The 115,343-nt window shown below is 61.6% G+C and carries 57 protein-coding genes and 1 pseudogene (1 of these 58 running past the window's edge); 40 read left to right on the top strand and 18 right to left on the bottom strand.

Translation table 11 applies throughout. The features are described from left to right. The 5 genes from DNK59_RS22490 to DNK59_RS22510 all read left to right on the top strand — a co-directional run. Positions 1-548 (top strand): phosphopantetheine-binding protein (locus DNK59_RS22490; protein ID WP_146249929.1); only part of this gene is annotated, 548 nt, incomplete at its 5' end. Further along, the gene (locus DNK59_RS22495; protein WP_110724666.1) at positions 545-19,945 is read left to right on the top strand and encodes a non-ribosomal peptide synthetase; all 19,401 of its coding nucleotides are present in this window, start codon (positions 545-547) and stop codon (positions 19,943-19,945) included. The genes DNK59_RS22490 and DNK59_RS22495, both read left to right, overlap by 4 nt. Before the next feature lie 379 nt (positions 19,946-20,324). After that, a complete protein-coding gene (locus DNK59_RS22500) occupies positions 20,325-41,498 on the top strand; it encodes a non-ribosomal peptide synthase/polyketide synthase (protein ID WP_110724667.1) in 21,174 nt (7,057 codons plus the stop codon). A 121-nt stretch (positions 41,499-41,619) separates the two neighbouring features. Continuing rightward, the gene (gene macA, locus DNK59_RS22505) at positions 41,620-42,771 is read left to right on the top strand and encodes a macrolide transporter subunit MacA (RefSeq protein WP_110724668.1); all 1,152 of its coding nucleotides are present in this window, start codon (positions 41,620-41,622) and stop codon (positions 42,769-42,771) included. 2 nt (positions 42,772-42,773) lie between these two features. Continuing rightward, the gene (locus DNK59_RS22510; protein WP_016964928.1) at positions 42,774-44,732 is read left to right on the top strand and encodes a MacB family efflux pump subunit; all 1,959 of its coding nucleotides are present in this window, start codon (positions 42,774-42,776) and stop codon (positions 44,730-44,732) included. Positions 44,733-44,831: 99 nt separating this feature from the next. Here DNK59_RS22510 and DNK59_RS22515 read toward each other — a convergent pair whose 3' ends face one another. The 4 genes from DNK59_RS22515 to DNK59_RS22530 all read right to left on the bottom strand — a co-directional run bounded on the left by DNK59_RS22515 (position 44,832) and on the right by DNK59_RS22530 (position 49,146). Beyond that, positions 44,832-46,172, bottom strand: a complete 1,341-nt coding sequence (locus DNK59_RS22515) for a diaminobutyrate--2-oxoglutarate transaminase family protein (protein WP_110724669.1) — start codon at positions 46,170-46,172, stop codon at positions 44,832-44,834. Between the two features lie 416 nt (positions 46,173-46,588). After that, entirely contained in the window at positions 46,589-47,431 is an 843-nt protein-coding gene (locus tag DNK59_RS22520) for a helix-turn-helix transcriptional regulator (RefSeq protein ID WP_110724670.1), read from the bottom strand. Between the two features lie 222 nt (positions 47,432-47,653). Beyond that, positions 47,654-48,259: a LysE family translocator gene (locus DNK59_RS22525; RefSeq protein ID WP_110724671.1), complete on the bottom strand. Its 606-nt coding sequence runs from the start codon at positions 48,257-48,259 to the stop codon at positions 47,654-47,656. Further along, positions 48,256-49,146, bottom strand: a complete 891-nt coding sequence (locus DNK59_RS22530) for a TauD/TfdA family dioxygenase (protein WP_110724672.1) — start codon at positions 49,144-49,146, stop codon at positions 48,256-48,258. Before DNK59_RS22530 ends, DNK59_RS22525 begins: the two co-directional genes overlap by 4 nt. Positions 49,147-49,364: 218 nt before the next feature. Between DNK59_RS22530 and DNK59_RS22535 the strand changes: the two genes are divergently transcribed. Next, a complete protein-coding gene (locus DNK59_RS22535; protein ID WP_110724673.1) occupies positions 49,365-50,285 on the top strand; it encodes a LysR family transcriptional regulator in 921 nt (306 codons plus the stop codon). 70 nt (positions 50,286-50,355) lie between these two features. Here the strand turns inward: DNK59_RS22535 and prpR are convergent, their stop codons facing one another. Further along, positions 50,356-52,308, bottom strand: coding sequence for a propionate catabolism operon regulatory protein PrpR (gene prpR, locus DNK59_RS22540; RefSeq protein ID WP_110724674.1), 1,953 nt, complete (start codon positions 52,306-52,308; stop codon positions 50,356-50,358). 200 nt (positions 52,309-52,508) lie between these two features. Between prpR and DNK59_RS22545 the strand changes: the two genes are divergently transcribed. From DNK59_RS22545 to DNK59_RS22600, 12 genes are all read left to right on the top strand, one after another. After that, positions 52,509-53,567, top strand: coding sequence for a phosphotransferase family protein (locus DNK59_RS22545; RefSeq protein WP_110724675.1), 1,059 nt, complete (start codon positions 52,509-52,511; stop codon positions 53,565-53,567). Then, a complete protein-coding gene (locus DNK59_RS22550; RefSeq protein WP_110724676.1) occupies positions 53,564-53,920 on the top strand; it encodes a DUF6285 domain-containing protein in 357 nt (118 codons plus the stop codon). The genes DNK59_RS22545 and DNK59_RS22550 overlap by 4 nt, the downstream gene beginning before the upstream one ends. 49 nt (positions 53,921-53,969) lie before the next feature. Then, positions 53,970-55,142, top strand: a complete 1,173-nt coding sequence (locus DNK59_RS22555; protein ID WP_110724677.1) for an acyl-CoA dehydrogenase family protein — start codon at positions 53,970-53,972, stop codon at positions 55,140-55,142. Continuing rightward, positions 55,142-55,909, top strand: coding sequence for an SDR family NAD(P)-dependent oxidoreductase (locus tag DNK59_RS22560; protein WP_110724678.1), 768 nt, complete (start codon positions 55,142-55,144; stop codon positions 55,907-55,909). Before DNK59_RS22555 ends, DNK59_RS22560 begins: the two co-directional genes overlap by 1 nt. A gap of 94 nt (positions 55,910-56,003) precedes the next feature. Further along, a complete protein-coding gene (locus DNK59_RS22565) occupies positions 56,004-57,659 on the top strand; it encodes a long-chain-fatty-acid--CoA ligase (protein WP_110724679.1) in 1,656 nt (551 codons plus the stop codon). 261 nt (positions 57,660-57,920) lie between these two features. Next, on the top strand, positions 57,921-59,078 hold the full coding sequence (locus tag DNK59_RS22570; RefSeq protein WP_110724680.1) for an iron-containing alcohol dehydrogenase: 1,158 nt from the start codon (positions 57,921-57,923) through the stop codon (positions 59,076-59,078). Between the two features lie 12 nt (positions 59,079-59,090). Then, a complete protein-coding gene (locus DNK59_RS22575; RefSeq protein ID WP_110724681.1) occupies positions 59,091-60,422 on the top strand; it encodes an APC family permease in 1,332 nt (443 codons plus the stop codon). A gap of 111 nt (positions 60,423-60,533) precedes the next feature. Further along, entirely contained in the window at positions 60,534-61,958 is a 1,425-nt protein-coding gene (locus DNK59_RS22580; RefSeq protein ID WP_110724682.1) for a gamma-aminobutyraldehyde dehydrogenase, read from the top strand. A 74-nt stretch (positions 61,959-62,032) separates the two neighbouring features. After that, on the top strand, positions 62,033-63,286 hold the full coding sequence (locus DNK59_RS22585) for an aspartate aminotransferase family protein (protein WP_110724683.1): 1,254 nt from the start codon (positions 62,033-62,035) through the stop codon (positions 63,284-63,286). Then, positions 63,287-64,756 (top strand): aspartate aminotransferase family protein, encoded by a 1,470-nt coding sequence (locus tag DNK59_RS22590; RefSeq protein WP_256596577.1) that lies wholly within the window; start codon positions 63,287-63,289, stop codon positions 64,754-64,756. A 198-nt stretch (positions 64,757-64,954) separates the two neighbouring features. Beyond that, on the top strand, positions 64,955-66,481 hold the full coding sequence (locus tag DNK59_RS22595; protein WP_110724684.1) for an NAD(P)/FAD-dependent oxidoreductase: 1,527 nt from the start codon (positions 64,955-64,957) through the stop codon (positions 66,479-66,481). After that, on the top strand, positions 66,478-67,353 hold the full coding sequence (locus DNK59_RS22600) for an alpha/beta fold hydrolase (protein ID WP_110724685.1): 876 nt from the start codon (positions 66,478-66,480) through the stop codon (positions 67,351-67,353). The genes DNK59_RS22595 and DNK59_RS22600 overlap by 4 nt, the downstream gene beginning before the upstream one ends. Positions 67,354-67,657: 304 nt before the next feature. Here DNK59_RS22600 and DNK59_RS22605 read toward each other — a convergent pair whose 3' ends face one another. Beyond that, positions 67,658-68,290: a TetR/AcrR family transcriptional regulator gene (locus tag DNK59_RS22605; protein WP_110724686.1), complete on the bottom strand. Its 633-nt coding sequence runs from the start codon at positions 68,288-68,290 to the stop codon at positions 67,658-67,660. A 656-nt stretch (positions 68,291-68,946) separates the two neighbouring features. Here DNK59_RS22605 and DNK59_RS22610 point away from each other — a divergent pair. Continuing rightward, the gene (locus DNK59_RS22610; protein ID WP_110724687.1) at positions 68,947-70,317 is read left to right on the top strand and encodes an FAD-binding oxidoreductase; all 1,371 of its coding nucleotides are present in this window, start codon (positions 68,947-68,949) and stop codon (positions 70,315-70,317) included. A 110-nt stretch (positions 70,318-70,427) separates the two neighbouring features. Further along, positions 70,428-71,075 (top strand): hypothetical protein, encoded by a 648-nt coding sequence (locus DNK59_RS22615; protein ID WP_110724719.1) that lies wholly within the window; start codon positions 70,428-70,430, stop codon positions 71,073-71,075. A 190-nt stretch (positions 71,076-71,265) separates the two neighbouring features. Here the strand turns inward: DNK59_RS22615 and DNK59_RS22620 are convergent, their stop codons facing one another. Continuing rightward, the gene (locus DNK59_RS22620) at positions 71,266-72,312 is read right to left on the bottom strand and encodes an AraC family transcriptional regulator (RefSeq protein WP_110724688.1); all 1,047 of its coding nucleotides are present in this window, start codon (positions 72,310-72,312) and stop codon (positions 71,266-71,268) included. A gap of 112 nt (positions 72,313-72,424) precedes the next feature. Further along, positions 72,425-73,447 carry an AraC family transcriptional regulator gene (locus DNK59_RS22625; protein WP_110724689.1) on the bottom strand — a complete coding sequence of 341 codons (1,023 nt, stop codon included), beginning with the start codon at positions 73,445-73,447 and terminating at the stop codon, positions 72,425-72,427. Between the two features lie 862 nt (positions 73,448-74,309). Here DNK59_RS22625 and DNK59_RS22630 point away from each other — a divergent pair. From DNK59_RS22630 to DNK59_RS22645, 4 genes are read left to right on the top strand one after another with little or no spacing between them, the layout of a single operon-like run. After that, the gene (locus DNK59_RS22630; protein WP_110724690.1) at positions 74,310-75,731 is read left to right on the top strand and encodes a DUF1329 domain-containing protein; all 1,422 of its coding nucleotides are present in this window, start codon (positions 74,310-74,312) and stop codon (positions 75,729-75,731) included. Between the two features lie 27 nt (positions 75,732-75,758). After that, positions 75,759-77,405, top strand: a complete 1,647-nt coding sequence (locus tag DNK59_RS22635; protein ID WP_371920315.1) for a DUF1302 domain-containing protein — start codon at positions 75,759-75,761, stop codon at positions 77,403-77,405. An 8-nt stretch (positions 77,406-77,413) separates the two neighbouring features. Continuing rightward, positions 77,414-79,828 carry an RND family transporter gene (locus tag DNK59_RS22640; protein ID WP_110724692.1) on the top strand — a complete coding sequence of 805 codons (2,415 nt, stop codon included), beginning with the start codon at positions 77,414-77,416 and terminating at the stop codon, positions 79,826-79,828. A 10-nt stretch (positions 79,829-79,838) separates the two neighbouring features. After that, positions 79,839-80,801: a YCF48-related protein gene (locus DNK59_RS22645; protein ID WP_110724693.1), complete on the top strand. Its 963-nt coding sequence runs from the start codon at positions 79,839-79,841 to the stop codon at positions 80,799-80,801. A gap of 110 nt (positions 80,802-80,911) precedes the next feature. Here DNK59_RS22645 and DNK59_RS22650 read toward each other — a convergent pair whose 3' ends face one another. Beyond that, positions 80,912-81,781, bottom strand: a complete 870-nt coding sequence (locus tag DNK59_RS22650) for a phytanoyl-CoA dioxygenase family protein (RefSeq protein ID WP_110724694.1) — start codon at positions 81,779-81,781, stop codon at positions 80,912-80,914. Between the two features lie 325 nt (positions 81,782-82,106). Here DNK59_RS22650 and DNK59_RS22655 point away from each other — a divergent pair, with 325 nt between their 5' ends. The 4 genes from DNK59_RS22655 to DNK59_RS22670 all read left to right on the top strand — a co-directional run bounded on the left by DNK59_RS22655 (position 82,107) and on the right by DNK59_RS22670 (position 88,471). After that, positions 82,107-83,294 (top strand): CdaR family transcriptional regulator, encoded by a 1,188-nt coding sequence (locus DNK59_RS22655; protein ID WP_256596578.1) that lies wholly within the window; start codon positions 82,107-82,109, stop codon positions 83,292-83,294. A 60-nt stretch (positions 83,295-83,354) separates the two neighbouring features. Continuing rightward, positions 83,355-83,897: a hypothetical protein gene (locus DNK59_RS22660; RefSeq protein WP_110724696.1), complete on the top strand. Its 543-nt coding sequence runs from the start codon at positions 83,355-83,357 to the stop codon at positions 83,895-83,897. A gap of 726 nt (positions 83,898-84,623) precedes the next feature. Continuing rightward, positions 84,624-86,669, top strand: coding sequence for a PQQ-binding-like beta-propeller repeat protein (locus DNK59_RS22665; RefSeq protein WP_158288759.1), 2,046 nt, complete (start codon positions 84,624-84,626; stop codon positions 86,667-86,669). Positions 86,670-86,965: 296 nt separating this feature from the next. Continuing rightward, the gene (locus tag DNK59_RS22670; protein ID WP_158288760.1) at positions 86,966-88,471 is read left to right on the top strand and encodes a sensor domain-containing diguanylate cyclase; all 1,506 of its coding nucleotides are present in this window, start codon (positions 86,966-86,968) and stop codon (positions 88,469-88,471) included. A 390-nt stretch (positions 88,472-88,861) separates the two neighbouring features. On the opposite strand, the gene DNK59_RS22680 is transcribed toward DNK59_RS22670, so the two are convergent. Further along, entirely contained in the window at positions 88,862-89,443 is a 582-nt protein-coding gene (locus DNK59_RS22680) for a TetR/AcrR family transcriptional regulator (RefSeq protein WP_110724699.1), read from the bottom strand. A 429-nt stretch (positions 89,444-89,872) separates the two neighbouring features. On the opposite strand from DNK59_RS22680, the gene DNK59_RS22685 reads away from it, so the two are divergent. Together DNK59_RS22685 and DNK59_RS22690 are read left to right on the top strand one after the other, a co-directional pair. Further along, the gene (locus DNK59_RS22685) at positions 89,873-90,760 is read left to right on the top strand and encodes a phytanoyl-CoA dioxygenase family protein (RefSeq protein WP_092314931.1); all 888 of its coding nucleotides are present in this window, start codon (positions 89,873-89,875) and stop codon (positions 90,758-90,760) included. A 300-nt stretch (positions 90,761-91,060) separates the two neighbouring features. Continuing rightward, positions 91,061-92,494, top strand: coding sequence for a TolC family outer membrane protein (locus DNK59_RS22690; protein ID WP_110724700.1), 1,434 nt, complete (start codon positions 91,061-91,063; stop codon positions 92,492-92,494). A gap of 270 nt (positions 92,495-92,764) precedes the next feature. Here DNK59_RS22690 and DNK59_RS22695 read toward each other — a convergent pair whose 3' ends face one another. The 4 genes from DNK59_RS22695 to DNK59_RS22710 all read right to left on the bottom strand — a co-directional run bounded on the left by DNK59_RS22695 (position 92,765) and on the right by DNK59_RS22710 (position 98,467). Then, complete coding sequence (locus DNK59_RS22695; RefSeq protein WP_110724701.1) at positions 92,765-95,890, bottom strand: efflux RND transporter permease subunit; 3,126 nt, start codon at positions 95,888-95,890, stop codon at positions 92,765-92,767. Further along, the gene (locus DNK59_RS22700; RefSeq protein ID WP_110724702.1) at positions 95,887-96,978 is read right to left on the bottom strand and encodes an efflux RND transporter periplasmic adaptor subunit; all 1,092 of its coding nucleotides are present in this window, start codon (positions 96,976-96,978) and stop codon (positions 95,887-95,889) included. Before DNK59_RS22700 ends, DNK59_RS22695 begins: the two co-directional genes overlap by 4 nt. A 219-nt stretch (positions 96,979-97,197) precedes the next feature. Continuing rightward, entirely contained in the window at positions 97,198-97,836 is a 639-nt protein-coding gene (locus tag DNK59_RS22705; RefSeq protein WP_110724703.1) for a paraquat-inducible protein A, read from the bottom strand. Between the two features lie 25 nt (positions 97,837-97,861). Further along, on the bottom strand, positions 97,862-98,467 hold the full coding sequence (locus DNK59_RS22710) for a TetR/AcrR family transcriptional regulator (protein ID WP_110724704.1): 606 nt from the start codon (positions 98,465-98,467) through the stop codon (positions 97,862-97,864). Positions 98,468-98,590: 123 nt separating this feature from the next. On the opposite strand from DNK59_RS22710, the gene DNK59_RS22715 reads away from it, so the two are divergent. The 7 genes and pseudogenes from DNK59_RS22715 to DNK59_RS22745 form a co-directional block, all read left to right on the top strand. Next, on the top strand, positions 98,591-99,742 hold the full coding sequence (locus DNK59_RS22715; protein WP_110724705.1) for a MexC family multidrug efflux RND transporter periplasmic adaptor subunit: 1,152 nt from the start codon (positions 98,591-98,593) through the stop codon (positions 99,740-99,742). Positions 99,743-99,769: 27 nt separating this feature from the next. Further along, entirely contained in the window at positions 99,770-102,901 is a 3,132-nt protein-coding gene (locus DNK59_RS22720) for an efflux RND transporter permease subunit (RefSeq protein WP_110724706.1), read from the top strand. Between the two features lie 5 nt (positions 102,902-102,906). After that, positions 102,907-104,340, top strand: coding sequence for an efflux transporter outer membrane subunit (locus DNK59_RS22725; protein ID WP_110724707.1), 1,434 nt, complete (start codon positions 102,907-102,909; stop codon positions 104,338-104,340). A gap of 57 nt (positions 104,341-104,397) precedes the next feature. After that, complete coding sequence (locus DNK59_RS22730) at positions 104,398-105,018, top strand: paraquat-inducible protein A (protein ID WP_110724708.1); 621 nt, start codon at positions 104,398-104,400, stop codon at positions 105,016-105,018. Next, positions 105,011-107,323, top strand: coding sequence for a PqiB family protein (locus DNK59_RS22735; RefSeq protein WP_110724709.1), 2,313 nt, complete (start codon positions 105,011-105,013; stop codon positions 107,321-107,323). The genes DNK59_RS22730 and DNK59_RS22735 overlap by 8 nt, the downstream gene beginning before the upstream one ends. Positions 107,324-107,363: 40 nt before the next feature. Then, a complete protein-coding gene (locus DNK59_RS22740) occupies positions 107,364-107,885 on the top strand; it encodes a transcriptional regulator (protein WP_110724710.1) in 522 nt (173 codons plus the stop codon). Positions 107,886-107,918: 33 nt separating this feature from the next. Next, positions 107,919-108,288 (top strand): annotated as a pseudogene (locus tag DNK59_RS22745) (IS3 family transposase); the annotation flags it as partial. 188 nt (positions 108,289-108,476) lie between these two features. On the opposite strand, the gene copD reads toward DNK59_RS22745, so the two are convergent. From copD to DNK59_RS22765, 4 genes are all read right to left on the bottom strand, one after another. Further along, on the bottom strand, positions 108,477-109,415 hold the full coding sequence (gene copD / locus DNK59_RS22750) for a copper homeostasis membrane protein CopD (RefSeq protein WP_110724711.1): 939 nt from the start codon (positions 109,413-109,415) through the stop codon (positions 108,477-108,479). Positions 109,416-109,418: 3 nt separating this feature from the next. Continuing rightward, positions 109,419-109,802 (bottom strand): copper homeostasis periplasmic binding protein CopC, encoded by a 384-nt coding sequence (gene copC, locus DNK59_RS22755; protein ID WP_110724712.1) that lies wholly within the window; start codon positions 109,800-109,802, stop codon positions 109,419-109,421. Between the two features lie 70 nt (positions 109,803-109,872). Beyond that, on the bottom strand, positions 109,873-110,751 hold the full coding sequence (locus DNK59_RS22760; RefSeq protein ID WP_110724713.1) for a copper resistance protein B: 879 nt from the start codon (positions 110,749-110,751) through the stop codon (positions 109,873-109,875). 10 nt (positions 110,752-110,761) lie between these two features. Next, the gene (locus tag DNK59_RS22765; protein ID WP_110724714.1) at positions 110,762-112,621 is read right to left on the bottom strand and encodes a copper resistance system multicopper oxidase; all 1,860 of its coding nucleotides are present in this window, start codon (positions 112,619-112,621) and stop codon (positions 110,762-110,764) included. A gap of 541 nt (positions 112,622-113,162) precedes the next feature. Between DNK59_RS22765 and DNK59_RS22770 the strand changes: the two genes are divergently transcribed. The 3 genes from DNK59_RS22770 to DNK59_RS22780 form a co-directional block, all read left to right on the top strand. Further along, positions 113,163-113,498: a hypothetical protein gene (locus tag DNK59_RS22770; RefSeq protein WP_110724715.1), complete on the top strand. Its 336-nt coding sequence runs from the start codon at positions 113,163-113,165 to the stop codon at positions 113,496-113,498. Between the two features lie 92 nt (positions 113,499-113,590). Further along, the gene (locus DNK59_RS22775) at positions 113,591-114,508 is read left to right on the top strand and encodes a hypothetical protein (protein ID WP_146249930.1); all 918 of its coding nucleotides are present in this window, start codon (positions 113,591-113,593) and stop codon (positions 114,506-114,508) included. Between the two features lie 2 nt (positions 114,509-114,510). Next, a protein-coding gene (locus DNK59_RS22780) for a hypothetical protein (RefSeq protein ID WP_110724717.1) crosses the window boundary here: on the top strand, positions 114,511-115,343 show its start. Its footprint extends 2,725 nt past the window's final position; the window shows 833 of its 3,558 coding nt (coding positions 1-833); it begins with the start codon at positions 114,511-114,513; its stop codon lies off the right edge, out of view.

A 115,343-nucleotide genomic window follows, 5' to 3' on the forward strand; every position in this document is an offset into this window, starting at 1 on the left:
TCAAGATCCGTGGCTTGCGGATCGAGCTGGGGGAAATCCAGGCGCGCCTGGGCGAGTTCCCGCAGATTCTGGAAGCCACGGTGCTGGCCCGCGAGGACGTGCCGGGCGACAAACGCCTGGTGGCGTATTACACCGGCGTGCCGGCGGCCACCGACGAGCTGCGCGCCCATCTGCTGGAGCAACTGCCGGAGTTCATGGTGCCGCAGGTGTTTGTGCACCTGGAGGCGTTCCCGCTGAGCCCCAACGGCAAGCTGGACCGCAAGGCGCTGCCGGCCCCGGACATGGCCGCGCTGCGCAGCCGTGAATACGAAGCGCCGCAGGGTGACACGGAAATCGCCCTGGCCCGGCTCTGGGCCGAGCTGCTGAACGTGGAGCGGGTAGGGCGCCACGACAACTTCTTTGAACTGGGCGGCCACTCACTGCTGGCCGTCAGCCTGATCGGGCGGTTACGCCAGGATGGCATCGATGCGAACGTCAAGGCGCTGTTCGAGCAACCCACGCTCTGGGAATACGCCGAAATTACCGAAAGAATGGAGATGGTCCTGTGAGTGTTCTCGAACTGTTGGCGACATTAAAAGAAAAAGATGTCCAGCTCTCCGTCAAGGGTGACCAGCTCGTCGTACAAGGCAACAAGCAGGCGTTGAAGGAACCGAGCGTGCTCGCCGCACTGCGCGAGCACAAGGCGGAGCTGATCGCCTTGATCAATGCCGGGCAGTACAGGGCACAGCGCGCCGGGCAGGTGGACATTCCGGCCAACCGCATCGTCGCCGGCTGCACGCGGATCACCCCGGACATGCTGACGCTGACCACACTCGACCAGGCGGCCATCGACCTTATCGTCGGGCAGATTCCCGGCGGCGCCGCCAACATCCAGGACATCTACCCGCTGGCGCCGCTGCAATCGGGGATTCTGTTCCACCACCTGTCGGCGCAGCAGGGCGATCCCTATGTGCTGCAATGCACCATCGGCATGGACAACCGCCAGTGCCTGGACGATTTCAGCCAGGCCCTGCAATGCGTGATTGACCGGCATGACAGCTTTCGGACCGCGGTCATCTGGGACGGGCTCGACGAGCCCCACCAAGTCGTGCTGCGCCAGGCCCGTTTGCAGGTTGAAGAACTCGTGCTGGACCCGGCTGAGGGTGATATCCGCCAGCAACTGGAGCAGCGTTTCGACACCCGGCACTTTCGCCTCGACATCAGCCAGGCGCCGCTGATCCGCATCGCCTATGCCCACGATCCGCAGAATGGGCGCTGGCTGGCGTTGCTGATGTTGCATCACATCATCTCCGACCATGCCGCGCTGGCCGTGGTGCAGCATGAAATCCAGCAATACCTGCTGGGTCACGCCGCGCAACTGGGCAAACCGGTGCCTTACCGCAATTACGTGGCGCAGGCGCGCTTGGGCGTGACTGAACAACAGCACGAAGCGTTCTTTCGCGACATGCTCGGCGAGGTGGACGAGCCGACCCTGCCGTTCGGCCTGGCGGATGTGCAGGGCGATGGCAATGCCCTGGAGGAAGCCGTGTTGGCCGTCGCGCCGACGTTGGGCCAGCGCCTGCGCGCCCAGGCCCGTCAGCAGGGCGTGAGTACCGCGAGCCTGTGCCACCTGGCCTGGGCGCAAGTGCTGGCGGCCGTCACCGGCAAACAGCGCGTGGTGTTCGGCACGGTGTTCCTGGGGCGCATGGAGGCCGGCGAGGGCGCCGAGCACGCGCTGGGTATGCTCATCAATACCTTGCCGCTGCGGGTGGATATCGGTGAGCAAGGCGCCCAGGCGGCGCTCAAGGCCACCCATGCACGGCTGAGCGCATTGCTCGGTCATGAGCATGCCCCCTTGGTGCTGGCGCAACGCTGCAGTGGCGTCGCCGCACCGCAACCCTTGTTCAGTGCCTTGCTCAACTATCGCCACAGTGCGGCGGCCCAGGCCGGTGACGAGGCCGAGAAGGCCTGGCGCGGCATCGAATTCTTCCACACCGAGGAACGCACCAACTACCCGCTGACCCTGAGCGTCGATGAGTTCAGCGACGGTTTTTCCTTCACCGTTCAGGCCTTGCCGGTGCTGGGCGCGCAACGCTTCTGCGGCTACATGCATGCGGCCCTGGAACATCTGCTTCAGGCGCTGGAGCAAAACCCGCAGGCTGCCGTCAACCAGCTGCCGGTGTTGCCGGATGCCGAGCGCCAGCAGGTGCTGGCAGGTTTCAACCAGACCCACGCCGACTACCCACGCGGGTTGACCATCCACCAGCGTATTGAACAGCAGGCAGAACGCAGCCCCGAGGCGCTCGCGGCGGTGTACGACGGCCAGACGCTGACCTATGCCGAGCTCAATCGCCAAGCCAACCACCTGGCTTATCGTCTGATCGAACTGGGCGTGCAGCCGGATGATCGCGTGGCGATCTGTGCGCGTCGCAGCCTGGAAACCCTGGTGGGCCTGGTCGCCATCCTCAAGGCCGGCGCGGCCTACGTACCCGTCGACCCGGCCCACCCACTGGACCGCATCGGCTATTTGCTCGAAGACAGCGCTCCGCTGGTGGTGCTGGTGCAACCGGGGCTGAGCGAGCGCTTGCCGGCGATGAGCGTACCGGTACTCGAACTAGACCCGCTGTTGCTGGCCGGCCCCGCGCGCGCCAACCCACAGATTGCCGGCCTGACCCCGGCACACCTGGCGTATGTGATCTACACCTCCGGGTCCACGGGTTTGCCCAAAGGCGTGATGGTTGAGCACCAGACCCTCGACAACCTGGTGAACTGGCATTGCGAAGCCTTCAACCTCAGCGCCGGCAGCCACACCTCCAGCGTCGCCGGTTTCGGTTTTGACGCGATGGCCTGGGAAGTCTGGCCGGCGCTGTGCGTGGGCGCCACCTTGCATCTGCCACCCGCGGCGCAGGGCAACGAAGACATTGATGCGCTGCTGACCTGGTGGCTGGCCCAGCCGCTGGACGTCAGTTTCCTGCCGACGCCGGTGGCTGAATACGCCTTCAGCCAGAACCTGCAACACCCGACCCTCAAGACCCTGCTGATCGGCGGCGACCGTCTGCGCCAGTTCACCCAGGCGCAGCGCTTCACCCTGGTCAACAACTACGGCCCGACCGAAGCGACGGTGGTTGCGACCTCCGGCGTGATCGAAGCCGGGCAGACCCTGCACATCGGCAAACCGGTGGCCAATGCCCAGGTGTACGTGCTCGACGCACAACTCAAGCCGGTGCCGCTGGGCGTCGCCGGTGAACTCTATGTGGGCGGTGCCGGGGTGGCGCGGGGTTACTTGAACCGTGCGCAAATGACCGCCGAACGCTTTCTCAAAGACCCCTTCAGCAGCGACCCGCAAGCGCGCATGTACCGCACCGGCGACCTGGTGCGCTGGCTGGCTGACGGCACGCTCGACTACCTGGGCCGCAACGACGACCAGGTGAAAATCCGCGGTGTGCGCATCGAACTCGGCGAAATCGAGACTTGCCTGGGCGGCCATCCCGCTGTGCGCGAGGCCGTGGTCATTGCCCGCGATGGACGCCTGATCGCCTACTTCACCGCGGGTGAAGCGCTGGATATCGAGCACCTGCGCCACTACCTGCAAGCCCAATTGCCGGACGCGATGGTGCCGGCGGCCTACATGCACCTGGACAACCTGCCGCTGACGGCCAACGGCAAGCTGGACCGCAAGGCCCTGCCGGAACCGGATCAAAGCGCGCAACCGAGCCGTGATTACGTGGCCCCGGTGGGTGAGGTGGAAATCGCGCTCGCGCAGATCTGGGCCGAAGTGCTCAAGGTCGAGCGCGTGGGCCGGCATGACCATTTCTTCGAGCTGGGCGGGCATTCGCTGCTTGCGGTGGGCCTGATCAGCCGCATGCGCCAGGCGGGCTTGCAGGCCGACGTGCGCGTGCTGTTCAGCCAGCCGACCCTGGCGGCGTTGGCCGCTGCTGTGGGCCACAGCCGTGAAGTGACGGTCGAGCCCAACCGCATTCAGCCCGGGTGCACACGCATCACCCCGGACCTGCTGACACTGGTCAACCTCGACCAGGCCAGCCTGGACCGGATTGTCGACAGCGTGCCGGGCGGCGTGGCCAACGTGCAGGACATCTACCCGCTGGCGCCGCTGCAGGAAGGCATTCTGTACCATCACCTCAGCGCCGAGCGGGGGGATCCGTACCTGCTGCAGGCGCGCTTCAGCTTTGCCGACGAGCAGCGTTTGCAGGCGTTTACCCAGGCGCTGCAGCGCGTGATCGACCGACACGACATCCTGCGCACCGCGATTGTGCTCGAAGGCCTGCCGGCCCCGGTACAGGTGGTGTGGCGCAAGGCTGAGTTGGCTGTGCAACAGGTGCTGCTGGAAGAAACCGGCGGCGATGTGATGGCCCAGCTTGAGCAACGCTTTGGTGCCCGCCAACACCGTCTCGACCTGGCCCGCGCGCCGCTCATGCAACTGGTGTATGCCCAGGACCCGGCCCGGCAGCGTGTGGCGGCGATTCTGCTGTTCCACCACATTGCCTTGGACCATACCGCGCTGGAGGTGGTCAGCCAGGAAATGCAGGCCTACCTGAGCAACCCGGATGCGCAGCTGCCCGAAGCGGTGCCTTATCGCAATTACGTGGCCCAGGCGCGCCTGGGTGTCAGCGAGCAGGAGCATGAGGCGTTCTTTTGCGAGTTGCTCGGGGATATCGACACCCCGACCTTGCCCTTCGGCCTGCAAGATGTGCAAGGCGATGCCCGAGATATCGAAGAAGCGCACCTGGTGGTCGATGCCGAACTCGACCGGCGCCTGCGTGGCCAGTTGCGTCAGCTTGGCGTCAGTGCCGCCAGCCTGTTTCACCTGGCCTGGGCACAGGTGCTCGCGGCCGCGACCGGCCAGCAGAACGTGGTGTTCGGCACCGTGCTGATGGGCCGCATGCTCGGCGGTGAAGGCGCCGAACGGGCCTTGGGCATGTTTATCAATACCTTGCCGCTGCGCCTTGACATCGACCAGCGCGATGCCCGTGCCGGGGTGCGCCAGGCCCATGGGCGTCTCAGCGCGTTGCTGGGGCATGAACACGCGTCGCTGGCCTTGGCCCAACGCTGCAGCCAGGTGAATGCGCCCTTGCCGTTGTTCAGCGCATTGCTGAACTACCGGCACAGCGCCGTGGCCGAGGGCTCCGAGCAAGTCCAGCAAGCCTGGCAGGGTATGGAAGGGCTCGGCGGTGAGGAACGCACCAACTACCCGCTGACCTTGAACGTGGACGAATGGGGTGACGGTTTCAGCTTGACCGTATTGACTCTGGCTCAAGTCGGCGCGCAACGGGTGTGCGGCTTTGTACACCAGGCGCTGGAGCAGTTGGTGCAGGCGCTGGAGCAGTCATCAACCACGGCGCTGCAGGCCCTGACCATACTGCCGGCGGCCGAACGCCAACAGGTGCTGCAGACCTTCAACGCCACCACGCGGGCGTATCCTGCCGCGCTGACGGTGCACGGGGTTTTCGAAGCGCTCGTGGCCGCGCAGCCTCAGGCACTGGCCGCTGTGCAGGATGGGCAGCGACTGACCTATGGTGAACTGAACAGCCGCGCCAACCGCCTGGCCCACCACCTGCTGGGCCTCGGCGCAGCACCGGGTGACCGAGTGGCAATTCTGCTGGAGCGCTCCCTGGATTTGCTGGTGGCGCAGTTGGCGATCAGCAAGTGCGCGGCGGTGTATGTGCCGCTGGATGTGAACGCCCCGGCAGATCGGCAAGCCTTCATGATTGAAGACAGCGGCGCCCGCTGGGTGTTGACCACCCGTGCAACCGAGGTGGCTGGCCATCGCCTTGACCTGGATACCCTTGATCTTGGCGATCATCCGGAACACAACCCGCCCCTTGAACAGTCGTCGGAAACCGCGGCCTACATCATGTACACCTCCGGTTCCACCGGCACACCGAAGGGCGTGCTGGTGCCGCACCGGGCGATCACGCGGTTGGTGATCAACAACGGTTATGCCGAGTTCAATCCGCAGGACCGCGTCGCCTTCGCCTCCAACCCGGCGTTCGACGCCAGTACCCTCGACGTCTGGGCGCCGTTGCTCAACGGTGGCGCAGTGGTGGTGGTTGATCAGGACACGCTGTTGTCCCGTGAGGCCTTCGCTGCCTTGCTGCAAGAGCAGTCAATCAGCGTGTTGTGGATGACCGCCGGGCTGTTTCATCAATACGCCGAAGGTTTGCTGCCGGTATTCCCGCAACTGCGTTATCTGATTGTCGGTGGCGACGTGCTTGACCCAAGCGTGATCGCGCGCGTGCTCAAGGACGGTGCGCCGCAGCACCTGTTGAATGGTTACGGCCCCACCGAAGCCACCACCTTTTCGACCACCTATGAAATTCAGCGTGCGGACGAGGGCAGCATCCCCATCGGCAAGCCGGTCGGCAACAGCCGCGCCTACGTGCTCGATGCCCGTCAGCAACCGGTGCCGGTGGGTGTTGCCGGCGAGCTGTACATCGGCGGGCAGGGCGTGGCGCTGGGTTATCTGAACCGTGCCGACCTTACGGCCCATGCCTTCCTGGTCGACCCGTTCAACGACGGCGGTCTGATGTACCGCACCGGCGATCTGGTGGCCTGGCGCGCCGATGGCACCTTGCAGTACCTGGGACGTAACGACCAGCAAGTGAAGATTCGCGGTTTCCGTATCGAGCTGGGCGAGATCGAAGCGCGCCTGAGCGAGCACCCGCAGGTCAAGGACGTGGTGGTACTGGCCCGTCAGGATGAGCCGGGGCACAAGCGTCTGGTGGCTTATTTCACCGAGCGCGAAAACGTCAACATCGAAGCGCTGCGCGACCATCTGCACGGCCAACTTCCGGACTACATGGTCCCGGCCGCCTATGTGCGCCTGGACAGCCTGCCGCTGACCAACAACGGCAAGGTTGACCGCAAGGCCTTGCCGGCGCCGGATCAGGATGCGCTGCTCAGCCGTGGCTACGAAGCGCCGCAAGGCGAAATCGAAACCCTGCTGGCACAGATCTGGGCCGACGTGCTCAAGGTCGAGCAAGTGGGGCGCCACGACAACTTCTTCGAACTGGGTGGCCACTCGTTGCTGGCGGTAAGCCTGATCGAGCGCATGCGCCAGGCCAACCTGAGCGCCGATGTGCGGGTGTTGTTCCGCCAGCCAACCCTGGCTGCCCTGGCGGCTGCGGTCGGCAGCGGACGCGAGGTGGCCGTGCCGGCCAACCTGATTACCCCCGACTGCGAGCGCATCACCCCGGCACTGTTACCGCTGGCCCGACTGAGCCAGGCCGGCATCGACCGCATTGTCGCCACGGTGCCGGGCGGCGTAGCCAATGTGCAGGATATTTACCCGTTGGCGCCGTTGCAGGAAGGGGTGCTTTACCACCATATCCGTACCGACGAAGGTGACCCTTACCTGCTGCAATCCAGCTACGGTTTCGACAACCTTGAGCGCTTCCAGGTGTTCGCCGATGTGCTGCAAGCGGTCATCGACCGGCATGACATCCTGCGTACCGGCCTGGTCTGGGAAGGCCTGGAAAGCCCGATGCAAGTGGTGTGGCGCAAGGCCCGGCTGGTGGTGCAGGAGGTCGTCTGCGACCCGGCGGCAGGTGAAGTGCTGGCGCAATTGCGCGAGCGTTTCGACGCGCGTCACTATCGCCTCGACCTGACTCAGGCACCCTTGATGCGTATGGTCTACGCCCAGGATCCGGCCAACCGGCGCGTCGTCGCGGTGCTGATGTTCCATCACCTGGTCATGGACCACACCGCGCTCGATACCGTGCAGCAGGAAATGCGCAAGATCCTGCTGGGCCATGGCGAGGCGCTGGGGCATGCCGTGCCTTATCGCAATTATGTGGCACAGGCCCGGCTGGGCAGCAGCGAAGCGGAACACGAGGCGTTTTTTTGCGAGATGCTCGGCGATATCGACGAGCCGACCCTGCCGTTCGGCCTGCAGGATGTGCAGGGCGAAGGTCACGGTGTGGGCGAGGCCACGCACTTGCTGGACCTCGACCTCAGCCTGCGGCTGCGCGAGCAGGCGCGTCAGGCCGGGGTGAGTGCCGCCAGTTTGTTCCACCTGGCCTGGGCGCGTGTACTGGGCACCTTGTCGGGTCGTCAGAACGTGGTCTTCGGCACCGTGCTGCTGGGCCGCATGCAAGGCGGCGAGGGCGCGGACCGGGCGCTGGGGATGTTTATCAATACCTTGCCGCTGCGCGTGGATGTGGCGCAGGACAGTGTGCGGGCGGCGGTCAAATCCACCCATGTGCGGCTCACGGCATTGCTCGGGCATGAGCATGCTTCACTGGCCCTGGCCCAGCGTTGCAGCGGGGTCGCGGCGACCACGCCGTTGTTCAGTGCGCTGCTCAACTATCGCCACAGTGCCGGGGTCGAAGACGCGGTGGAGATGGACCAGGCGTGGCACGGCATGTACCTGCTGCACGCCGAAGAACGCACCAACTACCCCATCACCCTGAGCGTCGATGACCTGGGCGAGCAGTTCAACCTCAGCGCGCTGGTGGTTTCGCCGATCGAGGCGCGGCGCATCTGTGACTACCTGCTGACCGCGGTCACGCACCTGGTGCAGGCGCTGGAGCAGACGCCGCAGCTGCCGTTGGAGCAGGTCAGGGTGTTGCCGCTGGACGAAACACGGCAGGTGCTGGAGGCGTTCAACGCCACGGCGCGTGCCTATCCCAACGGTCAGACCGTGCACGACCTGTTCCAGCAGCGGGCAGCGGCAACGCCGCAAGCCGTGGCGGCGGTGCAGGGCGCGGTTTCACTGAGCTACGCGCAACTGAATGCGCGGGCCAACAAACTGGCCCACCACTTGCTGAGCCTCGGCGCTGCGCCAGGTGAGCGGGTGGCGATTCTGCTGGAACGCTCCCTGGATTTGCTGGTGGCGCAGTTGGCGATCAGCAAGTGCGCGGCGGTGTATGTGCCGCTGGATGTGAATGCGCCGACGGATCGGCAAGCCTTCATGATTGAGGACAGCGGCGCCCGCTGGGTGCTGACCACTAGTGCGACCGAAGTCACTGGCCATCGTCTTGACCTGGACAGCCTCGACCTGAGCGCGGAATCCGAGCACAACCCGAACCTGGAGCAGTCATCGGAAACCGCGGCCTACATCATGTATACCTCCGGTTCCACCGGCACGCCGAAGGGCGTGCTGGTGCCGCACCGGGCGATCACGCGGTTGGTGATCAACAACGGTTATGCCGAGTTCAATCCGCAGGACCGCGTCGCCTTCGCTTCCAACCCGGCATTTGATGCCAGTACCCTCGACGTCTGGGCACCGTTGCTCAACGGTGGCGCAGTGGTGGTGGTTGATCAGGACACGCTGTTGTCCCGCGAGGCCTTCGCCGCCTTGCTGCAAGAGCAGTCGATCAGCGTGTTGTGGATGACTGCCGGGCTGTTCCATCAATACGCCGAAGGTTTGCTGCCGGTATTCCCGCAACTGCGCTATCTGATTGTCGGTGGCGACGTGCTGGACCCAAGCGTGATCGCCCGCGTGCTCAAGGACGGTGCGCCGCAGCACCTGTTGAATGGTTACGGCCCGACCGAAGCCACCACGTTCTCGACCACTTACGAAATTCAGCGGGCGGACGAGGGCAGCATCCCGATCGGCAAGCCGGTCGGCAACAGCCGCGCTTATGTGCTCGATGCCCGTCAGCAACCGGTGCCGGTGGGAGTCGCCGGCGAGCTGTATATCGGCGGGCAGGGCGTGGCACTGGGTTATCTGAATCGTACCGACCTCACGGCCCACGCTTTCCTGGTCGACCCGTTCAACGACGGCGGCCTGATGTACCGCACCGGCGATCTGGTGGCCTGGCGCGCCGATGGCACCCTGCAGTACCTGGGGCGTAACGACCAGCAGGTGAAGATTCGTGGTTTCCGTATCGAACTGGGCGAGATCGAAGCGCGCCTGGGCGAGCACCCACAGGTCAAGGACGTGGTGGTGTTGGCCCGTCAGGATGAGTCAGGGCACAAGCGTCTGGTGGCTTACTTCACTGAACGCAGCCGAGTGGAAATCGAAGCGCTGCGCGACTATTTGCATGACCAACTGCCGGACTACATGGTCCCGGCCGCATACGTGCGCCTGGACAGCCTGCCGCTGACCAACAACGGCAAAGTCGACCGCAAAGCCTTGCCAGCGCCGGATCAGGACGCGCTGCTCAGCCGTGGTTACGAAGCGCCGCAAGGCGAGATCGAAACCCTGCTGGCACAGATCTGGGCCGAGGTGCTGAAGGTCGAGCAAGTAGGGCGCCACGACAATTTCTTCGAACTGGGTGGCCACTCGTTGCTGGCGGTAAGCCTGATCGAGCGCATGCGCCAGGCCAACCTGAGCGCCGATGTACGGGTGTTGTTCAGCCAGCCGACCCTTGCCGCTTTGGCGGCGGCAGTCGATAACGGGCGCATGACCGCGGCCCCGGCCAATCGCATCAGCCTGGGCTGTGAGCACATTAGCCCTGACATGCTGCCCTTGGCCGACCTGGACCAGGTTGGCATTGATCGGGTGGTCGCCGGTGTCCCGGGTGGCGTGGCCAACGTGCAGGATATCTACGCGCTGGCACCGTTGCAGGAAGGCCTGTTGTATCACCACGTCACCGCCAGCCACGGCGATCCGTATCAGCAGCACGCGCTGTTTGCATTTGACAGCCGCGAGCGTCTGGATGCGTTTGCCCAAGCCCTGCAGGCGGTGATTGCCCGTCACGATATCCTGCGCACCGCGCTGGTCTGGGACGGCCTGGAAACGCCGGTGCAGGTGGTCTGGCGCGAGGCGCCGCTGGGGCTCACGTCATTGCGTGTGGATGAAGACGGCGACGTGGCTGCGCAAGTGCGTGAGCAACTCGACCCGAGCCGTTTCCCGCTGGACCTGCGCCGCGCGCCGATGATGCACCTTGGGGTCGCCCATGACCCCCGCCAGCAACGCTGGATCGGCATGCTGGTGTTCCATCACCTGGTCAATGACGCTGCTTCGCTGGGTGTGCTGACGGCCGAAATCGAAGCGCATATGCTCGACCAGCAGCACCGGTTGCCCGCCAGCGTGCCGTATCGCAACTACGTGGCGCAAACCCGCCAGGGCAAGGACCGTGCCGCCCATGAAGCGTTTTTTAGCGACATGCTCGGCGACTTTGACCAGCCGACCCTGGCGTTCGGCCTGCTCGAAACCATGGACGCCGCCAGCAGCGAGCAAGTGCTCGGCAGCGTGCCAGCAACGCTGGGGATGCGTATCCGGGCCCAGGCGCGTTTGGCCGGAGTGAGTGCGGCAAGCCTGTATCACCTGGCCTGGGCACAGATTCTGGGCGCCGTGTCGGGCCAGGATGACGTGGTGTTCGGCACCGTGCTGCTGGGCCGTCTGCAAGCCGGTGAGGGCGCCGACCGGGCCTTGGGCATGTTTATCAACACCTTGCCGTTACGCGTGAAGATGGCCGGCCTGCAGGTCAAGGCTGCACTCAAGCAGACCCACGCCGGGTTGTCGGCATTGCTGGCCCATGAGCACGCGCCGTTAAGCCTGGCACAACGCTGCAGCGCGGTGGCCGCGCCAACGCCGTTGTTCAACAGCCTGCTCAATTACCGGCATGTCACGGCTGGTGGTGAACACAGCCAACAGGCTTGGGAAGGTATCGTCGGGCTGGAAAGCGACAGCATCGTCAGCTACCCGCTGGTGCTGGAAGTCGATGACCTGGGCAGCGAGTTCCGCCTGACCGCGCGCGCACCGCGCGCCATCGGTGCGCAGCGCCTGCTGGACTACTTGCTGATCAGCCTGGACAACCTGGCCAATGCACTGGAAATGGCGCCTCGCGCGGCCTTGGCGCAACTGTCGGTGTTGCCCGTTGCCGAGCGCGAGGCCCTGCTCGGGTTCAACGCCACCGACGCCGCTTACCCACGCGATAGCACCGTGGTGCAGCTGATCGAGGCCCAGGCCGCTCGGACCCCGGGGGCAATTGCGCTGGTGCTGGGCGACCGGCAGTTGAGCTACCGCGACCTGAACGAGCAGGCCAACCGCGTCGCCCATTATTTGCGCAGCCTTGGCGCGGGCGCTGATCGCTGCGTGGCGATCTGCATGCCACGCAGCCTGGAGTTGATTGTCGGCTTGCTGGGCATTCTCAAGTCCGGCGCCGCCTATGTGCCGCTGGACCCTGAATACCCGGCGCAACGCCTGGCGTTCGCGCTGCAGGACAGCCAGCCGCTGGCGGTGCTGGTGCAGGACGCCAGCCGTGGCGTGCTGGGCGACACGGCGATACCGCTGGTTGACCTGGCGGACGCCGCTTTGGCCGAGCAGCCGCTGGACAATCCGCCCGCCCTGGCCACGGCCAATGACCTGGCCTATGTGATCTTCACTTCAGGCTCCACCGGCCGCCCCAAAGGGGTGATGGTGGAGCACGGCTCGCTGGTCAACCACATCGGTTGGCAAACCCGTGCCTTTGGCTTCGACGCTACAGACCGGTTCCTGCAGCGGACCTCGGTGGCGTTCGACGCTTCGGTCTGGGAGATCTGGACGCCGTTGGCCATCGGTGCGCGCCTGGTCTTGCTGCCGGCCGAGGCTTCGCGGGATGTCGAGCACATGGCGCGTACCCTGGTGGAGCAGGGCGTGACCATTGCCCAGTTCGTGCCGAGCCTGTTGCGCCTGCTGGTGCAATTGCCCGAGACGGGCGTGCGCTGCCGCTACCTGTTCAGCGGTGGTGAAGCCCTGGACCCGCAACTGGCCATGCAGGCCCGTGCGTTGACCAGCCACGGGATCGTCAACCTGTACGGGCCGACGGAAGCGACCATCGACAGCACCTCCTGGACCTTCAATGACGCCGGCCCACTCGATGTTGTGCCGATTGGCAAACCCATCGCCAACGCCCGCGCTTATGTGCTCGACGCGCACCTGCAACTGCTGCCGCTGGGTGTTGCCGGTGAGCTGTACATCGGTGGCGCCGGGGTGGCTCGCGGCTACCTGGGGCGTGATGACCTGACCGCCGAACGCTTCCTGGCCGACCCGTTCAACCCGGGCGGGCGCTTGTACAAAACCGGCGACCTGGTGCGTTACCTGGCGGACGGCAACATCGAATACCTGGGCCGTAACGACGACCAGATCAAGCTGCGCGGCTTGCGCATCGAGCTGGGTGAAATCGAGTCCTGCCTGGCGGCCCACGCCCAGGTGGAAGAAGCGGTGGTGCTGGTGCGCAACGAGCGCCTGATCGCCTATTGCCGTGCGCCGGCGAGCCTGGACCTCGAGGCCTTGCGTGCGCAGGCTCAAGCGCAATTGCCGAGTTACATGGTGCCCCAGGCGTATGTGCTGCTGGATGCGCTGCCCTTGAGCCCCAACGGCAAGGTCGATCGCCAGGCGCTGCCGGACCCGGACGGGGCGTCGGTGCTGGTGCGCGAATACGAGGCACCGCTGGGCGAGACAGAAATCACCCTGGCGCAGCTCTGGTGCGAACTGCTCGAAGTGGAGCAAGTCGGGCGTCACGACAACTTCTTTGAACTGGGCGGCCATTCGCTGTTGATGGTCAACCTGATGGGACGCATGCGTGCAGCCGGCTTGCAGGCGGACGTGCGCACCTTGTTCGATCAGCCGACCCTGGCGGCGCTGGCCGCGTCAGTGGGGGCGGGTGAAGAGCAGGCGGTACCGGCCAATCTGATCCCGGCCGACTGCACCCGCATCACGCCGTCGATGTTGCCGCTGGCCACCCTTGACCAGGCGAGCATCGAGCGCATCGTCGCGACGGTCAGTGGTGGCGCGGCCAACGTGCAGGACATCTACCCGTTGGCACCCTTGCAGGAAGGCATCCTCTATCACCACCTCAGCGCGGTGCACGGCGACCCTTACGTCATGCAATTGCGCTACGCCTTCGAGCACATCGAGCGCTTGCATGCGTTCAGCGCAGCGCTGCAACAGGTGATCGAACGCCATGACATCCTGCGCACCGGCGTGGTCTGGGAAGGCCTGCAACAACCGATGCAGGTGGTGTGGCGCACTGCGCGGCTGTCGGTAGAGCCTGGCTCGCCGGAGATCTTGCAGCCACGCCTGGACCTGACCCAGGCGCCGATGATGCAACTGCTGTATGCCGAGGAGGCCAGCGATGGCCGCGTGGTCGCCACGCTGTTGTTCCATCACATGATCCTCGATCACGTGGCCATGGAGGTGGTGCAGCAGGAAATGCAAGCCTTCCTCATGGACGAAACGGCGCAGCTGCAGGCCCCGGTGCCGTACCGCAACTATGTGGCGCAAACCCGCCTGGGGCAGAGCGAGCAGGCGCACGAACGGTTCTTCCGCGAACAGCTGGCGGACATCGAGGAGCCAACCCTGGCCTTTGGTCTGCAAGGAATTGCCGATGACGAGCCGGTGGAGGAAGCCTATGTGCCGCTGGACGCCGGGCTGAGTCGGCGCCTGCGCGTGCAGACGCGGCAACTGGGCGTCAGCGCCGCCAGCCTGTTCCACCTGGCGTGGGCTCAGGTGCTGGGCGTGGTGTCGAGTACCGAGCGCGTGGTGTTCGGCACGGTGTTGATGGGCCGTATGCAAGGCGGCGACGGGGCGGAGCGGGCGCTGGGTATGTTCATCAACACCCTGCCGTTGCGTGTCGACCTGGGAGGTGTCGGCGTGCAGGCTGCGCTCAAGGCCACCCATGCACGGCTCAACGGCCTGCTGGCTCACGAACATGCCTCGCTGGCCCTGGCGCAACGTTGCAGCAGCGTCGCGCAATCCACGGCGCTGTTCAGTGCCTTGCTCAACTATCGGCACAGCCATGGCGCGCCGGTGTCCGCTGCCCAAGCCGAGGCCTGGCAAGGCATGCAACTGTTGCAGGCGCAGGAACACAGCAACTACCCGCTGACCTTGAGCGTCAACGATCAGGGCCAGGCGTTCAGCCTCAGCGCGCTGGTGGTGGCCTCGGTGGGCGCGCAGCGCATCTGCGACTATGTCGTGGCTGTGGTCGAGCGCCTGGTCCAGGCGCTTGAGCACGCGGCGGACACGCCGATGCATCAGCTGTCGATCCTGCCGGCGCATGAACGGCAGCAATTGTTGAGCGGTTTCAACGCTACGCGGATCGACTTCCCCGTTGGGCACACCCTTCACCAGCGTTTTGAAACCCAGGTCGAGCTGTACCCCCACGCGCTGGCCGTGGTGTATCAGGGCCAAAGCCTGACGTACAGCGAGTTGAACCGGCAGGCCAATCAGCTGGCGCATCAGTTGCTCGATCTGGGCGTGCAGCCCGATGACCGCGTGGCCATCTGCACGCGGCGCAGCCTGGAAATGCTGGTCGGGCTGGTGGCGATTCTCAAGGCCGGCGCGTGCTATGTGCCGATCGACCCGGCGCACCCGGCCGAACGCTTGAGTTACCTGCTGGAAGACAGCGCACCCGTGGCCGTGCTGATCCAGCCCGCCCTGGCGCAACGCCTGCCAACCGTGACCGCGCCAGTGCTGGAGCTGGACAGTCGCCTGTGGCAAGGGCCGTCGAAGGGTAACCCGCAGGTCAAAGGGCTCACCCCGGCGCACCTGGCGTATGTGATCTACACCTCCGGCTCGACCGGCTTGCCCAAAGGCGTGATGGTCGAGCACCAGACCCTGGAAAACCTGGTGAACTGGCATTGCGACGCGTTTGAGCTGCGGCACGGGAGTCACACCTCCAGCGTTGCCGGGTTCGGCTTTGACGCCATGGCCTGGGAGGTCTGGCCAGCCCTGTGCGTGGGCGCCACCCTGCATCTGCCACCGGCCCGGGAGGGCGGCGAAGACATTGATGCGCTGCTCCAGTGGTGGCTGGCGCAACCGCTGGACGTCAGCTTCCTGCCCACGCCGGTGGCGGAGTACGCCTTCAGCCAGGCATTGCAACATCCGACCCTCAAGACCCTGTTGGTCGGCGGCGACCGCCTGCGTCAGTTCCACACGCCACAGCGCTGCAAACTGGTCAACAACTATGGCCCGACCGAAGCCACGGTGGTTGCCACCTCCGGTGTGGTCGAGGCCGGTCAGACGCTGCATATCGGCAGGCCGGTGGCCAACACCCAGGTGTACCTGCTGGACGCGCAGCAACAGCCGGTGCCCGTCGGTGTCGCCGGCGAACTGTACGTGGCCGGTGCCGGGGTGGCGCGCGGTTACCTGAACCGTGAGCAAATGACCGCCGAACGCTTCCTCAAGGACCCGTTCAGCCACGACCCGCAGGCGCGTATGTACCGCACCGGCGACCTGGCGCGCTGGTTGCCGGACGGCACACTGGATTACCTGGGGCGTAACGATGACCAGGTGAAGATCCGCGGTGTGCGCATCGAACTGGGGGAAATCGAAACCCGCCTGGGCGAGCACGCCCAGGTTCGCGAAGCCGTGGTGCTGGCGCGGGAGGCGCGCCTGGTGGCTTACTTCACCGAGACCCAAGCGGTGTCGATCGAGGACTTGCGTCGCTGGTTGCAGGCGCAGTTGCCCGAGTACATGGTGCCGAGCGCCTATGTGCGGCTCGACCATATGCCGCTCACCGCCAACGGCAAGCTCGACCGCCGGGCACTGCCGGAACCGGGGCTGGATGCGCTGATCAGCCGTGGCTATGAAGCACCTGAAGGGGACGTGGAAACCACCCTGGCGCAGATCTGGGCCGAAGTGCTCAAGCTGGAGCAGGTGGGGCGTCACGACAACTTCTTTGAACTGGGCGGGCATTCATTGCTGGCGGTGGGCCTGGTGGAACGGATGCGCCAGGCCGGGTTGCAGGCCGATGTCCGTGTGCTGTTCAGCCAGCCAACCCTGGCGGCGCTCGCCGCTTCCGTGGGCGCCGGTCATGAAGTGGCAGTACCGCGTAATCGCATCGAGCCGGGTTGCACGCACATCACCCCGGACCTGCTGCCCCTGGCCACACTGGATCAGGCGAGTATCGAGCGGATTGTCGCCAGTGTTCCGGGCGGCGTGGCCAACGTGCAGGATATCTATGCCCTGGCACCGCTGCAGGAGGGCTTGTTGTACCACCATATCAGCGCCGAACAGGGCGACCCGTACCAGCAACATGCGCTGTTCGCGTTCGACAGCCGCCAGCGCCTGGAAGGCTTTGCCCAGGCCCTGCAACGGGTGATCGCGCGCCATGACATCCTGCGTACCGGCCTGTTCTGGGCGCAACTGGAAGCACCGGTGCAAGTGGTCTGGCGCGAGGCGCCGCTGACGGTCGAGGAGTTCGTCCCGCAAGCGGGCGAGGTGCTGGCGCAACTGCGCGAACACTTCAGCCTGGGACGTCACCGCATGGACATCCGCCAGGCACCGATGATGCATCTGGGCTTCGCCCATGATCCGCAGCATCAGCGCTGGATTGGCATGCTCAGCTTCCACCACCTGGTCAATGACGCCACGTCCATGGGCGTGCTGGTGGCGGAAATCGAAGCGCACATGAGTGGTCGCGAGGCGCAACTGGGGGCTTCGGTGCCGTACCGCAACTATGTCGCCCAGGCCATGCAGGGCAAGGACCGCGCGGCCCACGAGGCGTTCTTTGCCGAGATGCTTGGCGATGTCGACGAGCCGACGCTGCCGTTTGGCGTGCAACGCATCGACAGCGAGCGCGACCCCAGCGAAGAGGCCGAACACTGGCTGGGCGCGGCGTTCAGCCAGCGTCTGCGTCAGCAGGCGCGGCAACTGGGGGTCAGTGCGGCCAGCCTGTATCACTGGGCATGGGCGCAGGTGGTCGGCACGCTGTCGGCCCGCGACGACGTGGTGTTCGGCACGGTGTTGCTCGGCCGCTTGCAGGCCGGTGAAGGCGCCGACCGCTCCCTGGGCATGTTCATCAATACCTTGCCGCTGCGCGTGCGCCTGAGCGATGACAGTGTGTCGGCAGCCGTCAAGCGTACCCATGCCGCCTTGAGCCAGTTGCTCGCCCATGAGCATGCGTCATTGACCCTGGCTCAACGCTGCAGTGGGGTTGCCGCGCCGGCGCCGCTGTTCAGTGCCTTGCTCAATTACCGTCACGGTTCGGCCAGCGTCAGCGACGCCAGCCGGGCGGCATGGGAAGGGATCGAAATGATCGGCGGTGAAGGGGTCGACAGCTATCCGTTGATTCTTTCGGTGGACGATGTGGACGAGGACTTCCGGGTCAATGCCCTGGCGCCGCGGTCGGTCGGTGCACAGCGCGTGCTGGGGTACATGACCACGGTGCTGGGCGATCTGCTCGATGCCCTGGAGCAGGCACCCCATGCAGCTTTCCAGCACTCGTCGATCCTGCCCGCAGAGGAGCGCCGGCATGTGCTGCACGGGTTCAATGCCACCGCACGTGACTATCCGGCGAGCACGCCGGTGCACCAGGTGTTCGAGTCGTGGGCACAGGCGCAGCCGCAGGCCGTGGCGGCGGTGCATGGCGAGCAACAGCTGAGCTATGCCCAATTGAACGCCCGTGCCAACCGTCTGGCCCATCACCTGGCCAGCCTGGGGATGGCGGCGGGGTCAAGCGTGGCCGTGCTGCTGGAACGTTCGATTGACCTGCTGGTGAGCCAACTGGCCCTCAGCAAATGCGCGCTGGTGTATGTGCCGCTGGACGTCAATGCGCCGGTCGAACGCCAGGCCTTCATGCTCAGCGACAGCCAGGCGACGTTACTGTTGAGCCACGCCGGGCTGGGCAAGGCGTTGCAGGTGCAGCGGCTCGATCTGGATCAGACGCACTTGCGCCACTTGTCTGATGACAACCCGGCGCTCGTGGTCAGCAGCGAGGCGGCGGCGTACATCATGTACACCTCCGGCTCCACCGGTACGCCCAAGGGGGTGCGGGTGCCGCATCGAGCCATCACACGACTGGTGATCAACAACGGTTATGCCGATTTCAATCAGCACGACCGCGTGGCGTTCGCGTCCAACCCGGCATTTGACGCCAGCACCCTGGAAGTCTGGGCGCCGTTGCTCAATGGCGGCGCGGTGGTGGTGATCGACCAGGACAGGCTCTTGGCGCAACAGCAGTTTGCCGCTCTGTTGCAGCAGCAGGCCGTCAGTGTGCTGTGGATGACCGCCGGGTTGTTCCATCAGTACGCCGAGGGTTTGCTGGAGGCCTTTGCGCGCCTGCGGTACCTGATCGTCGGCGGCGATGTGCTGGACCCGAGCGTGATTGCCCGTGTACTCAAAGGCGGTGCCCCACAGCATCTGCTGAACGGCTATGGCCCGACAGAGGCCACCACGTTCTCGACCACCCATGAGATCACCCGGGCGGATGAGGGCAGCATTCCGATTGGCAAACCGGTCGGCAACAGCCGCGCTTATGTGCTGGATGCGCATCAGCAACCGGTGCCGGTCGGGGTGACCGGTGAGCTGTATGTCGGTGGCCAGGGTGTGGCGCTGGGGTACCTCAACCGGGCTGAGTTGACGGCGGAGAAATTCCTCGCCGACCCATTCAGCGACGGCGGCCTGATGTACCGCTCCGGCGACCTGGTGGCCTGGCGCGCCGACGGTACGTTGCAGTATCAGGGGCGCAACGACCAGCAGGTGAAGATCCGTGGCTTCCGTATCGAGCTGGGCGAGATCGAAACCCGTTTGGCCGGCTGCCCCGGGGTCAAGGATGCCGTGGTGCTGGCCCGTCAGGACGAGCCGGGGCACAAGCGTCTGGTGGCGTATTTTACCGAACGCGAAAGCCTGGATATCGAGGCGCTGCGCGCCCGTCTGCAGGGGCAGTTGCCGGAGTACATGGTGCCGGCGGCCTATGTACGCCTGGACAGCCTGCCGCTGACCGGCAACGGCAAAGTCGACCGTAAGGCCTTGCCCGCGCCGGACCAGGAGGCGCTGCTCAGCCGTGCCTACGAGGCGCCCCAGGGGCCGGTGGAAGTGGCATTGGCGCAGCTGTGGCAAACGCTGCTCAAGGTTGAACAGGTGGGGCGTCATGACCACTTCTTCGAGCTGGGCGGGCATTCGTTGCTGGCGGTCAGCCTGGTTGAGCAGATGCGCAAGCAAGGGCTGGACGCTGACTTGCGCGTGCTGCTCGCCCAACCGACGCTGGCCGCCATGGCGGCAGCGGTGGGGCAGGTGGAGCACGTGGTGGTGCCGCAATCCAGTGTGCCGACGCTTGAACGCAAGCGGCGCATTTGACGCGAGGCCCAACAGCTCCCCCGTGGGAGCTGTTGGGCTTTGGCCGGAAGACTCGCGCATGGGCGCTTCGATATGGCCAATCTGGCTGGCATGACCCTCAACTGTCGGGGCCGGGCAAACCGGCTCCCGCCTGTTTATCCGCAGGGCACCCCTGCATTGTCCCGGCTTCCCATGACATACACCTCAGTGCGGATGTTTTAGTTTTCCTGCCCTGTGGGGAGTCCTGTGGCACGTATTCAACCCATCCCTTTTTGAACCTGTCGGCGGCGGCGCCTCTGCCCAAGCAAGGCATGCGCCGACGCTCGATGCCCGGTATTTCGGTTACACGCGAAGTCGGGCTTTTTTCGTCACTGTTTTCGAATCTTAAGCAGGTCACACCATGCACTTCAGCGAATTGATGGCAGTTCTTTCGACCCACGCGATCCATCTGCAACGTGAAGAGGATGACCTGATCATCCTGGGCGACGATGAGGGACTCGATGACGGGGTGATCGACGGCCTGCGCAGGCACAAGGCGCAATTGCTTGAATTGATCGCCCGCAACGGTGGCGACTGGCTGAGCCCTGCCTATCGCATTACCCCGCAGATGCTGCCATTGACGACACTGGACCAGGCGACCATTGACCAGATTGTCGACGCCGTGCCCGGTGGCCTGGCCAACGTGAAAGACATCTACCCGCTGGCGCCGTTGCAGCAAGGCATGCTGTACCACCACTTGTCCGCCGAGCAGGGTGACCCGTATCTGCTGCAATCGCAGTACGCCTTCGACAGCCGCGAGCGCCTTGAGCAATTCACCGAAGCCTTGCAGTACGTGATCCAGCGTCACGACATTCTGCGCACCACCGTGGTCTGGGAGAGCCTCGATGAACCGGTCCAGGTGGTGCTGCGCAAGGCTGCGCTGATCAGTGAGGAAGTGCAGCTGGACCCGCGCGACGGTGACGTGCTGAGCCAGCTGCAAGGTCGTTTCGATGCTCGTCATTATCGCCTGGACATTCGCCAGGCGCCGATGATGCGCATGGCTTTTGCACTGGACTCGCCGAATCAGCGTTGGGTGGCGGTGTTGATGTTTCACCACATGGCGCTGGACCATACCGCGATGGAGGTGGTGCAGCATGAAATGCAGGCCTTCCTGCTGGGACAGGTCGAGCACCTCGGCGAGCCGGTGCCGTACCGCAACTACGTGGCCCAGGCGCTGCTGGGGGTAACGGAACAGCAGCATGAAGCGTTCTTTCGCGAAATGCTCGGCGACATCGATGAGCCGACCCTGCCTTTCGGCGCGCAGGACGTTCAGGGGGATGGTCACGGCATCGACGAAAGCCACCTGATGCTCGACAGCGCTTTGAGCAAGCGCCTGCGTGCCCAGGCGCGCCAGATGGGCGTGAGCGCCGCCAGCATGGTGCACCTGGCGCTGGCGCAAGTGCTGGGCAAAGTGTCCGGGCGCGAGGAAGTCGTCTTCGGTACGGTCCTGCTGGGGCGCATGCACGCGGGCGAGGGCTCTGAGCGTGCCCTGGGCATGTTCATCAACACCTTGCCGCTGCGGGTCAGCGTCGGTGCGCAAAGCGTGCGCAGTGGCCTGAAGTTGACCCATCAGCGCCTGACCGCGCTGCTTCAGCATGAGCACGCCTCGCTGGCCCTGGCCCAGCGCTGCAGCGCCGTGGCCACGCCGACGCCGCTGTTCAGCGCGATGCTCAACTACCGCCACAGTGCCATCGGCGCTACCAGCGAAGCGCAGGCCGCCTGGGCCGGCATGCAGGCGCTCGGAGCAGAGGAACGCACCAACTACCCCTTGACCATCAACTTCGATGACCTGGGTGAGGATTTCCATATCACCGTACTCGCGGGCCCCGAGATTGGTGCCGAGCGTGTCGCGCGCTACCTCAATGCCGCCTTGCAGAGTCAGGTCGATGCGCTGGAACACAGCCCCCAGGCGCCGCTGCAAACCCTGGGTATCCTGCCGGCCACCGAGCGCGAGCATCTGCTGCACGCCTGGAACAGCAACGAAACGCAGTATGCCGACGACGCGCTGATCCACAGCCAGGTCGAAGCCCGTGCGGCGGCGCAGCCTGAGGCTGTCGCGGTGGTGTTCGACGACCAGCGCCTGAGCTACGGCGCCCTCAACCAGCGCGCCAACCAGGTCGCCCATCGCCTGCTGGCGTTGGGCGTGCGCCCGGATGATCGGGTGGCGATCTGCGTCGAGCGCGGTCTGGAAATGATCATTGGCCTGTTGGGCATTCTCAAGGCCGGTGCCGGTTATGTACCGATCGATCCGGCCTACCCCCAGGAACGCATCAGCTACACCTTGCAAGACAGCGCGCCGGTGGCGGTGCTGGTGCAACAGGCGACTCACACTCGGGTGGCCGAGTTGTCGGTGCCGGTGATTACCCTGGACGCCGGCGACTGCCAGGACCAATCAACCGCCAACCCCGAGGTCGCGGGCCTGACGCCGGCGAACCTGGCCTATGTGATCTACACCTCCGGTTCCACCGGCTTGCCCAAGGGCGTGATGATCGAACACCGCAACGTGGCGCGCCTGTTCACCGCCACCGAGGCCTGGTTCCACTTCGACCATCACGATGTATGGGCTTTGTTCCACTCGTTCGCCTTCGACTTCTCGGTCTGGGAAATCTGGGGCGCGCTGATGCACGGCGGGCAGTTGCTGGTGGTGCCGCAGTTGACCAGCCGTTCGCCCGATGAATGCTATGCGCTGCTGTGCAGCGCCGGTGTGACCATTCTCAACCAGACCCCGAGCGCCTTCCGCGCGTTGATCGTGGCCCAGGGGCAGAGCCCGCTCAAGCACGCCCTGCGCCAGGTGATTTTTGGTGGCGAAGCGCTGGAGCCGGGGATTCTCAAGCCGTGGTACGCGCACAGCGCCAATGCCGGTACGCAACTGGTGAACATGTACGGCATCACTGAAACCACCGTACATGTGACTTACCGTGCCCTTGAAGCGGCGGACGCGCAGTTGGTGGGTGCCAGCCCGATTGGCGGGGGCATTCCGGACTTGCAGTTGTATGTGCTAGATGATCGGCGCGAACCCGTGCCGGTCGGGGTGGTGGGCGAGCTGTACGTGGGTGGCGCGGGCGTGGCCCGTGGTTACCTGAACCGCCCGGAACTGAATGCCGAGCGCTTTATCGCCGACCCGTTCAGCGACCGCCCCGGTGCTCGCCTGTACAAGACCGGCGACCTGGGCCGTCGCCTGGCAGACGGCAGCATCGACTACCTGGGGCGTAACGACGACCAGGTGAAAATTCGCGGTTTCCGGATTGAACTGGGCGAAATCGAAGCGCGCCTGGCCGCCTGTGACGGCGTGCGCGAAGCCGTAGTGATTGCCCGTGAAGACACGCCGGGGGACAAACGCCTGGTGGCCTACGTGATTGGCGCTGAGGGCAGGGCGCCGAACGCCGCCGACCTGCGGACCCAGTTGCTGGTGCATCTGGCCGAGTACATGGTGCCTGGCGCTTTTGTCATGCTCGACAGCTTGCCGTTGACCACGAACGGCAAGCTCGACCGCAAGGCCTTGCCGGCGCCGGACGCCGACGCACTGGCGCGGCGTCAATACGAAGCGCCTCAAGGCGCGGTCGAAGCGGCGATCGCGACGATCTGGCAGGACTTGCTCAATGTTCAGCAGGTCGGGCGCCAGGATCACTTTTTCGAGTTGGGTGGCCACTCGTTGCTGGCGGTCAAGTTGATCGAGCGCATGCGTCAGGTCGGGCTCGCTGCCGATGTGCGTGTGCTGTTCGGCCAGCCGACCCTCGCGGCCCTGGCCTCGGCGGTCGCCGGTGCGAGCAAGGAGGTGGAGGTCCCCGCCAATCGTGTGCCCGAGGGTTGCGAACACATCACCCCGGACATGCTGCCCCTGGCGGACCTCGATCAGGAGGCCATCGAGCGCATCGTCGCGACGGTGCCGGGCGGGGCGCGCAACGTCCAGGAAATCTACAGCCTGGCGCCCCTGCAGGAGGGCATCCTGTACCACCATTTGGCGGCCGCCCAAGGCGACCCCTATCTGCAATACGTGACCTTCAGCTTCACCAGCCGCGAGCGGCTGACACGTTTCGCCGAGGCACTGCAAGGGGTGATTTCGCGACACGACATTCTGCGTACCGCGGTGGTCTGGGAGCGCCTGGACGAGCCGGTGCAAGTGGTCTGGCGCGAGGCACGCCTGGGCCTCGATGAAATCCCCCTGGATCCGGCCGCCGGTGATATCGCAGAACAACTGACCGCCTGCCTCAACCCGCGCCACCATCGCCTGGACATTCGCCAGGCCCCGCTGATGCGCATCGGCTACAGCGAGGACGCCCCCAACCAACGCTGGGTGGCCGTGTTGCTGCTGCACCACCTGGTGGACGACGCAACCTCCCTGCGCATGCTGATCGCCGAAGTCGAAGCCCATACCCGCGGTGAAGAAGCACAATTACCGGCGTCGGTGCCGTATCGCAACTACGTGGCGCAGGCACGTCTGGGCGTGAGCCGCGAAGAGCATGAAGCGTTCTTCAGTGAAATGCTCGGCGACATCGACGAGCCAACCCTGCCGTTTGGCCTGCAGGATGTGCAAGGCGATGGCCATGGGGTGGAAGAGGTGCTGCTGCAACTCGATGACCACCTCAACACGCGCCTGCGCCAACTGGCTCGGCAGTTGGGCGTGACCCCGGCGAGCCTGTATCACCTGGCGTGGGCCCGGGTGCTGGGCGGTGTTTCCGGCCGCGATGACGTGGTGTTCGGCACGGTCTTGCTGGGGCGCCTGCAAGGTGGCCAAGGCGCCGACCGCGCCCTGGGGATGTTCATCAACACCCTGCCGTTGCGCATCAGCCTCAGTGAGGCGGGTGTGCGCAGCCTGGTCAAGACGACCCATGCGCGCCTGACCGGTCTGCTCGGCCATGAGCACGCGTCGCTGGTGCTGGCCCAGCGCTGCAGCAAGGTGGCGCCCTCTACGCCGCTGTTCAGCTCGCTGCTCAACTACCGCCAGCTTGGCGGTGGCGATGTGTCCCAGGCCGCGCAGGCCGCCTGGGAAGGTATCGGCATCCTCGACAGCAAGGAGCGCACCAACTACCCGCTGACCCTGTCGGTCAACGACACCGGCGATGCCTTCAGCCTGTCGGTCATGGCCGATGGCAGCATTGGTGCCGCGCGCATCTGCGGCTATATGCAATGTGTCCTGGAAAACCTCGTGCAGGCGCTGGAACAGACGCCACAGGCCGCGCTGCCAAGCCTGGGCATGTTGCCGGCGCTTGAGCGTGAGCAGCTGTTGCAACACTGGAACGCCACGGACAGCCTGTATGCCGATGCCGCGTTGATTCATCACCAGATCGAGCGCCAGGCTGCCGAGCAACCCGAGGCCATCGCGGTGGTGTTTGAAGACAGCCACCTGAGCTACGCCGAGCTGAACACCCGCGCGAACAGGGTCGCGCACCGCCTGCTGAGCCTGGGCGTGCGCCCGGATGATCGGGTGGCGATCTGTGTGGAGCGCGGGCTGGAAATGATCATCGGCTTGCTCGGCATCCTCAAGGCGGGCGCCGGTTACGTGCCGATCGACCCTGCCTACCCGCAGGAACGCATCAGCTACACCCTGCAGGACAGTGCGCCGGTGGCGGTGCTGGTGCAGGCGGCGACACAGGCGCGGGTTGCCGAACTTGCGGTGCCGGTGATCGATCTGGACGCGACGGAGCTGCAACTGCAGCCGATGCACAACCCGCAAGTGCCCGGCCTGACCTCGGCCAACCTGGCTTACGTGATCTACACCTCGGGCTCCACCGGCCTGCCCAAAGGCGTGATGATCGAGCACCACAACGTGGCGCGGCTGTTCTCCGCCACCGAAGGGTGGTTCAACTTCAATGACCGCGACGTGTGGGCGCTGTTCCACTCGTTCGCCTTCGACTTCTCGGTCTGGGAAATCTGGGGCGCGCTGATCCACGGCGGGCAGTTGCTGGTGGTGCCGCAACTCACCAGTCGCTCGCCGGACGAGTGCTATGCGCTGCTGTGCAGTGCCGGAGTGACGATCCTCAACCAGACCCCGAGCGCCTTCCGTTCATTGATCGCCGCCCAGGGCCAGAGTGCCTTGAAGCATTCCCTGCGCCAGGTGATTTTCGGTGGCGAAGCCCTGGAACCGGGGATGCTCAAGCCTTGGTATGCGCGTACGGCCAACGCCGGTACGCAACTGGTGAACATGTACGGCATCACCGAAACCACGGTGCATGTGACTTACCGTGCCCTTGAAGCGGCGGATGCGCAGTTGGTGGGGGTCAGCCCGATTGGCGGGCGTATTCCGGACTTGCAGCTCTACGTGCTCGACAGCGCGCGCGAACCGGTGCCGGTGGGCGTCGTGGGTGAGTTGTACGTGGGCGGCGCCGGGGTGGCGCGTGGTTACTTGAACCGCCCGGAACTGAATGCCGAACGTTTTATTGCCGACCCGTTCAGCGGGCGGGCCGATGCCCGACTGTACAAGACCGGTGACCTGGGCCGCTGGTTGCCAGATGGCAGCATCGACTACCTGGGGCGTAATGACGACCAGGTGAAAATCCGCGGTTTCCGTATCGAACTGGGGGAAATCGAGGCGCATCTCGCGGCCTGTGAAGGCGTGCGTGACGCGGTGGTGATTGCTCGCGAAGACCAGCCCGGCAACAAGCGCCTGGTGGCCTACGTCATCGCCGCCGATGGCGCCGAACCGGTGGCGGCCGAGCTGCGCCAGCAGTTGCTGGTGTCCCTGGCCGATTACATGGTGCCCAGCGCATTCGTGATGCTTGAGCGCTTGCCGTTGACCACCAACGGCAAGCTCGATCGCAAAGCCTTGCCGGCGCCGGATGGCGACGCCCTGGCGCGGCGCGAATACGAGCGTCCTGAGGGGGAGGTGGAGCACAGCCTCGCCGCGCTATGGCAAGAGTTGCTGGGCGTGGAGCGAGTAGGGCGGCACGACAACTTCTTCGAACTGGGGGGCCATTCGCTGTTGGCGGTGAAGTTGATCGAGCGCATGCGCCAGCTCGAACTGAGCGCCGACGTGCGTGTCCTTTTTGGCCAGCCGACGTTGGCCGCCCTGGCGGCCGCCGTGGGCGGCCATGCGCAGCTGCGGGTGCCGGCCAACCTGATCGAGCCCGGCTGCGAGCAGATCACCCCGGACTTGCTGCCCCTGGCCGAGCTGGATCAAGGCAGCATTGACCGCATCGTCGCCAGCGTGCCCGGCGGCGTGCGCAATGTGCAGGATATCTACAGCCTCGCACCGCTGCAGGACGGTATGTTCTACCACCATCTGGCAGCGGATCAGGGCGATGCCTACCTGCTGCACATGCTGTTTGCGTTTACCGGTCCCGAGCCGCTCAACCTGTTCGCCAAGGCCCTGCAAAGCGTGATCGACCGTCACGACATCCTACGCAGCAGTATCGCCTGGGAAGGGCTCGCCGAGCCTGTGCAAGTGGTATGGCGCCAGGCTGCGCTGGGCCTGGAACAGGTGGCCATCGACCCGGCCGAGGGTGACGTGCTGGCGCAACTGCACAGTCGTTTCGACCCGCGCCACTATCGCCTGGACATGACCCGGGCTCCGCTGATGCATTTGGCCTACACCGAGGACAGCGCCAACCAGCGCTGGGTCGGCATCCTGTTGTTCCACCATATGGTGCTCGACCATACCGCGCTGGAGGTGCTGATCGAGGAAGTCCAGGCCAGCCTCAAAGGCCAGAGCGCACAGTTGCCGCCGTCGATTCCGTATCGCGAGCATGTGGCGCAGTCGCGCCTGGGCGCCGATCGCCGGGCTCATGAAGCGTTCTTCGGCGCGATGCTGGGTGATATCGATGAGCCGACCCTGGCGTTCGGCCTGCAGAATGTGCAGGGCGACGGCAGGGGGGTCGAGGAATCGCACCTGATGCTCGACAGCGTACTGGGCGGGCGGCTGCGTGAGCAGGCGCGGGTGCTTGGGGTCAGCGCCGCAAGCCTGATGCACCTGGCCTGGGGCCAGGTGCTGGCGCAGGTCAGTGGCCGTGATGACGTGGTGTTCGGCACGGTGCTGCTGGGCCGCTTGCAAGGCGGTGAAGGGGCCGGGCGTGCGCTGGGCTTGTTCATCAACACCTTGCCGCTGCGGGTCAGCATCGGCGCCCACGGCGCCCGCGAGGCCGTGCGTGCCACTCACACGCAACTGGCGCAACTGCTGGCCCACGAGCATGCGTCCTTGTCGCTGGCCCAGCATTGCAGCGGCATGCCGGCGGCGCAGGCGTTGTTCAACACCTTGCTCAACTACCGCCACAGCGCGGCCGCGCAAGTCTCCACCGCCGACATTGCCGCCTGGGACGGCATTCAGGCGCTGAGCATGGAAGAGCGCACCAACTACCCGTTGGTGCTGAACGTCGATGACTTCGGCAGCGGCTTTCAACTCAATGCCCAGGCGCTGGTCGGGATTGGCGCGCTGCGCGTCTGCGTCTATATGCAGGCGGCGCTGCAGCAACTGGTCGATGCCCTGGAACATGCGCCCGCTACACCGTTGCAGGAGCTGTCGGTCTTGCCCGAGGCCGAGCGCCAGGAACTGCTGGAAGCCTTCAACGACAGCGAGCGTCCGTTCCCAGAGAGCTCGACCGTACACGCCTTGTTCGAGGCTCAGGTCGGTATCCGGCCGGACGCTGTAGCGGTGGTTCACGGTGAACAGTCGCTGAGCTATGCGCAATTGAACCGGCGCGCCAACCGCCTGGCTCACCACCTGATCGGCCTGGGTGTGCAGGCGGGTGACAGCGTAGCCATCCTGCTGGAGCGTTCCGTGGACTTGCTGGTCAGCCAACTGGCAATCAGCAAGGCCGCCGCGGTGTATGTGCCGCTGGATGTCAACGCCCCCGCCGACCGGCAAGCCTTCATGCGCCAGGACAGCGGCGCGCAATGGCTGCTCACCACCAGCGCCCATCAAGCCCCCGAAGGCGGCGGGCAGCTGAACCTGGACAGCCTCGATCTGAGCGATGCAGCGGTCCACGATCCGGCCCTTGAACAGTCTGCCGAGTCGGTCGCCTACATCATGTACACCTCCGGTTCCACCGGCGTGCCCAAGGGCGTGCTGGTGCCGCATCGGGGCATCACACGGCTGGTGATCAACGGCGGTTATGCCGACTTCAATAGCCATGACCGTATCGCCTTTGCCTCCAACCCGGCGTTCGACGCCAGCACCATGGACGTCTGGGGCGCCTTGCTCAATGGCGGCCAAGTGGTGGTGATCGATCACGACATGCTGCTAGACCCGCTGCGTTTTGGCGCCGTGTTGAGCGAATCGGCGGTGACCATCCTGTTCACCACCACGGCGCTGTTCAACCAGTACGTACAGCTGATTCCCGACGCCCTCAAGGGCTTGCGCATGCTGCTGTGCGGCGGCGAGCGCGCGGACCCGGCGGCGTTCCGCAGCCTGCTGGAGCATGCACCCAAGCTGCGTCTGGTGCATTGCTACGGCCCGACCGAAACCACCACCTACGCCACTACTTTTGAAGTGCGTGCGCTGGCCGACGATGCCGAGAGCGTGCCGATCGGCGGGCCGATTTCCAATACGCGCATTTACCTGCTCGATCAACGCCAGCAACCGGTGCCCTTGGGCGTTGTCGGGGAGATCTACATTGGTGGCAAAGGCGTCGCCAAGGGTTACCTGAACCGGCCTGAACTGACTGCAGAGAAATTCATTCTCGACCCGTTCAGCCGCGAGCCGGGCGCGTTGATGTACCGCACGGGCGACCTTGGCCGCTGGTTGGCCAAGGGCGAGCTTGATTGCCTGGGCCGGAATGACGACCAGGTGAAGATCCGTGGTTTCCGCATTGAACTCGGAGAGATCGAAAACCGCCTCGGCGAACACCCGCACGTCAACGAGGTGGTGGTGCTGGCCCGTGAGGACGAGCCGGGCAGCAAGCGCCTGGTGGCCTACTTCACCGAGCACCAGGCGCTGGACATCCAGGCCCTGCGCACCTGGCTGCAAGAGCAACTGCCGGAGTACATGGTGCCGCGTGCCTATGTGCGCCTCGACAGCCTGCCGCTGACCAATAACGGCAAGGTGGACCGCAAAGCGCTGCCGATCCCGGATCAGGAGGCCTTGCTCAGCCGTGGCTATGAAGCGCCGCAGGGCGAGGTGGAAGTGGCGCTGGCGCAGATCTGGAGCCAATTGCTCAAGGTCGAGCAGGTCGGGCGTGAAGATCACTTCTTCGAGCTGGGCGGGCATTCTCTATTGGCCATGCGGCTGATTTCCCAGGTGCGCGTGCACCTGGGGGTGGAGCTGGACCTCGCAGCGCTGTTTGCCCACCCGCAACTCTCGGCCCTCGCCCAGGCGGTGGCCAAGGCGGGGCGCAGCAGCCTGCCGCCGATTGTGCCGGTATCCCGTGAAGAGGCGCTGCCACTGTCGTTTGCCCAGCAGCGCCTGTGGTTCCTGGCGCAGATGGACAATGCCGGCGCCGCCTACAACATGCCGGTTGGCCTGGGCTTGCGCGGCGCCCTGAATACGCTGGCGCTGGAGCGCGCCCTGGCGCAGATCGTCAGCCGCCATGAAGTGCTGCGCAGCGTGTTTGTGGTCGACAACGATGAGCCGCAGTTGCTGATCACCCCGGTCGAAGGCGCTTTTGTGCTTGAACACAATGACCTGCGCGAACTGGCCGATGCAGCGCAGCAATTGCAGGCTTTGACCGAACACGAAGCGCTGGCCCCGTTTGACCTGGTCAACGGGCCGTTGCTGCGCGCGCGTCTGGTGCGCATGGGCGACGAACACCACGTACTGCTGTTGACCCTGCACCATATCGCCTCTGACGGATGGTCGATGGGCGTGCTGACCCGCGAGCTGATGGCGCTGTATGACGCCTTCAGCCAGGGCCTGGCCGACCCGTTGCCGCCGCTGGCCCTGCAATACGCCGACTTCGCCGTGTGGCAGCGCCGCTGGTTGAGTGGCGAGGTGTTGCACCAGCAAAGTCTGTATTGGCAACAGGCTCTGGCCGGTGCGCCGGCCCTGTTGACCTTGCCCACCGACCGCCCGCGTCCCGCGCAGCAGGACTTCTCCGGCGCGGTGCTGAGCCTGCAGCTGGATGCCGAGTTGACCCAGGGCCTCAAGACCCTCAGCCAACGCCATGGCACCACGCTGTACATGACACTGCTGGCGGCTTGGGGCGCGTTGCTCAGCCGTCTGGCCGGGCAGGATGAAGTGGTGATCGGTTCACCGGTGGCCAATCGCAACCGTGTCGAGGTCGAAGGCCTGATCGGTCTGTTCGTCAACACCCTGGCGGTGCGTATCGACGCCTCGGGCGAGCCGACCGTGCAAACCTTGCTGGCGCGGGTCAAGGCCCAGACGCTGGGCGCGCAGGCCCATCAGGACCTGCCGTTCGAACAGGTGGTGGATATCATCAAACCTGTGCGCAGCATGGCCTACAGCCCGATCTTCCAGACCATGCTGACGTGGCAGAACAACGAAAGCGTGGCCCCGGCACTGGGTGACCTGGTGCTGGAAGGCAGCGGCCAGATCAACAGCGCGGCGAAGTTCGACCTGTCGCTGGAGCTGTGCGAGGCCCAGGGCCATATCATCGGCTCCCTGAGCTACGCCACGGCGTTGTTCGATGCGCCGACCCTGAGCCGCCACCTCGGCTACCTTGAGCGCCTGTTGCGCGCCATGGTCGCCGACGATCAGGCGCTGCTGGCCCGGGTGCCGCTGCTTGATGAAGACGAGCGCCAACAGCAGCTGGCCGGTCTTGGCGGCCTGCGCACTGCGTTGCCGGCCGCCACCGTGCACAGTCTGTTCGAAGCTCAGGCGCTGCGCACACCGGATGCCTGTGCCGTGCAGGCCGGCAACGGTTCACTGACCTACCGCGAGCTCAACGAGCGTGCCAACCGACTGGCCCACCACTTGCGCGAGCTTGGTGTACAGCCGGATGAGCGCGTGGCGATCTGCGTGGAGCGCAGTGCCGAGCTGATTGTCGGTTTGCTGGCCATTCTCAAGGCCGGCGGCGCCTATGTGCCGATCGACCCGAACTACCCGCTGGAGCGCATTCACTACATGCTCCACGACAGCGCCCCGGCGGCGCTGCTGGTGCACAGTGCGAGCGCACACCTGGCCGGCGAGCCGGGCCTACCGGTGGTCGACCTCGACCGAGATGACGCGTACAGCCCGTACCTGCATAACCCGCAGGTGGCTGAACTGACGGCCACGCACTTGACCTATGTGATCTACACCTCCGGCTCCACCGGCCAGCCCAAGGGCGTCATGGTCGAGCATCAGGGCGTGGTCAACATGCTTGGCTGGTACCTTGACGACGTGGGGCTGGATGCGGGCGATGCGGTGTTGCTGCTGACGTCCCACAGCTTCGACCTGACCCAGAAAAACATCTTCGCCAGCCTGGCCGTGGGTGCCACCTTGCATCTGGCGGACACCCCGTTTGATCCTTCGAGCATCGTGCGCCAGATCGGCGATCAGTCGATCACCCACATCAACCTGGCCCCCAGCGCGTTCTATGCGTTGATCGACGCCGACCAGCAGTCCGCCTTGAGCCAGCTGCGCCGCGTGGTGCTGGGCGGCGAGCCGATCAAGCTGTCGCAATTGGAAAGACTGCCGGTGCCGCGCCCGCAGTTCATCAACAGTTATGGTCCGACCGAGTGCAGCGACGTGGTCGCCTGGCATGCGGTCGACGCCGACCTGGGCCGCTACGGTGCCGCCGATATTCCCCTGGGCCGGCCATTGCGCAACCTCAGGCTCTACGTGCTGGACGCCTACGGGCAACTGCTGCCGACCGGCAGTGTGGGTGAGCTCTACATCGGCGGCGCCGGCGTGGCGCGTGGCTACCTCAACCGTGAAGCGCTGACCGCAGAACGCTTCCTCGACGATCCGTTCACGCCGGGCGGGCGCATGTACCGCACCGGTGACCTGGCGCGTTACCGCGCTGACGGCACGCTCGACTATCTGGGCCGCAACGACGATCAGGTCAAGATCCGCGGCCTGCGCATCGAGCTGGGTGAAATCGAAGCACTGCTCGCGGCCCACCCCGAAGTGAACGAGGCTGCGGTACTGGTACGTGATGAGCGGCTGGTGGCCTACTTCACCGGCCTTGCGCCACAGATCGAAGACCTGCGCACCTACCTGCAGAGCACACTGCCGGAGTACATGGTGCCGTCGGCCTACGTGCAACTTGACGCATTGCCCCTGAACCCCAACGGCAAGCTGGATCGCAAGGCCTTGCCGGCACCGGGCCTCGACGCGGTGGTCAGCGGTGTGTATGAAGCGCCCGAGGGCGAGATTGAAGCGACCCTGGCGCATATCTGGCAGGACCTGCTGGGGCTGGAGCAGATTGGTCGACAAGGGCATTTCTTTGAATTGGGCGGCCATTCGCTGTTGGCGATGCGCCTGATTTCCCAAGTGCGCCAACGTCTGGGTGTGGAACTGGCCCTGGCCGATCTGTTTGCCCAGCCGCAACTGGCTGCATTGGCCCAGGTGCTGGCACAGGCATCGCGCAGCAACTTGCCGGCGATTTTGCCGGTGCCGCGCGACCAGGACTTGCCGCTGTCGTTTGCCCAGCAGCGCTTGTGGTTCCTGGCGCAGATGGAAGGTGCCAGCACCGCCTACAACATGCCGATTGCCCTCAGGCTGCGCGGTCACCTGGATGCCGACGCGCTGGAACGCGCGCTCACGACCATCGTGGCGCGCCACGAAGCCCTGCGCAGTCGTTTCGTGCAGCACAACAGCGAGGCGCTGGTGCGTATCGATCCGGCCGAGCGTGCCTTTGCCCTGCGGCGTCTGGACGTCGACAGCGAGGCGGCACTGCAAGCGCACATCAGCGCCGACGCGCTGCAACCGTTCGACCTGGAACAGGGGCCGCTGATTCGTGCACAGCTGTTGCAGCGTGCCGACGATCATCACGTGCTGTTGTTGACCATGCACCACATCGTCTCCGATGGCTGGTCGATGGGCGTGCTGACCCGTGAATTGATGGCACTGTACGAGGCCTTCCGTCACGGCCAGCCGGACCCGCTGCCGCCGCTGGCCTTGCAGTACGGCGATTTTGCCGTGTGGCAGCGCCGCTGGTTGAGTGGCGAGGTGTTGCAGCAACAGAGCCAGTACTGGCAGCAGGCGCTGGCGGATGCGCCCGCCTTGCTGATGCTGCCCACCGACCGCCCACGTCCGGCGCGCCAGGACTACAGCGGCGCGACCTTGACCCTGTTGCTCGACGTCAACCTGACCGCCGGGCTCAAGGCCTTGAGTCAACGCCACGGCACCACGCTGTACATGACCATGATGGCCGCGTGGGGCGCGCTGCTCTGCCGTCTGTCCGGCCAGGATGAGGTGGTGATCGGTTCGCCGGCCGCCAACCGCATGCGTGCCGAAGTCGAAGGCCTGATCGGCCTGTTCGTCAACACCCTCGCGGTGCGTATCGGTGCGGGCGAGGACCTGACCGTTGCCGCCTTGCTGGCCCATGCCAGGGACCGCACGCTGGCAGCGCAAGCCCATCAGGACTTGCCGTTCGAGCAAGTGGTGGAAGTGCTCAAACCGGCGCGCAGCCTGGCCCATAGCCCGGTGTTCCAGACCCTGCTGACCTGGCAGAACAGCGACGGCCCAAGCCTGGTCATGGGGGACCTGCAGTTCGAAGCGGTCGGCGAGACCAGCAGCTTTGCCAAATTCGACCTGTCCCTGGATCTGGGTGAAGTGCAAGGCCACATCGCCGGTAACCTGGAGTACGCCACGGCGCTGTTTGACGAGAGCACCCTGCAACGGTATCTGGGGTATTTCGAGCGACTGCTGCAGGCGATGGTTGCCGATGACCAGGTGCAGTTGGCGCATATCGCGCTGGTGGATGAGGAGGAGCGCGATCACCTGCTGCACGCACTCAACACTACCGAAGTCGCCTACCCGCACGAGGCCACTATTCACCAGTTGTTCGAAGCCCGGGTCGAGGCCGCGCCGCAGGCCATTGCGGTGGCGTTCGGAGCGCAGCGCATCAGTTATGCCGAGCTCAACCGCCGGGCCAACCGCCTGGCGCACCACCTGATCGGTCTGGGCATTGGTCCGGACGAGCGCGTGGCGATCTGCGCCGAGCGCGGCGACGAGGTGCTGGTGGGCCTGCTCGGGGTGCTCAAGGCCGGCGCCGCTTATGTGCCGCTGGACCCCAATTACCCGCCAGAGCGCCTGGCTTACATGATCGCCGACAGTACACCGTCGGCGGTGTTGACCCAGCGTCCGTTGCAGGACCGTCTGCCGGCCCTGGCGATTCCCCGTGTGCTGCTGGATGAACCGCTCGACGGCGCCGAACACAACCCGGTGGTGCCGGGCCTCAATGCCCGTCACCTGGCTTATGTGATCTACACCTCCGGCTCCACCGGCAACCCCAAAGGGGTGATGATCGAACACCGCGGGCTGGTCAACTACAGCCTCGACGCCGCGCGCTTGTTCGGCTTGACGCCGCAGGACACCGTGTTGCAACAGAACACGCTGAACTTCGACCTGTCGGTGGAGGAGATCTTCCCGGCCCTGTTGGCGGGCGCGACCCTGGCGCCAAGCCGCCATGTGTTCGGCACCGAAGCCGCGCGGGACCCGGCCATTAGCCCGACCTTCCTGCACCTGACGGCCGCTCACTGGCACACCCTGGCCGCTGAATGGCATCACGACCCGCAGCAGGCCCAGGCCCATCTGCGCGATGTGCGCTTGATCAACGTCACGGGGGATGCGTTGTCGGCGCAAAAACTCAAACTCTGGGACGAGGCGCGCCCGGCCCACGTGCGGCTGATCAACACCTACGGCCCGACCGAAGCGACGGTGTCCTGCACAGCGGCTTACGTGAGTTACACCGGCGACATCAATGGCAACACCACCATCGGCAAACCGATGGCCAACACCCGCATCTACCTGCTCGACAGCCGGCAGCAGCCCGTGCCGTTCGGCGTGGCGGGGGAGATTTTCATCGGTGGCGACGGCGTCGCACGCGGTTATCTGAACCTTGATGTGATCAGTGCCGAGCGCTTTATTGCCGACCCGTTCAGCCCGGTACCGGGTGCGCGGATGTACAAGACCGGTGACTTGGCACGCTACCTTGCGGACGGCTCGATCGAGTACCTGGGCCGTAACGACTTCCAGGTCAAGGTGCGCGGTTTCCGCATCGAGCTGGGCGAAATCGAATCGCGCCTGGGCAACTGCGCCGGCGTCAAGGAAGTTGCAGTGATTGCACGCGAAGACCGCCCCGGCGAGAAACGCCTGGTGGCCTACGTGGTGCCGCATGCCGGGGTCGAGCTGAGCGCCGCCGGTTTGCGCAGCTACCTGGCGCCGTTGCTGGCGGAATACATGATTCCGTCAGCCTTCGTCACCCTGCAAGCGCTGCCGCTCACGCCGAACCGCAAACTGGACCGCAAAGCCTTGCCGGCCCCGGATCAATCGGCGGTGGCGAGCCGTGATTACCAGGCGCCGCAAGGGCGTATCGAACGCCGCCTGGCACGGGTCTGGGAGCAAGTGCTGCAGCTGGAACAAGTGGGTCGGCATGACAACTTCTTCGAACTCGGCGGCCATTCGTTGCTGGCGGTCAAGCTGGTGGAGCGCATGCGCCAGGAAGACCTGCGGGTCGACGTCGGCGCCTTGTTTACCCACCCGACCCTGGCCGGGTTGGCCAAAGTCGTCGGCAGCAGCCGCGCGCTGGTGATTCCGGCCAATGCCATTGCGCCTGATTGCCGACGCATCACGCCCGAGTTGCTGCCGCTGGCCAACCTCAGCCAGGACGAGATCGACAGCATCGTGGCCAGCGTGCCGGGCCAACTGGCCAACGTACAGGACATCTACGGCATGACGCCGTTGCAGGAAGGCATCCTGTATCACCATCTGTTGGCGGATGAGGGCGACTTGTACCTGGAGCAGGCGTCGTTCAACTTCGCTAGCCGCGAGCGCCTCGATGCCTTTGCCCAAGCCTTGCAGGGCGTGGTCGAGCGTAACGATATCCTGCGCTCCACCATGCGCTGGGAAGGCTTGAGCGAGCCGGTGCAGGTGGTGTTGCGCCACGTGCCGTTCGCCCTGGAAGAGTTGAGCCTGGAGGGCGAAGGCGATGCCGGTGCGCAGCTGCGTGAGCGTTTCAACCCGCAGCATTTCCGCATGGACCTGCGCGCCGCGCCGCTGATGCGCCTGGTGGGTGCCTATGATGTTGCGCAACAGCAGTGGTGTGCGCTGCTGATGTTCCACCACATGCTGTTCGATCACCTCGCCATGGATCTTTTGCAGTACGAGTTGCAGGCGTTCCTCACCGGTCAGCAAGACCGCTTGAGCGCGCCCGTGCCGTACCGCAACTATGTGGCCCAGGCACGCCTGGGCCTGACGGAGCAGGAGCATGAAGGGTTTTTCAGCGCGATGCTGGCGGACATCGACGAGCCGACCTTGCCGTTTGGCCTGCACGATGTGCAAGCCGGCGGCGCTCTGGAAACGGCGCAACTGCTGGTGGAGGAGGGCCTTGGCCAGCGTCTGCGCAGCGCCGCACGGCAACTGGGCGTCAGCGCCGCGAGCCTGATGCATGTGGCTTGGGCGCAGGTACTGGCGCATGTCTGCGGCCAGGACGAGGTGGTGTTTGGCACGGTGCTGATGGGCGGGCTGCAGGGCGGTGAACGCGCCTTGGGGCTGTTTCTCAACACCTTGCCGTTGCGCGTCAGCGTGGGCGCCGAGGGTGCACAGGCCGGGGTCAAGGCCACCCATGCACGCTTGAGCACGCTGCTCGGTCATGAACACGCGTCGCTGGCCCTGGCCCAGCGTTGCAGCGGTGTGGCCGCCCCGGCACCTTTGTTCAGTGCCTTGCTCAACTACCGTCACAGTGCCGGTGCCGCCTCCAGTGAAGACATCGCGGTATGGACCGGCATCCACGCCCTGGGCGGTGAAGAGCGCAGCAACTACCCACTGTCGCTGGACGTCGACGACTTCGGCCAGGCTTTCGCCCTGACCGTGCAGGTCAGCCCGGAAGTCGGCGCACAACGGGTCTGCGGCTATATGCACGGCGCGCTCGACAGCCTGGTGGACGCCCTGGAACGTACCCCGGACGCATCGCTGAGCAGCCTGGAGATCCTGCCGCTGGCCGAACGTCAGCAGGTGCTGCTGGACTTCAACCAGACCCACACCGACGAGGCTCAGGATCAACTGATCCATGGCCTGTTCGAAGCCCAGGTACTGCGTAGCCCCGGCGCGACTGCGCTGGAGTTCGACGGCCAGGCGCTGAGTTACGCCGAGTTGAATGCCCAGGCCAACCAGTTGGCCCATCATTTGATTGCCCTCGGCGTGCAGCCTGACGACCGTGTCGCCATCGCGCTGGAGCGCGGGATGCAGATGGTGGTGGCCTTGCTCGCCACCCTCAAATCCGGTGCTGCGTACGTACCGCTCGACCCGGCTTACCCGCCGCAACGTCTGGCCTTCATGCTCGGCGACAGTGCGCCACGGGTGTTGCTCAGCGAATACGCGGTGCTGCCGCTGCTCGGCACGCTGCCGCAGGCCATGCAGGTGGTGACCTTGAACAGTGCGCTGCAACCCTGGCGCGAGCTGGGCACGCACAACCCGCAGCCTGCGCAGTTGGGGCTTGCCAGCGAACACCTGGCCTATGTGCTCTATACCTCCGGTTCGACCGGCACGCCGAAGGGCGTGATGATCGAGCATGCGGGCCTGTGCAATGAGATCCAGGCGATTCGTGGCCTGACCGGCTTGGGCGCGGGGGATCGTGCGCTGCAATTTGCGACCATCAACTTCGACGCTTCCATCGAAGAGATCTTTGGCGCGCTGACGTGTGGCGCCACCCTGGTGCTGCGCAGTGCCGACTGGTTGACCGATGCCGCGCAATTCTGGGGTCTGGCGGCGCAGGCACGGCTGTCGGTGATCAGCTTGCCGACCCGCTTCTGGCAAGGCCTGGCGGACGATCACAGCACTGCCATTCCGGCCTCTGTGCGGGTCATTGTGGTGGGCGGCGAAGAACTGAGCCCGGAGGCGGTGCAGCATTGGTTCCTGCGCAGCGGCCACACGCCGCGCCTGCTCAATACCTATGGCCCGACTGAAGCGACGATCATCGCCACCGCCAATGAAGTGTTTGCCGCCAACCCCCATCCACGTGCCATTGGGCGTCCGATCGCCAACACCCGCGTGTATGTGCTGGACGCCCATGGGCATCCGACGGGCCTGGGGGTGGCCGGTGAGATTCACCTGGCCGGTATCGGGATCGCCCGCGGTTACCTCAACCAGCCGCAACTGAGCAGTGAGCGCTTCCTGGCCGACCCGTTCAGCGATGGCCCGGGCCTTCTGTACAAGACCGGCGACCTCGGCCGCTGGTTGCCGGACGGCACCCTGGAATACCTGGGGCGTAACGATGACCAGGTGAAAATCCGTGGTTTCCGTATCGAATTGGGCGAAGTCGAAAGCGCGCTGCTGGCCTGTGAAGGCGTGCGGGAGGCCGTGGTCATGGCTCGCGACGACAGTGAAGGGCAGGTCGCCGGCAAGCAGTTGGTGGCTTACCTGTGCGGTTCGCCGGGCTCGATCGAGCAACTGCGTGAAGAACTGCTGAGCCACTTGCCGCAGTACATGCTGCCGAGCGCCTATGTCCAACTGGACAGCCTGCCGGTGACACCGAACGGCAAACTCGACCGCAAGGCGTTACCGGCGCCTGAGCAGGCGGTGCTTAGCCGTGACTATGCGGCGCCGGTCGGGGCTCTGGAAGAACGCCTGGCGGGCCACTGGGCCCAGGTGCTGAAGCTGGCAAGGGTAGGGCGCCACGACAGTTTCTTTGAAATGGGCGGGCATTCGCTGCTGGCGATTCGCCTGGTCAGCCTGCTGACCCAGGACGGCCTGCCGGTCACCCTGGCGCAGTTGTTCCAGCATGCCAGCGTCGCCTCGATGGCCGCGCTGCTGCGCTTGCGCAGCGATGCGCCGGCACTCGAGCAGGGCCTGGTCACGGTACGTGCCGGCGGTACCCAGGCGCCGCTGTTCCTGGTGCATGAGTTCAGCGGGCTGAATGTGTATTTCCCGGCGCTGGCCCGGCATGTGGATGCGGATATTCCGGTCTACGGCCTGGAAGGCGTGGCCTGGGGCGAGCCGCAGTTGCGGACCCTGGAATGCCTGGCCGCACGGCACATCGAGATGATGCGTAGCGTGCAGCCGCACGGCCCTTACCGTTTGGCCGGCTGGTCGTTCGGCGGGTTGCTGGCGTATGAAATCGCCGCGCAGCTGATCGGCATGGACGAGGAGGTGAGTTTCCTCGGCCTGCTCGACACCCACGTGCCGCGCCTGGTCGACCAAGGCAAGGCGCGCTGGTCGGTGGCCCATGCCCACAGCCTGCACCTGCTCGAACAGTGCCGTGCCTTCTGCCAGGTTCAACGGCCGGTGGATGGGCAGGCACTGGCCACCCTCGCGCAGCTGGAGGGTGACGCGGCGCAGATGGACTTTGACACCCTGTGGCAACGCTGCCGCGACGCCGGCCTGCTGCAACCGCAGCTGGCGGCGCTGTCCCGTGAGGCCCTGTGGGCCTACCTGGACCGTGAAGTCTCCCACGGCCATGCGCAAGCCCATTACAGCCTGTTGCCGCTGACCATGCCGGTGCATTTGTTCACGGCCGAAGAACGCATGGATGAGGCCTCGCGCAGCAGTGACACGCTGGGTTGGGATCAGGTTGTCCCGGCGGGCCTGCTGCAGCGTATCAGGGTGCCTGGCGACCACCAGAGCATGATGCAGGCGCCGCACATCGCGGCGTTGGGGCAGGCCATCGGCGATGCCTTGAAGGCCTTGCCGACAACACCGGCCAACACGCCTTACCAGCCGCTGTTGACGATTCAGAGCGGGCAGGCCGGGCAGGCACCGATCTTCTGCATACCGGGGGCCGGCGACAGCGTCACCGGGTTTATCGGCCTGAGTGATGCGTTCGGGCCGGCCTGGCCGATCCATGGCCTGCAACCCCGCGGGCTGGACGCCAAGGCGTTGCCCCACAGCCGCGTGGAGACGGCGGCGCAGGCTTATCTGCAGGCGCTGGAACAGCAATGCCCGAATGGGCCGGTGCATCTGCTCGGGCATTCTTTTGGCGGCTGGGTGGCCTTCGAGATGGCGCTGCGTCTGCAGGCCCAGGGGCGCGAAGTGTTGTCGCTGACCCTGGTCGACAGCGAATCGCCGGGCAGTTCGGGGGTGGTCGGCAAACCGTATACCGCGACCGGCGTGCTACTGCGCCTGATCGAAACCCTGCAACTGGCGGCTGGAAAACCGTTCGGGATTGATCAGCAGGCCTTCGCCGATCTGGATGAGTCGGCACAAATGGCAGCCTTGCACGCCGCCATGGTGCGCGTCGGCATGCTCTCGGCGCGCTCCACACCTGAGGTGATGCAAGGGCCGGCGCGGGCCTTTGGTGCTGCGCTGCGCACGGTTTACCAGCCACGCCAGCGCTACAACGGCCCGGTGCGCCTGGTGTTGGCCGATGATCCGACGCTGGATGCACAGGGCAATCAGCGCGAGCAGGCCGGCATGATCGAGGGCTGGAGCCGACACACGGATCACCTGCAGACCTGGTACGGGCCGGGTAACCATTTCACCCTGCTCAAGGCGCCGCACGTCTACAGCCTGGCGTCCTGGTGGCACGACGGCCTCCTGGTGCCGGCCGGCAAGGTGACCTCATGACGCGTGATACAGGGGGAGCCGGCACGGGCGCTTGCGCCCCTACCTGAAGCGAACATTCGAGCAACTTAGCGCAAGCCCGGCCAGCGGCCGGGTCTACCTTTCAACGTATTAGTGGTCATCTATGGAAAAGTCGAAGTTTCGCAAAGTTGTCTGGGGCGTGGGCCTGGCCGTTGTTGCCGGCCTGATTGTCTATTCGGTGCAGTCACCGGCTGAGCCGCCCCAGTACTTGACCGCCAGGGTCGAGCGCGGCGAGATCGAGAACGCGGTGCTTGCTACCGGGATCTTGCAGGGGGTCAAACAGGTCGACGTCGGCGCCCAGGTCTCCGGTCAATTGAAATCGCTGAAGGTCAAGCTCGGCGACAAGGTCAAGAAGGGCCAGTGGCTGGCGGAAATCGATCCGCTGGTGCTGCAGAACGCCCTGCGCCAGGCGCAGGTCAACGAGGAAAACCTCGAAGCACAACGCAAAGCCACGGCGGCACAAGTGGCCCAGACCAAATCGGTGTGGGAGCGTTACACCCAACTGCAATCGGACGCGGCCATCTCCCGCCAGGATTTCGAGACCGCCGAATCCAACTACCTGGTGCAGAGAGCCAACCTGGTGGCCCTGGATGCGCAATTGAAAAACGCGCGAATCCAGATCGACACCGCCAAAGTCAACCTCGGCTATACGCGTATCGTCGCGCCGATGGACGGTGACGTGGTGGGCATCGTCACCCAGGAAGGCCAGACCGTGATCGCCGAGCAACTGGCGCCGGTGCTGCTGAAATTGGCGGACCTGGACACCATGACCATCAAGGCCCAGGTCTCGGAAGCCGATGTGATTCACATCCGGCCAGGCCAGGAGGTGTACTTCACCATCCTTGGCGAGTCCAATAAACGCTACTACGGCAAACTGCGCGGCACTGAACCTGCACCGCAGAACTACCTGGACACCCAGGCCGCCGGCACCGCCAAACAGAACACCGCGGTGTTCTACAACGCCCTGTTTGATGTGCCAAACCCCGATCATCGCCTGCGCATCTCGATGACCGCCCAGGTGCGCATCGTGCGCGACACCGCCAAGGATGTACTGATGATGCCGGTTGCGGCGCTGGGCAAGCGCAATGAGGACGGTTCGTACGTAGTGCGGGTAGTGGATGAGACCGGCCACGCTCAGGAGCGCAACGTGCAGGTGGGGATCAACAACAACGTCAAGGCCCAGATCAAGGATGGCCTGGTGGAGGGCGACCAGGTCGTCATCGGTGATCCGACGCCGGCCGTGGCGGGGAGCTGACAATGACCCAAGCATTGTTGGAACTCAAAGGCATCAGCCGCAGCTTCATGGCCGGTGAAAAAGCGTTCATGGCACTCAAGAATGTCAGCCTCACCATCAACACCGGGGAAATGGTGGCGATCACCGGGGCGTCGGGCTCAGGCAAGTCGACCCTGATGAACATTCTCGGTTGCCTGGACTACGCCACCGACGGCAGCTACACCATCAGCGGTCGCGAAACCCGCGACCTGGGGGACCAGGAGTTGGCGGAACTGCGCCGCGACCATTTTGGTTTCATCTTCCAGCGTTATCATTTGCTGCCGCATTTGAGCGCCATGCATAACGTCGAGATGCCGGCGATTTATGCCGGTGTGTCGGAAGGCCAGCGCCATAGCCGTGCCAAGGAGTTGCTGGCCCGGCTGGGCCTGGCCAATCACTTGGTCAACCGGCCGAGCCAGTTGTCCGGTGGGCAGCAGCAGCGGGTGAGTATCGCCCGGGCGTTGATGAACGGCGGTGAAGTGATCCTCGCGGATGAGCCGACCGGCGCCCTCGATACCGCCAGCGGCAAGGAAGTGATGAACATCCTGCTGGAGCTGCATGCGGCGGGGCATACCGTGATTATCGTGACCCACGACCCCAAGGTGGCGGCCCACGCCGAGCGCATCATCGAGATGCGCGACGGCGAAGTGCTCAGTGACCGCCTCAACCAACGCGCCGCACCGGAGGTCGAGGCCCCGGTTCCCACCCAAGGCCGGGCCACGCCGGGGCGGCGTCTGGTGGCGAGCCTGGGGTTGTTCAAGGAAGCCTTCGTGATGGCCTGGGTCGCGTTGATTTCCCACCGCATGCGAACCTTGTTGACCATGCTCGGCATCGTGATCGGCATCACCTCGGTGGTGTCGATCGTGGCCATCGGCGAGGGCGCCAAGCGCTATGTCTTGAACGATATTCAGGCGATCGGCAGCAACACCATCGACATCTACCCGGGCACCGACTTTGGCGACAGCCATGCGTCGGCGATTGAAACCCTGGTGTTGTCCGACGTGACCGCCCTCAGCGAGTTGCATTACATCGACAGCGCCACGCCCAACGCCGGGCGCAACCTGCTGTTGCGCTTTGGCAATATTGATGTCGACGCCACGGTGAATGGCGTGAGTGCCAGCTCGTTCCAGGTCCGCGGGATCAAGATCGCCGAAGGCATCACCTTCAGCCAGGACGACGACACCCGCCAGGCCCAAGTGGTGGTGATTGACCACAACACCCGTAATCGCCTGTTCGGCCCGAACGTCGAGGCGCTGGGCCAGATCATTTTGGTGGGCAACCTGCCGTGCACGGTGATTGGGGTGGCGGCGGACAATAAAAATATCTTCAACACCAGCAAGGCCCTCAACGTCTGGGTGCCTTACGAAACCGCCGCCGGGCGCTTGTTGGGCCAACGCCACCTGGACAGCATCACGGTGCGGATCAAGGATGGCCAACCGAGCAAGGTGGTGGAGGATAACGTGGTCAAGCTGCTGCAACAGCGCCACGGGACCAAGGACTTTTTCACCTACAACCTCGATAGCATCATGCAAACCGTGCAGAAAACCAGCCAGTCGCTGGCATTGCTGCTGTCGTTGATTGCGCTGATCTCACTGGTGGTGGGGGGGATCGGGGTGATGAACATCATGCTGGTGTCGGTGACCGAGCGTACACGCGAAATCGGGATTCGCATGGCGGTCGGGGCGCGGCAGTCGGACATTCGCCAACAGTTTCTGGTGGAGGCGGTGATGGTTTGTCTGATTGGCGGGGTGATCGGGATTTCCTTGTCGTTTGGTATCGGGTTCTTGTTCTCCCTGGTGATCAAGGAATGGCAGATGGTGTTTTCGCTGGAATCGATCATCACCGCATTTGTCTGCTCCAGCCTGATCGGCATCATCTTCGGGTTTGTACCTGCGCGTAATGCCGCGCGGCTGGATCCGATCGAGGCGCTTGCTCGGGACTGAAGCGCATACCAAAAAGCCCGCCAACCGGTGTCGGTTGGCGGGCTTTTCATTGCATCGGGTTTGCTATGGAACAACAGCAGCTCTGCGCTGCTGCTGTTTTTATGCGCTTTGGCCGACCACCTGCAAACGGTGCGCGGCGGCGCTGCTGATGGCGTCTTCGAAACGATCAAGTACGCTGCCAACCTGGGCTTCGCTGATGGTCAGGGCGGGCAGGAAGCGCAATACCGAACCGTGGCGCCCACCGGTTTCGATGATGAGGCCGTTGTCGAAGCAGTTGTGCTTGATCGCCTTGGCCAGCGTGCCATCGCCCAGGCCGGCACGGCTCTCTGTACGCGGTTTGGTGACCTCGACGCCGATCATCAGGCCACGGCCACGCACGTCGGCAATCGCATCATGCCGCTGGGCAATGTCTTGCAGGCCGGCGAGCAGTTGCGCTCCGCGTGCGGCAGCGTGTTCCACCAGGCCCGCCTGGCGAATGTGGCGCATGGTTGCGCGCCCGGCGACCATCGCGATCTGATTGCCACGGAAGGTCCCGGCGTGCATGCCCGGGCCCCAGGTGTCGAGGTGTTCGGCGTAGACAATGACCGACAGCGGATAGCCGCCACCGATGGCCTTGGACAGCACCAGAATATCGGGGACGATCCCCGCGTGCTCGATGGCAAAGGTGCTGCCGGTGCGGCCCAGGCCGGTCTGTACTTCGTCGATGATCAGCACGATATCCAGCTCGCGGGTGATCTCGCGCAGCCCGCGCAGCCAGGCGTTCGAAGCGGGAATGCAACCGCCTTCGCCTTGCACCACTTCGACGAGCACGGCGGCCGGGCGGGTGACGCCACCTTCAGGGTCCGACAGCACGGTGCGGATGTACTCAAGCGACAGTTGATCGGTTTGCTCGCCGTCAGTACCGAACGGGCAGCGGAAGCGGTACGGAAATGGCAGGAAATGGGTGTTTTGTGCAGTAACGCTGGGGATGCCCTTGGGGTTGAGATTGCCCATGGCCGAGAGGGCGCCAGCCGTCATGCCGTGATAGCCACCGTGAAACGCCATCAATGCCGCGCGTTTGGTGTAGTGGCGCGCCAGCTTGATCGCAGCTTCCACAGCATCCGAGCCGCTAGGGCCGCAGAACAGGATCTTGCTGGTGTCGCGCATGCCTGCCGGCAGCTGTGAAAACAGCTCCTGCACAAAGGCATGTTTGGCCGGGGTGGCGAGGTCCAGTGCTTGCTGCAACTGATCGGAGCCCAGGAACTCCAGCACCGCGTCTTTGACTTCCGGCGGGTTATGGCCCAGCGCCAGGGTGCCGGCGTTAGCCAGGCAGTCGAGGTATTCCTTGCCTTGCGCATCCCTGAGCCACACTCCATTGCCGCTGACGAACAGGCGCTGGAAATTGGCGGCATAGGTGCGTGCGTTGGATTCGACTTTCTTCAGATAACTTAGCTCTTCCATAGTCATGCACTCATCGGCTGCGGTAAACGCAGCGCTGGAAAGTTGATGAAACAAGAGACGGTGTTTAATCTATGACAGCGGCTATTTTCAGACAGTAGACAGTGGGCCGCAGAGAGGGCTGAATTACAGTCGAAAGTGAACAACAAGTTGAGCCTAATAGCCGCTGAGACAAACGCTACCCGAGCAACTTAAGAACAGGCTTAGTTTGAAGGAAGGTGGCCGTTATCGCTATTAAGGTAGGCAGCGGATGTCCCCGATATCTCTGTCATTTTACAGGGTCTTCAGAACGGGAATTTAATGCGGGTAGTGGCGCGTCGGAACGAACAGCAGGGCGGCTCATTAGAAGGCACTTTAGAATGCCGCCGCCCGTGGGATGAAAAACTAATATCGTGGTTTTGCCGAAGGCAAACATGACATTATTGTGGCAAGTCGGAAGTGATCGGTGTAGCCGGATTGGCATGCATCCAGCGAACAAGAGAGTGCCGGCCACTGATACCCATCTTAATGACGGCACGTTTCAAGTAACTCTCCACCGTATTAACTTTCAGTGCCAGTGCTTCAGCCAGTTCAGGCGCGGTTCGCCCGGCCAGGAGGCCGGTGCAGATTTCCTTTTCACGGTTGGACAGGTGCAGGCCCGACTGCTGCAAACGCTCCTCGAAACGCTGGCGCAAGGAGCTGGTGTCCCCGTTTTCAGGGACAGCATCGGTGACGCCTGGATTGTTGTCCGGCAACGTTTGAGGGTTTATAGCGTTAATATGCTTCTCAACCAGCGGCAGCAGCAACGAGGAGAAATCCTTGAGGATTATTTGCTCTTGCGTTGAGAAGTTTTTCACCTGTGTTCGATAGAACGAAAGTATATAAAAATATTCGTTCTTTCTTGACTGGAGGTGCAATTGGGAACTGAACGTGATGGGCGCCAGATCGTTCTTTAGATTCCCGTTAACGGTGAATGAAAAGTTTGCCTTGGAAGTGTCGAGCGGGGCATCGATCAGTCGCGAATCGTTTGACAGTGCGAGGGTTTTTTCCGGTTCGGATCCAATCAGCCCGTTCATGCATTCCGTACTGAGGATCTGCGCGCCGATGGTGTTGCATTGCGCACGTGGCAGTCCCGCACTTTTGGCGGGTATTTGCGTAATGTGCGTAGCATCCACGGGCAACTTGGCCAGCACCAGATCATGCAGCAACCGGGGGAAATTGCGGCTGCCCGTACTGGCGATGACCTTACCGATAAGAGGGAACAGCGTTTGTGAGTTCATCATTTCACCATCATGTTTCGAATTAAGGGTTGGCGCAGTGGCTGGATGAGAGTGATTGACGTGCTTTCAGAGAGTGGAGTGGATGCGGATCAACACCTTGCAAGGCTGCAATACCAAGAAAAGTCGGGGTTTTATTGCATGTTGGTAAAGGGTGTCCTAGCATGTTTGCCGGTAATGGCAGAGTGATATTAATCGGCTGTTTGTGCTGTGTGGCTTGACCACGGTTCATGCCTGAATCAGCCGTTCTGTGCCCATCAGCATCGACAACAAGCCAATGCCCAGCAGGAACAAACCGGGTGCTTTGGCCATGATTTTCTGGGCGGTCACGCTGGGCAGCAATTGGCGCGAGATGGCGCCGTAGACCAGCAGAATGGTGACATCGATCACACCCCAGATCAGCGCGAGCACCAGGCCCTGTTTAATGAAGTCGCCGCCGGGTTCAATGAACCCCGGCAGAAAGGCCAGGAAGAACAGGATGTCTTTGGGATTGGACAGGCCCACTTTCAGGGCCCTCCAAAAGAAATGACGCTGGCTGTTTTGTACGCTTGCCACGCCTTCGGAGCTGCCGAACAGGCTGTTGATTCCCAGCCAGGCCAGGTACAGCCCGCCGACCAGCTGGCCCCAGTTCAACAGCGTGGGGCTGACGTCCAGCGCGGTATAGATCAGTGTCAGGGTGATCAGCAGCAACAGTTGGGCGGACAGAACGCCGCCGGTGATCGTCGCGGTGGGCCAGGCTTGCCTGGCATCGGAAATGACCAGGGCCACCACCGGACCGGGAGAAGCAATCAGGAAGAACACGGCGAGTGCGAAGGTCAGGTGCAGCATGGTCATAGGGTGGTTACCAGATCCAGGACACGTGTATTTTTACCCAGCCGTTGCGCGTAGTAGCGGTAGCCGGCCACCGCAAAAGTGCGTTGGATCCAACGGTCACTTCCGTCGAGGCTGGCGGAAAATGCGCTCCGGGCATGGGCGGTTTTGCGGTTGTCGATGATCAACAAATCGCCTGCGTTGAGGCGCACAGGATGAGCAACTTCCCAAGCGGCTTTGCGCAGGGTTTCCAGTTTCTCTTGCGCCTCTTTACTGCGGGAAACCATGAACTGGGGGTCGAAGCGAAAAAAGGGCGACTCAGGGTCGCCGTATAGAACCGTTTGTTTTTGATTTATATCAATTCGGCAGTTTTTTTCCGTGTCGCAGTAGTCAGACAGGAAGTTGTACTTTTCTTCATGAAAATAGGCCAAGTCTTGCGGCGGCAGAATATCGCGGATGCCATCGATGGAACTGATAAAAGTTGCCGCCTCGGCACCCGGGTCCTGGCGCAGACAAAACAGCACCAGGTAATCCGGTGATACCGCGTGAAATGCGTTTTCGGTGTGCAGTTCGAGTTCGCAATCGTAACTGTCAGAGCTGGCAAGTTTAGAGTGCTTTTTATGTGGAAAGAAGTTGTTGACGATCGCCCCGTCTGACTCCTGGATGTAACCAATAGGGTCGCCAAGCATGGCCGTTGCTTTCAAGATGATTTGTTCGCTGATGGTGCACTCTTTATTCAGTCCGGCGCGATCGCTGGGGGTCGGAGGCACCGTACCGATTGGCAGGTTTTTCAAATGCAGGAAGCCTTTCTTATTACCGAAAAGGCGGAAATTCAATATATCGGACTCCACCGTTTGATCGAGTCTGGTGTGCTGGATACTGGAGGACAGGAAGTGATTGAAGTCGGGCATGATAGTTGTCTGCTGTGTATTTAAGAATGGTGAAAGCCACAGAGGGGAGGGGGCATGCCGTACGCAATAATGGTTAGAAGTAAGTTGCTGCTGCGCCCGAGCGTTTTATAAGTTCTATCGCTTATTTATATAGTTCATTATTTGGCAAACGCACTGTATTTAAAAGCAGAAAAAAAGGACAGGTAAGGATGAGTAGAAATCATGGTGCTCTGGATCAGATGGTCCGTCGATTGCCGCCGCTTTACGCGTTACGCGCCTTTGAGTTGGCCGCGCGTTTCAGCTCATTTACCCAGGCCGCAGAAAACCTGTTCATCACTCAAAGTGCCGTGAGCCGGCACGTCAAAACCCTCGAAGAGCATTTTGGTTGCGCGTTGTTCGACCGCAAGGGGCCGAAAATATTCCTCACTCAGGCCGGGCGATTGCTTGCGCAGGAATTGCAAGTCGGCTTTCGCCTGATCGAGCATGCCTGCTCCACCACTAGCCGCAAGGAGCACACCTTGCGCGTCAAGGCGCCGTCGACCTTGACAATGCGCTGGTTGCTGCATGTGCTGGATGAGTTCAATACCGTCGACGATGCGCAGCAGGCGCAATTGTCCAGCGAGTGGATGGATGTGGACTTCGTCAATTTTGACGTTGAGCCCTTCGATTGTGCGGTGTTGTTGGGCAACGGTCGCTTCAGCAGTGACCAGGGGTTCATCAAGCTGTTCGATGAATGGCTGATCCCGGTCTGCTCGCCGGGCTTGCTGGCGCAACACGAACAGAACGGCGAAGGGGTGTTTTCCGCGGAGTTGATTCACCCGTCCCGGGATCGGCGTGATTGGCAGCGCTGGCTGGAGCGCGTGGGCTTGATGTCGGCGGTGTCCTGGCAGAAAGGCAAGATTTTCGACACGCTGGAGTTGGGTATTTCCGCCGCGATTCAAGGTCGGGGCGTCTCCATTGGCGATCTGGCGCTGGTGGGTGACGAATTGGTCAAAGGCTCCCTGGTATTGCCCTACAACAAGGCCGTCAGCACGGGCGACAGCTATTACCTGGTCTGGCCGGCGCGCAGCAATAGCAACGCAACGCTGGAGAGTTTCAAGCGTTACTTGCTCGAAGCCGTGCCGGTCATCGACGAGCGCGGATTGGAGTTTTTGAGTTGAGTGGGGAGCACGTTGGCAACACTGGCATGGAGTGCGGATCAGAGGGCTGCCTTGTGCGCTTGTTGTGTATTCAACGCTCGGAGCGCAGCCGGCGCCACAATGTGGTCCGGCTGATGCCCAGGCGACGTGCAGCTTCGTCGAGGTTGCCCTGGCAGCTTTCAAGCGTCTCTTGTACGTGACGCAATTGCGCAGCCTTGCCAACGCTGTGCAGGTCCGTATCCCGTGGCGACTTTTTCCGTACCTGTGGCAGGGGCGAGCCTTCGCACAGTTCGGGCAGCACGCGGGCCAGGTAATGCTCGTCCAGCTTCTGCTCGCGTAGCAGTTCGCGGGCGGAGAGCATCGCCCGCTCGATCACGTTCTCCAGTTCCCGGACGTTGCCCGGCCAGGCATAGCGGGTCAGGTATGGCAGCAGGGCGGCCGGTATCTCGGCAGCCCCCGGCGGCTGGCCCTGGACCAGCAGGCGCTGGCTGATGCCCCGGCAGATCAGGGCAATATCCTCTGGTCGCTCGCGCAGCGGAGTGGTCTGCAGCCGCAGGATGTTGAGCCGGTAATACAGGTCGCTGCGAAAATCGCCGTCATTCATGGCGGCGCGCAGGTCCTGGTGAGTGGCGGCGATGATCCGTACGTCGATGGAAATCGGCTCGGTGCCACCCAGGCGCAGCACCTCTCGCTCCTGCAGCACTCGCAGCAGGCGGGTTTGCAACGATACGGGCATATCGCCGATTTCATCGAGAAACAGCGTGCCGCGGTGCGCCGCTTCGAGCAGTCCGGGCTTGCCTCCCTTGCGCGAGCCGCTGAAGGCGCCTTCCTCGTAGCCGAACAGTTCGCTTTCCAATAGCGATTCGGGAAACGCCGCGCAGTTGATGCCGACGAAGGGTCCCTGCTGGCGGGGGCTCTCATTATGGATGCCTTGGGCCAGCAGCTCCTTGCCGGTGCCGCTTTCGCCGGTGATCAGTACGGTCGAGTGGCTGGCAGCGAAACGCTTGGCCATCTGCAGCATTTCGCGGTTGGACCGGCTGTTGCCGCTGAGTTGCTCAAGCCGGTAGCGGGCGGTGAATGCGCCCGGACGGCGGGTGGCGCGGATGCGCTGGTCCGCCCGCTGTACCGCGGTGATGTCCTGGCAGGTCAAGACCAGGCCCGTACGCTCGCCGTTTTCGAGGATCGGCAGCAAATTGCTGACCACCGCATGGGAGCCGAGCCTGATCACCCGGTTTTCTTCGCCGCCGCCATCGAGCAATGCCTGTTGCAGGTCCAACTCCGGGCACAGTTGCTGCAATGGTCGGCCTAGCGCGGCGCTGGCCGGCAACTCCAGCAGGTGCGCCAGGGCCGGATTCAGGGATTGCACCAGCCCCTGGTTGTCGACCGCTGCCACGCCCGTGGGAATGTGTTGCAGCACGGCGTTCAAATGGCGGCGCTTGGCGATCTCTACGCGCTGGCTGTCGAGGATACCCAGGGCCTCCTCAAGCGCCTTGCGTACCGTGTCCTCACTTAGCGACAGCACCCCACAAAGCCCTGCCTGTTCCGCCAGCTCAACCACCGTCGACGAACCTATGATGCTGCGAAAACCCAGCCGGGCGGCCTGTTCGACCGCCTGGCGGGCTTCTTCCAGCGTGGTGTAGGCGGCCTGGTGAACCGGCACGGTGAACAGTGCGTTCATCGCCTGCAGGTCGTAATTGATGCTGCTGTAGCTGAGCAAGGCCACCTGCGAGGAGTGCTCCCGGGCTTGCCCCAGCGCACGTAGCAAGTCAGCGCCGCCCACCTGCATGGACAGCACCGGGCGTGCCAGGTGCTTGCGCAGGTAGGCGGCGGTGGCGCCGGCACAGACAAATACGTCGGCTTCACCGCGCTGTTCCAGCTCGCGGGCGGTCTGCAACGCTTCGGACACCGAGGTGTCGAGCACTTCGATATGGGTGTCGGGGTAGTCCGCGGTGAGCCCGGCCACCACCAGGGCAAGGCGGCTGCGTTGCTGGGGGCGTTGCAGGTGGCTGATGAGCACGACGACCTGGGAGGCGGGAGGGTGCATGGCTGGACCTGTTCATAAATGAAATGCCTCGATAGTGCAGCATTTCTTTCAAGTATGAAACGCGGCGCTGTTGCATCGCCGCTCACGGAAACAGCAGACGCCTGGATTGGCGTGGCTTGCAGCCGATCAGCGAAGAATTGGCACAGGCATTGCTCTTGCCGACCTGCTAATTCAAAACTGAAGGCAGGGACCACCGATCCATGAGCAGTTCCCCCATGAGACCCACCACCGGCGACGTGCCTGCAAGCCCGAGCGACGATCAGCGCCTGGTCGACTTCATCCGCGAGCATGCCGCCGCCACGCGAGTGGTCATCGACGCCCGCAAGCGCCTGAGCGGTGGCGCGATCCAGGAAAACTGGCTGCTCGAACTGCAGATCGAAGGCGGCCCATGGGCCGGTGCCCGGCGCTGGGTATTGCGCAGCGACGCGCTTTCCGCGCTGCCGGCGAGCCTCGATCGCGAACAGGAATTCGCCGTGTTGCAGGTGGTCCACCAGGCCGGGGGGAAAGTACCGCGGCCGCTCTGGCTGTGCCGTGACCCGAGTGTTCACGGACGGCTGTTCTTCCTCATGGAGTTCGTTTCGGGGGTGGCTGCCGGGCGCTTGCTCAGCGCCGGCGCCGGCGTCCACGGCCAGGCGCAGCTAGCGGCGCAACTGGGGGCCAACCTGGCGCGCCTGCATCAAATCCGTCCACCGTGCGCAGCGCTGGACTTCTTGCCTGTGCCGGACCGTGCACCGGCCCTGAATACCATCAGCGCCTATCGCCGCTACCTCGACACCCTGGCCGAAGCTTACCCAGTACTGGAGTGGGGCCTGCGTTGGTGTGAACTGCACGCGCCATCCAGCAACGACCTGTGCCTGCTGCATCGCGATTACCGCACGGGCAACTACCTGGCCAGCGAGCAAGGGCTGGAAGCGGTGCTCGACTGGGAATTCAGCGGCTGGGGCGATCCTTGCGAGGACCTTGGCTGGTTCACCGCGCGCTGCTGGCGTTTCACCCGTCCTGACCTCGAGGCCGGTGGTATCGGCCTGCTGGAGGATTTCCTGCGCGGCTATCACGAGGTTTCGCCATTGCGCATCGAGCGCAGCCAACTGCATTACTGGCAGGTGATGGCGACCCTGCGCTGGGCGGTGATCGCCCTGCAGCAGGGGCAGCGCCACCTGTCCGGCGAAGAACCGTCCCTCGAATTGGCGCTGACCGCGTGCCTGTTGCCGGAACTCGAGCTCGACATCCTCAACCTGACCGGCGGAGACGCGCCATGACCCAGCCGAACGCCCACGAACTGTTGGAGATCGCGCGCCAGACCTTGCTTGAGCAACTGCTGCCGGCGCTGTCCGCTGAACTGCGCTACCCGGCGCTGATGATCGCCAATGCCATGGCCATCGCGACCCGCGAAAGTCGCCTGCAAACCCGCGTCTGCACCCAGGAACAGGCACTGCTGAGTGCCCTGACCGAGGGGGCCGGACCGTCATTGGCCGAGACCCGGCGGCAACTTGCCCAAGAGATTCGCCAGGGCCGCCACGATGCAACGCAGCAGCAGCTCACCCTGGTCAAGGCGCTGCGCCAGGTGACCGTCGCCCGGCTGGCGATCAGCAACCCCAAGGCCGTGCCCTGAGCTGCGCCCGTACCCTTTCCCCGGACCGACTGAAGAAAGAAGGACAGACATGAATTTCACCCTGCCGGACGAGCTGCTTGCATTGCAGGCCAAAACCCGCGATTTCATCGCTGAACAGGTCATTCCGTTCGAGAACGACCACCGTCAGGATGCCCACGGTCCCAGCGACGCCCTGCGCCAGGAGCTGCTGGCCCGCGCCCGGGCCGCCGGCCTGCTGACCCCCCACGCCAGCCGCGAAATGGGCGGGCTGGGCCTGAGTCATGTGGCCAAGGCGATCGTCTTCGAAGAAGCCGGGTACTCCCCGCTGGGCCCGGTGGCCCTGAACATCCACGCCCCGGACGAGGGCAACATCCACTTGATGGACGTGGTGGCCACCGAAGCACAGAAGGATCGCTGGCTGCGGCCACTGGTCCAGGGGCATGTGCGCTCCTGCTTCGCCATGACCGAACCGGCCCCGGGTTCAGGTTCCGATCCCTCGATGCTGCGCACCACCGCCACCCGCGATGGCGACGACTACCTGATCAATGGCCACAAATGGCTGATCACCGGGGCCGAGGGCGCCGGGTTCGCCATCATCATGGCGCGCATGGAGGACGGCACGGCAACCATGTTCCTGTCCGACATGCAGCGCGACGGGATCATCCACGAGCGGCAACTGGACTCCCTGGACAGTTGCTTCACCGGTGGCCACGGGCAGTTGCGCTTCGACAACCTGCGGGTTCCGGCGAGCGATGTGCTGGGGGAAATCGGCAAAGGCTTCCGCTATGCCCAGGTGCGCCTGGCGCCGGCACGCCTGACGCACTGCATGCGCTGGCTCGGGGCCGCGCGCCGCGCCCACGATATCGCCTGCGACTATGCGCGCACCCGCGACGCCTTCGGCAAGCCGTTGGGCGAGCACCAGGGGGTGGGTTTCATGCTGGCCGACAACCAGATGGATCTGCACCTGGTACGCCTGGCGGTGTGGCATTGCGCCTGGGTGCTCGATCAGGGGCAGCGGGCCAATGTCGATTCGAGCATGGCCAAGGTGATCAGCGCCGAGGCGCTGTGGCGGGTGGTGGATCGTTGCGTGCAGGTGCTGGGCGGGCGTGGCGTGACCGGTGAGACCGTGGTGGAACGCATCTTCCGCGACATTCGCCCGTTCCGCATCTACGACGGCCCGAGCGAAGTGCACCGCATGAGCCTGGCGAAGAAAATCCTCGACCAGCGCCTGGGAGCCCACTGATGCATCCGCTGCTTGCCCGAATGTTCGCCCTTGATGGGCGCCGTGCCCTGGTGACCGGGGCCTCCAGCGGCCTTGGCCGTCACTTTGCGATGACCCTGGCCGCCGCCGGCGCCGAAGTGCTGGTGACTGCCAGGCGCCTGCAGCCGCTGCAGACCCTGGTGGAGGAGATCGAGGTGGCCGGCGGCAATGCCCGTGCCTTCGCCCTCGATGTGACCTGCCGCGACGATGTCTGCCGGGTGCTGGACGCTGCCGGCCCGCTGGATGTGCTGGTGAACAACGCCGGGGTCAGTGATAGCCAGCCTTTGCTGGACTGCGACGATCAAGACTGGGACCGGGTGCTCGACACCAACCTCAAGGGCGCCTGGATCGTGGCCCAGGAAAGCGCTCGGCGGATGATCGCCGCAGGGCAGGGCGGCAGCCTGATCAATGTCACCTCGATCCTCGCCAGCCGGGTGGCGGGCGCCGTTGCGCCTTACCTTGCGGCCAAGGCCGGCCTGGCCCATTTGACTCGCGCCATGGCGCTGGAACTGGCGCGTCATGGCATCCGCGTGAACGCCCTGGCACCGGGCTACGTGATCACCGACCTGAACCAGGCGTTCCTCACCAGCGAGGCCGGGGACAAGCTGCGCTCGCGCATTCCCAGCCGGCGCTTCAGCCAGCCGCAAGACCTGGACGGTGCCTTGCTGCTGCTCGCCAGCGATGCCGGCTGCGGCATGAGCGGCGCCGAAATCGTGGTCGACGGTGGCCACCTGTGCAGCAGCCTTTAAGGCGCCTGGGCGCCAGGACAACAAGAACCCGCAACGGTCAGGAGGTGTGTATGTGTGTGCGATGCCTGGGCAATGTCTCGATGGAGTGGCGGTCATGATGACCTCGACCTTCGAGCACGAGCTTGCCCCCAACCAAGCCAACCATGTGCCGCTGTCGCCGCTGTCGTTCCTCAAGCGCGCCGCCCAGGTGTATCCGCAGCGCGATGCCGTGGTCTACGGTGCGCGGCGCTACAGCTACCGCCAGTTGCACCAGCGCAGCCGCGCCCTGGCCAGTGCCCTGGAGCAGGTCGGGGTGCAGCCGGGAGAGCGGGTGGCGATCCTGGCGCCGAACATTCCCGAGATGCTTGAGGCGCACTATGGCGTGCCAGGTGCCGGGGCCGTGCTGGTGTGCATCAATATCCGCCTGGAGGCGCGCAGCATCGCCTTCATCCTGCGCCATTGCGCGGCCAAGGTGCTGATCTGCGATCGCGAGTTCGGCGCGGTGGTCCATCAGGCACTGGCCATGCTCGAGTCGCCGCCATTGTTGGTGGGCATCGACGATGATCAGGCCGAATCCGCCGACCTGGCCCACAACCTGGACTATGAAACATTTCTGGCCCAGGGCGATCCCGGTCGGCCGCTGAGTGCGCCGCTGAACGAGTGGCAATCGATCGCCATCAACTACACCTCCGGCACCACCGGTGATCCCAAGGGCGTGGTTCTGCATCACCGCGGGGCCTACCTCAATGCCTGTGCCGGGGCGCTGATCTTCCAGCTCGGCCCACGCAGCGTCTACCTGTGGACCCTGCCGATGTTCCACTGCAATGGCTGGAGCCATACCTGGGCGGTGACCTTGTCCGGTGGTACCCATGTGTGCCTGCGCAAGGTGCAAGCCGATGCGATCCACGGCGCCATCGCCGAGCATGCGGTGACCCATCTGAGCGCGGCACCGGTGGTGATGTCGATGCTGATCCACGCCGAGCATGCCGGTACGGCGCCCAAGGCGGCGAGCGTGTCGGTGATCACCGGTGGCGCCGCGCCGCCCAGCGCGGTGATCGCCGCGATGGAGGCCCGTGGCTTCAGCATCACCCATGCCTACGGCATGACCGAAAGCTACGGCCCCAGCACCCTGTGCCTGTGGCAACCGGGTATCGACGAGTTGCCCCTGGAAGCCCGCGCCCGTTTCATGAGCCGCCAGGGCGTGGCCCACCCGATGCTCGAGGAGGCCAGCGTGCTGGATCTGGAAACGGGCCGTGCAGTCCCGGCCGATGGCGCCACCCTGGGTGAGCTGGTGGTGCGCGGCAACACCGTGATGAAGGGCTACCTGCATAACCCGGAGGCCACTCGCAGCGCACTGGCCGACGGCTGGCTGCACACCGGCGACCTGGCGGTGCTGCACCCGGACGGCTACGTGGAAATCAAGGACCGGGCCAAGGACATCATCATTTCCGGCGGCGAGAACATCAGTTCGCTGGAGATCGAGGAGGTGCTCTACCTGCACCCCGCGGTGGTCGAGGCCGCCGTGGTGGCACGCCCCGATACACGCTGGGGGGAAACCCCGCAGGCGTTCGTCACCCTGCGCGAAGACGCCCTGGCCAGCACCAGTGGCGACGACCTGATCCGCTGGTGCCGCGAGCATCTGGCGCACTTCAAGGCTCCGCGGCATGTGTCGCTGATGGCGCTGCCCAAGACGGCCACCGGCAAGATCCAGAAATTCGTCCTGCGCGAGCAGGCCCAACAGGAGGCCCGCGCCGCCCACACCAAACCCTGATCGAACTGCAAACCCTGCACATTGAATAACAACAAGCACGTTGTCCGAGCTGACTGATGTTCCAGCTGTTGCATAGGCGCAAGCGGATTGCTTCTGGCAATCCGCGAAGCTCATGCCCGCCCTGGTCTAGCGGACAAAAACACAGGAAGTGACCCAGCGCTTCGTGCGCAGGGATTCGGGCTAGCCGTATAGCCCACCCGTTGTTGCTGCCGAGAACCGTTAAAAACGACAAAAACTGAACCTAACCGGCAAGAGGTCTGTATGAAATTCCAATTCCTACTCCCCACCAAAGTGGTCATGGAGCCCGGCCTGCGCGAGCGCACCGGCGAGCATCTGCGTGAGCTCGGTCTGCAGCGTGTGCTGATCGTGACGGATGCCGGGGTCAAGGCGGCAGGGCTGTTGACCAGCGTCTATGCCAGCCTGAACAGGTCGGGCATCGACTTCGATGAGATCGCCGACATCAAGGCCAACCCTCGCAGCGACGACATCAATCACACCGCAGAGGCCTACCGGGGCAAAGGTATCGATGGCCTCCTGGCCGTTGGCGGGGGCAGTGCGATGGACGCCGCCAAGGCCCTGAGCGTGCTGCTGACCCACGAAGGCCGGATCGAGGACTACGAGGGGGCTTTCAAGCTAACGCATGGGGTGCCGCCTATCGTGGCCATCCCGACCACCGCGGGCACCGGTAGCGAGGTGACGTGCTTCTCGGTGATCACCGATACCGCACGCCACTTCAAGATGAGCGTTCAGGATTATCGGATCGGGCCGGTGCTGGCGCTGCTCGACTCGCACATCATCGATACGCTTCCCGCGTCGATAGCCGCCGCGACCGGCATGGACGCCTTGACCCATGCCATCGAAGCCTACACCTGCCGCGTGTCCAATCCGATCAGCGACGGTCTGGCCCTGCATGCCATTCGCTTGATCAGCCAGTACCTCAAGCCGGCAGTCCTGGAACCCTCCAACCTGGAGGCCCGCGAGCAGATGCTGGTGGCGAGCCTGATCGCCGGCATGGCATTCGGCAATGCGGACGTTGGCAGCGTGCACTGCATTTCCGAGGCCATTGGCGGCATGTACGACACGCCGCACGGCGTGGGCAATGCGATCTTCCTGCCCTTTGTCTTCGGCCACAATCTGGATGCGGACATTCTGCGCCATGCCCAGGTCGCCTACGCGCTGGGCATCGACCCCAGCCTCTCGCCCGCCAATGCCGCCGAGGCGGCTGTCGACTACCTGTTCCAGATGAGCAAGACCCTGGGCATTCCTCGCTTTGCCGAGGTGAAAGGGGTGCGTGAAGAAGACTTCCTGACGATCGCCGACAAGTCGAAGAAGAATTTTTCGGATGCCAGCAACGCCAAGGAGATGAGCGTGGAGAGCTATCACGCCATCATCGTCGCCGCTTACCAATTTGCCGGTTGAGGAGTGTCGATCATGAGCGAAGCACACTCCGGCGCCTCGTTGAAGCGCACCCTGGGGCCGTTTTCCGTTCTGCTCTTCGGCCTGGCGTTCCTGGCTCCATTGATCGTCTTTGGAACCTATGGCGTGATTTCCCAAGCCAGCGGCAACACCACGGCAATGTCCTATCTGGTGGCGTCGATCGGCGTGATTTTCACCGCGTTGAGCTACGGTCGCCTGGTCAGGGTGTTCCCCACAGCGGGTTCGGCCTACACCTACACCCGCAAAATGTTGAATGCAAACTTCGGCTTCATGGTGGGTTGGGCAGCCTTGCTCGACTACTTCTTCATCCCGATGCTGATCTGGTTGCTCGGCGCCAGCTATCTCAACATGGCCTTTCCCGGTGTTGCGCAGTGGGTATGGATCCTGGGCTTCATCGTGACCACGTCGCTGCTGAATATCCTGGGTATCCAGGTGGCCAATCGGTTCAACGTCTTACTGATGGTGGTCCAGCTTGCCATCATTGCCGTGTTCATCGGCCTCTGCTGGCATTACATCGTTGCCGCCAACGGCCCAGCCGGGCTGCTGTCGGCCAAGCCGTTCTTCAATCAGGACGTGCCGTTTGCCACGACCATGGCTGGCGCCGCCATTGCCGCCTACTCGTTTCTGGGCTTTGACGCGCTGTCCACGCTGAGCGAGGAAACCAGGGACCCGACCCGGACGATTCCGCGGGCCATCCTGCTGGTCGCGGTGACCGGTGGCGTGTTGTACGTCGGTTCCTCGTATTTCATGTACCTGGCACATCCCTTACTCGAGTTCGTGAATGTGGATGGCGCGGCATTCGAAATCGCCCGGATGATCGGCGGGGATCTGTTCTTCGCGATCGTCTTGGCGGGCATCATCGTCGCCCATTTCGCTGCGGGAATGTCGTTCCAGGCGAGTGTGGGGCGACTGCTGTACGCCCTCGGCCGTGACAATCAACTGCCACGGGCCTTGTTCGGCGTGCTGCACCCTCGCTACCAGACGCCGGCCTTCAATATCCTGCTCTGCGGCGCCTTCGGCACCGTAGGTTTTGGAATGACGATTGCCACCGCGACGTCCCTGGTGAACTTCGGCGCCTTTCTCGCCTTCACTGCGGTCAATCTTTGCGCTTTGCGACTGACCTTCGACGCACGCGTCAAGGACGGCGCCGGACTCCTGCGAGGCATGATCTTCCCGAGCATTGGCCTGATCACCGCAGGCTGGATGCTGGTCAGTCTGGATAAGGACGCACTGATCATGGGCAGCATCTGGCTGGGGGTGGGCCTGATTTACCTGGCGTGCCGCACGAGCTTTTTCCGCAGCCCCGTACCGGATGCCCTGGCCTAGAGAACTGACGGATGGCGCAGTTGCAGTATCGCCGGCTGCGCCGCAATCGAACGCTCCATCAATAGACCCAAGGCCAGCCACTGGCCTTGCCGTTCAACAGTGAGAATTGATATGCAAACCAAACTTTTGATCAATGGCGCTCTGGTGGCCGGAGAGGGCGAAAGCCTGGCCGTGTACAACCCATCCCTGGGCCAGGTGCTGGTACAGACCCGCGAGGCCAGTCGCGCCCAGGTCGATGCGGCGGTGCAGAGCGCCAGCGCCGCGTTTACCGGCTGGTCGCAAACACCTCCCAAAGAGCGTGCGGCCCTGCTGCTCAAGCTGGCCGATCGCATCGATGCCCAGGCGCAGGAATTCGCGCGCCTGGAGTCGGACAACTGCGGCAAGCCGTTCAATGCGGTGTTGCAAGACGAGCTTCCGGCCGTTTCTGACGTATTCCGCTTCTTCGCCGGTGCGGTTCGCTGCCTGCAGGGTTCGGCGGCGGGCGAGTACCTGCCGGGCCACACCTCGATGATCCGCCGCGATCCGGTGGGCGTGGTGGCCTCCATCGCGCCGTGGAACTACCCGTTGATGATGGCTGCCTGGAAGCTCGGCCCGGCGCTGGCGGCCGGGAATACCGTGGTGCTCAAGCCATCGGAGCAGACCCCGCTGACCAGCTTGAAACTGGGAGAGCTGCTCGCCGAAATCTTCCCCGCCGGCGTCGTCAACATTCTTCACGGGCGCGGTGCTTCGGTGGGCGAGCCGCTGACCGGCCATCCGCAGGTGCGCATGGTGTCCCTGACCGGTTCGGTCAGCACCGGCAGCCGGATCATCGAAAGCACGGCCGACAGCGTCAAGCGCATGCACATGGAGCTGGGCGGCAAGGCCCCGGTGCTGATCTTCGATGACGCCGACATCGATGCCGCCGTCGAGGGCATCCGCGCCTTCGGCTTCTACAACGCCGGGCAAGACTGCACCGCGGCTTGTCGCATCTATGTGCAGAAGGCCGTGTATCCGCAGTTCGTGCGCAAGCTCGGGGAGGCGGTGTCCAGCATCAAGTCCGGACTGCAGGACGACCCGGCCACGGAGATGGGCCCGCTGATCACTCAAGAGCACCTGGAGCGTGTCGAGGGTTTTGTGAGGCGCGCCCTGGAACTTCCGCACATCGAGGTGGTGACCGGTGGCCGGCGCGCCGCAGGTGCCGGGTTTTTCTTCGAGCCCACGGTATTGGCCGGCGCGACCCAGGAGGATGAGGTGGTGCGCCGTGAAATCTTCGGCCCGGTGGTGACGGTTTCGGAATTTGAGGACGAAGCCCAGGCGCTGGCCTGGGCCAATGAGTCGGACTACGGCCTGGCGTCTTCGGTATGGACCGCGGACATAGGTCGGGCCCACCGCCTGGCCGCTCGCCTGCAATACGGCTGCACCTGGGTCAACACCCACTTCATGCTGGTCAGCGAGATGCCCCATGGCGGCGTGAAGCTATCCGGGTACGGCAAGGATCTGTCCATGTACGGCCTGGAAGACTACACAGTGGTGCGGCATGTGATGTTCAAGCACTGAGTGACCCGAGGCATCGTCAATCCCCTGGGCGAGCCGCCTGCCGGCTGCGCCCGGATAACTGCAAGAGGCTATGCATGAACAACATCGAGACCTTTGAGAAACTCGAATCCAACGTCCGGATGTATTGCCGGGACCTGCCCCTGGTGTTCGATACCGCCCAGGGCAGCAAGATCCACGCCGAGGATGGCCGTGACTATCTGGACTTCTTCGCCGGTGCCGGGGCGCTCAACTACGGTCACAACGACCCGCGCATGCGCGATGCGCTGATCGACTATCTGTCGGCCAATGGGGTGACCCATGCCCTGGACCTGCATACCAGCATGAAGCGTCGCTTCCTGGAGTCGATCAAGCGTGACCTGTTCGATCCGCGGGGCTGGGACTACAAGGTCCAGTTCACCGGCCCTACCGGCGCCGACGCGGTGGAAGCCGCGCTGAAGCTGGCGCGCAAGGCCACCGGGCGGACCAAGATCGTCTCCTTCTATGGTGCTTACCATGGCATGACCGCCGGAGCCCTGGCGGTCACCGGCAACCGCACTCGGCGCGGCGCCGGTTTGTCCTCCGAGGTGATTTTCGTTCCCTACGAAGACAGCCCATACGGCGAGTTCGACAGCATCGGTTTTCTCGAGCGCCTGGCCAACGACCAGGGCAGTGGCTCGGAGCTGCCTGCGGCAGTGATTGTGGAATCGGTACAGATCCAGGCGGGTGTGTATGCGGCTTCGGACAGTTGGCTGCAACGGCTGCGCCAGTGGACCACTGAGCACGGTGTGATTCTGATCTGTGATGAGGTGCAGGCCGGCTGCGGGCGCACCGGGGACTTCTTCGGTTTCGAGCGTTCCGGGATCCAGCCGGACCTGGTGACCTGTGCCAAATCCATCGGCGGCTTTGGGTTGCCGATGGCAATCGTGCTGATTCGCTCCGCGCTGGATGTGTGGCAGCCGGGGGATCACATCGGCACCTTCCGCGGCAACCAGCTGGCGTTTCTCACCGCCCAGATCGCGCTCGGCTACTGGCACGACGAGCAATTCCTGAAACTGCTCGCCGAGAACACTGCGCTCATGGCGCGAGCGGTTGCCGACATCGCCGAGATTCCGGGCGTGGTCGGTGCACGCTGCCGCGGCATGGTGGCCGGCATCGACTTCGGCCGGGGCAATGTTGCGCTGACCAAGGACGCCCAACAGCGTGCGCTTCGGGCAGGCCTCCTGGCGGATCGCTGCGGCCCGAACGGCGAAATCATCAAGCTGATGCCACCCATCAACACACCCACCGATCAGCTTGCACAAGGCTTGAGGATCTTCGCCGAGTCGGTGGCGGCAGCGTTGAGCAAGTAAATGGATCAGGACTCCAGGGCAGCACGTGGCAATGCACGTGCTGCAATGGGACCCGTGGTCGGCAACCCGTCACAGGAGGAAAACCAGCTGATGAAAAGTGCCGCTACAACCAAGCAAAACGATCTGGCGTCCCTTATCCATCCCTATACCAACTTGGCCCTGCACCGCGAGGTCGGGCCTGTTGTCATCGCCAAGGGTGATGGCATACGGGTGATGGATGACCAGGGCAATGCCTATATCGAAGCCATGTCGGGCCTCTGGAGCACGGCATTGGGGTTCAGCGAAAAGCGCCTGGTCGATGCGGCCGTCGAGCAGTTCAAGCAGCTGCCGTACTACCACAACTTCAGTCACAAGACCCATGCTCCCGCCGCGGCTCTGGCCGCCAAGCTGGCTGAACTCGCCCCCGGTGACTTGAACCATGTGTTCTTCACCAATTCCGGTTCCGAAGCCAACGACTCGGTGGTGAAGGTGGTTTGGTACCTGAACAACGCACTGGGCAGGCCTGCGAAGAAAAAATTCATCTCGCGCCAACAGGCCTATCACGGAACCACTGTGGCTTCGGCGAGCCTGACCGGTATCCCGTCGATTCATCGCGACTTCGATATTCCAGCGATACCCGTACACCACCTGACCTGCCCGAACTATTACCGTCTGGCCAAGCCCGGGGAAAGCGAGGAGGCGTTCTCGATGCGCCTGGCGAACGAGCTGGAGCGGCACATCCTGGCTGAGGGCCCGGAGACCATCGCCGCCTTCATCGGCGAGCCGCTCATCGCCGCGGGCGGAGTGCTGCCACCTCCCAAGGGCTACTGGGCGGCGATCCAGGCGGTGTGCAAACGCTATGACATCCTGCTGGTGATCGACGAAATCGTTACCGGCTTTGGCCGGCTGGGCACGATGTTCGGCGCTCAGCTCTACGATATCCAGCCCGATATCATGGTGCTTTCCAAGCAGCTCACCTCGTCCTATCAGCCGCTGGCGGCCTTGCTGGTGTCCGATGCCATCAATGAGGTTCTGGTGAGCCAGAGCGATCGGTTGGGGGCGTTCGTGCATGGCTTGACCACCAGCGGTCATCCCGTCGCCACGGCCGTGGCCCTGGAAAACATCAGCATCATCGAAGAGCGCGACCTGGTTGGCCATGTCCAGCGTTTGGCGCCGGTGTTCCAGAGCCGGTTGCGGGCTTTCGAGGATCATCCCCTGGTCGGCGACGTGCGCGGAGTAGGGCTGGTGGGCGGGATCGAGCTGGTGGCGAACAAAGCGCAGAAACAACCCTTCAGCCAGCCGGGAATCCTGGGCGGCTACATCTTCAAGCAAGCCCACAAGCATGGGCTGATCATTCGCTCCATATACGACACGGTCGCCTTCTGCCCGCCGCTGATTACCACGCAGGAGGATGTTGACGCCATCTTCAGTGCGTTTGAGCGGACACTGAGTGACGCAACGGACTGGGCTCGGTCACAGAACCTTCTGTAATCCAACCGTGCGATCACTGGTTGCTGCGGTGCGCGAGGCATTCATGCCTCAGGCAAATCGCGACAAGGTGCAAATCACCTCAAAACAGTCTGGCTGTGGTGCATTTTGCACCTTGTAAGGCTGGTAACGCCGGATCTAACATGATCGAATGATCAAATCATTTGATCATGTCTCTATAACACAACAATAGGAGGCGACATGTCTTCTCACGCAGTTCTTCCGGCCGAGCCGTTAGATGTTCTGATCATGGGAGCTGGTGTTTCTGGTATTGGTCTGGCCGCTTACTTGCGGCGCCACCAGCCTGGCAAGGTCTTTGCGATTCTTGAATCCCGTGAGCGAGCGGGAGGAACGTGGGACTTGTTTCGCTATCCTGGCATTCGCTCTGACTCGGACCTGTATACCTTTGGTTTCGACTTCAAGCCCTGGACCAAGGACAAGTCTCTGGCCGACGCCAAGGACATCCTCGAATACCTGAGCGAGACCGTCGACGAGTACGCCCTGGAACCCTTTATCCAGTACAAGCAGAAGGTGGTTTCGGCAGACTGGCAGAGCGATACAGGCTTGTGGGCCGTTCAAGTCGAGGACGGTCAGCTTGGCCAAATCCGCACTGTCCATTGCCGCTGGCTGTTCAGTGCCGGTGGCTACTATCGCTACGACCAGGGCTTCAGCCCGCGCTTTGAAGGTTCGGAGCAGTTCAAGGGGCAGATCATCCACCCGCAACACTGGCCGGAAGACCTGGACTACACAGGTAAACGGGTGGTGGTGATTGGCAGTGGCGCAACTGCGGTGACGCTGATTCCAGCCATGGCGGACAAGGTCGCCAGCATCACCATGCTGCAGCGCACGCCGTCCTACATCGTCAATCAGCCTGCCAGTGATTCGATTGCCGCTTTCCTGCGCAAGGTACTGCCGGCGCAGACCGCCTATTCATTGACCCGCTACAAGAATGCCAAGATCACCCTGGGCTTCTGGGCCTTCTGTCAGCGCTTCCCGAAACTTGCCCGCAAGTTGCTCATCTGGCTGACCCGCAAGGAATTGCCCAAGGGCTATCCGGTGGATGTGCATTTCAACCCGCCATACGCCCCCTGGGATCAACGCCTGTGTTCGGTTCCCGAAGGGGATCTGTTCAAGGTGATCAGCTCGGGCAAAGCCAACGTGGTGACCGATCACGTGCAGCGATTTACCGAGTCGGGTGTGCTGCTCAAATCCGGAAAGGAACTCAAGGCCGACATCATCATCACGGCCACCGGGCTCAACGTGCAGCTCTTCGGCGGCATTGCCCTGTACAAGGATGGCAAGCCGGTGACCTTCAGCCAGACCCTCGCCTACAAGGGCATGATGCTCTCCGGCGTGCCGAATTTTGCCTTCGCCGTGGGTTATACAAACTCTTCCTGGACTCTGAAGGTGTGCCTGCTGTGCGATCACTTCTGTCGCCTGCTGGGCCTCATGGACGAGCAGAACCATGCCGTCTGCGAACCACAGGCGCCCGAGGGCATTGAAACTCGGCCGCTCCTGGACTTTGGTGCGGGGTATGTGCAACGCGCCCTGGATAGCATGCCTCGCCAGGGCACCAGCGAACCCTGGGTCATGTCGATGGACTACTTCCGCGACATCAAGTTGCTGCGCCGCGGAACGGTGGCCGAAGACTGTCTCAAGTTCAGCGCGGCGCCCAGCGTCCGCCTGAAGAGCGGCGTTGCACTGCAGCCCGTGAGCAACGGCCGATGAGCAAGGATCAGTACTGCACATTGGCAGGCAAGGGCGACATCTGTTATCGCAGTTATGGGGCCGAGGCAGACCCTGCCGTGATCTTCGTGGTGGGTCTGGGGTTGCAGTTGACCTATTGGCCGCAGTCGCTCATCGATGGCCTGGTGAACAAAGGCCTGCGCGTGATCACCCTGGACAATCGCGATTCGGGCAGGTCGTTCTTCACCGATGTGGTGCCGCCCACGTCCTTGCAGCAGTTCTTTCGCAAGCCCACCCCAGGCTACGACATAGGCGACATGGCTGATGATGTGGTCGGCCTGATGGATGGCCTGCGGCTGGAGTCGGCGCATCTTGTCGGGATGTCCATGGGCGGCATGATTGCCCAGACGCTCGCTGCTCGCTACCCGCAGCGGGTCAAAACCCTGACCTCGATATTCTCGAGCACCGGGTCGCTGCGCGTGGGGCAGCCGTCGTTCAAGGCGATTCTGCAAGTTCTGCGTCGGCCGCCCAGAAACCAGAATGAAAGCGTGCGCGACTATGTCGATATCATGCGTCTCATAGGCTCCAGGCTTGAGTGGAACGAAGAAGGCTTGCGTTGTTATGCAGCCCAGGCATGGGAGCGGGGAGGGAGTGAGTTAAATCACCTGGGAACAACCAGGCAAGTTGGAGCCATTATCAATTCGGGGGATCGCACCAAGGAGTTGGTGCAAATTCGATGCAGCACCTTGGTCATTCATGGGGATAAAGATCTTATGGTTGCCCCCAGTGGTGGTTTTGCCACTGCGGCGGCTATTCCCAACTCAAAGTTTGTTCTGCTTCCTGGCATGGGGCATGACCTTCCGCGAGGACTGATAGCTTTATTACTGTCTCTCTTGGCAGGGCATATGCTGTAAAACCCTGTCTTATTTAGGGGCGTATTATGCGCCCCTCTTTTTAGATCATTGAATCATGCAGCAGCTGACTTGCCTGTTTCGCTGCACACTACAGCGCAATACTTTTACTGCAACGCCTTTTAAATCGGATTTATTCCCGTCTTGCAACTAACCAATACTTGCTCGATGAACTCTATCGTGTAACTGCTCACAAAGATTGCTTGTGCAACCTCGATAGCCCGCGGGTTGATCATGCAGTGCGCAGGCTGCTGTTAAACGGGCAGGGGACAGATAAGAAACGCAACTTCCTTGTTGGGAAAAACTGTCAGGCATCTGTACTGGATTTCGCCGAGGCGGGGGCAGTTTCGGCAATGCTTTCAATGCTGGCCACCACCAGTTCCAGTGCATGGCAGGCCGTATCGGTTTCCTCGTTCAAACGCTCGATATTGCCGTGGGCGGACCAGGAGATCAGCAAGCCGTCGAGCAGATTGATGAGCAAGCGACTGGTCTTTGTCAGGGCCGCCTTGTCCAGTCGAGAGCCAATCACCCGTTCAATGGCCTGCTCCGTTGCAAGACCGGCATAAGAATAGATCTGGGTCGCCATGGCCGGATTGTTGCGCAGCGTCCAGGCGAAGAGTTCGGACTGCGCGATGGCCAGGTCGGGGTGGGTGACGAACCAATTGGCTGCCTGGCGCAGTAGCTCTGCCACCGTCTTCTCGGTAGTGGCGCTTGGCGTTACATGGGCCACAGCCTGTTGCGGCGTGCTGATCAGGGACTCGTAGACCGCGTAGAACAGCTCGTCCTTGGTGTGAAAGGTGTAGTGCAGTGAAGCCAGTGGAGATTTTGCCTCGGCAGCGATACGGCGAGTGGTTGCGTTAGCTACTCCGTACTGCGCAATTACCTTCACGGTAGCTTCGATAAAGTCTTGTCTACGCACTTCTGCGCCCATTCTAGCCATAGATTCAGTCTCCTTTTTTCGGTGTTGCCAACAGTAACCCGGTTCAATATCGGCGGTGGTGGATGCTAACGCATGGATGCCCAGCAATCCATGAGTGCATGTACGTCGATGATTCCCTCTCCTGCACATAACGAGTGTTTCGCAAATACCCGAACTGTCACGCTGTTTCGAAACGCAACTGAGGGTGAAGTGGGTAGGTTGGTATCGTTTGCATTCACCTTCGGTGTGCAGGGTATTCGAGGCCCGCGGTTTATGCCGCTCTATTAAGATGGCATACAACTTGCGTTCTTGATCAAACGACATGGTCAGTTGATCATGATGCTTGATCCATAGTCTTCCGAAATGGAAACGCGACAACTCAAGACGCTAAGTAGTAGCGACTCGGTTGAGCCAGTGATTGAAAACATAAAGCGTGTTGGCGGCATCATTATTTCGGACTTCATCTCAGAACAAACGCTGATGCCCCTCGAAGCAGAACTCGGCAGTTACTTAATTCAATGCCTTGTGGTGTAGAGCCATAAGAGCGGCCGGGGTCCGTAACAAGAGCGACGCCAGCCAGCATGAAACTTCGCGACAGGCTGATTGAGCGCGGTCATGTCCGACCAGATGTCCGAATACGCATAAAAATGACTTGTGTGCACCCGGGAGTGAAACAAATGAATGCTTCGAATAACGCGGTTCACTACAACCGTTCCGAGCCATTGAGGTTTCGCAGTATTGGTGGATGGCTGGAGCGCCCTGCCGATCTGCAAGCGGAACTCAAAGGCCATGAGCAGGCCGATGTAATAGTGGTGGGTGCCGGTTTTGCCGGGCTGTCGACAGCCCTTGAGCTCAATGCTCTCGGGGCCAAAGTCATAGTTCTGGAGCAGGAATTCGCCGGGTTCGGCGCCAGCGGGCGCAACGCCGGATACCTGCTGGGCAGCATGGCTATCGAGTTCGATCTTTTCGTCAAGCGCGTAGGCTTGAAGAAGGCCAGAGAGTTCGTCAGTTTCTACGACGAGGCCGTCACTTATGTGGAAGGGCGCCTGACTGCACTGGGTATCCACTGCGATTACACCCCCTCGGGAGTCATCCGCGCCGCGGTTCATCCAAGCCAGGAAAAGCGCCTGCGGGCAAATATGGAGCTGGGACACAAGCTGGGTTCGGTTACGCGCTTTGTCGACCCGGTGGAAATGCGTGCCCGTGGCATCCCCCCCGCGTTTCTGTTCGGCAGCGCGCAACGGGGCGGCACCCTGAACCCCGGCAAGTACATAAATGGCTTGCGCCGCGCGGCACTCAGCGCCGGGGTGAAACTGTACGAGCGCACGCCACTGCTTTCCTACAGCGAAGGCTCGGCGATCACCTGCAAGACGCCCCATGGAAGTGCGACGGCGCCGGTCATGGTTCTGGCAACCAACGCCTATACCCCGCAACTGGGGTTGTTGCGTAACAAGGTGGCGCCGATCCGGGTTTCGGCGATCGAGACCCAGCGGCTATCGGAAGAACAGTTGGCATCCCTGGGCTGGAAGGGGCGAGAAGGGCTCATCACCCCGCACTACACCATGGAGAGCCACCGCCTGACGGCTCACGACACCATGGTCTTGACCGTTAAACAGCTCGGCTATGTCTACGGTTCCAAGACGCCCAATGTGCCGGACAACCAAGCCTACGCCGCATTGGTGCGCGGCCTGCGCGAACGCTTTCCGTCGCTGCAGAACCTTGGCATCCAGCATTGCTGGAGTGGATACGTCAGCGCCGCCTATGACGCGCTGCCGGTGGTTGGCTCTACAGGGGTAAAACAGAACATCTTCTATTCGGTGGGCTGTTCGGGGCATGGTCTTGCCACTCAGTCGCTCATGGGGGCGGTTCTTGCCGCACGAATCGCCGGTAACGACCCTTCGCGCCTGGCGGCATTGGAACGCCAGGTACCGTCCATGCTGCCCGAGCCCTTTCAGTGGTGCGCGATAAAAGCGGCTTTTGCGGTGGCCAAGCTGTTAGACGAGCGAATCGACAACAAGGTGCGCAAGGAGCGCGCCTTCAATGGTTGAAGGCAAGGTCGATTGCCTTAACCGCAGGATGTCGCCACACCCTTGATAGAGGTGCCGCAAGGCATCGCGCTAGAACATTTTCAGAGGCTGTCATCGTGGAATTGAGAGATATTTTGGCACTGGTTTCATGCATTGTCCTGGTGATTTCCGGGCTGGGTTATGGAATAGGATTCATCAGGAAAAACAACTATCTGCTGGGCTTGGAGTTCCTGATCGTAGGCATCTCGGCGTCAAACTTCACCACCTACATTGCCACTGGTTGGCAGGTTAACTACAACATTGCGTTGTTTCTCGACGCCTTTTCCCGAGGGGTTGGCGTGCCGATTATCGGCACGCTTGGCCTGATGGCGGTCACCCACGGCTACAAGCCATCTCGCGCCAAGGACATCATCCTGTTTGTCGCAGGCTTTGCTGCCACAGCCGTCTACTACCTGTCCGATTTCACCAAGGCCTGGCTCCCTTATTTCTATGTGCTTATGTGGTGCCTCTACACCTTGTACCTTTGCTACTTCATCTGGCAGTTGCTGCGCGCCAGAGCCGTCTTTCACGCCCTGGCCAGCGTCCTGGGCGGAGTGGCGGGGCTGACCGTGGCACTTCGTTATGATTTCTTCCCGATTCCCGGGGATGATACAAAGCTGATCTTCATGACCTTTGCCTTTCTCACCTGGACGTATTCGATTGTGCAGCTGTATTACGCCTGTGACGCCTTGCACCGCTCGAAGAGCGCTGCTTTTCGGTCGCTTCTGAATGCCAGATAAGGTTGTGCCTGGTTTGGCAACATGGTTGTAAGAGCACGATTTTCGATAGCTGTTCAGGCCTGGCGTACAGGCGCAGTTGTGACTGTACGCCAGGCCTGGACGTACTCTTTTGCGCCCTACGGGGCGTTTTTTTGCTTAAAGATCAGCTCGGCGGCCGTGCAGGGTAGGGACGTGAGTTGGCGGCATGCCCTTACCCCCTGAACGGACCGCTACGCAACAGGCGTGGCTGCTTTTTCACGCCATGCCCTTTTTGCCACTGTGAAGGGGTTGTGCCAAACCAGCGAATGAATGCACGGTTGAAGGCACTGGGGTTCGAGTAGCCAAGCAGCCCCGACATCTGGGCCATGCTGATGGACGGGTCCAGCAGGTATTGGCTGGCCTGTTCCTGGCGAGTTTCATCGAGCAACTGCTGGAAAGAGGTGTCTTTCTGTGCGAGCCAATGCTGCAAGGTGCGTGGATGAACCGCCAGGCAGCTGGCTATTTTCTCTGTGGTTGCACGTCCGCAAGGTAACAGGTAACGCAGCAGTTGCTGGATGTAGGCGGATAACTCTTCTGCCGACAGTCGTTCGACCTTGCTTATGTGCCTGGTAATAAGACCATGCAGCGTCTCATTCTTGGAGCTCAGGGCCAATGCAAGGTCAGATGAGTCGAACTCCAGGGAGGTACAGGCTTCACCGAACCTGGGTTGCAGACCCAGCTCTTGCAGATAAATCGACTCATCATTTACCGGTGCATGGCGGAAGCGCACGGTCCTGGCTTGCCAATCGCTACCGGCAAGGGTTCGCAGCAACTGCAACGCGACCCCACAGGCGGACTCCTCGACCTGCTGCACTCCGGGCAGGTCGCGCTCTTTCAACTTGTAGCTGAGGATCGCCCGTTCACCTTCAACATCCAGTTCAATGTCCGCATCGTTGAAATACAGCGAGTAGCTCGCTCGCAACTCGGCCAAGGCTTCCCCCAGGGTCTTGGTGTTGCGTATCAGGTAGAACAGATCACCGAACACACCGACACCTTGATAAAGCCCAAGTTGTAGGCCGAACAAGGAGTTGCCGGACTGCGTCGCGCACAGGTCCAGCAAGTTGCAGAATCTGCGGTAGGGCAGGAGCATTTCCGGCTTACGCAAGCACTCCTGTGGTAATGCTGCACGGCGCAATATTTCCGCCGAGTTCAGGCCCTGGGCAGTGGCGAACTCATGGAAGCCGTGGAGGGCGATGGCACGAACCAGGGGCGTGAACAATGCGTTGTAATACCTTGATAATCCGATCTTCGGAGCACTGGATTGAGGGAGGTAAAGCTACCAGGGTTACTTGGCTTGGAGTCACTCCAGGCAGAGATGCAGATGGTGGCTATCAGTGGCGTATTGCAGGCTGCAGCTGAGCAGGCGGCTTGATGGTTTTTTTCCATTTTTGCGGGCTTATGCCGTTCCAGCGGGTAAAGGCGCGGGAAAAGGCGCTCAGATCTGCATACCCCAAGAGTTCGGAAAGTTGCGTCAAGCTCATGGACGAGTCGCTCATGTAACGGGCAGCCATCGATTGGCGCGCCTGGTCAAGAAGCTTTTGAAAGCTGGTGCCCTCCAACTGCAAGTAACGCTGCAGGCTTCGCGGGCTGATCTTAACCTTATCGGCGATCTGCTCGACAGTTACCTGACCATTGGGCAGTTGTCTGTGCAGCAACTTCCTTATGTAGGAAGGAAACTCCTGCAGGGTAAGTTGAGCGAGCTCGGTGATGTGCTCCTTGGCCAGCTCGTTGAACGCTTCATCTACGGTATTGGGGATGGCGTCCAGCAGTGATTCGGCAAAGACCCAGGCGTTGACCGGGCTGCTGAAGTGCGGAGTGACTCCCAGCAATTGCCTGTAGGCACTGACTTGGCCAACGGCAGGGTGTCGCAACTGCAAACCGAGCGGCCTCCAGGGGTGCCCAAGCAGGGTCTGGACCAGACGGAAAAAAATCGCCATGGTCCATTCCACTGCCTGTCTTCCAGAAACGGCCTCGTCATCGATCAGCTCATAGACCAATTGTGCAGTAGCGCCCTTGCGCTGCAGGTACAGATCCGCCCCCGTACTGTGGAAGTGGAAGTAGCGAGTCAACTCCTCCAGGATTCGACCTAATGTACTGTTGCTCTTGACTACATAGAGCATGTTGCCCAGGGCTTTCGCCCCCTGATGCAGGCCCAGTTGCAGCCCGAACATCGGGTTGTGCGATCGCTTCGCGCACAGTTCCAGCAACTCAATGAACTGTATGCCGCAGATCACTCCATCGGCGGCGTCCCCGGGAAGCCCAACTTCGTCCAGGATGCTTTGCGTTTCGAGCCCTTGGCTGGCTGCAAACTCATCAAACCCTGTCAGGGCAGTGCCACGAATGAGGAAAGCCATTTCTATTCCCAGATAGTGCATCCGACATGGTGCGATATGTCGCCCCGGAGAGCAGACGAACTTGGTTTGCTACTGATACTGCAGCAGCATGCATACACGATCGCTCTTGCCATTTTGCAGGACGACCAGCCGCTAAAAAGCCGCTTTTATTCCTCTTGCCAGCACTTGGGGCCGGGCACGGCACTCTAGGTTATCGCAGCTTTGACGGTGCCTGGCGGGTCACCCTTTGCACTGCGTAAATTGGCTATTTTGTGGCGCGATCTATCAAGCTTTATTGCCCCGCACAGACCAGACTCGGAACCACAAATATAAAAAATTGTAATTCTGGAGGTCTGCGATGCGTCGTTTCGGATTTGCCGTTCTGGCAGTTACCTTGACCCTGAGCACTATCTACTTAACGAAGCCGGCATTTACCCGCTTACCCCCCGACCCACACGTCAAGTACCCGACGGTCAGCATGACCGATGTCTTTCGGCATTTCTGAATGCTGAGCCCCTGAAGACTCAACCCCATTTCTTTTCCTAGGTTGCAAACGCTGAGTGCGCAGCAGGCCTGCCTGTGGCCGTGGCTGATATCGGGCCGCCCCTTGAGCCGTGCGCAGGGGCCCAGGTGGATCTTCGTAACAGATGTTTCCTGAATTTACATAGCAGTGCGAGCCGTTGTAGCCCGCGAATCACCCGAAAAAACCTAACTTATTGATGTGTATGCAGAAACCTTGATTTTCGGATCTTGGCATGTGACTTGCTGACTTGTTCAACAGACTTGTTCATTTGATCAGGTCAGATGATCTAAACCTGTGATATCAAGCGTCTCGCCCGATTCGACGGTCGAGGCGCCGGTAAACGCCTTTGAGGATCTTCCAATGAATGACGTAATTAAGCGCCCAAAAGGTGCAGCATTTTCCCGCAATGCACTCCTGCGTTTACTGGTGGGCGTTGCCGCATCCGCTGCGATGTTCTCGGTTCAGGCCGAGAGCTCGGAGTCTGCGCTGCTGGGTTCGAAGCTCACTCCTCTGGGCGGCGAGGTTGCAGCAAATTCCAGCGGGGACATTCCGGCCTGGACAGCGCCAGGCCCCCAGGGCGCCGGATGGAATTACGGCCAGGTACGTGGGGATTACTGGAAGTTCAAGGGGGACAAACCCCTGTACAGCATCGACTCGAACAACCTCGCGCAGTATGCGAGCAAACTGGCCCCCGGCCAGCTTGAACTGTTCAAGAAGATTCCAGGCTATCGCATGGATGTCTATCAGACCCGCCGTACCTGCGGCGCTCCGGACTTCGTGGCCGAGAACACCAAGCAGAACGTCGGATTCGCCAAGCTTGACGCTGCGGGGGTCGCCCTTGAGGAGGCCCATGTTCCGGGCATCCCGTTCCCTGTTCCCAAAACCGGTGCAGAGGTGATGTGGAACATGAAGATGCGCTATCGCGGCGTTGGCCTTGAGATTCCTCGGACCATTTCCGGGATTTCGCCACGCAAGGGCGGGGAATGGTTGCGTCAGTCGACAGACACGCTGTTCTTCACACCCTGGGGCAGGAAGGGCAGTGCACTGTTCTCGTCCGTCGGCCACCTGGAAAACGCCACCTACTTCAACTTCCAGGAGCCGCCAGCGCTGGCCGGCCAGGCCGCAGTGCAAACCGCAGTAGCCGGTGAACAAGCCACGACCTTCTACTACTTCCCCGGGCAGCGCCGCGTGCGCCGCATGCCGTCCTACTCCTACGACGCCCCGCAGATTGGCCTGGACAACCAATACACCGTCGACGAAGCGAACGTGTTCTTCGGCGCCATGGATCGTTTCGACTGGAAACTGGTCGGCAAGCAGGAACTGCTGGTTCCGTATAACGCCTTCGGTGCCTATAACACCGCCGCCAAGGTGGAAACCTTTGCCAACAACGACTCGATTGCGCCGCAGTCGCGTCGCTATGAGCTGCATCGGGTCTGGGTGGTCGAGGCCAATGTCCGCCAAGGCATGCGTCATCAGGCGCCCAAGCGCCTGTTCTATATCGACGAGGACAGCTGGAACGCCTTGCTCGCCGTTGACTATGACAAGCAAGGGCAGATCTGGAAGGTACGCGAAGGCTTCTCGGTGCCGGTGTACGAAACAGGCGCCTGCGATGTGGAAGCCCAGGTCCAGTACAACCTGATCGATGGCCGTTTCCTGTTTGACATGACCTCGATCGGTGCAGGCAAGAACGATCTTCGCTGGATCACCGACGAAACCGGCAATGCCCGCCTGAAACGCGACTTCTTCACCTCCGATAACCTGCGAGCTATCAGCGAGCGCTAAAAAACCGACGTCAGATCGAGAGCCAGCATGAAAAAAATAATTAGCAAAGCATCAGGCCTTGTCATCGTGTGCGCCACCCCCCTGGCAATGGGGTTCACTTTTGAAACCGAAACCGTTCATGGTTCCTTCGACTCCACCATCACCGCGGGCATGGGGCTGCGAACCGAGTCACGGGGCTGCAACCTGATCAACCAGGGCGTAGGCGGGCACAATGCGCCCTCGGGCTGCCTGGCACAGACTTCGGGCGTAGCCGATCAGGGCGACTTGAACTACGACCGCGGCGATCTGTTCACCAACTACCTCAAAGGCACCCATGAACTGCTGCTGAAGATGCCCGAGGACGTCACCTTCATGGCGCGCGGCAGCTGGATCCGCGACTTTGCCGCTACCCACACCACAGGTACCCAATCGTTCAATACTCCTGAAGGGGTGGGCAGCGACGGCCTCACCGACGCCGCTCGTGACGACCTGTTCTTCAAGGCGCGGCTGCTGGATCTATGGGTGAGCAAGGGCTTCGACGTGGGGGAGCAGCGGGTTCGGGCGCGCCTGGGTAATCAGGTGATCAACTGGGGTGAAAGCCTGTTCGTGGCCGGCGGTATCAACAACACCAACGCCTACGACTATCAGGCCCTGGCCCGTCCTGGCGTCCAGCTCAAAGAGGCGGTGCTGCCAGCGCCCATGCTCAGCGTCGCCTCGGGCCTGGGCTCGGGCTTCAATATCGAGGCCTACTACCAGTTCCGCTGGAACAAGAGCGAATTGCCTCCGGTAGGCAGCTACTGGTCCACGACCAATGGCCTGGGCAAGGGCATGGGCACTTATGGATATTCCGACAAGAATGCCCGCGACAGCGGTCAATGGGGCCTCTCGCTGCGCTGGCAGCCGGAGGACAGCGACGTCAACTACGGCTTCTACGTGATGCGTTATCACGACAAAATGCCGTCCTTGAGCGTGGCGCTGCTCGATCCCAACACCCTGGCGGTGTCACCCACCTGGCGGTACCAGGAAGACCGCATGCTGTATGGCGTCAGTGCCAATATGCCGATTGGCGACTGGGCCGTGGGCACGGAACTGTCGTACCGACCCAAGGATTCGGTGGCACTCAACCCCACCATCGACCTGTGCGCGAACAATGGCGGCAAATGCTGGAAGGACGAGAAGAAATTCCAATGGCACCTGACGGGCGTGTACAGCTTCACGCCTTCCAACTCGCCGATGCTGCTGGATTTCACCAAGGCCAGCACCGGCAGCCTGCTGACCGAGCTGGTGGTCATCAAGTACCCGAGCCTGCATGACGAAGTCAACGGCGAGCCGATCGCCGCGGGCCTCAACACCTGGCAGCTGGACCCTGCGACAGCGCCGAAGGCCCGCGGCGACAAGACTTCGTCGGGTATCAACATGGACTTCAGCGTGACCTACGATGGCACCCTGCTGCCCGGGTGGCAGGTCACCCCGGGGATCTTTTACTCACGCTCCCTCGCAGGGCGCACGCCGAACCTCGCCGCGACCTTCACCAAAGACTCCAGCAACATGAATCTGTACCTGAACTTCGTGCGCAATCCGGCCAGCTGGCAGATCGGCCTCAACTACGCGAAGTTCATGGGGGGGGATACGCCTTACGACCAGCTCTACCGTGACCGAGATTACGTCGGCATCGCGATCTCCCGTACCTTGTGAGGCCTGTCTTGAACGGTTCCGTAAAATTACCTGAAGTACGCGCGCGTGGCTTGCTGTCACGCGTCGAGGAAGTCCTGTTCGGACATCGTCGGCTGGTGCTGGCGAGCCTGGCCGTTTTCACCCTGGTGATGGCCTGGTTCGCCGTGCAATTGCGCATGGATGCCGGCTTCGAAAAGCAATTGCCCATCGGCCACGAATACATCAAGACCTTCGAGGCGTACCGCAATGACCTGCAGGGGGCGAACCGTCTGACCCTGGTCGTCAGGGCGCGGCATGGCAGTATCTGGAGCGCTCCGGGCCTGAAACGGGTCTATGACGTTACCCAGGCGCTGACTTTCCTTCCCGGTGTATCACGCAGCAGCGTGCGTTCGTTGTGGACGCCCAATGCCTTCGTCAACGAGATCACCGAAGAGGGCTTCCGCGCCGACCCGCTGGTGCCTGGCACCGTTACAGCCGAGCACCTGGATGATGAAATCATCGCCAAGATCGCCAGCTCCAGCGCTCAGGGCGGCTTTATCGGCACCCTGGTTTCCCGTGACCAGAGCAGCGCGATGATCACTGCGGAGCTCAATGAGTTCGATGCCAACGGAGCGCGCCTGGACTATGTCGCGTTCAACCATGCGCTGGAAAAAGAGCTGCGCCAGCAGTTCGAGGATGGTGATTTCGAGATCCAGATGATCGGTTTCGCCAAGCAGATCGGCGACATCGCCGACGGTGCTTCGGCGGTGCTGGAGTTCTGCCTGCTGGCCCTGCTGTTGACCGCTGCGGCGGTCTATTGGTACTGCCACTCGCTGCGTTTTACCTTGCTGGCCCTGGTTTGCTCGCTGGCGTCGCTGGTGTGGCAGTTCGGCAGCTTGCGCCTGCTGGGCTATGGCCTCGATCCGCTGGCAGTGCTGGTGCCGTTCCTGGTCTTCGCCATCGGGGTTTCCCATGGCGTGCAGCAAATCAACTTCATCGTGCGTGAAATTGCGCTGGGCAAGAGCGCCGAGGAGGCGGCGCGTTCGAGTTTCACCGGATTGCTCGTGCCCGGCACCCTGGCCCTGGTGACGGCTCTGGTGTCCTTCGTGACCCTGTTGCTGATTCCCATCCCCATGGTGCGAGAGCTGGCCATCACCGCCTCGCTCGGCGTGGCGTTCAAGATCATCACCAATCTCGTGATGCTGCCTTTGGTGGCGTCTTTGCTGCGGGTCGACGACAAGTACGCCAGCGCCCAGGAAATCGCCCGGCAGCGCCGTACCCGCTGGCTGCACGGCCTGAGTCGGCTCGCCGAACGGCGCAATGCGCAATGGGTGCTGGGCATTGCCCTGATGATCTTCCTGGCCGCGATCTGGCAAAGCCATGATCGGGTTGTCGGCACTCTACAGGCTGGTGCACCGGAGTTGCGTGAAGACTCGCGCTTCAACCGTGATGCGGTATCCATCGCCAGCAACTACGACATCGGCCTGGACTGGCTCAGCGTGGTTTTCGAAGTCAATCGAGGCGACTCCGCTGGAGACAGCCAGGCTGCCTGCGAGGAGGTTGCCGTGGGCCAATATCAGGACCGTTTCGTGTGGGCCATGCAGGAGGTGCCCGGCGTATTGTCGGTGGCTTCCTTCTCTTCCAACCTGCGCCAGTTCAATGAGGGGTACAACGAAGGCAATCCGAAGATGGGCGCGGTCCCCATCGACCCCGTGAACTATGCCGCGCTGGCCACCGAGGTTGCACGTACCCCCGGGCTGATGCGTACCGATTGCAGCATGTCGGCCGTGCACCTGTACCTGGCGGACCACAAGGCCACCACGATCAACAGAGTGATAGAGGCGGCCAAGGCCTTTAGAAGCCAGTACCCGATGCCCGGTGTTGTGGTTCGCCTCGCCTCCGGCAACGCGGGGGTTCTGGCCGCCATCAACGAGGAGGTGGAGAAAAGCGAAACCCCCATGCTGCTGTATGTGTATGCCGCCATCGCCTTGCTGGTATTCGTGGTCTACCGCGACTGGCGCGCGGTGCTGGTGTGCTGCCTGCCCCTGACCATCGGCACCTTCATTGGCTACTGGTTCATGAAGGAGTTGCAGATCGGCCTGACCATCGCCACCTTGCCGGTGATGGTGCTGGCGGTGGGCATCGGTGTCGATTACGCCTTCTACATCTACAACCGCCTGCAACTGCACCAGGCCCATGGCCAGCCCATCACCAAGGCCGTCGAGCATGCATTGCTCGAGGTGGGCATCGCGACCATCTTCACCGCCATTACCCTGGCGATCGGCGTCGCCACCTGGGCGTTCTCGGAACTCAAGTTTCAGGCCGACATGGGCAAGCTGCTGGCCTTCATGTTCATCGTCAATATGGTCATGGCCATGACCGTCTTGCCGGCCTTTGCCGTCTGGCTGGAGTGGCTGTTTCCCCGTAGGCGCCCCGTGCGCATGATCGGCGCGCTGGTGCACTGAGGAGAGAATCATGGGTTACGGTTTTTTATCGAAGGTCATTCCGCTGGCCGCAGTGCTGCTGCCGCTTTCCTTGCCGGCTGCGCCACTGGAGGCGGTGCCGGCCGTCCAGTCAAGCATTGCCACACAGGCCACCATGCTGGATGCCGTATGGGCCGGCGAGCGGATGGTTGCCGTTGGCGATCACGGTATCGTGCTGTTGTCCGACGATCACGGGAAAAACTTCCGTCAGGCAAGCTCGGTGCCGCTGTCTACGCCGCTTACCGGGGTATCTTTCGTTGACGCCAGGCGCGGCTGGGCCGTTGGCCATTGGGGGGCGATCCTGGTCACCACCGACGGCGGCGAATCCTGGAAGCTCCAGCGTCTGTCCAGCGCCGAGGACCGACCGCTGTTCGCCGTGCATTTCTTCAACGCTCGGCAAGGTGTCGCCGTTGGTCTCTGGGCCCTGGTGCTGACCACCGAGGATGGCGGACAGACATGGACCGAGCAGCACTTGCAGCCGCCACCCGGCTCGAAGAAGGCGGACCTCAACTTGATGGGGCTGTTTGCCGACCGCCAGGGCAAGCTCTACGCCACTGGCGAACACGGGCAGGTGCTGCTTTCCGAAGACCAGGGCCAAAGCTGGAGCTACTTGGATACCGGCTATGAAGGCACCCTGTGGTCCGGCGCGGCACTGGCGGATGGAAGCCTGTTGCTGGGCGGCCAGCGCGGGACGCTGTTGCAGGGTTCTGCAAAGGGCGGAGATTTCCGCAAGCTGCCCATGCAAAGCAAAGGCTCGGTCACTTCCATTGCGGTATCCGGCGCCAGGGTGCTGGCGGTCGGGCTGGATGGGCTGATGCTTGTCAGTGGTGACGCCGGGCACAGCTTTGAAGAGCGCCAGTCCAGCGAAGGCCTTTCGCTGACAGCGGCGCTACTGGGGCCGGACGGTTCACCTGTGCTGTTTTCGCGACGCGGCGTAGTGCCCGAACACCCGTAGCGGGGTGTCCAAGGCAACACTGGCCAGTGTGCCAAGTTGTCTGTTGCAGGCGGGCGTGAAGCATGTTCGAGGGGAAGCAATCTGCCTTCCCCTCGAACCCGTTACATCCGTCAGAGTTTGAGATAGTCCGCCAAGTCGGCGTAATTATGTTGCCAGAGACCCGGGCTGGCATTGGGATACTGCGAACGGAAACCGATGATCTTTTGAACACGCGGAGAAAGAGTTCTGACCACCTCAAGTGGAACGATCAGCGGATAGGCTTCCTCGGGAGTGAGGATCGACGCCTGCAGCGGAATCGTCAGCCCACGGCGGTATTGATCCGTCGTTACGTTGGCGCCGCCACCGTGTACCACCTTGCCGCCGAACAGCACCGCGTCACCGGCCTTGAGCTCGGCAGGGATGGTCATCTCCGGCGAGCCCACATCCTCGAAGTCATCCCAGTGCTGACTTCCCGGAATCAGCCGCGTAGCGCCATTTTCCTCGGTGAAATCTGTCAGCGCCAACATCAGGTTGGTAATGGCACGGGGTGCATCCTTGTTCATGGCCACAAACGGGTGATATTGGGCCATGTCCCGGTGCAGCATCTGCGCCTTGTTGCCAGGCCCGATCTCTATCAGTTGCGCGGTAGTCAGCCACCAGTCACCACACTCCGCTGCATAGAGCGCCTGACCTATCTCGTGAAAGAGCTCGTCATCGAGGATTTCTTCACGGAAGGTCTGGCTGTGGGTAATCAGGTTGGTCAGCCTCTTAGTTTGATAGCCGTGGAACTCTGCAACCAGCTGGTGTTCATGTTTGGAACCTGCTTCAAGCATTGCAAGCGGTTCATCCAATTCCTTGTTGATCTGCACTACTTGTTCAGCCGTCATGAAGTTTCGAATGATGACCGCACCTGCCTGATCACTGAGAGAAACAATTTCCTGGGCCGAAGTCGATCGGTTTGCAACGGGCAAACTTGTGACGGAATTTTGCTGGCTGGACATTTGAAAACTCCAAATATGAGAAAGGTTTTGCATGTAGATACTTGACTTGCAGAACTCATCGACTTGCGCCAATAAACAAGTCAACTATCAAGCTGGCTACTGCACTAAACTCAAAACTAACTTGGAGAAACATCGTGCCTCCTTATGATTTTTTTTGCTCAGGCAGTGACTTCATGCTATTTTCGCCGAAGCTTTTCAACAAGGTATAAAGTGCACCTGTTTTATTAATATTTTGGGTTGATTTGCACTCCATATGAACAACGCTCCATCACACTGGCCGCGCCCCTCGGAAGCCGTTCGCGAGCTTATGCGCAAAGGCGCGGAGATGGCCCAGAGCCTGCCGCCCGAGTGGCTCGAACGCCTGAACCAAGCGCTTTTTTCTGCTCCGGAAGATGAAAGGCTGCTGGAAGACCCGGTGATTCTCGCCGCGTGCCGGCGCGCCAACCGCTCGGAGTTGCTGCATTGGGCGAGTGCCAACATGCAACGCCCTGGAGAGCCGGTGGAACCCTATGTGTCCGCGGACATGGTGGATACCGCCAGAGAGCTTGCCCGCAGAGGGTTGTCCGAACTCTTGACCAACGCTGCGAGAGCGACACAAAACGCAGCCTGGGGACTCTGGATGAAGGTGGCATTCAGCCTGACGCAGGACCCGAAGTTGCTTGAGGAATTGCTTGAAGTTTCGTCGCGTTCGATTTCGGAGTTCATCGACAACAACATGCGAGTGATTACCCAGATCATCCTGGAAGAAAAGCTCGCCCAAGCCAATGACGACCCTATCGACAAGCGCAGCCTGGTCGGCCGCTTGCTCGACGGCAGGGAAGTGGACACCGAACTGTTCAGCCGGCGCCTGGGCTACACCATTTTTCAGAAGCACTACGCCTACCTGGTGTGGAGCGAGATCCCGGATGCCGAGATCCGCCCGCTCGAAGACCTGGCGCGAGCCCTGGCGCGCCTAACCGGGACAGCGGCGCCGCTGATCGTGTTGGCCGGCCCGGCCACCTTGTGGGTCTGGGCGAGCGCGGCCAAGCCTTTGGACCTGAACATGCTGCCGGGCGTGATTCAGCAGTTTCCGAAGATACGCGCGGCAATCGGTTCTCCAGGTGCGGGGCTCAATGGTTTCCGGCGCTCGCATCTGGAGGCCCTAAGCACACAGCGACTGCTAGGTCGGTTGGCGGGAGCGCCCGCTGTAACCAGCATCGATCAGGTGCGGATGGTGTCCCTGATGACCCAGGATGCACGAGCGGCCAAGCAGTTTGTCGTGACTACGCTAGGGCGACTGGCGACCGAGTCCATGGTTCTGCAGCGTGCGCTGCATGCGTTTCTGGCCAATGGCTGCAACATCACTCAAACCGCTGAAGCCCTTGGGACGCACCGCAACACATTGTTGCGGCGGCTTGAGCGAGCTCAGGATCTGCTGCCGGTGCCCTTCGCGGACTACCGCATTCAAATTGCCGCCGCCCTGGAACTGGTGATCTGGAATACCCCGTTGCATGCTGACGAGGACACGCCATGAGCCAGGCACGGCAAAGTCTTTTCCCCCTGTTCTGGGCCATTTCTTCGTGAGGAATTTTGCATGCTGCCCGTAACCCCTGCAGATGAGCGTCGATTTGCATTCGAGGCACGCCGCCTGACGATAGAAACGCTGGTCAAGATCTATCTTGAGCAAGTTTCGGTTTCAAGAGGTTTGGTGACTGTCTATCTTCGCTTGATGTTTACCTTGTCGCTTGGCGCATTGGCGGGGGTCATAACCCTGTACGGCGCGGTACTTCGTTTTAGTGTTGCCGCCAGCCTCGATACGATCACTATTCTAGAGGCGGTCTGTGCGGTACTGGCACTTGCTGCTCTTGTTGCGTCCGCCTTGCTCTCGGCTAGAGCCTTGCAACAAAGCGCTTTTGATGCCGCCCCGTTCTTGCGTGACCCATTCCCCAATGCTGGATCTGTGATTGACTCGATCTTTGATTCAAAAGACCTCGACGAAAAACAGATAATTGATAGGTTGTATTTCGCCATCGGCAAAATCGTTGAACATCAACCGACCCCCAGAGTCAGTACGCGGCTGACTACAATCTTTCTGATCATTGGTTTGCTTTTGACTGGCGCTTCACTTCTGATATGAATCTCCTGTTTGAATGAAGTAACTTCTCAGGTCTTCAAATCGCGTCGCATTGGGGGCTTGCAGAAACCCTTTCTTCTGGTCGTTGCAGCAACTTACTGAAACTACCTATCGATCCAAGTTCATGGGGCGCTGTCCAGTAACTTACGGCACGGCCCATCACTCTTTGCGCCAGGCTTTCCTTAATCGTTCGTTCCTGTGGATCGACGCCATCTGGCCAGACTCAAACAAGTCCAACTCAACTTGATTCACTGCGTTAGTTACAACTCGCAGTTGGGTTGACCTTACGCCATTTGCAAAAAAACAACGAAAAGCGCGAGGAGGGGAGCAGCAGGCTGCCATTCCCCCCTGTACCTCGATCAGCGAGACACGCCACAAGCGAACAGAGGCAGGGGTGGGGGATCACTGCCATCGGCTGCGCAGCAGGACCTCAAACCTCTGTATCTCATTGATTTTAAAGGCATAAAAAAGAAGTGGCGTGAAGCGTTCATTGCTGATCAAATGATCGGCATGAAATCTGATCAATTGACCCAGTCATACGAACAAAGCGCGGCAAGCGACCGGGAAAATTGGCCGTTTCAGTGAACGGACGTTGGTTAGCCACAGTTGCAATAGTTGCCGATTGTTCAGCGAGTTAGTTACCCGCCGACTGACAGTGCAACGACTGTTTCATGCCTTGGTGTTGACAAAACAGAGGAAAATATGAGGCCTATAATTTTAACATCACTGATGTTTTCTCTTGCTGGTTGCGGAATAGGCGACCAGTCAACTCAAAAAACCAATACGGACTGGGAGTTTCTTGGAAACTCCAGCGAAATGCAGCACACCTCGGACTTGAAGGTGATCAACAAGGAAAATATCGGTTCCCTGGGGCTGGCCTGGTGGGTGGAGTTACCTGTCAGCGATGGCTTGGTTGGCAACCCATTGGTCAAGGATGGCATCGTTTTTCAAGGCGCGCCCAACGGCCAGATCATTGCCAATGAGGTGAAAACCGGCAAGTTGATCTGGAGTTTCAAGGACGACAACGCGCAACAGGGCTCATCTTTCGCAGGCTACTGGGGGCGTCGTTTCAACCGAGGTGTGGCACTGAGCGGCAGCAATGTCATTGTCGCCTCGGGTGACTGCCGCTTGATCGCCGTCGACCAGCATTCCGGCAAGAAAGTATGGGAAGTCACGTCTTGCAACTCGAAAGACATGTACGCCATCACCGCTGCGCCACGCGTGGGCAATGGCTTGGTCTTTATCGGAAATGCCTGTCTCGATACAGGAACGACGCGTGGATATGTAGACGCATTTGACGCGAAGAACGGAGATCATCGCTGGCGCTTCTACACGGTGCCTGATGATCCATCCAAGCCTCAATCGGCGCTGTATGAGAACGCGGCCAAAACCTGGGGCAAGGACTGGTATTCAAAGTCTCATGGCTGCGGAAGTGCGTGGGATGCCATGACCTATGATCCGGAACTCAATCAGCTTTACATCGGGGTAGGCGGACCAGCACCTTTCGACCCTTCGAGACGTGGCGAGAATGCCGGCGATGAGCTTTTCACCAACTCCATCGTGGCCCTGGATGCCAGTACTGGCGAGTACAAGTGGCACTTCAAGCAAACGCCCCAGGATGCCTGGAACTATGACTCCAGCGTCGGCATCATGGTCGCCAACATTACCGTAGGTGATCAATCCAAGAGGGCGGTACTCAGCGTACCCAAGGGCGGCTTCGCCTATGCACTGGATGCGAAAACGGGCCAGTTCATTTCCGGCGGTGCCTATATGCCGATGGAGTGGGCCTCCGGGCTGGATGCCAATGGCCGACCTATCATGCGGCGCGAAGGCCAGTACTGGCTGAACTCCAACAAGAGTTACATGCAACTTCCCAATGGCCTGGGTGCGCATGGCTGGGAAGCCATAGCGTTCAACCCGGACGATCAGACCGTATTCATTCCGGCGATGTCCCAGCCAACCCTGGTCAAGGATGATCCTAATTCTGCTCTGGGTGGGCAGTCGTTCGAGCCCATCCAGCGTTCCGCTGATGGCAAGTACGAAACCTATGGTGAAACCGTTGCCTGGGATGTGCGCAAGAATGCGGTGAAATGGCGCTCGCGCTTGCCAATACCCACCAATGGCGGCTTGCTGCATACCTCCGGCGGCTTGGTTTTCCAGGGCACTGGCGATGGCCGTTTCCAGGTATTGGACGATGCCACGGGCAAGACCTTGTGGAGTCATGAAATTGGTGGCGCGGTACGGGCCGCCCCGTCGACCGTCATGATCGATGGCGAGCAATACGTGCTGCTGGCGACCGGCACCGGGACAGCAGCGGCTACCGGCTCGCTGAACTCGGACGCGGCTTCGGCCTTGAGGGCCAGAACCCCCCCACGGCTATTGGCCTTCAAGGTGGGCGGCACGCAAGAATATCCGCCATTTGCACAAGCGCAAAAAGTCGCGGCTCCGGTCACCCCTCGACAACCTGAAGAGGCGGCAGCGATTGGCAAGCAGCTGTTCGAAGCCAGTGGCTGTGTAGAGTGCCATGGCCTGCACGGCAACTCGGCCGGCGGACGGGTGCCCAACCTAATCTACGCACCGCCACCGAACTACGAGTTCTTCGAGACGGTGGTGCGCCAAGGCGCGCTGTCCAAAGGCGGCGGTGGGATGCCTGCTTTTGCGGACTTTACCGATGATCATCTCAAGGCCATTTTTGCCTACCTGACCAATCAGGCTTGGGACGCTCACGAGGGCAAGGGGCCGGTTGAGGGCACCCGCTGGAACACTCCGCAGTAAGCCAACGGACGCCCCGGCGACGCACAGGGATATGCGTTGCCGGGGCGTCCGCTTGTGTGGCGACCAATGGGCGGATTTTTCCACGAACGGGCTAAAGTTCGGACGAGCACGGCAGAAAAACCCTAGGCAGTGCCTGGCGCACCTGCAGACACAATCGCGCCTGGGCCTTGCTCTGCCTTGACCCCGTGCATCGAGAAGCTCCGGCCGCCTTGGGTATCCCTGGCTTCACTGGCGGCTGTCCGCCATCACGGTAATCGGCCACTTCGATTTCCGGACCCGCCATCGCCATGAATGCCATGTTGTTTTCCCCCCAGTTGCTGGGGACCAATATCCTGATCGCCAGTGCGATCATCTGCCTTGCCCTGTGGTATTACTCGCGGCCTTATCCGGGGCCCGGCCTCTGGACCCTCGGCGTACTCTTGGCGACGCTGGGCCATTACCTGGCGCTGGACCCTGGCCATTCCTCCTCGCTGCCCTACACCGTGTTCAGCCATGGTTTGCTGACCTCGGGGGAGGCGGTGCTGGTTATCGGCGTGTTCCGCTTCCTCGGTCGTCCTGCCCCTTGGTGGCTGGTACCGGCCACCGTACTGAGCGCCATGCCCTGGCTCCTGTGGCACTGGCTGGTGGAGCCGCTGGCAACCGAGGAAGTGGTTGCCCTGTATGCCTTGATCAGTGCTTTCGTCCGCGGGCTGGCCTGTCGTGCGTTGTTATGGCTGCCTGGCGATCGTCGGCTGCGCAGCGTGCGGATCTTCGCTGCGCTGATGTTCGGCTTGCTGGCCTTGAGCGCACTTGGCAGCGGTGTCCTGGGTTGGCTCGACAGCCTGTTTGAGATCCAGAACCTGAAGGGCTTCGAGTCGGCCGCCGATACGTTTTCCTTCAACGTGGTTTATCCGTTGTGGATCCTCTGCCTGTTCGGCCTGACCCTGCTCAGCCTGCGGCGCTTCCTGCTGGCGGCGCAGAGCAGCGCGATGCGCTTCGAGCGCCTGATGAACATCACCAGTGCTGCCGTGGTGATCGTCCGCGACGGCCGGATAGTTGATGCCAATCCGATGCTCAAGCGTCTGTTCAGCTGCCAGAACGACTACTACCACGAGCGCCCGTTGGAGCACCTGTTCGAAACCGATGAAGACCTGCAGCAACAGCTGAGGCGCTTCGATGGCGTGCCGCTGGATCGGGTGGCAGTGCGCAGCGACGGCAGTCAGTTCGCCGCCGAACTAACGGTCGCGGCCCTCGATGATGGCACCCACGTGGCGGAGATTCGCGATGTCAGCGAGCGCAAATCCCTGGAGCAGGAGCTACGCCGGACCGCCGCCCGAGACGCCTTGACCGGCGTTCTCAATCGCCGAGCCTTTATCGAGCAAGCCCAGTTCGAACTGGCCCAGGGGCGCCGTGAGGGACGTGCGCTGTGCCTGGCGATGCTGGATATCGACCACTTCAAGCGCATCAACGACAACCATGGCCACCTGGTGGGCGACCAGGCGCTCAGGGCCTTCAGTGCCGTGTGCGAAAGCCAGGTGCGGCGTACGGACCTGTTTGCTCGTTATGGCGGTGAGGAGTTCGTGCTGTTGTTGCCACAGACCACTAGCGAGCAGGCCTTGGCCTTGCTGGAACGCCTGCGTGAGTTCTGGAGCCAGCACCGATTGCCGGTGCCCGGTGGCGAGCTGGCGTCGACTGTCAGCATCGGCATGGTCCAAATCGACAGCGAAGCCACCCTGGAGCACTGGATCAGCCTGGCCGACCAGTTGCTGTATCAGGCCAAGAACGAAGGACGCAATCGTACCCGGGTGCAGCCCAGCGCCTGATGTAGGCACTGGCTTTGGCAGCGCCGGATTCGCCCCCATTGTCACTGGCCCCCTGTACAACGCCCGTTATCTGGAAGCCATGGCCCATCTGAATATTCAGCTTGCGGTGGTACAGGGAGGCGGGACGAATGCCGGCTTCGTATATCACCAGGTGAGCGAATGAATGAGCTGACAGTCGTTGGCAGTGGCTGATGGCGCTCAGTTCGCATCATCTCTCACATGTGCCGCCAGGGAATGGAGGAAATAGCCACACTACAGAGGGAATTCGGTCGTCATAGCGGTGATCGACAGAGGCTTGCGCGACAAGGTGCGCCAGCCTGCCGGTTTTGTAAAAACATCCAGATGCACGGATAGCCGTGCCATAAGAGCACGGCGCATCCGGATAGTGTTTTAGTAGCTGTTGACCAGCAGTTTCACTGCTTGGCAGGCTGTTTCAGTCTCGGTCTCCAAGCGCTCGAGGTCACCATGGGCAGACCAGGCGAGCAGCAAGCCATCGAAGAGACTGATGAACAGGCGACTGATGCTGGTTAACGCGCCCTGATCCAGCGCATCGCCGCTGATCTTTCGAATGACCTGGTGGGTCGCTTCGATGGAAACGGCATAAATCCTAGCCGCCATTTCCGGATTGTTGCGCAGGCTCCAGAAGAAGAGTTCGAACTGTGTGGTAGCCCGCTCGGGGTGCAAGGTGAACCACTTGACCAGTTGGCGCAACATTTCCCCAATCGATTCCGCTGGCGTAGCGCCTGTCGGAACGTACTGCAGTGATTGCTGCGGCATGTTGATCAAGGATTCGTAGACCGCACAGAACAATTCGTCCTTGGTGTGGAAGACATAGTGCAGTGAGGCCAGCGGAGAATCCGCCGCGGCTGCGATCCGCCGCGTCGTGGCGTCGGCTATGCCGTACTCCGCGATCACCTTGATGGTGGCTTCAATAAAATCCTGTTTGCGCTCTTCAGCGCCTATCCGAGCCATTGAGCGTTCTCCCTTATCGGTATTGCCGCCAACCTTCGATCCAGCCTTGACGGCGACGAATCCTATCGCAAGGTCACTCCCCAATCCATGAGGTGAGTCGATGCAATCGGGATGACGAAAGTCCGTGCGTGCTTATCGTCAAGGAGACACGCGTGACAGGGCAGGGCACTGGTCCGCTATGAACGTGATGCCGCCAGTCAGCGAACGCCAGCGGGTGCAACGGATTTCATGGTTCTAACGGTGGTGGTGGAAAGACAAAGCAATAACAATCATCTGACTTGATCATTTGATCAGGCTCAGTGATCATAACGTGCTCTCGCTGAGAGTGAAAGCAAGAGGGCGTTGCGGTGACAGGCAACGGGTGGGGTGAGTCAGGCTGAACCGACTCACTGGATAGAACAATGACTAAACCAGACAGGTAGAAAGCAGATGGATACACGAAAACTCTCGACTGTCAGCAGCGATGCATCGGTCGAACAGGTGGTGGAGATCATCCTGCGTGACGGCGGGGTCATCATTTCCGATTTTGTCTCGCCCTCGACGTTGAAGTCCCTCGCTGAAGAATTGGATGCCTACTTGAATGTCACGCCTTGCGGAGTGGATCCCTATTTCGCAGGCACGCAAACCCGACGTGTCGGCCGTATCATCGGGCGAAGCGACACGGCCGTGGATGTGGCATTGAACCCGCTGTTCATTGGGGCGGCCAGGAAGATCCTGCAGACACCTACCCATGTCTGGGTGGGTAGCGACCGAGTCGAGATCGAGCCTGACATTCAACTCAGCATTACCCAAGCCATCCAGATCGGGCCAGGCCAAGGCTTGCAGCCCCTGCACCGTGATGATGCTACTTCGCTGTGGAGGCATCCCCAGTACGGACGTGAAGCCCGCCTGCAACTCATGCTGGCCATCTCTGATTTCACCGAAGAGAACGGGGCAACACGCGTCATTCCCGGTAGTCATCAATGGGATGACGAGCGCATGCCGACCCAGGAGCAGACCGTTGCCGCTGAAATGAAGGCAGGCTCCGCGCTGCTATGGATGGGGTCGGTCTATCACGGCGGTGGCGCCAATACCTCCTCGACTCCTCGTACTGGCCTGACCATGGCCTACGACCTGGCCGTCTTGCGCCTCGAAGAGAATCACTTCCTTTCCCTTCCCATTGAACGCGTTCGCCAGCTTCCGGCAGAGATGCAACGCCTGCTGGGTTGGAGTGTCAGCTCCACGTTGCTGGGCTGGGTAGAAGTCGATGGCCTGATGCGAGACCCGCACGAGCTACTGGGCATGCCCGAGTTCTCTGAGCCGGGAAAAGGGTTCTGACGATCCTGAGCCGTCAGGAAGCAGCCCCTACTCTGGGAGCCATGTGAATGAATGTTTGGCGAAGGACAGTTACCGTTTTTCTGCATGTTTTGATCTGAAGTTACTCCGTGTCAGGCCGAAGGCCTGCTTCTTTACCGCCTCTCGGGGCGGATTTTTTTTGGTTTCCCTTTACCAGTCTAAAAACTACAAATTGCACAGTGTTGAAGCACACCGAACGCGCCTCGTCATCGCTTTGACGTCGGGCGGTTCTTGAGTCAATTACTGACAATACAGTGAATCAATATAACCAAGGGTAGTTCCATGTTGCGCAAACACTCAGTGATTGTGGCTGCTTCTTATATATTCAGTAGTGCTGCGTGCGCTGCTGATACATCCACAACAGTCAATAACGACCTCATCAGCGTCTACCAGGAAGCGGTCGATAACAATGCAGATTTGGCGGTTGCTCGTGCCGACTACAGTGCTCGCCGCGAAGTCGTGCCTCAGGCTCGCGCCGGGCTGCTGCCCAATCTTTCGGCTGGCGCCGAGATGATGAATACCCGTACTAAGCTTGATGAGCCTTCGGTTACTTCCAATCGTAGTGGTAATGTTTGGAGTGCTACCTTAGCGCAGCCGATTTTTCGTGCTGATCGCTGGTTTCAGCTACAGGCCGCAGAGGCGGTCAATGAGCAGGCTGCCCTGCAACTCTCGGCCACTGAGCAAGGCTTGATTCGACAAACCGCAGAGAACTACTTCGCGGTGCTACGTGCACAAGATAATCTTGCTTCAACCAAGGCTGAAGAGTCGGCATTCAAACATCAATTGGAACAATCCAATGAGCGTTTTGAGGTTGGCCTCTCGGATAAGACGGATGTCTTGCAATCACAGGCCAGTTACGACACGGCACGAGCCAACCGAATTGTTGCTGAGCGTGAGGTGCAAGATGCGTTTGAAGCCTTAGTTACTCTAACCAATCGCCAGTACACTGCAATTCAGGGTGTTGTTCATACTCTCCCGGTGCAGGTGCCGACCCCCAACGATGCCAAGGCTTGGGTCGAAGCTGCGGGACGCCAGAACCTTAACCTGCTAGCTAGCAACCATGCTGTGACAGCCGCCGAAGAGACTGTGCGACAGCGAAAGGCTGGGCACGCACCAACCCTTGACGCAGTAGTTAAGTATCAGAAAGGCGATAATGACAGTCTTGGCTTTACTAACCCTGCGCAGACTGGAGCACGTTATGGTGGAGATGTTGAGCAGACTAGTGTTGGCTTACAACTGAATATTCCGATCTACAGTGGCGGCCTCACTAGTTCGCAGGTTCGCGAGGCGTACTCGCGGCTGACACAGAGCGAACAGCAGCGTGAGAGTCTGCGCCGTCAGGTAGTAGAGAGTACTCGTAATCTGCATCGTGCAGTGAATACTGATGTCGAGCAGATTCAGGCGCGCAAACAGTCCATAGTGTCTAATCAGAGTGCTTTGGAGGCAACCGAAGTTGGTTATCAGGTGGGTACTCGCAACATTGTTGACGTATTAGATGCTCAGCGCCAGTTGTACGCATCTGTACGTGATTATAACAATAGTCGCTACGACTACATATTAGACAACTTGCGTTTAAAACAAGCGGCAGGCACCTTGAGCCCGCAGGATCTGCGGGACTTGGGGCGGTATCTGAAGGTTAATTATAATCCGGACAAGGATTTTCTGCCGCCGGACTTGGCAGTGGAGGCCAAGAAGAACTTTGGCAGTCGCCCATGAGCTGATTTGCAAAAGTTTATCGAAATACTGCCCCCCTTGAGTCCAGCTAGTTCTGGACAAGAGCAGGTTTTGTCCGAAATGCAGTTTTGGTTCAGGTGTGACCAATGTCTACCCTTGCGCTTTCGGATATACCTCCAGACTCTATAAATCCAGCGATCCAAGAACGTACATCCCAATGATGCTCAGGCATGTTAGAGCGGCTGTAGGTGGGATATTCATCGCATTGCCTCATCAAGGCAATGCGATGCTCATTATCGACCCAGCGAATCTTTATGCGCCGATTGCAGGTCCTTTATAGGCCTGATCCGAGGAAGGCTCTTGTGGATGCCTTGGTCGGTTTTCCCATTGAAGCAGCAGGGAAATGCCACAAGGCAGGACTGTCAGGGTCACTATCGTAGCAACCGCCAGCCCGCCAATCACCGCATAGGCCATGGGCCCCCAGAATATCTGCGGTGCAATCGGGATCATGCCGAGGATGGCGGCACAGGCCGTCAGCAGAATCGGCCGCGCCCGGTGCATCGAGGCGTGCGCTATGGCCTCGGAGGGTGATTGGCCGAGCTTCATATTGATGTCGACCTCCTCGATCAGGATGATCGCGTTGCGCACGATCATGCCAACCAGGGCGATCACCCCCAACTGCGCGACAAAGCCCATGGGCGTCGCCGTCGGCAACATTGCCAGAACCACACCGATGAGCCCGAACGGAGCCATCGCCAAGGCCAGGAACATGCGCGAGAAACTGCGCAGTTGCACCATCAACAGCACGCACATCACCAGTGCCGTGAGCGGCAGCACGGCGGCGAGAGATTTGCTGCCCTTGGCCGCTTCCTCGACCGCGCCGCCGACTTCAACCTTGTAGCCCTTGGGCAGTTCGGCAGAGAACCGTGACACGGCGGGCGCCAGTGCCTTGACCACGGTAGCCGCCTCGAGTCCTTCGCGAACGTCGCCCTGTACGGTGATCAGGGGCAGGCGCTGGCGGCGCCAGACGATTGGGTCTTCCACGCCGAAACTGAGCTTGGCGATCTGCGTCAAGGGAACGCTATGACCGTCGGCCGTGCGCAGCTGGAGATTGGCAAGGGTTGCCAAGTTAGTGCGCTCGCCGAGCTGTGCGCGGACCACCACATCGATGAGCCGCTCCCGGTCGCGTACCGTGGTGACCGCCGAGCCGGAAAAGATCGTTGCCATGGCGCTGGCGATGTCTTCCGAGGAAAGCCCCAATGCACGCGCCTGAGTCTGGTCGACTTCGACCCGGACGCTGCGTTGTGGCTCGCCGGACAGCAAATGCACCTCTCGGGTGTCGTGGTTGGCGGAGATCACATTGGCCAGGCGCGCAGCGGTATCACGAACCTTGTCCTGATCGGGGCCGGTGACGCGGTACTTGAGTGGCCAGCCTACCGGAGGGCCCAGTTCCAGCGGTGTCGCACGCGCGATAAGCCCGGAGAATTGGGTCTTGAATACCTCAGCCAGCCTGGCCTGCAACGCATCACGCTGCTTGACCCCCTTGGCTACCACGACTGTCTGGGTGACGTTCTCGTTCTCCAGCAGCACCTCCATGGGCAGATAGAAGCGAATGGCGCCGGAGCCGATGTAAGTGGAGAAGCGCTCGACATCCGGGTCGTTCTTCAGCAACTCCTCGAGTTTCGAGGCCTGGCGTATGGTTGCATCCAGCGAGGCATTCTGCGGCAACGTCAGGCTGACTAGCAGCTCAGGGCGGTCGGAGGGCGGGAAGAACTGCTGTTCGAGGTAGCTTGCCCCGCCGAGCGACGCCACGAATGCCGCGCCGGCAAGACTCAGGGTCAGCGCCCGATGCTTGAGGGCCCAGGCCAGCACCCGCTCGTAGGTGTTCATCAGGCGCCCGCCGGCATGCCCGTGATGGGGCATCGACTTGGGCAGGATCAGGGTTCCGAGCAAGGGTGAGAACAGTACCGCGACCACCCAGGAAGCCGACAGCGAGATCAGTACAACCATGAACATCGAGTAGCAGTATTCACCCGCGCTCGAAGCGGCGAACCCCACCGGGATGAACCCGGCGATCATCACCAGGGTGCCTGTCAGCATCGGGAAGGCGGTTGACTCGTAGGCGAAGCTCGCGGCCCGCTTCAGGTTCCAGCCCTCTTCGAGTTTGCCGACCATGGCCTCGACGGTGATCATCGCGTCATCCACCAGCAGGCCGAGGGCGATGATCAGCGCGCCCAGCGAGATGCGTTGCAGGCCTATGCCCGTCAGTTCCATGCCGATGAAAGTCATGGCCAGAACCAGGGGGATCGAGAGGCTGACCACCAAGCCCGCGCGAACACCGAGCGAGACAAACGATACGGCCAGTACGATCGCCACCGCTTCGGCGAGGACCGTCAGAAAACCACTGACAGCCTGCTTCACGACTGTCGACTGGTCAGCGACCTGGATCATCTCGATACCGTGGGGCAGGGATGCCTTGACCTCATCCATGCGGGCGCGAACCGCTTCGCCGAAATTGAGCAGGTTGCCGCCCGAGGCCATCGAGATGGCAAGGCCGAGGGCTTTTTCGCCATTGACTCGGAACAGTGGCGCGGGTGGGTCGGCAGCAATGCGCCGGATAGCCGCGAGTTCGGTGAGCGGTACGAAACGATCGTTGGCTCGCAGCGTAACGTTGCGCAAGCTTTCCTCTGAGGCGAAACCGCCACTGACGCGCAGTGCTATCTTGTCTTCGGCTAGTCGCACCGTGCCAGACGGTATAACCGCGTTCTGTGCTTTCAAGGCTCGCAAGACGGCCTCTTCATCAAGTCCAAAGGCTGCAAGCCGGCCAGGGGAGAACTCGATGACGATCTGCTCTTCCTGGACCCCTAGCAATTGAACCTTGCCGATTCCAGGAATCCGTAGCAGCTCCGCACGCACACCTTCGAGGTAGTCACGCAGTTCACGGTCGGAGAAACCCTCGGCGGTGAAGCCGAAGATCTGTCCATAGGTGTCACCGAATTCGTCATCGAAGAAGGGGCCCTGCACGCCACTTGGCAGCGTGGCGCTGACATCGGCCATCTTCTTGCGAACCTGATACCAGGCATCAGGGACTATTCCTGCCGGAGCATCATCGCGCAGGTTGACCATGATCACGGTCTCGCCCGGGCGCGTATAACTATCTAGCCTGTCGAGGTAAGGAGTCTCTTCAAGTTTTTTCTCGAGACGGTCAGTCAACAGTTTTGTTGTGTCATCGATGGTAGCCCCAGGCCATCGTGCCGATACGACCATCGTCTTGATGGTGAAAGCTGGGTCTTCGTTGCGACTCAGCTTGGAATAGCTGATCGCGCCCCCGACTAGGGTCACCAGCATGAGAAAGAACATCAGTGGCATCTGGCCGATCGACCAGGCGGACAAGTTGAACCCGCGCTGATCTTCTGGAGGTGTTGCGTTCGACTTCATTGGCTCACCTCGGCGGCATCGTAGACAACTTTCTGCCCTGTCCGGAGTTTGCTGACCCCAGCTGTTACCACGGCATCGCCTTCGGTCAATCCGGACTCGACCAGTGCCTGTGTCGCTGTAAAGCGTGTGACAACGACGGGTTTACGGACAAGCGTGTGATCGGAAGGCTGCACGATGAAGACTGCCGGCTTGCCATCCTCACTGGTCAAGGACGAGGCGGGGAGAGTGAATAAGGCTTTGCCAGGCAATAGCAGACGGCCTGTCACGGTAGCCCCCAAGGTCATGGCCGGTGGGGTTTGCGGCAGCGCAATGCGCACCCGATAGGTACGGGTGGCGGCATCTGCGGTTGGGCTGACATCACGAATGGAGCCAATGACCTTGATCTTGGGATCTGACACAAGCGCAACTTCGACTTTTACGTCAGAGACCACTGAGGTGTAGAGGCGCTCAGAGACGTTGAAGACTGCGTCACGCTCCTGTGTCGAGGCGAGCTTGAACGCCAGCTGACCGGCATCGATCACTTGGCCAGTATTGACCATCACTGCACTCACGATTGCGGCGTCGGGTGCACGTAACTCGGTGTAGCTCAACTTGTTGCGTGCAGTCAGCAGCCCAGTCTTCGCAACATTGAGCCGAGCGTTGGCTGCTCGCCAGTTGGCCGCTGCCTCATCCACCCGGGCACGGGCCACGAACTGCTTATCGAAGAGCATGCGCTGTCGCTCAAGTCCGGACCTGGCAAACTCTTCTGCCGCTTCTGCACTGCGCACTTCGGCTTCGGCAATCCGTACCTCATTTTGCACATCGTTTGGATCGAGGACTGCTAGAACTTGGCCTTTGGCAACATTGGCCCCTACATCTACGCTACGAGTCGCAATGCGACCGGGGATACGAAAGGCGAGATCGGTTTCGATGTGTGCGCGAATCTCCCCTGTTTGCGCAACTTCTTCGCCAATAACGGCAGGCTCTGCGATAACTACTCGGACGGGGCGTGGCGCCTCTTCCAATCGCTTCTCCTCTTGGCAGCCAGTAAGGAATAGGCTTAAGCCGAAAATACAGCCGCATATCCGTAACGCCATAAGCACTTTCATTTTATATTTCCCTCGATCAAATAGCACACGCAAGTCAATGTGTTCGCCTTTCAGTAGAAGCACTTCTTATTACAGGGTTAAAGTTGCTAGCGGCGAAGTAAACAATAAAAATTCTAAGCAATGATCGAAGCATCGCGGAGAGTGTTTATAAAATTGAAACGTTCCGACTGAGTTTCAAATAGCTCATAGCAAACCTAGTAGAAAAATTGAGGGATGAGATTATTCATCTGACAGTGCTTCCCAAACTTGGTGTGCTGGCATACTCATTTCCAACCAAATCTGGGTCAGCAGAAGAGCGACGAAGCAGGCCAAGCCGACGCCCAGGCTCAGATCGGCGATGTCGATCAGCTTGACAATGGATACCAGAATTCCGAACAGGTAGACCTCGAGCATGCCCCATTCACGCAGATGGTGATAACTGCGGTAGAGCAACATGCCGGCGCGGCGCGCCACCTTGAACCGCAGGCTCAACAACACCAGTAACTGGCTCAGCAGCTTGAGCAGCGGAATCGCCATGCTGCTGAGCAGCACCACTACTGCGACCCCTTGCATGCCGCTTTCAAACAACCCGAACACACCACTCCAGACCGTTTCGCTGCGGGTTTGGCCGAGCAGAGTGAGGTGCATGATCGGCAAGAAATTGGCCGGAATGTAGAGCAGCAGGGCAGTGAGCACCAATGCGAAACAGCGGCGTTGCCATTGCTGGTGATGCACGGCCAGTTCGAAGCCGCAACGTGGGCAGCAGCTTTTTTCGCCGGCTTCCAGCGGTTCACGGCGCATCAACAGATCGCACTCATGGCAAGCAACCAATGCCTCCAAGGGCAGGGCGGCCAGATTATTGAGTTTGGTATTAGGCATTTAATGGGGCCTGCGGGAGCCTGGTCTAGGTTTCCGTTCGAATATGAGAGCTTGCACCGTAGAGGAATATTTGCGGCAGGATATGGGCGGTATTGGCGCTGGCTGCGCGACCACGTTGCTCAGAATCGACCATGCCATACACCAGACTGATGAACATTTCGGTAAGAATCGACGCGGTGATATCAATACGTAGTACGCCTTGCTGCTGACCGCGGAGAAAGAAAATATCCAAAGCATGCAAGTAGAAGTTCCAAGGCGCGGCGTTAGGACTTTCATCGAGGAAATCAGGCCGGTATTGGGCGACTAAAAATGCTAGCAGTTCGCGGTGTGCCAAGTGCTCACTGATTAAGCGCTCAAGGGCAGAGAGAAACTCATCTTGCTGCAAACGAGCATTGCCGATGATCTTCGTAAGTACTTCCTTGGCACGGCCTTCTAGTTTTTGCAGAAGGTTGTCCCGCGTGCCACAGAAGCGATGCAGCGTGGCTCTGCTCACCCCAACTAGCTGTGCCAGTTCGAGCATGGAAGCTCTTGGGTGATGAACTATCGCAGTGGTTAGCAGACGTAACAGGCGCTCCTCCTGTGGGGACAGGGGAGTTGCCCTTTCTTGAGTGAACTTTCCAGATGCTTGCATAGGGCCGATTGGTTTCCGGAAGGGTGAAGGCTGGATCTTATTTTGATCATATGAATCATTATTGACTCAAAGCGGATTGAAAAGTACCATCCCGGCCGTTTTCAATCAAGCCTTAGGTGAGTCATGGGCAATTTTCGTGCAGTAAGAACGGCAGGGGCATTGGCAGTCGCCATCGCATTGGCAGGGTGTGGTCCGGCGAGCGAGCAGAGCCCTGTCGTGGAAACGGCGCGTCCTGTGGAAGTGCTGGCGGTGGTAAGCGAGCCCTTAGCACTTGTTTCGGAATTGCCGGGGCGAGTTGAGCCAATGCGTGTAGCCGAGGTGCGGGCACGGGTGGCGGGCATCGTGCTGAAGAAGCGCTTCGAGGAAGGTGCCGACGTCAAGGCCGGCGATCTGTTGTTCCAGATCGATCCCGCACCGCTCAAGGCAGCGGTGTCCCGTGCCGAGGGCGACCTGGCCCGGGCCCAGGCCGGAATGAAGGAAGCCCAGGCACGGGTCAAACGCTATGAGACGCTGGTGAAGATCGAAGCGGTCAGCCAGCAGGATTACGACAAGGCCAGTGCCGACTTGCTCAGCGCCCAAGCAGCGATCCGTTCGGCCCAGGCCGACCTGGAAACCGCGCGCCTGAACCTGGGGTACACCTCGGTCATCGCGCCGATCTCTGGCCGAGTAGGACGTGCGCTGGTGACTGAAGGCGCTCTGGTTGGCCAGGGCGAAGCGACCCTGATGGCGCGCATCCAGCAACTGGACCCGATCTACGCCGATTTCACCCAGACCGCCGCCGATGCGTTGCGTCTACGTGAAGCCCTCAAAAATGGGACCTTGGCCACTGATTCGCAGCAGAGCCTGTCTGTAAGAATTGAAGGCACTTCGTATGAGCGCAGGGGGAAGCTGCTTTTCACGGATGTTGCGGTGGACCCTGGTACGGGGCAAGTGACTCTACGCGGTCAGTTTGATAACCGCGACGGTAATCTGCTGCCTGGCATGTATGTACGTGTCAGCACTCCACAGGGGACCGATAGCCAGGCGGTTTTAGTGCCGCAGCGGGCTGTGCAACGTAGCCCGGATGGCAGTGCCTTCGTGTTGTTGATGGGCGACGACGGCCGTGCTCAGTCACGTCAAGTGCAGACCGGTGTCATGCAGGGAGCACGCTGGCAGATTCGCGATGGCTTGAAAGCCGGTGACCGGGTGATCACTAGTGGCTTGGCTGGCCTGCAGCCTGGAGCCAAGGTCGAGCCCAAGAGTGTCGCTGCCACACCCTCAGAGCCGCAGAAGTAAGGGCGTAATTGCCGCGAGGATTTATCGATGTCGAATTTTTTCATCAGGCGTCCTAACTTTGCTTGGGTGGTCGCGCTGTTCATCTCACTGTTCGGGTTGCTAGTTATCTCCAAGTTACCGGTGGCCCAATACCCTAACGTTGCACCACCGCAGATCACGGTTACAGCCACGTATCCGGGGGCTTCGGCCAAGGTACTGGTGGAGTCGGTGACCAGCATTCTTGAGGAGTCACTCAACGGCACTAAGGGTTTGCTCTATTTCGAGTCGACCAACAACTCCAACGGTACCGCCGAAATCGTCGTTACATTTGAACCTGGTACCGATCCTGACCTGGCCCAGGTTGATGTACAGAACCGCCTGAAGAAAGCCGAGGCGCGCATGCCCCAGGCCGTACTCACCCAGGGCTTGCAGGTCGAGCAGACCAGCGCCGGCTTCCTGTTGATCTACGCCCTGAATTACAAGGAAGGTGCCGAGCGCGGCGATACCATTGCTCTCGGTGATTACGCCGCACGTAACATCAACAACGAACTGCGCCGCTTGCCCGGCGTCGGCAAGTTACAGTTCTTCTCTTCCGAAGCGGCGATGCGGGTCTGGATCGATCCACAGAAGCTGGTGGGTTATGGCTTGTCCATCGAAGACGTGAGCAGCGCCATCCGTGGACAGAACGTGCAGGTTCCGGCCGGTGCCTTCGGCAGCACACCGGGCGACAGTGCCCAGGAATTGACTGCGACCTTGGCGGTCAAGGGGGTTCTGGACAATCCGCAGGAGTTTGCTGAGATTGTCCTGCGGGCCAATCAGGACGGCTCCATGGTCAAGCTTGCCGACGTCGCACGTCTGGAGTTAGGCCAGGAAAACTACAACATTTCCTCACGCCTGGATGGTACTCCGGCAGTCGGTGGTGCGATTCAGTTATCGCCGGGCGCCAATGCGATTCAGACGGCGACGTTGGTCAAACAACGCCTGGCCGAACTGTCACAGTTCTTCCCTAGTGATGTGCAGTACTCCGTACCCTACGACACCTCGCGTTTCGTCGACGTGGCCATCGAGAAGGTGATCCATACCCTGCTTGAAGCCATGGTCCTGGTGTTCCTGGTGATGTTCCTGTTCCTGCAGAACGTGCGCTACACCCTGATTCCATCCATCGTGGTGCCAGTGTGTCTGCTCGGTACCCTGGGCGTGATGTACCTGCTGGGCTTCTCGGTGAACATGATGACCATGTTCGGCATGGTGCTGGCCATCGGCATCCTGGTGGACGACGCCATCGTGGTGGTGGAGAACGTCGAGCGGATCATGGCCGAGGAGGGCCTGTCGCCGACCGAAGCCACGATCAAGGCGATGAAGCAGGTGTCGGGGGCCATCGTCGGGATCACCCTAGTGCTGTCCGCGGTGTTCATGCCGCTGGCGTTCATGAGCGGTTCGGTGGGTGTCATCTACCAGCAGTTCTCGGTATCCCTGGCAATCTCGATCCTGTTCTCCGGCTTCCTGGCCCTGACCTTCACCCCGGCCCTGTGCGCCACGCTGCTCAAGCCGATCCCTGAAGGCCATCACGAAAAGCGCGGTTTCTTCGGTGCCTTCAACCGTGGTTTTGTTCATGTTACGGAGCGCTACTCAGCACTCAATGGCGCGTTGGTCAAACGTGCCGGGCGTTTCATGCTGATCTACGGCGGTATTGTCGCGCTGCTCGGTTACAGCTACCTGCGATTACCGGAAGCTTTTGTGCCCACTGAAGACCTGGGTTACATGTTGGTTGATGTGCAGCTACCACCCGGCGCCAGCCGTGCGCGCACGAACGCCACCGGTGAACAGCTGGAAACCTATCTCAAGTCCCGTGAGGCCGTCTCCTCGGCATTCGTGATTTCGGGCTTCAGCTTTTCTGGCCAAGGTGATAATGCGGCGTTGGCTTTCCCGACATTTAGGGATTGGTCCGAACGCGATGCGCATCAATCGGCCATGGCTGAAGTAGCGGCCCTGAACGAGCATTTCGCCATCTCCGACGACGGTACCGTCATGGCGGTTTCGCCACCACCGATCAATGGCTTGGGTAACTCTGGTGGTTTCGCCCTGCGCTTGATGGACCGTGGTGGTTTGGGTCGCGAGGCCTTGCTGCAAGCTCGGGATACGCTGCTGGGCCAAGTCAACGGCAACCCGAAATTCCTCTACGGGATGATGGAAGGCTTGGCCGAGGCCCCGCAATTGCGCCTGGTGATCGACCGCGAAAAAGCCCGGGCCCAAGGCGTCAACTTCGAGAGCATTAGCTCCACCCTGTCCTCGGCCTTCGGTTCCAATGTGATCAACGACTTCACCAACGCTGGTCGCCAGCAACGGGTTGTGATCCAGGCCGAGCAGGGCGCGCGGATGACCCCGGAAAGCGTGCTCAAACTCTATGTACCCAACAACAAGGGCGACCAGGTCCCCCTCAGTGCCTTCGTGACCAGCAAGTGGGAGGAGGGGCCGGTGCAACTGGTGCGCTACAACGGCTATCCGTCGATCCGTATCGTCGGTGACGCAGGCCCGGGCTACAGCACCGGCCAGGCCATGGCCGAGCTGGAGCAACTGGCATCGCAACTGCCCAAGGGTATCGGCTACGAGTGGACCGGCCTGTCCTACCAGGAGAAGGTTTCTGCCGGCCAGGCATCGGGCCTGTTCGCCCTGGCGATCCTGGTGGTGTTCCTGTTGCTGGTGGCCCTCTACGAGAGCTGGTCGATCCCGCTGTCGGTGATGCTGATCGTACCGATCGGCGCGGTGGGTGCGGTACTGGCGGTAATGGTCGTGGGCATGCCCCACGACGTGTACTTCAAGGGCGGCCTGATCACCATCATCGGCCTGTCGGCGGAGAAAGCGATCCTCATCGTCGAGTTCGCCAAGGAACTGTGGGGGAAGGGCTATAGCCTGCGTGATGCCGCCATCGAGGCCGCTCGCCTGCGCTTCCGTCCGATCATCATGACGTCCATGGCCTTCATCCTCGGCGTGGTGCCCCTGGCCATCGCCACCGGTGCCGGTGCGGCCAGCCAGCGCGCCATCGGTACCGGCGTGATCGGCGGGATGCTTAGCGCCACCTTGCTGGGGGTGATTTTCGTGCCGATCTGCTTCGTCTGGTTGCTGTCGTTACTGCGTACCAAACGGCCTGCCACCGAACAACCAGCCCTGACCCAGGAGTGATCAGCATGCGTACCTTTACTATATCGGCGCTGCTGATCGCCCTGGCCCTTGGGGGCTGCTCCATGGCTCCGACCTACGAGCGCCCGGCGGCGCCGTTCGCCGATAGCTGGAGCGGCGCGTCCGCCCAGCAGGGGCGGCAGGCCAGCGAGCTGGATTGGCAGAGCTTCATTGTCGATCCGCAGTTGCGCAAGCTGGTCGGTACCGCCCTGGACAACAACCGTTCGCTGCGCCAGACCCTGCTGGACATCGAGCAGGCCCGGGCACAGTACCGCATCCAGCGGGCGGACCGGATCCCTGGGTTGAACGCCGGGGCCTCGGGTAACCGCCAGCACCTGCCGTCGGACCTTTCCAGCAGTGGCCGGGCCGGCGTGGCCAGCACCTACCAGGTCGGCCTGTCGTTGCCAGAATACGAAGTCGACCTGTTCGGCCGGGTCAAGAGCCTCAGCGATGCGGCCTTGCAGCAATACCTGGCCACCGAGGAGGCGGGGCGCTCGGCACGCATCGCGCTGATCGCCGAGGTCACCCAGGCCTACCTGACCCATGACGGCGCCCAGCGCCGCCTGGCCCTGACCCAGCAGACCCTGGTCAGCCGCGAATACTCCTTCGCCCTGATCAGCCAGCACCGTGCGGTAGGTAACGCCACCGCACTGGACTACCAGGAAGCCCTGGGCCTGGTGGAACAGTCCCGGGCCGACGAGGAGGCCGCCCTGCGCCAGAAGCAACAGGCGTTCAATGCCCTGGTGCTGTTGCTGGGCACCGCCGATGCGGCCAAGGCGATTCCCGAGAAGCTGTCGGAGCAGCCGCTACTGGTGCAAGACATCGCCGCGGGCTCGCCGTCGTCGCTGATCGAGCGCCGCCCGGACATCCTGGCCGCCGAACACCGCCTGCAAGCGCGCAATGCCGATATCGGCGCTGCGCGGGCAGCGTTCTTCCCGCGGGTCACCTTGACCGGCAGCTTCGGCACGTCCAGCGCACAAATGTCTGGCCTGTTCGATGGCGGCTCGCGCTCCTGGAGCTTCATCCCGACCCTGTCGCTGCCGATCTTCGATGGCGGGCGCAACCGCGCCGGGCTGAGCCTGGCCGAGGCGCGCAAGGATTCGGCGGTGGCGGCCTACGAGGGCACGATCCAGAACGCGTTCCGTGAAGTGGCCGATGCCCTGGCGGCCACCGATACCCTGCGCCGCGAGGAGCAGGCACGCCGGGCCCTGGCCAACACCAGCAACGAATCGCTGAAGTTGGCCAAGGCTCGTTACGAAGGCGGCATCGACAGCCATCTGCGTTACCTGGACGCCCAGCGCAACAACTTCGCCAACGAGACGGCGTTCATCGAAGTCAGCACTCAACGGCAGATCGCCCTGGTGGACCTGTTCCGTTCCCTGGGCGGTGGCTGGAAGAACAACCAGGACCCGCAATTGGCACAACGCCAGGACCGGCTCTGAACAAGAGGTTGATGCTGCCGAGGTCAATTCAGCGAGCATCACTTGAGGGTGGTAACGATGCGGGCAATTGATGCAGGTATTTGGGTCTGCGGTGAATGTCATCAACTCAACCCGGCCAGCCAGGAGCAATCACCGCGCTGCAGTCGCTGCAGTGCGGTATTGCATGCGCGCCGCCCGAACAGCATCAGGCGCACTTGGGCCTTGCTGATCACGTCGATGATTTTGTACATCCCCGCCAACCTGTTGCCGATCATGACCGTCAGCGTCTTCGGCAAGGGCGCGCCGGCCACCATCATGAGCGGCGTGGTTAGCCTGCTGCAGTTGGGGATGATCCCCATCGCCCTGGTGGTCTTCGTGGCGAGCATCGTTGTGCCGACCTTCAAGCTGGTGGGTATCGCGCTGCTGCTTTATTCGGTGCAGCGCCACCAGCCGATGTCCGCTCGCCAGCGGATCATCATGTATCGCTTCATCGAGTGGGTAGGGCGCTGGTCGATGCTCGACATCTTCGTCATCGCCATCCTGGTGGCGCTGGTGAACTTTGGCAGCCTAGCGCGCATCGAGGCCAACCTTGGCGCTGCCGCCTTTGCCAGCGTAGTGGTGCTGACCATGCTGGCAGCAGTGACTTTCGACCCCCGGCTGATATGGGACAACACTAACTTGGACAATGAAAATGAGTGACTTGCCTGCTCCGAAAAAACACCAGACCAGCAACTGGTCGGCGATCTGGATCCTGCCATTGCTAGCCCTGGTCATTGGCGCCTGGCTGGCCTGGCGCGCCTATGACGAGGCCGGCCCGGTCATCCAGGTCCGCTTCGAGAGCGGCGACGGCATCCAGGCCAAGAAGACCGAGGTGCTGTACAAGGGTATTTCGGTCGGCAAGGTGGTGGACTTGAGCGTCAGCGAGGACATCAAGGGAGTGGTCGCCTCCATCGAGTTGAGCAAGGACACCCAGAAGTACCTGAATGAAGACACCCATTTCTGGCTGGTCAAACCGCGGGTGTCTCTGGCGGGGGTGACCGGGCTGGAAACCCTGGTCTCCGGGGTTTACATCGCGGTGGACCCGGCAAAGGGCGACAAGGGTGACCAAGGGGTGAGGGCGTATACCGCCCTGAAGGAGCCTCCATCGATGTCGGAGAAGGTTCCTGGCCTGCACATCACCCTCAAGGCCGACCGGCTGGGTTCCCTGGAGCAGGGCAGCCCGGTGTTCTACAAGCAGATCCTGGTGGGCCAGGTGAAGAGCTTTCAGCTTGGTGAGGACCAGCGCACCATCGAAATCAAGGTGCACATCGAGCCGGCCTATGCCGATCTGGTACGCAAGAAAACGCGTTTTTGGAACGCCAGCGGCATTTCGATTTCCGGCGGCCTGTCGGGCTTCAAGGTGCGCAGCGAATCGCTGCTGACCCTGGCCGCAGGCGGTATTGCCTTCGCCACTCCAGATAACTATCGCGACAGCCCGCCCACCGACCCGACCAAGCCGTTCCGCCTGTATGAGGACTACGACGCGGCCCAGGTCGGTTTGCGGGTGAAGCTGAAGATGAAGGACCTCAGCGACATCCAGCCCGGGCAGACGCCGGTGATATACAACGGCGTACAGGTCGGCCTGGTCAAGACCGTCGACATGAACCAGGACTTCAGTGGTGCCACCGCCGAGCTGGCGATGGACCCGCGGGTCGAGGCCCTGCTGCTGGAGGGCACCGAGTTCTGGACCGTGAAGCCGAATATCTCGCTGGCTGGGATCACTGGCCTGGATGCCCTGGTCAAGGGCAACTACATCGCCGTGCGTTTTGCCAAGAGCGGGGCGCCGCGCCGGGAATTCAGCGCCCGCCCCAAGGCGCCGCCCATGGACACGAACGTACCGGGCCTGCACCTGGTGCTGACCAGTGACCGGCGCGGTTCGCTGGAGGTCGGGGCGCCGGTGCTCTACCGGCAGATCCGTGTCGGCAGCGTGCAGAGCTACCAGCTGTCGGCGGACAACCAGCAAGTGATGATCGGCGTGCATATCGAGCCCGAGCATGCGCGCCTGGTGAACAGTTCCACGCGCTTCTGGAACGCCAGCGGCGTGACCCTGAGCGGCGACTTCACCGGGGTCAAGGTCAAGAGCGAGTCGCTGCAGACCTTGATCAATGGCGGTATTTCCTTCGACACCCTGGACCCCAAGGCGCCGTCCTCGGGCAAGGATTGCCGCTTCGCCCTCTATGACAGCGAAGAGGCGGCCATGGCCCGGGGCGTGGAGATCCAGCTGAGCGTCGAAGACGCCGAGGGTCTGCGCGAAGGGACGCCGATTCGGTTCAAGGGATTGGTGATCGGCAAGGTTGAAGGCATCGACTTGAAGAGTGACCTGTCCGGGGTGTTGCTCAAGGCGCGCCTGGGGGCCAATGGCGAGCAGTTCGCCCGCAGCGGCACGCGCTTCTGGGTCGTAAGGCCGGCACTGGGACTGTTACGCACGGAAAATCTCGGCACCCTGGTCAGTGGTCCCTACATCGAGGCCCTGGCCAGCAATCGCCCGGGCGAGCGTCAGACACGCTTCCAGACCCTGGTCGAGGCGCCGAACCTGCTCGGGAGCAGCAACGGCCTGCGGCTTACCCTGAGCGCTCCGGACAAGGGCTCGATCAAGCTCGGCAGCCCGGTGACCTATCGCAAGATACCGGTGGGCAAGGTCATCGACCTGAACCTGGGCCAGCAGGCGGACCGGGTGCTGATCAGTATCCTCATCGAGCCGCGCTACATGCCGCTGGTGCGTACCGGCAGCCGCTTCTGGAATGCCAGCGGCGTCGGTATCGAGGCCGGTTTGTTCAAGGGCGTTTCGGTGCGCACCGAGTCGCTGGAAGCCATGGTCGCCGGCGGCATCGCGTTCGCCACGCCAGACAACGGACAAATGGGCGAAGCGGCCAGGCCGGGGCAGACCTTCGCCCTGTTCGATGCCGTCGACGAACAATGGCTCCAGTGGGCACCGAAGATTCCGCTCAAGGAACCCGCGCAGTAAGCGCGCATTATTTTCAACTCAATGTAAGAGGAATTACTCCATGTCCAGGCGCCTGTTGTGTGCTGCTCTTTTCGCCGCTGGCTTCGGCCTTGCCGCCCATGCCGAGGAACCACTGCCTTCAGTGGAACAGGTGATGAGCGATCACAAGGAGAAAATCAGCAACCAGATCGAGACGATCAATTACAAACGCAAACGTGTGGTGGGAGCCAACATGGGACTCGATAGCCAGCAGGCCGAAACCTTTTGGCCAATCTATGCCCTCTATCGCAATGAAATGGATGGTTTGAATAGGGAGACGTTCCAGCTGTTGCTTGAGTATGGGCGAGCCTATGGCTCCGGAGTGGTCACCAATGAGGATGCCTCTAAGATGATCAAGATGTACAAGACACTGCAGATAAAACGGCAAATACTTTTGAACCGTTATATCGATGAGGTTTCTGAAAAAATGTCCTCGGTGGTTGCTATGCGGTTTCTACAAATTGAAGAGCAACTCGATGCCGTAGAGATGCTGGAGACCGGGCAGCGTATTCCTCTGGTTGGAACCTCTCTGAATCGCATGTAAGCCTATAGGGCCGTAGGTTAATTTTTGCTGCGCAGCCTCTGTGCCTGGATAAAGCGCTACAGCAAACCTCAAGAAGAACGGCAGCAGGACGATGGCTGAATTGCGTCGTCTGCGAGCGGAACTCAAACGCGTCACGAAAGAGCGAGACATATTAAAAAAGTCGCTGCGTACTTTGCCAAGGAGTGCGGCTGAAGTACGCCTTTTTCAAGCAGCGCGCGGGCGACTATTCGATTCGACGGCTTTGCCTGACGCTGAAAGTTCATCCCAGCAATCTGTACGCGCTAAAGATGATCAGCGATTGCTGGGTTTGATTAAGCATTCATGGCTGGAGAGTGGCGGAGTGTATGGCTATCGCAAAATCCATGATGATCTGTGCGAGGTCGGTGGGGATCGTGGTCGTCATAGCGCCATCGTTTATTTAACATAATATACATTATGCGTAAAATAATAAGGTGCGCTCAGCAGCTCCCAACGTCGATTGCGAAACCGCGTTTGGCATTGGCACGACCGACTACCCGTCAGGACTCGTCCCGCCCAACAGATAGATTCATCTCTTGGGATTTAGCCCTGCCCATGGCGATTGTCGAATCGCTATTCGAATGCCATTTCCGCCTCCGGACTGAGCGTCCCCAGCCATGCCACCAGCCCCACAATAACCATTGCGGCTGAAAGCTCCACGACCATGCTACGCCGCAGAGCGTTTGCAGCCACCGCGTACTGTCCCGCCTGGACCGACCGCTGCAAAAACGGACTGAGATGAAAGCGATTCAAGGCGGCCAGCGCCACCATGACCGCGAACAAGGCTAATTTCAGACTCAGAAGAATGCCGTATGTATTGCGGATGACATCGTCGACGTTAGGCCCCGCGATAAACAGGTAGTTGACAACCCCTGTCACGACGATCACTACCACGATCACGGTGCCGGCAGATTCAAATCCGATCAATGCCCGTGCAAGTACGCGAACCAGGTGTTCGTCTTGTAGCCTCTTCAGGCGTAATAACAGACCGAATGCCGTCAACGCCCCTAGCCAACCTCCTGCCGCCAGCAAGTGGAAGATGTCGGTCGTAAAATGCCAGTAGCCTCGAGTACCTTCATCCATGGCGCCATGACCGGTCCAGGCAAGCGTCGCCAGCGCAATCCCCCCGCAAAACGTCACGACCCACAGGCTTCCTGTCGGCCACCTCTTGTTGAACGCCGCCGCTACGCAAGCGAGAACGAGCGCAGCGATGCGCACAATCCACGTAAGGCCAACGTCGGTTCCCATCACCACCATCTCGAAGATATGGTGATGAAGTTCTGCAAAATCGGAGACACCGCTCATGGCCTTGGCCAATATGAGCATGGCCGCGAGAGACAGCAGTACACCAAGAGCCGCTGCCCCCACCAGCAGCGACTCGAAATTCAAAACAGCACCCGATGCTCGTTCTTGGCCTCGAAGGCTATACAAACCAAATACCGCTAAACCGAACAACAGCATCAGGTCCGTATACAGGGCAAAACGAAGTGCAATGTTGATTGAGTCGCTCATGAATCACTTCACTTTGAACGTTATTTTGCCGGTTACAGGGTGAGTGTCCGAGGACACGGCGCGCCACTCGACTTTGTAAGTTCCCGTGGTGAGAGAAGATGCCGGGGTGATGATCATCGTCTTTGGATCGCTACCGCCTGAAACACCCGCCTTGACCCCCATTGGAGAGTTCGGCATGCCAGGCATGTCGGTCATGATCAGCTTGGCTCCGGAAAACTGGGTCGTCAGGTTCTCCGAGAAATGCAGCTCAATCCTGGCCGGCGCCGCTCCGTCAGCACCGTCCGCAGGCGTTGAGGACACCAGCTTCGGATGAGCTTCTGCGAATGCGCTCATCAGCAGTCCAGCAGAAAGAGCGATAGTTACCGCGGTAGTTTTGACAAATGACATGCAAGACTCCTCACAGCGCGAGCTGTTGATTCGAGGTTTGGTTGGAGTAAGTTCGAGTGATCAGTGGCGGTTAAAACCACAGGCGAACACCGAGAACGAGGCGTGCCTCACTCTGGTCCACACCTTCATCCCTGGCATAGTCCGCGGTCTTTCCATAGGAGCGGTTCCACGTCACACCGATGTAAGGTGCGAATTCGCGACGAATTTCATATCGCAGCCGCAAGCCCAACTCGCTTTCGGAAAGTCCTGAACCGACGCCGCGCTGGGGGTCGTTCTTCCCGTAGAAGTTGAACTCGGCCGTAGGTTGGAGAATCAAGCGATTGGTCAACAAGATGTCGTAGTCGCCTTCAAGGCGTGCCGCGCTCTGCCCATTCTCGCCAATGAAGGCGGTCGCTTCGGCGTCAAAGTTGTAAAGCGCCAATCCTTGAAGCCCAAACGCCGCCCAGGTTTGAGGGTCGCCAGGCTTGAGATCTTGCCGCACGCCACCGACCAAATCCCACCATGGGCTGATTGCGTGCCCCCACAGCGCCTGAACTTCCGCTTTTTCCGTCTTGCCATTGGTTCGCTCGCCCTCCGAGCGTAACCACAATCGATCGATGTCACCTCCGATCCACCCCTTTGCGTCCCAGACGAGTGCGCTGCCGTCGTCCGCGTTTTGCCACTCCAACTTGTCCATCAGGAAGTAAGAATTAATGGCGCTGTCGTGAACCCTATGGCCGCCTGGGCTGGCGTACACAGCGGCTCGATCGGCATCCGTCAGTGCAGGGATGGGGGTACGGCTTTGGCTTGCAGCCGACTGCATCTGCCCCTGGTCCATGCCCTGCATTTGGCTATGGTCCATGCTCTGCATCTGGCTGGCATCAGCCAATGCCGAAGGGAGCTGCCCAAGCGTGAAACCGGAGACAAGTAGCGCCAAGCAGATGCGGGGGGGACAAAAATTAGCGGTCATCAGTCAGTCCTCACTCTTGCACACGTACTTCACGAAACATCCCCATTTCCATGTGGTACAGGAGATGGCAGTGATAGGCCCAGCGGCCAAGCGCGTCAGCAGTTACCCGATAGCTGCGCTTTGAGCCGGGCGGCATATCGATCGTGTGCTTGCGGACCATGAACTGGCCGTTCTCGTCCTCCAGATCGCTCCACATGCCATGGAGATGGATCGGGTGAGTCATCATCGTGTCGTTGACCAACACCACCCTGATCCGTTCGCCGTACTTCAACCGTACTGGCTCGGCATCGGCGAACTTCACGCCATTAAAGGACCAGGCGAATTTTTCCATGTGGCCGGTGAGGTGAAGCTCGATCGTGCGACTCGGTTCGCGCCCGTCCGGATCCTGGAATGTGCTTCTCAGGTCGGAATAGGTCAAAACCCGCCGGCCGTTATTTCTGAGGCCAATCCCCGGATCGTTCAGCTTTGGCGAAGCACTCATCGCCTGCATGTCGATCAGTGGATTGTTTTTTTCTGATTCAGGATGGGACTGCATTGCCCCCATGCCGGCCATATCGCCCATGCCTTGCATCGCGCCATGGTCCATGCCGGCCATTTTGCTGTGATCTGTCCCGGGCATGTTGTCCATGCCCTGCATCGCGCCACCGTCCATGCCGGACATGCCTTGCATCGAGCCCTCGACCATCCCGGTCATTTTTTCATGGTCCATGCCAGCCATATCGCCCATGCCAGCCATGCCACCGTGGTCCATTCCCCCCATGCCCATGTCGTCCATGGTCAGAAGCGGCCGAGGATCGAGCGCAGGCACAGGTGCCGACAATCCCGCCCGCGCCGCCAGGGTTCCTCGCGCATAACCTGTCCGATCCATTGATTGCGCGAATAGTGTGTAAGCCTCTTGAGTCGGCTCGACGATCACGTCGAAGGTCTCGGCGACCGCAATACGGAACTCATCGACGCTCACCGGTTTGACATGCTGACCGTCCGAGGCCACCACCGTCATTTTCAGGCCGGGGATGCGAACGTCGAAATAAGTCATGGCCGAGCCGTTGATGAAGCGCAGGCGGATGCGTTCTCCCGGCCGGAAAACCCCAGTCCAATTCATAGCCGGCGCCTGGCCGTTCATCAAATAGGTGTAGGTCGCACCGCTGACATCGGCGAGATCGGTAGGATTCATCTTCATCTCGGCCCACATCTTGCGATCGGCGACGGTCGAAGCCCAACCCTTCTCGCTGACATCCTGGATGAAGTTACCCAGCGTGCGCTTGTGGTAGTTGTAGTAATCCGACTGCTTTTTTAGCTTTTTCATCAGCGTGACGGGATCTTCATCCGTCCAGTCTGTCAGCATCACCACGTAGTCACGGTCGTACTGGAAAGGCTCAGGCTCTTTGGCGTCAATCACCAAGGGACCATAGACGCCGGATTGTTCCTGAAGACCCGAATGGCTGTGGTACCAATAAGTACCGTTTTGCTTGACCTTGAATGTGTAGACATACATGCCATCCGGCTCGATGCCATCAAAGCTGAGTCCCGGAACGCCGTCCATGTTGGCCGGCAGCAAAATGCCATGCCAGTGAATGGACGTAGTGTCATTCAGGCGATTCTTCACCCGCAGGGTCACCGTGTCGCCTTCTCGCCAGCGCAGTAAGGGTCCAGGAATCCCGCCGTTAATCATCATGGCGGTGCGCGGGTTACCCGTTATATTGACCGGGCTTTCGCCGATGAACAGATCGAACTCCGTACCGGCCAGAACATTCGGTTGACCTGGGCTGGTGATAGCCCAGACCGGGCTGCGCCATAGTCCCAGACCACTGAGAATGCCACCTGCGGCCAGGCCCTTGACGAAGGTTCGTCTTGAAGTTTTGGATTGCATGCCGATTCGTGTCCATTCAGAGGTTGAGTGGTTGGCTCGGCGAGGATGTTAAGTAGCGATGCCTTTCAGAAACCTGAGTGGCAAATTACAGTTTGGACAGCTTGGCCCCCTGCCCTGGCATGTCGCCCCTGCCCCCGGTTTTGCCCGGTTCTATTCCCAACTCAACTAAATCACCATTTAGTTGAGTTAATCCTGAAGCTTCTTTCCCGCGTATTTCCTAGTCCCGAAACTGTCGGCTTAGTTGGAGTTACACCCTGCCCCTGCGTGTCGAAAAGAAACTCGGGAGTGACCGACTATTTTGCATTAACAGTGATAACAAAACGCTATTAGAGGCCTCCTTCCTCTAACTCGCATTCAGGCCAAGAGCCTTTAAGTTATGCGGTTTACAGTGCTAAACGCGGTGTGTCCTGAGCATCGCCAGAGGGCCAAAAACGCCTTTCGAACGCTTGGTCAGCGACCTCGACAGACGAACAAGCACACCTAGACTCTCATCCGGTTCAGCCAGCTGAATCATGCCCAACACACGAAAAGGATATTCAACATGAACGCCTTCACCTCGGTAAACACCGTCACCACCCCCCTGACCATCAACAGCCAGTCCACCGCGACCTACAACGGCGACCCCAACCAGACCACCAAAGTGACCTTCAGCTATCAGAACAACCTGCTGTGGGCCACCCAGGTCAACAACACCGCAACCGTTCAGACGCTTAGCGAAGACTCCTCCGCCGGCCCGGTCATCCTGCGCAAGGGTGCTCAGGTCAAACTGCAGAACGTGGGCTCGGCGTTCAGCATCCTGTTCACCGGGGTGATTGTCGACAGCGGCTCGGAAACACCCTTCAACAACACCAACATCGGGACCTTCACCCTATCGTGATCGACTCAGGCTCCTAGGCCGGAGCCCATTTGCGAAGCCGGCATGGCGCCGGCTTCGCTTCATGCAATACGGGACATGGACGGTACCCTCGCGTGACCAGGCAACGGATGCTCTACACCCGGATTCTCTGGGCAACCCTCGGCGCGATCCTGGCGACTGCAGCGTGGCTGATGACCACCGGCAGCCGTGCGCCAGCGGTGTCCGGCAGTCACTACCAGACCCTTTCCAGCACCGTTGCAACCTCGCCCGCAGTGGATTGCGTCGACCTCTCGCCCTCCTCCGGCGAACCTTGCGTGCCCGGGCCGGTGCTGCTGCCCGGGATGAAAGTCAATCGTCAGGTCGGTCCAGTGATGTTCGTGCTGCAGATAGACGGCAACGAAGCCCGGGTCAATGCCCAGGTTTCCCTGGGCAACGCCGCCCTGACCGGCTTGACCATGACCGCCGCCGCGCCCACTGCCGACTTCGATCTGGCCAACGGTGATGGCCAGCGGGTCTGGGGCAGCCTGGGTGCCTTCTTCTGCGCGCCCCCCAACACTTCGCACCTGCTGGCCGACTTCACCATCGAGAACCTGCGTGACAGCGGCACACCCGTGACCCAGGCCTATCGTGGCGACCTGATCCGCTGGCAGAGCCCGACCACCAGTGTCCTGGCCCGCTACCGCCAGCCCTTGCTGCCGGACCTGCAGGTGATCGTGGAACTGCTGGACCCCTACAAGGCCGACAGCAGCAACGCGCTGACCGCCCAGGTGAGTTTCTATTACGCCAGCGATCTGATCGACAGCTACACCCTCATGGCCACCGCCACCCCGGTGAGCCTGCGGCAGTCCAGCGTCGGACCGGTGCGCATCGAGGGTGGACTCCTGGACTTTCGTCCCGCCACCCAGGAGCAGCAAGGGCAGCTCAGCCTGGATGGCACTTTCCAGTCCGGTCACAACCCACCGAACCACTACGTCGGCAGTGTCGCCGACTGGTCGTGGATCCGTGGCCGCGCCGACAATTGCAGGGGATAGACATGACCAGCACGTCCGACTACCAGCAGATCGCCCACAGCGCCGCCTATGCCCTGCCGGATGCCAGTGGCTATGGCTGGCGCGGTTATGTCATGCCCAAGGGCACCGCGCCCGGCAGCCTGCCGGCCAGCCTGAGCCCGGCCGATGCCTTCGACAAGAATGCCGGCCATTACCTGTTCGCCCCCAGCGAGCCAGCCGCCCTGCGCAGCGATCCCACGGCATTCGTCAACGCCCTGTACGACTTTCTGTACGCCGTCGACCAGCGCAACTTCGTCGGCCGCGCCCTGCTCTGGTTGCCCGGCTCCAGTCTGCCAGCGCCCCAGGCCTTCAATAGCTACGGCCTGCGCATCAGCGTGACGGCCCCCAGCCAGGTGCAGAACAACCTCAACCTGCGGCTCGGCGATCGTCTGACGTTCTTCGTCAACTTCGGCACCTACGTCAAATACGACCCGGACTTCAACGCCCTGCGCCTGAAATCCAATACCGGCATCACCATGGGCTTGAGCGACAAGCTGCAGGCCGACAGCGGCCTGCAACTGACACCGCCGCAACAGCCGCTGGCCTACGTGCCCCTGGACGGCAATCAGGCCGGCAGCCTGACCTACGCCTTGACCTACAGCAGCCAGCCCGCCCTCAAGTATTTCCAGACCGGCTTTACCTATGTGGCCAACACCGCAGGCGGCAAGAGTGTGCTCAATTACCCGGTGTTCAACCCCAACGGCATGCCCGCCAAACTGACCATGGGTGGCGTACTCGACCCGCTGGACCCGCTCAATCAGAACATCGCCGCGGCGCAACTGGCCGCCGGTCTGATCCGCACCGCCATCAGCTTCGC

Origin of the sequence: Pseudomonas sp. TKO26 (assembly GCF_003225665.1) — a bacterium.
GTDB classification, from domain to species: Bacteria; Pseudomonadota; Gammaproteobacteria; order Pseudomonadales; family Pseudomonadaceae; genus Aquipseudomonas; species Aquipseudomonas saponiphila.

Coding starts and splice junctions, on each gene's coding strand:
- DNK59_RS22700 (WP_110724702.1), bottom strand. CDS start 96,978: ATGAAAGTGCTTATGGCGTTACGGATATGCGGCTGTATTTTCGGCTTA.
- DNK59_RS22535 (WP_110724673.1), top strand. CDS start 49,365: ATGGTCCGTCGATTGCCGCCGCTTTACGCGTTACGCGCCTTTGAGTTG.
- DNK59_RS22770 (WP_110724715.1), top strand. CDS start 113,163: ATGAACGCCTTCACCTCGGTAAACACCGTCACCACCCCCCTGACCATC.
- DNK59_RS22635 (WP_371920315.1), top strand. CDS start 75,759: ATGAAAAAAATAATTAGCAAAGCATCAGGCCTTGTCATCGTGTGCGCC.
- DNK59_RS22515 (WP_110724669.1), bottom strand. CDS start 46,172: ATGGAAGAGCTAAGTTATCTGAAGAAAGTCGAATCCAACGCACGCACC.
- DNK59_RS22720 (WP_110724706.1), top strand. CDS start 99,770: ATGTCGAATTTTTTCATCAGGCGTCCTAACTTTGCTTGGGTGGTCGCG.
- DNK59_RS22600 (WP_110724685.1), top strand. CDS start 66,478: ATGAGCAAGGATCAGTACTGCACATTGGCAGGCAAGGGCGACATCTGT.
- DNK59_RS22560 (WP_110724678.1), top strand. CDS start 55,142: ATGCATCCGCTGCTTGCCCGAATGTTCGCCCTTGATGGGCGCCGTGCC.
- DNK59_RS22630 (WP_110724690.1), top strand. CDS start 74,310: ATGAATGACGTAATTAAGCGCCCAAAAGGTGCAGCATTTTCCCGCAAT.
- DNK59_RS22610 (WP_110724687.1), top strand. CDS start 68,947: ATGAATGCTTCGAATAACGCGGTTCACTACAACCGTTCCGAGCCATTG.
- DNK59_RS22735 (WP_110724709.1), top strand. CDS start 105,011: ATGAGTGACTTGCCTGCTCCGAAAAAACACCAGACCAGCAACTGGTCG.
- macA (WP_110724668.1), top strand. CDS start 41,620: ATGGAAAAGTCGAAGTTTCGCAAAGTTGTCTGGGGCGTGGGCCTGGCC.
- DNK59_RS22705 (WP_110724703.1), bottom strand. CDS start 97,836: ATGCCTAATACCAAACTCAATAATCTGGCCGCCCTGCCCTTGGAGGCA.
- DNK59_RS22595 (WP_110724684.1), top strand. CDS start 64,955: ATGTCTTCTCACGCAGTTCTTCCGGCCGAGCCGTTAGATGTTCTGATC.
- DNK59_RS22500 (WP_110724667.1), top strand. CDS start 20,325: ATGCACTTCAGCGAATTGATGGCAGTTCTTTCGACCCACGCGATCCAT.
- DNK59_RS22710 (WP_110724704.1), bottom strand. CDS start 98,467: ATGCAAGCATCTGGAAAGTTCACTCAAGAAAGGGCAACTCCCCTGTCC.
- DNK59_RS22765 (WP_110724714.1), bottom strand. CDS start 112,621: ATGCAATCCAAAACTTCAAGACGAACCTTCGTCAAGGGCCTGGCCGCA.
- DNK59_RS22550 (WP_110724676.1), top strand. CDS start 53,564: ATGACCCAGCCGAACGCCCACGAACTGTTGGAGATCGCGCGCCAGACC.
- DNK59_RS22565 (WP_110724679.1), top strand. CDS start 56,004: ATGATGACCTCGACCTTCGAGCACGAGCTTGCCCCCAACCAAGCCAAC.
- DNK59_RS22725 (WP_110724707.1), top strand. CDS start 102,907: ATGCGTACCTTTACTATATCGGCGCTGCTGATCGCCCTGGCCCTTGGG.
- DNK59_RS22575 (WP_110724681.1), top strand. CDS start 59,091: ATGAGCGAAGCACACTCCGGCGCCTCGTTGAAGCGCACCCTGGGGCCG.
- DNK59_RS22525 (WP_110724671.1), bottom strand. CDS start 48,259: ATGACCATGCTGCACCTGACCTTCGCACTCGCCGTGTTCTTCCTGATT.
- DNK59_RS22730 (WP_110724708.1), top strand. CDS start 104,398: ATGCGGGCAATTGATGCAGGTATTTGGGTCTGCGGTGAATGTCATCAA.
- DNK59_RS22510 (WP_016964928.1), top strand. CDS start 42,774: ATGACCCAAGCATTGTTGGAACTCAAAGGCATCAGCCGCAGCTTCATG.
- DNK59_RS22670 (WP_158288760.1), top strand. CDS start 86,966: ATGTTGTTTTCCCCCCAGTTGCTGGGGACCAATATCCTGATCGCCAGT.
- DNK59_RS22650 (WP_110724694.1), bottom strand. CDS start 81,781: ATGTCCAGCCAGCAAAATTCCGTCACAAGTTTGCCCGTTGCAAACCGA.
- DNK59_RS22580 (WP_110724682.1), top strand. CDS start 60,534: ATGCAAACCAAACTTTTGATCAATGGCGCTCTGGTGGCCGGAGAGGGC.
- DNK59_RS22590 (WP_256596577.1), top strand. CDS start 63,287: ATGGATCAGGACTCCAGGGCAGCACGTGGCAATGCACGTGCTGCAATG.
- DNK59_RS22625 (WP_110724689.1), bottom strand. CDS start 73,447: ATGGCTTTCCTCATTCGTGGCACTGCCCTGACAGGGTTTGATGAGTTT.
- DNK59_RS22545 (WP_110724675.1), top strand. CDS start 52,509: ATGAGCAGTTCCCCCATGAGACCCACCACCGGCGACGTGCCTGCAAGC.
- DNK59_RS22740 (WP_110724710.1), top strand. CDS start 107,364: ATGTCCAGGCGCCTGTTGTGTGCTGCTCTTTTCGCCGCTGGCTTCGGC.
- copC (WP_110724712.1), bottom strand. CDS start 109,802: ATGTCATTTGTCAAAACTACCGCGGTAACTATCGCTCTTTCTGCTGGA.
- DNK59_RS22605 (WP_110724686.1), bottom strand. CDS start 68,290: ATGGCTAGAATGGGCGCAGAAGTGCGTAGACAAGACTTTATCGAAGCT.
- DNK59_RS22645 (WP_110724693.1), top strand. CDS start 79,839: ATGGGTTACGGTTTTTTATCGAAGGTCATTCCGCTGGCCGCAGTGCTG.
- DNK59_RS22690 (WP_110724700.1), top strand. CDS start 91,061: ATGTTGCGCAAACACTCAGTGATTGTGGCTGCTTCTTATATATTCAGT.
- DNK59_RS22760 (WP_110724713.1), bottom strand. CDS start 110,751: ATGACCGCTAATTTTTGTCCCCCCCGCATCTGCTTGGCGCTACTTGTC.
- DNK59_RS22585 (WP_110724683.1), top strand. CDS start 62,033: ATGAACAACATCGAGACCTTTGAGAAACTCGAATCCAACGTCCGGATG.
- DNK59_RS22680 (WP_110724699.1), bottom strand. CDS start 89,443: ATGGCTCGGATAGGCGCTGAAGAGCGCAAACAGGATTTTATTGAAGCC.
- DNK59_RS22660 (WP_110724696.1), top strand. CDS start 83,355: ATGCTGCCCGTAACCCCTGCAGATGAGCGTCGATTTGCATTCGAGGCA.
- DNK59_RS22520 (WP_110724670.1), bottom strand. CDS start 47,431: ATGATGAACTCACAAACGCTGTTCCCTCTTATCGGTAAGGTCATCGCC.
- DNK59_RS22695 (WP_110724701.1), bottom strand. CDS start 95,890: ATGAAGTCGAACGCAACACCTCCAGAAGATCAGCGCGGGTTCAACTTG.
- DNK59_RS22570 (WP_110724680.1), top strand. CDS start 57,921: ATGAAATTCCAATTCCTACTCCCCACCAAAGTGGTCATGGAGCCCGGC.
- DNK59_RS22655 (WP_256596578.1), top strand. CDS start 82,107: ATGGCCCAGAGCCTGCCGCCCGAGTGGCTCGAACGCCTGAACCAAGCG.
- DNK59_RS22665 (WP_158288759.1), top strand. CDS start 84,624: ATGTTTTCTCTTGCTGGTTGCGGAATAGGCGACCAGTCAACTCAAAAA.
- prpR (WP_110724674.1), bottom strand. CDS start 52,308: ATGCACCCTCCCGCCTCCCAGGTCGTCGTGCTCATCAGCCACCTGCAA.
- DNK59_RS22715 (WP_110724705.1), top strand. CDS start 98,591: ATGGGCAATTTTCGTGCAGTAAGAACGGCAGGGGCATTGGCAGTCGCC.
- copD (WP_110724711.1), bottom strand. CDS start 109,415: ATGAGCGACTCAATCAACATTGCACTTCGTTTTGCCCTGTATACGGAC.
- DNK59_RS22555 (WP_110724677.1), top strand. CDS start 53,970: ATGAATTTCACCCTGCCGGACGAGCTGCTTGCATTGCAGGCCAAAACC.
- DNK59_RS22530 (WP_110724672.1), bottom strand. CDS start 49,146: ATGCCCGACTTCAATCACTTCCTGTCCTCCAGTATCCAGCACACCAGA.
- DNK59_RS22685 (WP_092314931.1), top strand. CDS start 89,873: ATGGATACACGAAAACTCTCGACTGTCAGCAGCGATGCATCGGTCGAA.